At 69.6% G+C, this 112,958-nt stretch carries 119 protein-coding genes (2 of these 119 cut by a window edge); 56 read left to right on the top strand and 63 right to left on the bottom strand.

All coding sequences use genetic code 11. From position 1 onward, the window contains the following. The 3 genes in view from murJ to EV193_RS16860 are tightly spaced (at most 25 nt apart) and all read right to left on the bottom strand, a layout consistent with a single transcriptional unit that may run on beyond the window. On the bottom strand, positions 1-622 hold the 5' end (the start) of the coding sequence (murJ, locus tag EV193_RS16850) for a murein biosynthesis integral membrane protein MurJ (RefSeq protein WP_130345094.1). Its footprint begins 1,019 nt before the window's first position; the window shows 622 of its 1,641 coding nt (coding positions 1-622); it begins with the start codon at positions 620-622; the stop codon falls past the left edge of the window. 25 nt (positions 623-647) lie between these two features. Continuing rightward, positions 648-2,843 carry a DUF6049 family protein gene (locus tag EV193_RS16855; protein ID WP_130345095.1) on the bottom strand — a complete coding sequence of 732 codons (2,196 nt, stop codon included), beginning with the start codon at positions 2,841-2,843 and terminating at the stop codon, positions 648-650. After that, complete coding sequence (locus EV193_RS16860) at positions 2,840-3,388, bottom strand: NUDIX hydrolase (protein ID WP_130345096.1); 549 nt, start codon at positions 3,386-3,388, stop codon at positions 2,840-2,842. The genes EV193_RS16855 and EV193_RS16860 overlap by 4 nt, the downstream gene beginning before the upstream one ends. A gap of 68 nt (positions 3,389-3,456) precedes the next feature. Here EV193_RS16860 and EV193_RS16865 point away from each other — a divergent pair, with 68 nt between their 5' ends. Both EV193_RS16865 and EV193_RS16870 read left to right on the top strand, forming a co-directional pair. Then, positions 3,457-4,905, top strand: coding sequence for a CCA tRNA nucleotidyltransferase (locus EV193_RS16865; RefSeq protein WP_423202174.1), 1,449 nt, complete (start codon positions 3,457-3,459; stop codon positions 4,903-4,905). A gap of 44 nt (positions 4,906-4,949) precedes the next feature. Further along, on the top strand, positions 4,950-6,224 hold the full coding sequence (locus tag EV193_RS16870) for an outer membrane protein assembly factor BamB family protein (protein ID WP_130345097.1): 1,275 nt from the start codon (positions 4,950-4,952) through the stop codon (positions 6,222-6,224). On the opposite strand, the gene EV193_RS16875 is transcribed toward EV193_RS16870, so the two are convergent. Further along, a complete protein-coding gene (locus tag EV193_RS16875; RefSeq protein ID WP_130345098.1) occupies positions 6,214-6,705 on the bottom strand; it encodes a hypothetical protein in 492 nt (163 codons plus the stop codon). The genes EV193_RS16870 and EV193_RS16875 overlap by 11 nt on opposite strands. Continuing rightward, on the bottom strand, positions 6,702-7,964 hold the full coding sequence (locus EV193_RS16880) for an MFS transporter (protein ID WP_130345359.1): 1,263 nt from the start codon (positions 7,962-7,964) through the stop codon (positions 6,702-6,704). Before EV193_RS16880 ends, EV193_RS16875 begins: the two co-directional genes overlap by 4 nt. A gap of 132 nt (positions 7,965-8,096) precedes the next feature. On the opposite strand from EV193_RS16880, the gene EV193_RS16885 reads away from it, so the two are divergent. Continuing rightward, positions 8,097-8,678 carry a YqgE/AlgH family protein gene (locus EV193_RS16885; protein WP_130345099.1) on the top strand — a complete coding sequence of 194 codons (582 nt, stop codon included), beginning with the start codon at positions 8,097-8,099 and terminating at the stop codon, positions 8,676-8,678. Positions 8,679-8,680: 2 nt separating this feature from the next. After that, positions 8,681-10,216, top strand: a complete 1,536-nt coding sequence (locus EV193_RS16890) for a pentapeptide repeat-containing protein (protein ID WP_130345100.1) — start codon at positions 8,681-8,683, stop codon at positions 10,214-10,216. A 1-nt stretch (position 10,217) separates the two neighbouring features. Here EV193_RS16890 and EV193_RS16895 read toward each other — a convergent pair whose 3' ends face one another. Both EV193_RS16895 and EV193_RS16900 read right to left on the bottom strand, forming a co-directional pair. After that, entirely contained in the window at positions 10,218-10,769 is a 552-nt protein-coding gene (locus EV193_RS16895; protein ID WP_130345101.1) for a hypothetical protein, read from the bottom strand. A 90-nt stretch (positions 10,770-10,859) separates the two neighbouring features. After that, the gene (locus EV193_RS16900; RefSeq protein WP_130345102.1) at positions 10,860-11,762 is read right to left on the bottom strand and encodes an endo-beta-N-acetylglucosaminidase H; all 903 of its coding nucleotides are present in this window, start codon (positions 11,760-11,762) and stop codon (positions 10,860-10,862) included. Positions 11,763-11,877: 115 nt separating this feature from the next. On the opposite strand from EV193_RS16900, the gene EV193_RS16905 reads away from it, so the two are divergent. Both EV193_RS16905 and EV193_RS34125 read left to right on the top strand, forming a co-directional pair. Further along, positions 11,878-12,324: a siderophore-interacting protein gene (locus tag EV193_RS16905; RefSeq protein WP_242613444.1), complete on the top strand. Its 447-nt coding sequence runs from the start codon at positions 11,878-11,880 to the stop codon at positions 12,322-12,324. Continuing rightward, complete coding sequence (locus EV193_RS34125) at positions 12,321-12,533, top strand: SIP domain-containing protein (RefSeq protein ID WP_242613445.1); 213 nt, start codon at positions 12,321-12,323, stop codon at positions 12,531-12,533. Before EV193_RS16905 ends, EV193_RS34125 begins: the two co-directional genes overlap by 4 nt. Here EV193_RS34125 and EV193_RS16910 read toward each other — a convergent pair. Next, entirely contained in the window at positions 12,530-12,943 is a 414-nt protein-coding gene (locus EV193_RS16910) for an SdpI family protein (RefSeq protein ID WP_341273169.1), read from the bottom strand. The genes EV193_RS34125 and EV193_RS16910 overlap by 4 nt on opposite strands. A gap of 65 nt (positions 12,944-13,008) precedes the next feature. On the opposite strand from EV193_RS16910, the gene EV193_RS16915 reads away from it, so the two are divergent. Continuing rightward, entirely contained in the window at positions 13,009-14,127 is a 1,119-nt protein-coding gene (locus tag EV193_RS16915) for an esterase-like activity of phytase family protein (protein WP_130345103.1), read from the top strand. A gap of 13 nt (positions 14,128-14,140) precedes the next feature. Continuing rightward, entirely contained in the window at positions 14,141-14,938 is a 798-nt protein-coding gene (locus EV193_RS16920; protein WP_130345104.1) for a hypothetical protein, read from the top strand. On the opposite strand, the gene EV193_RS16925 is transcribed toward EV193_RS16920, so the two are convergent. Further along, positions 14,939-15,370, bottom strand: coding sequence for a MarR family winged helix-turn-helix transcriptional regulator (locus EV193_RS16925; RefSeq protein WP_207222676.1), 432 nt, complete (start codon positions 15,368-15,370; stop codon positions 14,939-14,941). 98 nt (positions 15,371-15,468) lie between these two features. Here EV193_RS16925 and EV193_RS16930 point away from each other — a divergent pair, with 98 nt between their 5' ends. Both EV193_RS16930 and leuS read left to right on the top strand, forming a co-directional pair. After that, positions 15,469-16,449 (top strand): SMP-30/gluconolactonase/LRE family protein, encoded by a 981-nt coding sequence (locus EV193_RS16930; RefSeq protein ID WP_130345105.1) that lies wholly within the window; start codon positions 15,469-15,471, stop codon positions 16,447-16,449. A gap of 185 nt (positions 16,450-16,634) precedes the next feature. Next, the gene (gene leuS / locus EV193_RS16935; RefSeq protein ID WP_130345106.1) at positions 16,635-19,478 is read left to right on the top strand and encodes a leucine--tRNA ligase; all 2,844 of its coding nucleotides are present in this window, start codon (positions 16,635-16,637) and stop codon (positions 19,476-19,478) included. Here the strand turns inward: leuS and EV193_RS16940 are convergent, their stop codons facing one another. Beyond that, positions 19,479-20,465 (bottom strand): zinc-dependent alcohol dehydrogenase family protein, encoded by a 987-nt coding sequence (locus tag EV193_RS16940; protein WP_130345107.1) that lies wholly within the window; start codon positions 20,463-20,465, stop codon positions 19,479-19,481. Between the two features lie 75 nt (positions 20,466-20,540). Between EV193_RS16940 and EV193_RS16945 the strand changes: the two genes are divergently transcribed. Beyond that, a complete protein-coding gene (locus EV193_RS16945) occupies positions 20,541-20,876 on the top strand; it encodes an ArsR/SmtB family transcription factor (RefSeq protein ID WP_130345108.1) in 336 nt (111 codons plus the stop codon). Here the strand turns inward: EV193_RS16945 and EV193_RS16950 are convergent. Both EV193_RS16950 and EV193_RS16955 read right to left on the bottom strand, forming a co-directional pair. Then, entirely contained in the window at positions 20,873-22,294 is a 1,422-nt protein-coding gene (locus EV193_RS16950; protein WP_130345109.1) for an alpha/beta hydrolase, read from the bottom strand. The genes EV193_RS16945 and EV193_RS16950 overlap by 4 nt on opposite strands. 53 nt (positions 22,295-22,347) lie before the next feature. Then, positions 22,348-23,025: a hypothetical protein gene (locus EV193_RS16955; protein ID WP_130345110.1), complete on the bottom strand. Its 678-nt coding sequence runs from the start codon at positions 23,023-23,025 to the stop codon at positions 22,348-22,350. 47 nt (positions 23,026-23,072) lie between these two features. Here EV193_RS16955 and EV193_RS16960 point away from each other — a divergent pair, with 47 nt between their 5' ends. Continuing rightward, positions 23,073-23,540, top strand: a complete 468-nt coding sequence (locus EV193_RS16960; protein WP_130345111.1) for a hypothetical protein — start codon at positions 23,073-23,075, stop codon at positions 23,538-23,540. Between the two features lie 2 nt (positions 23,541-23,542). Here EV193_RS16960 and EV193_RS16965 read toward each other — a convergent pair whose 3' ends face one another. Beyond that, positions 23,543-24,274 carry a TetR/AcrR family transcriptional regulator gene (locus EV193_RS16965; protein WP_242613446.1) on the bottom strand — a complete coding sequence of 244 codons (732 nt, stop codon included), beginning with the start codon at positions 24,272-24,274 and terminating at the stop codon, positions 23,543-23,545. A 97-nt stretch (positions 24,275-24,371) separates the two neighbouring features. On the opposite strand from EV193_RS16965, the gene EV193_RS16970 reads away from it, so the two are divergent. From EV193_RS16970 to EV193_RS16980, 3 genes are all read left to right on the top strand, one after another. Then, the gene (locus tag EV193_RS16970) at positions 24,372-26,648 is read left to right on the top strand and encodes an MMPL family transporter (protein ID WP_207222677.1); all 2,277 of its coding nucleotides are present in this window, start codon (positions 24,372-24,374) and stop codon (positions 26,646-26,648) included. Between the two features lie 9 nt (positions 26,649-26,657). Further along, positions 26,658-27,320: a DUF5753 domain-containing protein gene (locus tag EV193_RS16975; protein WP_130345113.1), complete on the top strand. Its 663-nt coding sequence runs from the start codon at positions 26,658-26,660 to the stop codon at positions 27,318-27,320. A gap of 292 nt (positions 27,321-27,612) precedes the next feature. Continuing rightward, positions 27,613-28,506: a ribokinase gene (locus tag EV193_RS16980; protein ID WP_130345114.1), complete on the top strand. Its 894-nt coding sequence runs from the start codon at positions 27,613-27,615 to the stop codon at positions 28,504-28,506. Here the strand turns inward: EV193_RS16980 and EV193_RS16985 are convergent. The 3 genes from EV193_RS16985 to EV193_RS16995 form a co-directional block, all read right to left on the bottom strand. Continuing rightward, on the bottom strand, positions 28,503-29,456 hold the full coding sequence (locus EV193_RS16985; RefSeq protein ID WP_130345115.1) for an alpha/beta hydrolase: 954 nt from the start codon (positions 29,454-29,456) through the stop codon (positions 28,503-28,505). The genes EV193_RS16980 and EV193_RS16985 overlap by 4 nt on opposite strands. Before the next feature lie 289 nt (positions 29,457-29,745). Then, a complete protein-coding gene (locus EV193_RS16990; RefSeq protein WP_130345116.1) occupies positions 29,746-29,937 on the bottom strand; it encodes a hypothetical protein in 192 nt (63 codons plus the stop codon). 86 nt (positions 29,938-30,023) lie between these two features. Next, positions 30,024-30,530, bottom strand: coding sequence for a TetR/AcrR family transcriptional regulator (locus EV193_RS16995; RefSeq protein WP_130345117.1), 507 nt, complete (start codon positions 30,528-30,530; stop codon positions 30,024-30,026). 53 nt (positions 30,531-30,583) lie between these two features. On the opposite strand from EV193_RS16995, the gene EV193_RS17000 reads away from it, so the two are divergent. Next, positions 30,584-30,934, top strand: a complete 351-nt coding sequence (locus EV193_RS17000) for a VOC family protein (RefSeq protein ID WP_165401380.1) — start codon at positions 30,584-30,586, stop codon at positions 30,932-30,934. A 27-nt stretch (positions 30,935-30,961) separates the two neighbouring features. Here EV193_RS17000 and EV193_RS17005 read toward each other — a convergent pair whose 3' ends face one another. From EV193_RS17005 to tdh, 5 genes are all read right to left on the bottom strand, one after another. Further along, complete coding sequence (locus EV193_RS17005) at positions 30,962-31,372, bottom strand: PIN domain nuclease (RefSeq protein ID WP_130345119.1); 411 nt, start codon at positions 31,370-31,372, stop codon at positions 30,962-30,964. Next, positions 31,369-31,587 (bottom strand): type II toxin-antitoxin system VapB family antitoxin, encoded by a 219-nt coding sequence (locus EV193_RS17010; RefSeq protein ID WP_242613447.1) that lies wholly within the window; start codon positions 31,585-31,587, stop codon positions 31,369-31,371. The genes EV193_RS17005 and EV193_RS17010 overlap by 4 nt, the downstream gene beginning before the upstream one ends. Before the next feature lie 76 nt (positions 31,588-31,663). Next, on the bottom strand, positions 31,664-32,527 hold the full coding sequence (locus EV193_RS17015; protein WP_130345120.1) for an SCO6745 family protein: 864 nt from the start codon (positions 32,525-32,527) through the stop codon (positions 31,664-31,666). Then, on the bottom strand, positions 32,524-33,705 hold the full coding sequence (locus tag EV193_RS17020; protein WP_130345121.1) for a glycine C-acetyltransferase: 1,182 nt from the start codon (positions 33,703-33,705) through the stop codon (positions 32,524-32,526). Before EV193_RS17020 ends, EV193_RS17015 begins: the two co-directional genes overlap by 4 nt. Next, positions 33,686-34,738, bottom strand: coding sequence for an L-threonine 3-dehydrogenase (tdh, locus tag EV193_RS17025; protein ID WP_130345122.1), 1,053 nt, complete (start codon positions 34,736-34,738; stop codon positions 33,686-33,688). Before tdh ends, EV193_RS17020 begins: the two co-directional genes overlap by 20 nt. Positions 34,739-34,838: 100 nt before the next feature. Between tdh and EV193_RS17030 the strand changes: the two genes are divergently transcribed. Beyond that, positions 34,839-35,462 carry a nucleotidyltransferase family protein gene (locus EV193_RS17030; RefSeq protein ID WP_130345123.1) on the top strand — a complete coding sequence of 208 codons (624 nt, stop codon included), beginning with the start codon at positions 34,839-34,841 and terminating at the stop codon, positions 35,460-35,462. Here EV193_RS17030 and EV193_RS17035 read toward each other — a convergent pair. The 4 genes from EV193_RS17035 to EV193_RS17050 are packed head-to-tail and all read right to left on the bottom strand — an operon-like array spanning position 35,443 to position 39,091. After that, positions 35,443-36,078: a DUF1707 SHOCT-like domain-containing protein gene (locus tag EV193_RS17035; RefSeq protein ID WP_242613448.1), complete on the bottom strand. Its 636-nt coding sequence runs from the start codon at positions 36,076-36,078 to the stop codon at positions 35,443-35,445. The two genes, EV193_RS17030 and EV193_RS17035, sit on opposite strands and share 20 nt — an antisense overlap. Before the next feature lie 15 nt (positions 36,079-36,093). Further along, complete coding sequence (locus EV193_RS17040) at positions 36,094-36,750, bottom strand: response regulator (protein WP_130345124.1); 657 nt, start codon at positions 36,748-36,750, stop codon at positions 36,094-36,096. Continuing rightward, positions 36,747-37,952 (bottom strand): MacS family sensor histidine kinase, encoded by a 1,206-nt coding sequence (gene macS / locus EV193_RS17045; protein ID WP_130345125.1) that lies wholly within the window; start codon positions 37,950-37,952, stop codon positions 36,747-36,749. The genes EV193_RS17040 and macS overlap by 4 nt, the downstream gene beginning before the upstream one ends. Next, positions 37,952-39,091: an AI-2E family transporter gene (locus EV193_RS17050; RefSeq protein ID WP_130345126.1), complete on the bottom strand. Its 1,140-nt coding sequence runs from the start codon at positions 39,089-39,091 to the stop codon at positions 37,952-37,954. Before EV193_RS17050 ends, macS begins: the two co-directional genes overlap by 1 nt. Positions 39,092-39,213: 122 nt before the next feature. On the opposite strand from EV193_RS17050, the gene EV193_RS17055 reads away from it, so the two are divergent. The 4 genes from EV193_RS17055 to EV193_RS17070 all read left to right on the top strand — a co-directional run bounded on the left by EV193_RS17055 (position 39,214) and on the right by EV193_RS17070 (position 47,032). Beyond that, positions 39,214-41,478 (top strand): translocation/assembly module TamB domain-containing protein, encoded by a 2,265-nt coding sequence (locus tag EV193_RS17055; RefSeq protein ID WP_242613449.1) that lies wholly within the window; start codon positions 39,214-39,216, stop codon positions 41,476-41,478. Positions 41,479-41,711: 233 nt separating this feature from the next. Further along, positions 41,712-42,533: a hypothetical protein gene (locus tag EV193_RS17060; RefSeq protein ID WP_130345128.1), complete on the top strand. Its 822-nt coding sequence runs from the start codon at positions 41,712-41,714 to the stop codon at positions 42,531-42,533. Between the two features lie 183 nt (positions 42,534-42,716). Continuing rightward, positions 42,717-46,340 carry a beta strand repeat-containing protein gene (locus EV193_RS17065; protein ID WP_130345129.1) on the top strand — a complete coding sequence of 1,208 codons (3,624 nt, stop codon included), beginning with the start codon at positions 42,717-42,719 and terminating at the stop codon, positions 46,338-46,340. Between the two features lie 143 nt (positions 46,341-46,483). Continuing rightward, complete coding sequence (locus EV193_RS17070; protein ID WP_130345130.1) at positions 46,484-47,032, top strand: hypothetical protein; 549 nt, start codon at positions 46,484-46,486, stop codon at positions 47,030-47,032. A gap of 5 nt (positions 47,033-47,037) precedes the next feature. Here EV193_RS17070 and EV193_RS17075 read toward each other — a convergent pair whose 3' ends face one another. The 4 genes from EV193_RS17075 to EV193_RS33360 all read right to left on the bottom strand — a co-directional run bounded on the left by EV193_RS17075 (position 47,038) and on the right by EV193_RS33360 (position 50,544). Continuing rightward, positions 47,038-47,883: a GGDEF domain-containing protein gene (locus EV193_RS17075; protein ID WP_130345131.1), complete on the bottom strand. Its 846-nt coding sequence runs from the start codon at positions 47,881-47,883 to the stop codon at positions 47,038-47,040. A gap of 153 nt (positions 47,884-48,036) precedes the next feature. After that, complete coding sequence (locus tag EV193_RS17080) at positions 48,037-49,209, bottom strand: hypothetical protein (RefSeq protein WP_242613450.1); 1,173 nt, start codon at positions 49,207-49,209, stop codon at positions 48,037-48,039. Positions 49,210-49,233: 24 nt separating this feature from the next. Next, positions 49,234-50,079 carry an SAM-dependent methyltransferase gene (locus EV193_RS17085; RefSeq protein WP_207222678.1) on the bottom strand — a complete coding sequence of 282 codons (846 nt, stop codon included), beginning with the start codon at positions 50,077-50,079 and terminating at the stop codon, positions 49,234-49,236. A gap of 261 nt (positions 50,080-50,340) precedes the next feature. Further along, a complete protein-coding gene (locus EV193_RS33360) occupies positions 50,341-50,544 on the bottom strand; it encodes a GNAT family N-acetyltransferase (protein WP_165401381.1) in 204 nt (67 codons plus the stop codon). Between the two features lie 56 nt (positions 50,545-50,600). On the opposite strand from EV193_RS33360, the gene EV193_RS17090 reads away from it, so the two are divergent. Beyond that, positions 50,601-51,146: a DinB family protein gene (locus tag EV193_RS17090; RefSeq protein WP_130345132.1), complete on the top strand. Its 546-nt coding sequence runs from the start codon at positions 50,601-50,603 to the stop codon at positions 51,144-51,146. On the opposite strand, the gene EV193_RS17095 is transcribed toward EV193_RS17090, so the two are convergent. Next, positions 51,139-52,050 (bottom strand): RNA polymerase subunit sigma-70, encoded by a 912-nt coding sequence (locus tag EV193_RS17095; RefSeq protein WP_130345133.1) that lies wholly within the window; start codon positions 52,048-52,050, stop codon positions 51,139-51,141. The genes EV193_RS17090 and EV193_RS17095 overlap by 8 nt on opposite strands. A 90-nt stretch (positions 52,051-52,140) precedes the next feature. Here EV193_RS17095 and EV193_RS17100 point away from each other — a divergent pair, with 90 nt between their 5' ends. Continuing rightward, positions 52,141-52,512 (top strand): nuclear transport factor 2 family protein, encoded by a 372-nt coding sequence (locus EV193_RS17100; protein WP_130345134.1) that lies wholly within the window; start codon positions 52,141-52,143, stop codon positions 52,510-52,512. On the opposite strand, the gene EV193_RS17105 is transcribed toward EV193_RS17100, so the two are convergent. Beyond that, a complete protein-coding gene (locus EV193_RS17105) occupies positions 52,457-52,897 on the bottom strand; it encodes a hypothetical protein (RefSeq protein WP_130345135.1) in 441 nt (146 codons plus the stop codon). The genes EV193_RS17100 and EV193_RS17105 overlap by 56 nt on opposite strands. A gap of 39 nt (positions 52,898-52,936) precedes the next feature. Next, a complete protein-coding gene (locus EV193_RS17110; RefSeq protein WP_130345136.1) occupies positions 52,937-53,203 on the bottom strand; it encodes a helix-turn-helix transcriptional regulator in 267 nt (88 codons plus the stop codon). Positions 53,204-53,280: 77 nt separating this feature from the next. Here EV193_RS17110 and map point away from each other — a divergent pair, with 77 nt between their 5' ends. After that, positions 53,281-54,039, top strand: coding sequence for a type I methionyl aminopeptidase (gene map, locus EV193_RS17115; RefSeq protein ID WP_130345137.1), 759 nt, complete (start codon positions 53,281-53,283; stop codon positions 54,037-54,039). Between the two features lie 8 nt (positions 54,040-54,047). On the opposite strand, the gene EV193_RS17120 is transcribed toward map, so the two are convergent. Next, positions 54,048-54,326 carry an LLM class flavin-dependent oxidoreductase gene (locus EV193_RS17120; RefSeq protein WP_242613451.1) on the bottom strand — a complete coding sequence of 93 codons (279 nt, stop codon included), beginning with the start codon at positions 54,324-54,326 and terminating at the stop codon, positions 54,048-54,050. A gap of 8 nt (positions 54,327-54,334) precedes the next feature. Then, on the bottom strand, positions 54,335-56,677 hold the full coding sequence (dnaB, locus tag EV193_RS17125; protein ID WP_423202175.1) for a replicative DNA helicase: 2,343 nt from the start codon (positions 56,675-56,677) through the stop codon (positions 54,335-54,337). Positions 56,678-57,065: 388 nt separating this feature from the next. On the opposite strand from dnaB, the gene EV193_RS17130 reads away from it, so the two are divergent. Next, positions 57,066-58,568, top strand: coding sequence for a TniB family NTP-binding protein (locus tag EV193_RS17130; RefSeq protein WP_130345139.1), 1,503 nt, complete (start codon positions 57,066-57,068; stop codon positions 58,566-58,568). Between the two features lie 27 nt (positions 58,569-58,595). On the opposite strand, the gene rplI is transcribed toward EV193_RS17130, so the two are convergent. The 5 genes from rplI to EV193_RS17155 form a co-directional block, all read right to left on the bottom strand. Beyond that, on the bottom strand, positions 58,596-59,051 hold the full coding sequence (gene rplI, locus EV193_RS17135) for a 50S ribosomal protein L9 (RefSeq protein ID WP_130345140.1): 456 nt from the start codon (positions 59,049-59,051) through the stop codon (positions 58,596-58,598). Between the two features lie 13 nt (positions 59,052-59,064). Next, positions 59,065-59,313 (bottom strand): 30S ribosomal protein S18, encoded by a 249-nt coding sequence (gene rpsR / locus EV193_RS17140; RefSeq protein WP_130345366.1) that lies wholly within the window; start codon positions 59,311-59,313, stop codon positions 59,065-59,067. A gap of 49 nt (positions 59,314-59,362) precedes the next feature. Beyond that, the gene (locus tag EV193_RS17145) at positions 59,363-59,881 is read right to left on the bottom strand and encodes a single-stranded DNA-binding protein (RefSeq protein WP_130345141.1); all 519 of its coding nucleotides are present in this window, start codon (positions 59,879-59,881) and stop codon (positions 59,363-59,365) included. Further along, on the bottom strand, positions 59,881-60,192 hold the full coding sequence (rpsF, locus tag EV193_RS17150; RefSeq protein ID WP_130345142.1) for a 30S ribosomal protein S6: 312 nt from the start codon (positions 60,190-60,192) through the stop codon (positions 59,881-59,883). Before rpsF ends, EV193_RS17145 begins: the two co-directional genes overlap by 1 nt. Positions 60,193-60,493: 301 nt before the next feature. Then, complete coding sequence (locus EV193_RS17155; protein WP_130345143.1) at positions 60,494-61,507, bottom strand: hypothetical protein; 1,014 nt, start codon at positions 61,505-61,507, stop codon at positions 60,494-60,496. 197 nt (positions 61,508-61,704) lie between these two features. On the opposite strand from EV193_RS17155, the gene EV193_RS17160 reads away from it, so the two are divergent. The 3 genes from EV193_RS17160 to EV193_RS17170 are packed head-to-tail and all read left to right on the top strand — an operon-like array spanning position 61,705 to position 65,239. Continuing rightward, positions 61,705-62,472: a deoxyribonuclease IV gene (locus EV193_RS17160; protein ID WP_130345144.1), complete on the top strand. Its 768-nt coding sequence runs from the start codon at positions 61,705-61,707 to the stop codon at positions 62,470-62,472. After that, complete coding sequence (locus EV193_RS17165; protein ID WP_341273170.1) at positions 62,472-63,932, top strand: glycosyltransferase family 87 protein; 1,461 nt, start codon at positions 62,472-62,474, stop codon at positions 63,930-63,932. The genes EV193_RS17160 and EV193_RS17165 overlap by 1 nt, the downstream gene beginning before the upstream one ends. Before the next feature lie 11 nt (positions 63,933-63,943). Next, the gene (locus tag EV193_RS17170) at positions 63,944-65,239 is read left to right on the top strand and encodes a glycosyltransferase 87 family protein (protein WP_242613485.1); all 1,296 of its coding nucleotides are present in this window, start codon (positions 63,944-63,946) and stop codon (positions 65,237-65,239) included. On the opposite strand, the gene EV193_RS17175 is transcribed toward EV193_RS17170, so the two are convergent. From EV193_RS17175 to EV193_RS17185, 3 genes are all read right to left on the bottom strand, one after another. Further along, positions 65,169-66,800, bottom strand: coding sequence for a glycosyltransferase family 87 protein (locus tag EV193_RS17175; RefSeq protein ID WP_130345368.1), 1,632 nt, complete (start codon positions 66,798-66,800; stop codon positions 65,169-65,171). The two genes, EV193_RS17170 and EV193_RS17175, sit on opposite strands and share 71 nt — an antisense overlap. Before the next feature lie 113 nt (positions 66,801-66,913). After that, positions 66,914-69,619 carry a transglycosylase domain-containing protein gene (locus EV193_RS17180; protein ID WP_130345146.1) on the bottom strand — a complete coding sequence of 902 codons (2,706 nt, stop codon included), beginning with the start codon at positions 69,617-69,619 and terminating at the stop codon, positions 66,914-66,916. A gap of 91 nt (positions 69,620-69,710) precedes the next feature. Further along, positions 69,711-70,115, bottom strand: a complete 405-nt coding sequence (locus tag EV193_RS17185; RefSeq protein ID WP_207222679.1) for a DUF5318 domain-containing protein — start codon at positions 70,113-70,115, stop codon at positions 69,711-69,713. A 171-nt stretch (positions 70,116-70,286) separates the two neighbouring features. Between EV193_RS17185 and EV193_RS17190 the strand changes: the two genes are divergently transcribed. Both EV193_RS17190 and EV193_RS17195 read left to right on the top strand, forming a co-directional pair. Then, positions 70,287-70,850, top strand: coding sequence for a PadR family transcriptional regulator (locus EV193_RS17190; RefSeq protein ID WP_130345147.1), 564 nt, complete (start codon positions 70,287-70,289; stop codon positions 70,848-70,850). A gap of 59 nt (positions 70,851-70,909) precedes the next feature. Continuing rightward, positions 70,910-72,001, top strand: a complete 1,092-nt coding sequence (locus EV193_RS17195) for an inositol-3-phosphate synthase (protein ID WP_130345148.1) — start codon at positions 70,910-70,912, stop codon at positions 71,999-72,001. A gap of 58 nt (positions 72,002-72,059) precedes the next feature. On the opposite strand, the gene EV193_RS17200 is transcribed toward EV193_RS17195, so the two are convergent. Both EV193_RS17200 and EV193_RS17205 read right to left on the bottom strand, forming a co-directional pair. Next, positions 72,060-72,443 carry a hypothetical protein gene (locus EV193_RS17200; RefSeq protein WP_130345149.1) on the bottom strand — a complete coding sequence of 128 codons (384 nt, stop codon included), beginning with the start codon at positions 72,441-72,443 and terminating at the stop codon, positions 72,060-72,062. A 133-nt stretch (positions 72,444-72,576) separates the two neighbouring features. Next, positions 72,577-74,991 (bottom strand): AAA domain-containing protein, encoded by a 2,415-nt coding sequence (locus EV193_RS17205; RefSeq protein ID WP_165401382.1) that lies wholly within the window; start codon positions 74,989-74,991, stop codon positions 72,577-72,579. Between the two features lie 772 nt (positions 74,992-75,763). On the opposite strand from EV193_RS17205, the gene EV193_RS17210 reads away from it, so the two are divergent. Together EV193_RS17210 and EV193_RS17215 are read left to right on the top strand one after the other, a co-directional pair. Next, complete coding sequence (locus tag EV193_RS17210; RefSeq protein ID WP_130345151.1) at positions 75,764-76,996, top strand: MFS transporter; 1,233 nt, start codon at positions 75,764-75,766, stop codon at positions 76,994-76,996. 231 nt (positions 76,997-77,227) lie between these two features. Further along, positions 77,228-79,315: a PhoX family protein gene (locus EV193_RS17215; protein ID WP_130345152.1), complete on the top strand. Its 2,088-nt coding sequence runs from the start codon at positions 77,228-77,230 to the stop codon at positions 79,313-79,315. A 94-nt stretch (positions 79,316-79,409) separates the two neighbouring features. Here the strand turns inward: EV193_RS17215 and EV193_RS17220 are convergent, their stop codons facing one another. After that, positions 79,410-79,868, bottom strand: a complete 459-nt coding sequence (locus EV193_RS17220; RefSeq protein ID WP_130345153.1) for a MarR family winged helix-turn-helix transcriptional regulator — start codon at positions 79,866-79,868, stop codon at positions 79,410-79,412. 72 nt (positions 79,869-79,940) lie between these two features. Here EV193_RS17220 and EV193_RS17225 point away from each other — a divergent pair, with 72 nt between their 5' ends. From EV193_RS17225 to EV193_RS17235, 3 genes are all read left to right on the top strand, one after another. Next, positions 79,941-81,107, top strand: a complete 1,167-nt coding sequence (locus EV193_RS17225; protein ID WP_130345154.1) for an MFS transporter — start codon at positions 79,941-79,943, stop codon at positions 81,105-81,107. Positions 81,108-81,121: 14 nt separating this feature from the next. Further along, the gene (locus EV193_RS17230; RefSeq protein ID WP_130345155.1) at positions 81,122-81,799 is read left to right on the top strand and encodes an SDR family oxidoreductase; all 678 of its coding nucleotides are present in this window, start codon (positions 81,122-81,124) and stop codon (positions 81,797-81,799) included. A gap of 64 nt (positions 81,800-81,863) precedes the next feature. Then, entirely contained in the window at positions 81,864-82,517 is a 654-nt protein-coding gene (locus tag EV193_RS17235) for a DUF222 domain-containing protein (RefSeq protein WP_130345156.1), read from the top strand. A gap of 571 nt (positions 82,518-83,088) precedes the next feature. On the opposite strand, the gene EV193_RS17240 is transcribed toward EV193_RS17235, so the two are convergent. From EV193_RS17240 to EV193_RS17250, 3 genes are read right to left on the bottom strand one after another with little or no spacing between them, the layout of a single operon-like run. Then, complete coding sequence (locus EV193_RS17240) at positions 83,089-83,271, bottom strand: DUF397 domain-containing protein (protein WP_130345157.1); 183 nt, start codon at positions 83,269-83,271, stop codon at positions 83,089-83,091. 1 nt (position 83,272) lies between these two features. Further along, on the bottom strand, positions 83,273-83,467 hold the full coding sequence (locus EV193_RS17245; protein ID WP_423202176.1) for a DUF397 domain-containing protein: 195 nt from the start codon (positions 83,465-83,467) through the stop codon (positions 83,273-83,275). Positions 83,468-83,488: 21 nt separating this feature from the next. Next, entirely contained in the window at positions 83,489-84,364 is an 876-nt protein-coding gene (locus EV193_RS17250) for a helix-turn-helix domain-containing protein (protein WP_130345159.1), read from the bottom strand. A gap of 117 nt (positions 84,365-84,481) precedes the next feature. Between EV193_RS17250 and EV193_RS17255 the strand changes: the two genes are divergently transcribed. Further along, positions 84,482-84,760, top strand: coding sequence for a hypothetical protein (locus EV193_RS17255; protein ID WP_130345160.1), 279 nt, complete (start codon positions 84,482-84,484; stop codon positions 84,758-84,760). Here EV193_RS17255 and EV193_RS17260 read toward each other — a convergent pair whose 3' ends face one another. Next, on the bottom strand, positions 84,761-86,065 hold the full coding sequence (locus EV193_RS17260) for an amidohydrolase family protein (protein ID WP_130345161.1): 1,305 nt from the start codon (positions 86,063-86,065) through the stop codon (positions 84,761-84,763). It lies immediately after the preceding gene. On the opposite strand from EV193_RS17260, the gene EV193_RS17265 reads away from it, so the two are divergent. After that, on the top strand, positions 86,064-86,579 hold the full coding sequence (locus tag EV193_RS17265) for an SRPBCC family protein (RefSeq protein WP_130345162.1): 516 nt from the start codon (positions 86,064-86,066) through the stop codon (positions 86,577-86,579). The two genes, EV193_RS17260 and EV193_RS17265, sit on opposite strands and share 2 nt — an antisense overlap. Here the strand turns inward: EV193_RS17265 and EV193_RS17270 are convergent. From EV193_RS17270 to EV193_RS17290, 5 genes are all read right to left on the bottom strand, one after another. Continuing rightward, entirely contained in the window at positions 86,547-87,566 is a 1,020-nt protein-coding gene (locus EV193_RS17270) for a nitric oxide synthase oxygenase (RefSeq protein ID WP_242613452.1), read from the bottom strand. The genes EV193_RS17265 and EV193_RS17270 overlap by 33 nt on opposite strands. A gap of 74 nt (positions 87,567-87,640) precedes the next feature. Beyond that, positions 87,641-88,276: a tRNA (guanosine(46)-N7)-methyltransferase TrmB gene (gene trmB / locus EV193_RS17275; RefSeq protein ID WP_242613486.1), complete on the bottom strand. Its 636-nt coding sequence runs from the start codon at positions 88,274-88,276 to the stop codon at positions 87,641-87,643. A gap of 72 nt (positions 88,277-88,348) precedes the next feature. After that, the gene (locus EV193_RS17280) at positions 88,349-88,843 is read right to left on the bottom strand and encodes a hypothetical protein (RefSeq protein WP_242613453.1); all 495 of its coding nucleotides are present in this window, start codon (positions 88,841-88,843) and stop codon (positions 88,349-88,351) included. A 431-nt stretch (positions 88,844-89,274) separates the two neighbouring features. After that, positions 89,275-90,030: an ABC transporter permease gene (locus EV193_RS17285; RefSeq protein WP_130345164.1), complete on the bottom strand. Its 756-nt coding sequence runs from the start codon at positions 90,028-90,030 to the stop codon at positions 89,275-89,277. Between the two features lie 4 nt (positions 90,031-90,034). Further along, positions 90,035-90,985: an ABC transporter ATP-binding protein gene (locus tag EV193_RS17290; RefSeq protein WP_130345165.1), complete on the bottom strand. Its 951-nt coding sequence runs from the start codon at positions 90,983-90,985 to the stop codon at positions 90,035-90,037. Between the two features lie 246 nt (positions 90,986-91,231). Here EV193_RS17290 and EV193_RS17295 point away from each other — a divergent pair, with 246 nt between their 5' ends. Continuing rightward, positions 91,232-91,807 (top strand): TetR/AcrR family transcriptional regulator, encoded by a 576-nt coding sequence (locus EV193_RS17295; protein ID WP_130345166.1) that lies wholly within the window; start codon positions 91,232-91,234, stop codon positions 91,805-91,807. A gap of 34 nt (positions 91,808-91,841) precedes the next feature. Here the strand turns inward: EV193_RS17295 and EV193_RS17300 are convergent, their stop codons facing one another. Continuing rightward, positions 91,842-92,240: a hypothetical protein gene (locus EV193_RS17300; RefSeq protein ID WP_130345167.1), complete on the bottom strand. Its 399-nt coding sequence runs from the start codon at positions 92,238-92,240 to the stop codon at positions 91,842-91,844. Positions 92,241-92,270: 30 nt separating this feature from the next. Between EV193_RS17300 and EV193_RS17305 the strand changes: the two genes are divergently transcribed. Next, positions 92,271-93,212, top strand: coding sequence for an SDR family oxidoreductase (locus tag EV193_RS17305; RefSeq protein WP_130345168.1), 942 nt, complete (start codon positions 92,271-92,273; stop codon positions 93,210-93,212). Between the two features lie 5 nt (positions 93,213-93,217). Continuing rightward, a complete protein-coding gene (locus tag EV193_RS17310) occupies positions 93,218-94,144 on the top strand; it encodes an SDR family oxidoreductase (RefSeq protein WP_423202183.1) in 927 nt (308 codons plus the stop codon). A gap of 121 nt (positions 94,145-94,265) precedes the next feature. Here the strand turns inward: EV193_RS17310 and EV193_RS17315 are convergent, their stop codons facing one another. The 3 genes from EV193_RS17315 to EV193_RS17325 all read right to left on the bottom strand — a co-directional run bounded on the left by EV193_RS17315 (position 94,266) and on the right by EV193_RS17325 (position 96,977). Next, complete coding sequence (locus tag EV193_RS17315; protein WP_130345170.1) at positions 94,266-95,018, bottom strand: hypothetical protein; 753 nt, start codon at positions 95,016-95,018, stop codon at positions 94,266-94,268. Between the two features lie 92 nt (positions 95,019-95,110). Continuing rightward, the gene (locus EV193_RS17320) at positions 95,111-95,767 is read right to left on the bottom strand and encodes a response regulator (RefSeq protein WP_130345171.1); all 657 of its coding nucleotides are present in this window, start codon (positions 95,765-95,767) and stop codon (positions 95,111-95,113) included. Positions 95,768-95,777: 10 nt separating this feature from the next. Then, positions 95,778-96,977, bottom strand: coding sequence for a sensor histidine kinase (locus EV193_RS17325; protein WP_423202177.1), 1,200 nt, complete (start codon positions 96,975-96,977; stop codon positions 95,778-95,780). Between the two features lie 291 nt (positions 96,978-97,268). Between EV193_RS17325 and EV193_RS17330 the strand changes: the two genes are divergently transcribed. The 11 genes from EV193_RS17330 (at position 97,269) to EV193_RS17380 (ending at position 107,154) form a co-directional block, all read left to right on the top strand. Continuing rightward, positions 97,269-97,880: a YajG family lipoprotein gene (locus EV193_RS17330; RefSeq protein ID WP_130345172.1), complete on the top strand. Its 612-nt coding sequence runs from the start codon at positions 97,269-97,271 to the stop codon at positions 97,878-97,880. Positions 97,881-97,919: 39 nt separating this feature from the next. Next, complete coding sequence (locus EV193_RS17335) at positions 97,920-98,465, top strand: RNA polymerase sigma factor (protein ID WP_207222680.1); 546 nt, start codon at positions 97,920-97,922, stop codon at positions 98,463-98,465. 43 nt (positions 98,466-98,508) lie between these two features. Beyond that, positions 98,509-100,131: a dynamin family protein gene (locus tag EV193_RS17340; RefSeq protein ID WP_242613454.1), complete on the top strand. Its 1,623-nt coding sequence runs from the start codon at positions 98,509-98,511 to the stop codon at positions 100,129-100,131. Positions 100,132-100,133: 2 nt separating this feature from the next. After that, positions 100,134-100,643: a nucleotide exchange factor GrpE gene (grpE, locus tag EV193_RS17345; RefSeq protein WP_242613455.1), complete on the top strand. Its 510-nt coding sequence runs from the start codon at positions 100,134-100,136 to the stop codon at positions 100,641-100,643. Positions 100,644-100,716: 73 nt separating this feature from the next. Further along, positions 100,717-102,567: a dynamin family protein gene (locus EV193_RS17350; RefSeq protein ID WP_242613456.1), complete on the top strand. Its 1,851-nt coding sequence runs from the start codon at positions 100,717-100,719 to the stop codon at positions 102,565-102,567. A 109-nt stretch (positions 102,568-102,676) separates the two neighbouring features. Further along, on the top strand, positions 102,677-103,393 hold the full coding sequence (locus EV193_RS17355) for a hypothetical protein (RefSeq protein ID WP_130345174.1): 717 nt from the start codon (positions 102,677-102,679) through the stop codon (positions 103,391-103,393). Next, positions 103,375-104,139 (top strand): DUF7668 domain-containing protein, encoded by a 765-nt coding sequence (locus tag EV193_RS17360; protein ID WP_130345175.1) that lies wholly within the window; start codon positions 103,375-103,377, stop codon positions 104,137-104,139. Before EV193_RS17355 ends, EV193_RS17360 begins: the two co-directional genes overlap by 19 nt. Next, positions 104,051-104,407 (top strand): Imm32 family immunity protein, encoded by a 357-nt coding sequence (locus tag EV193_RS17365; RefSeq protein ID WP_130345176.1) that lies wholly within the window; start codon positions 104,051-104,053, stop codon positions 104,405-104,407. Before EV193_RS17360 ends, EV193_RS17365 begins: the two co-directional genes overlap by 89 nt. Positions 104,408-104,610: 203 nt before the next feature. Beyond that, positions 104,611-106,467, top strand: coding sequence for a phosphoenolpyruvate carboxykinase (GTP) (locus EV193_RS17370; RefSeq protein WP_130345177.1), 1,857 nt, complete (start codon positions 104,611-104,613; stop codon positions 106,465-106,467). Positions 106,468-106,558: 91 nt separating this feature from the next. Then, a complete protein-coding gene (locus EV193_RS17375) occupies positions 106,559-106,897 on the top strand; it encodes a DUF6247 family protein (RefSeq protein WP_130345178.1) in 339 nt (112 codons plus the stop codon). A 50-nt stretch (positions 106,898-106,947) separates the two neighbouring features. Beyond that, on the top strand, positions 106,948-107,154 hold the full coding sequence (locus tag EV193_RS17380) for a hypothetical protein (protein WP_242613457.1): 207 nt from the start codon (positions 106,948-106,950) through the stop codon (positions 107,152-107,154). A gap of 172 nt (positions 107,155-107,326) precedes the next feature. Here the strand turns inward: EV193_RS17380 and EV193_RS34760 are convergent, their stop codons facing one another. The 5 genes from EV193_RS34760 to EV193_RS17400 all read right to left on the bottom strand — a co-directional run bounded on the left by EV193_RS34760 (position 107,327) and on the right by EV193_RS17400 (position 109,831). Further along, a complete protein-coding gene (locus tag EV193_RS34760; RefSeq protein ID WP_165401383.1) occupies positions 107,327-107,758 on the bottom strand; it encodes a PIN-like domain-containing protein in 432 nt (143 codons plus the stop codon). Further along, positions 107,755-108,432, bottom strand: a complete 678-nt coding sequence (locus EV193_RS17385) for a DUF433 domain-containing protein (RefSeq protein WP_130345179.1) — start codon at positions 108,430-108,432, stop codon at positions 107,755-107,757. Before EV193_RS17385 ends, EV193_RS34760 begins: the two co-directional genes overlap by 4 nt. 82 nt (positions 108,433-108,514) lie before the next feature. Beyond that, on the bottom strand, positions 108,515-108,811 hold the full coding sequence (cutA, locus tag EV193_RS17390; RefSeq protein WP_130345180.1) for a divalent cation tolerance protein CutA: 297 nt from the start codon (positions 108,809-108,811) through the stop codon (positions 108,515-108,517). Between the two features lie 50 nt (positions 108,812-108,861). After that, the gene (locus tag EV193_RS17395; protein ID WP_130345181.1) at positions 108,862-109,221 is read right to left on the bottom strand and encodes a DUF2695 domain-containing protein; all 360 of its coding nucleotides are present in this window, start codon (positions 109,219-109,221) and stop codon (positions 108,862-108,864) included. 58 nt (positions 109,222-109,279) lie between these two features. Beyond that, positions 109,280-109,831, bottom strand: a complete 552-nt coding sequence (locus tag EV193_RS17400; RefSeq protein WP_130345182.1) for a hypothetical protein — start codon at positions 109,829-109,831, stop codon at positions 109,280-109,282. A 195-nt stretch (positions 109,832-110,026) separates the two neighbouring features. Here EV193_RS17400 and EV193_RS17405 point away from each other — a divergent pair, with 195 nt between their 5' ends. From EV193_RS17405 to EV193_RS17425, 5 genes are all read left to right on the top strand, one after another. Next, positions 110,027-110,230, top strand: coding sequence for a hypothetical protein (locus tag EV193_RS17405; protein ID WP_130345183.1), 204 nt, complete (start codon positions 110,027-110,029; stop codon positions 110,228-110,230). Positions 110,231-110,234: 4 nt separating this feature from the next. Beyond that, complete coding sequence (locus tag EV193_RS17410; RefSeq protein WP_130345184.1) at positions 110,235-110,780, top strand: DinB family protein; 546 nt, start codon at positions 110,235-110,237, stop codon at positions 110,778-110,780. Positions 110,781-110,799: 19 nt separating this feature from the next. Further along, complete coding sequence (locus EV193_RS17415) at positions 110,800-111,408, top strand: ABC transporter ATP-binding protein (RefSeq protein WP_130345185.1); 609 nt, start codon at positions 110,800-110,802, stop codon at positions 111,406-111,408. Continuing rightward, entirely contained in the window at positions 111,405-112,544 is a 1,140-nt protein-coding gene (locus EV193_RS17420) for a hypothetical protein (protein ID WP_130345186.1), read from the top strand. The genes EV193_RS17415 and EV193_RS17420 overlap by 4 nt, the downstream gene beginning before the upstream one ends. 337 nt (positions 112,545-112,881) lie before the next feature. Beyond that, positions 112,882-112,958: the 5' end (the start) of a sialidase family protein gene (locus tag EV193_RS17425; RefSeq protein WP_130345187.1), read on the top strand. 1,351 nt of this gene lie beyond the right edge of the window; 77 of the gene's 1,428 nt are visible here — the first part of the coding sequence; its start codon is at positions 112,882-112,884; its stop codon lies beyond the right edge, outside the window.

Below are 112,958 nucleotides of genomic sequence, written 5' to 3' on the forward strand. Positions count from 1 at the left end.
TGGCGACCGGGTTGAGCGTGAGCTCGCCGGGCATGATCGCGTACAGCCCGATCACCGCGAACATGATCAGGTTGTTCGTCACGGGCGCCCAGCCGGTGGCGGCGAACCGGCTCTTGGTGTTCAGGATCGCCATCACCATCGCCGACAGCCCCATGAACACGATGGCCGGCAGGATCAGGTAGGTGAACGCCTCGGTCAGCTCGGGGTTGGCCTCGGTCCCCTCGTCGCTGACGTAGAGGTTGGTCAGCTCGCGCGCGAAGATCATCGCCAGCGTGGTGCCGACCACCAGGATCGTGCAGCCGATCGTCAGTAGGCGCTGGGTGTAGGCCTCGCCCCGGTCGCGGTCCTCCTTCTGCGCGCGGACCAGCAGCGGCACCACCACGCTGGACAGCACGCCGCCGAGTAACAGCTCGTTGATGATCGTCGGAAAGCTGGACGCGACCGTGTAGGAGTCGTTGAGCTGGCCGAGGCCGACCACCCAGGCCAGCACGATCTTCCAGCCGAAACCGGTGATGCGGCTGACCAGCGTGGCGATCGCCAGGGTCGAGCTGGAGCGCGCCAGCGAAGGCGACGCCTCCGGCTGGACGCGCGGCATCATCATGGTCGCGTCGAGGTCACTCACGGTCCAGGAACCCTACGTCCGCGGCTCAGTCGATGCTCGGGGTGTCGGCTTTCGCCGCCCGATTGGCCCGCACCCTACGGAAGATTCGCAGGCCGGACAGCAGTACGAGCAGTCCGCCCGCGGTCCAGGTGACGGCGAGCGTGATCGTGCCGTACTCGGTCGAGGACAGGTCCAGCTTCTTCGGCTGGCTGAACGGCGTGTGGCCCGGCGTGGTGATCGACACGGTCACCGCGAACCGGCCGGAGCGCAGCACCTCGGCGTCCACCCACTCGGTGCGCGCGTGCCCCGCGGCGACCGTGATGTCGGGCGGCTGCTTGGTGCTCAACCCGGCCGTCCGCGCGACCACGATCCGCACCTGCACCAGCACCGGAAGGGAGTTGCGCACGGTCACCGAGAACCGGCTCTCCCGCGAGGCGAGGCTCGCCGGGCGACCCGGCACCTCGACCTGGACCCGGCCCAGCAGCTCGCGCACCTGACCGTCGACCGCCTCGGCCGCGCGGTGGCCGCCGGCCGGGTCGGCCCGCCACGCGCTCGAGGTCGCTCGCAGCAGCCCGAACTGCAGCGGCGTGACCAGCGTGTGCGGCTCGACCTGGAGGGCGGCGTCCTTGGCCATCGCGCCGAGCAGGTCGCGCTGCACGGCGTTGACCCGCATCACCTCGGCGGTGATCGAGCCGGCGACCTCGGAGGTGCTGTCCTGCGCGCCGTACTCCATGCCCTCGGCGGTGCCTGCGGTCGGATCGGTCATGAGCCGCTGCACGGGTTTCGGCGCGACGTACTGCTGGTCGGCCAGCAGCGACACGCCGTCCAGCAGCGCCTCGAGGTCGGCGGAGGTGGCCGTCCACCGGCGCGGCGGCGTGATCAGCATCGAGTCGGCGCCGCCCCACGCCGCCCGGAAGAGCACCGCGGCCAACCCGTTCTGGCTGGCCGCGAGCCCCTGCGCGGTGCCGTTGTCGCCGGCCAGCAGCGAGGAGGTGAGCTGGTCGTAGGCCAGCGCCCGGCTGCCCGCCGGCAGTCCGCTGCGCAGCAGGTACGGCGTGCGGCCGGTGTCGCGGCGCAGCTTGGCCGGGTCGACCACGACGCTGACCGGCCCGTGGTGGCTGAGGTCGGACACGGTGCGCTGTTCGAGGGTGCCGCCGACCGGCCAGAGCAGCCCCGGTTGCGGCTGTACCGGGGCCAGCACCTCGCGCACCCGGTCGGTGCCCGCGCTCATCGCCTGCGTCTGCAGGTGTCCCGCTCCGGCGCGGGACAGGGCGTCGAGGTCCACGTCGGCGTAGGGCAGCGCGAGCACGCACTTGCCGTTGGTGAGCCGGCGCACCCGGTCCAGCCACTGCGTCGCGGGGGCGACCCCGATACCGGGTGCTGGGGGCCCGTCGCCGACCCGCACGAGGTAGCCCTTGGCCATCGCGGCGACGGTGGCCAGCAGGTCGGGGTCCACCGCGAAGCACAGGCTCTGACCGAGTGCCGGGTTCTTGGCGATCGCCAGGTCCGCGGCGTTGACCAGCGAGAACAGCCGCCCGCCCGGCGCGAGTGACGCGGTCAGCCCTTCGTCGGCGAGCACTTCCCGGTCGCCGACGGTCTGCACGATCCTCGGCCGCTCGTCGACCAGCGGCCACATCATGGTGACGCCGGCCGGCACGCGCGGCTTCGGCGCCGGTGGGCTGGGCGCCGACCCGTTCACCGGCGCGGAGATCACCGGGAGCAGCAGGTTGGCGTACCCGAGGTTGGCGGCGTCCTTCGTGCCCGCCGGCTGGCCGTTCACGTTCACCCAGAGCTGGTACACGCCCGGCCTGTTGATCTTCAACGTGTTGTCGGCGCCGTTGACCGAGACGGCCAGCGTGACCGTCGTGCTGGCGCCAGGGCGGAGCGACCCCGCCTCGAGGAACCGGGACCGCTCGGTCTGGTCGGGCTTGGTCTGGGTCAGCGCGTCGCGCAGCTTGGACTCGCTGGTCAGCGGCGCGCCGCGCTCCAGCCGCACGTCCAGGTCGTCGATCGCGCGCTCACTGTTGTTGGTGAGCTTGGCGACCACGGTGATGCTCGGGGTGTCGGTGGTGACCACCCGAGGGGTGAGCTGCTCGACGGTGATCGACAGCCGGCTCGGCGCGTCCTGTACCGATCTGGGCGTCGTGGTGCCACCGCTGGGCTGGGCGGCGGCCGCCATCGGCCCTCCGACCGTCAACGCGATCGTCGCGAACAGGACGACCAGCGCCCTGGCACGTGTCACGGCAGCTCAACCTCATCCGGCGTCTTCGGGGTCCCCCGCTCGGGTGTACGCGGTGACTCGGAGAGTAGTTGTATCGCCTTGCGGGCCAACCGCCGCTCGTCGGTGTACGCCAACCGGGCGGCCAGGCCGTCCAGCGGTACCCAGGCCACCTCGGTCACCTCGACGTCCTCGTCGGACAGCTCGCCGCCGGTGGCCCGCAGCAGGAAGTGGTGCACGGTCTTGTGGATGCGCCGGCCGTCCGCGACGAACCAGTAGTCGATCGTGCCGAGCGGGCCGATCACCTCGCCGTCTATCCCGGTTTCCTCGGCGACCTCCCGAACCGCTGTCTGTTCCGGCGTCTCACCAGCCTCGATGTGCCCCTTGGGGAGTGACCACAGCAGTCGCCCGCGCCGGTCCAGCCGGCCGATGATCACGGCGTGGCGCTCGCCGTCGTCCAGCACCAGTCCCCCGGCCGAGGTCTCCTCGACGGTCACCAGCTTGCGGCCGCGTCGTCTCGAGCGGCGCCCCTTGGAGGCGCCACCGGTTCGGCCGGACGACGGGGGCATGCCAGCGATGGTAATCGTGGAACGGGGGTGACCATGGGTCCAGAACACGCTGGGTAAGGTGGTTCGCCGTGCCCGTAGAGTCCACGACACCCCGTTCGCAGGAGACCCGTGCACGACAGAACGCGGTGGTGGAACTGATGCGGATCTCGCCGATCGCGGACGAGCTGGCGACGCTGTTCGCCTCGGCCGGGCACAAGCTGTACCTGGTCGGCGGCAGCGTGCGGGACGCGATGCTGGGCCGGCTGGGCACCGATCTGGACTTCACCACCGACGCGCGGCCGGACGCCGTGCTGGAGATCGTGCGCCCGTGGGCCGACGCGGTGTGGGAGACCGGGATCGCGTTCGGCACGATCGGCGCGGCCAAGCGCGGCACGACGTGCGAGGTCACCACCTTCCGCGCCGATTCCTACGACGGGGTGAGCCGCAATCCCGAGGTGCGCTTCGGCGACTCGATCGTGGACGACCTGGTGCGCCGGGACTTCACGGTCAACGCGATGGCCATCGACTTGTCGACAAAGAAACTTGTCGACCCGCACGGCGGCATGGACGCGCTGGCCGCGAAGGCGCTGGACACGCCGCTGCGCCCGGAGGTGTCCTTCGCCGACGATCCCCTGCGCATGATGCGCGCCGCCCGATTCGTCAGCCAGCTCGAGTTCGTCCCGGCGCCGCGCGTCATCCAGGCGATGACCGACATGGCCGACCAGATCGAGCGGATCACCGTCGAGCGGGTGCAGGCCGAGCTGTCCAAGCTGATCTGCGGCGGCAAGCCGAGGCTGGGCATCGAGCTGCTGACGCACACCGGGCTCGCCGATCGCGTGCTCCCCGAGGTGCCCGCGATGCGCCTGGAGATCGACGAGCACCACCAGCACAAGGACGTGTACCAGCACTCGCTGACCGTGCTGGACCAGGCGATCGACCTGGAGGACGGCGAGCCGGACCTGATCCTGCGGCTGGCCGCGCTGCTGCACGACATCGGCAAGCCGGACACCCGGCGGCACGTGCCCGGCGGCGGCGTCAGCTTCCACCACCACGAGGTGGTCGGCGCGAAGATGACCCGCAAACGGCTGCGCGCGCTGAAGTACTCCAAGGAGATCATCGACGACGTGAGCCAGCTGGTGTACCTGCACCTGCGGTTCCACGGGTACGGCAAGGGCGAGTGGACCGACTCCGCCGTGCGCCGCTACGTCACCGACGCCGGTGATCTACTGGAGCGGCTGCACAAGCTGGTGCGCGCCGACTGCACCACGCGCAACCGGCGCAAGGCCGCGGCGCTCCGGCGCACCTACGACCACCTCGAGGAGCGCATCGAGCGGCTGCGCGCCCAGGAGGACCTCGCGAAGGTGCGCCCCGACCTGGACGGCAACGAGATCATGAAGATCCTCGGCATCCCGCCCGGCCCGCTGGTCGGCAAGGCGTGGACGCACCTCAAGGAGCTGCGCCTGGACCGCGGCCCGCTCTCCCACGAGGACGCCATCGCCGAACTCCACACCTGGGCCCGCGACAACGGCATCGAATAGCGCGCGCCGGGGAACGAGAACCCTCGCCGGCACCTCAGAGCAGCGTGCGGAAGACATCTCTTGTGCTGGTGCTGGCCGGCGTGCTGCTGACCGGTGTCGCCTGTGACGGCGAACCCGGTCCGGCGACGAGTGCGCCCGCCACCACGCCACCGCCGGCCGGCCCGCCACCACGGGCACCGCTGGTCGAGCCGATCAAGCTCAGCGACCGTCCACTGTGGACAAGCCCGATCGGCGAGGACGAATACCTTCCCCGGTTCACGGTGATGGGCGACGCGGTCGTGCACGCCACCCCGCACGGAGTCGGACCGGCGGGCAGCGTCCTGGTCGTGCACGACGCGGCGACGGGTGCCGTCCGCTGGTCGGTCCGCAAGAGCGACCGGATCGGCCCGAACCGCGTCACCCTCGACCCGGACAACGTCCAGCATGTCCGCGGCCTGCTGATCGCGGCCTACCAGCAAAAGGACGTCCGGCTGCCCAACGGCCGTCCGGGACGGGAGGAGGGCCTGGTCGCGTTGTCGATGAGGGACGGCGGCGTGCGCTGGCAGTTGCCGCTGCTCCAAGACCGGATCGACGATCCGATGAAGACCGAACCCGAGCCGTACAAGACGGTCTCGCTCGCCGAGACGAGCAACGACGAGATGATCCTCGCGACGATCCGCACCCGACACCACGACCGGCCGACCGAGCAGAGCGCGCTCGCCATCAGCCCGGTGGACCGGCGCACGCTGTGGACGGCACCGGGTTTCGAGGCCGTGCAGATCATCGGTGGCGTGGTGCTCGGCGAGGTGCCGTCGAAGCGCCCGCTGGTCAACAAGCAGGACACGACCCCGGTGACGGCCGCGGTGGACGCGCGGACCGGCGCACGCCGCTGGGATCTGCTCAACCGCGACCACACGGTGCTGGGGCCGCGGACCGACAACGGAGTTCTCGTCACGGCACAGCCCGGCACATCGTCGCCGACGAAGATCCTGGTCGATCCGGAGACCGGCCGTGAGACGGCGCTGTCCTCCCTGTTCGGCACCACGTGCCACGCCGAGGGCCGGTTGATCGCCTGCGCGACCGACACCGACCTGCACACCTACGACACCGCGACAGGTGTCACCGAACGGGCGCCGCTCCCCGTTCCCGGTGCGCACGTGTCGAGGGTCTGGCGCCAGCGGGTCATCCTGCGGGACAACGTCGTGGTCGACCGAGCCGGCACGCGGATCGGCGGGCCGTTGCCGGGACGACCACGGGAGTTCCGAGACGGGTACGCGCTGTTCGAAATCTCGTTGCCGGACAAGCAAAAGGGGTTCGCCGTCTACCGGCTCAGCGAGTGATCGCCGGCCACGTGTGCACGTCCTCGCCGTCGCGGCGGAGCAGAGCGTTGCGCACGAGATCCCGTTGCCGCAACCGGGCGAACACGTCGTCGTAGGCGCGGTGCAGCGCCTCCCAGGAGGTGTACTCCTCGAACGAGGACTCTACCCCGGCGCTCCACGACAGATACCCGCCGTCCTGCCGCCAGATCCCGTGCACCAGCCCGCGCCACGCCTCGCCGTGCACCGAGCGGAGTACGTCGTAGGGCGTGTCGGCGTCCTCGGGCACGAAGCAGTGCATGGTCCGCCGCGACTGGTCCTCCAGGTACAGCCGCCCGCACGACTCGCACTGGTACGCCGTGGTCGAGTTGTCCACCAGCCCGTCGACCCGGTCCTCGGCGTCGAAGAAGTCGGACAGGTCCTGGCTCGGGATCACGTCCGCCTTCCACGGCAGGTAGTCGGTGTTGTCCGGGATCACCGCACCGCACCGGCAGGTGATCTTCACAGGTCCGGGTGCCTGCGGTGCACGGCCAGGAACCCGGCCAGGCCCGCCACGTAGGCGAGTGCGGCGGCCACCACGAGCCCGGGCGCCCGGCCGTCCAGCGGCACCACCGCCGCGGCGATCGCGATCGCGACCACCTGCGTGATGTTGAACAGCGTGTCGTAGAGCGCGAACACCCGCCCGCGCACCTCGTCGCCGACATCGCGCTGCACGGCCGCGTCCACGCACAGCTTGATCACCTGGCCGCTGGCCATGACCAGGAACGACGCCAGCAGCATGGTCGGCAGCACCATGGGCAACCCGCAGGCGAGCTGCGCCACCGCCCCGAGCAGCAGCGCGCCGACCACCGTGTGCCGGCGGCCGAACCGGTTGGTGAACCGCGCGGTGAGCAACCCGGCGGCGAGAATTCCGAGGCCCGCCGCGGCCACCATCTGACCGATCCCGGGCAGCCCGGCCTTGAGCGGCCCCATGTCGGTGAACGAGTACCGCATCAGCAACACGGTCAGCAGCAGCGAGATCCCGAACGAGATCCGGTACGCCAGCATCGCGGCGAACCCGGCCAGCACGGTCGGCGTGCGCAGTGCCGCGCGCCCGCCGTCCAGCAGCCCTCGGGCCACCGCGACCATGGTCGCCGACGGCTCGTCCACCTCGTCCGGGCCGAGCGCGCCGCGGGTGAACCGGGTCGCCATGATCGCCCCGATCACCATGCCGATCACCGCGACCGACGTGGTCAGCCCGGAGCCGACGTTGCCCTCGCCGAAGATCGCGCGCAGTCCGACCGCGCAGCCCGCGCCGATCACCGACACCACCGCGCCGAGCGTGGTGGCCAGCGCGTTCGCCTCGACGAGGTTGCGCACCGGCACCACGTGCGGCAGCGACGCGGACAGGCCGGACCCGACGAACCTGCTCACGCCGATCACCACGAGCGCGAGCGTGAACAACCCCGCTCCGCCGACGCCGGTCGCCACGGCCACCGCGGACAGCAGGATCATGGTGCCGCGCAACAGGTTCGCCACGACGATCACGCGCCGCCGGTCCCACCGGTCGAGCAGCGCGCCGGCGAACGGTCCGACGATCGAGTACGGCAGCAGCAGCGCGGTGAACCCGCCGGCGATGGTCAACGGGTCGGCGGCGCGCTCCGGGTTGAAGATCACCGCACCGGCGAGCCCGGCCTGGAACAACCCCTCGCCCCACTGTCCGGCGAACCGGCTCAGCAGCAGCCGCCGGAACCCGGCGATGGCGAGCAGCCGCCGGGCACCGATCCGCGTGTGGTGCGCGCGAGACTGCTCGGCCGGCGCCGACCCGGACGCGGACTCAGAGGTGTCCGGCGGTGTACTCACGGCGATCAGCCTACGGCCGAACATGCTGTCCGCTGTCCGCGCCCGGATGGAATCATGTGCCGCGTGGAAGACGATGTCGGGGTGGAGCCGGGGACGCTGCTGGTCGCGGCGCCGAGCCTGAGCGACGAGAACTTCCGGCGCACCGTCGTCTACATCATCGACCACCGCGAGGAGGGCACCCTCGGCGTCGTCCTGAACCGGCCGAGCGAGGTGCCGGTGGACGAGGTCCTGCCGAGCTGGGGCGCGTTCGTGAGCGAGCCGCGCTCGGTGTTCGTCGGCGGGCCGGTGGAGCGCAAGACCGCGTTGTGCCTGGCGATGCTCCGCACCGGGGAGAACGCGGCCACCACTTCGGGGCTGATCGCCGTGCGCGGCCCGATCGCGCTGGTCGACCTGGACGCCGACCCGGCTGAGCTGGTGGACCGGTTCCGCGGCATTCGGGTGTTCGCCGGATACGCCGGCTGGGACGTGCAACAGCTCGAAGGCGAGATCTCACGCGGCGACTGGTTCGTCGTGCCGGGCCTGCCCGCCGACGTGCTCGCCTCCCCCGAGGCTGATCTCTGGGGCCTGGTGCTGCGCCGCCAGGGCATGCCGCTGGCCCTGCTCGCCACTCACCCGACCGACGTCCGCACCAACTAGCCGTGACTGTCGACTGGCCGACCTGCGAGCGTGACGAGTGCATCGGCGTGACGGTCGAGGGCTATTCGCGCTGTCTCGCACACCTGGACGACGGTGAACTCGACGCCGCACTCCGTCCCGGTGCGCTCGATCTGCGCGGCACCACCGTCGATGAACGGCTCTTCGTCAAGCTGTTCGACGTCTACACCAGCCCGAGCGGTCCGCTTTTCGGTCCCATGGATCTTCGCCAGGCGCGTTTCCTCACGCCGGTGCGACTGGATGGCGCGGTCTTCCATGGACCCGTCGACGCGTCCGATGCGCTGTTCGACCAGCCGGTTTCGCTCAACGGCGCGGAGTTCGAGGACTCGGCCAACTTCTTCCGCGCCACGTTCAATTCCGTAGCGGACTTCAGTGCCGCGCGTTTCGGGAAGTTGGCGACGTTCAGTCATGCGCGGTTCGGCGACATCGCGAAGTTCGAAGGGGTCGAGTTCGCCGGCGGCGTCGCCATGGTCAACACGGGATTTTCCGGGACCCTCGAATTCACCGATGCGAAATTCCACGGCGAGGTGATCGCCGACCTGCTCCGCGCCGACCGCATCGCCTTCAATTCCGCGACGTTCGCGCGAGCACTGCGGCTGATGGTCGACTGCCGGTTCCTGGGCCTGCGGCAGGCGCGGTTCGAGGACGGCGTGACTCTGCGGGTGATGCGCGCCGACGTGGACGCGACCAGGTGCGTGTTCGGCGCGCCGTCGTCGATCTCGGGTGCACAGGGTCGCACCGAATGGATTCCGTTGATCACCTCGCTGATGGAAACCGACGTCAGCAACCTGTCGCTGGCCGACGTGGACCTGCGCTGGTGCGAGTTCGCCGGCGCGCACCGGCTGGACGAGTTGCGCATGGACGGCCTGTGTCCGTTGAACACGCCGCCGAAGTCGTGGCGGCGCGCTCGCCGGTGGGTGCTCGCCGAGGAGCACTACTGGCGCGGCTGGCCGACCGATGAACGCGCCAACCCGAGGGTGTATCCGATCGATCCGCTGCGGATCGCGGGGTTGTACCGGTCGCTGCGCAAGGCGTTCGAGGACGGGAAGAACGAGCCCGGCGCGGGCGATTTCTATTACGGCGAAATGGAAATGCGTCGCCATGCGCCGAGCACGCCGTGGTTCGAACGCACGATTCTGGCCGCGTACTGGGCGCTCTCGGGATACGGCCAGCGGGCGTCGCGGGCAATCGTCGCGCTGGTGGTACTGCTGGCGACGGTGACCGTGCTGCTGATGGGTTTCGGGTTGTCCGCGCCGGCACAGCAGCAGATCACCGGGACTGTCCACAATGGACAGGCGCAGCTCGCGGTCAGGGAACCCGCGACCGCACTGCCGGACCGGCGCTGGACGTGGGATCGCGCCGGCAAGGCGCTGCAGACCTCGGCCGGCGCGATGGTGTTCCGTGACTCCGGGCAGAAGTTGACCTATGCGGGCACCTGGATCCTGATGCTGGCCAGATTCGGCGGCCCACTGCTGCTCGCCCTCGCGGTGCTGGCGGTCCGGGCACGCGTCAAACGCTGAGTCAGCCCGGCTGGGTGTGGAACGCCCGGCCGCCGATCACGCCGCCGTGGCCGTCCTTCGTGCCGTCCGTGCAGAAGACGCGGCCCTGGGCGCTCGCACCGGAGCCGCCGTCGGTCGCACACGACCACCCGTTGGACAGGTCCGCGTTGCGCTGGCTTCCCTGCGTCGGGGCCTTCGTGTACTCGTCGAGAACGTTGAACGCCTCGGTGCAGCCGACCGTGCCGTCCGGCTTGGCCTCGGCGATCAGGGAAAAGGTCCTGCCATTCGGCTTGTAATCGAGTGGGCCGCAGTTCACGTCGCCGCCAGCCGGTCGAGGGGCGGCCGGCTTGGGCTTCACCGTCGGGGGCGGGGCGATCTGGCGGCGGGTGATCTCGGCGGGCTTCTGGTCGGCCGGTGCCGGCGGGGCGGGCGCGGCGTCGTGGGCGACCTGCGGGTTCGCGGCGGGCTGGCTCGATTCGGCCTTGGCGTCCCCGCCGCAGGCGGTGAGTCCGAACAGCAGCGCACCCCCGGCGAGAGCGGCGGGGACGGTGGCGAGTAGGCGCTTCGTGGTCATGGCGATCTCCTCAAATCTCGGGTCTTGCTCCTCCACCCGAGTTAGATGTGAAGAGAATCCACGAAGTTGGACATCGTGTTGTGGCCTGCGTCACCCGGTGTACTTGGCCTCGCTGCCGTACAGCTCGCGGGTGAACGCGGAAATAGCGCCGGACTTGTCGCCGGCGGTCAGGTCGTAGGTGAGGAACGCGCCGTATCCCTCGTTCACGGTGCGCTTGGCCAGATCCGTCGTGTTGCCGTCCCCTGTCTGTCCGATGTGGACGGCCGCGGGCGAGAGCCGCTCCTTCGGCAGCGAGACGCCGGGCGGGTCCCAGGAGCCGTAGTAGGGATTCGCCGCGTAGTCGAACTTGGTGCCGACGTCCACGCCGTCGTGCACGAGCCGGGAGGCGGACGGTCCGATGTTGTAGAAGGTGATCAGCTTGTCGGGCATCTTCTCGCGCAGTGCCGACACCAGGTACACGAACGAGCTTTCGTTCGGCTGCGGCGTGCCGTTCTCCCCGTAGTCCGCGTACTCGTCATCGAAGTCGATGCCGTCCAGCCCGTACTTGGCGACCGCGTCGGCCAGTTGTGTGGCGAACGCCGCCGCGGCCTCCTTGGACGGGAAGTTGGCGAATCCGGCACCCTGGTGGTTGCCCAGAATGGACAGCACCACCTTGATGCCCTTCTGCTGCAGCGGCCGCACCTGCGTCTCCACGCCGTCGAGCACCTTCCGCACGTTCTCGTTGAAATGCAGGTACGCCTTCGAACCGTCGTAGTTGATGTTGGCCGCGAAGATCGCCGCGATGTCGAACACCGGCGAGCCGTCGCTGGCCAGCGTGTACTTGCCGACGTTCAGCATGCTGTTGCTGTTGACCTCGACGTAGACCAGTGAGGTCGGCCCATTCTTGGTGGGCTCAGTCTTCGTGGCCGCCGCCGCGGTGCCTGGCGTGCCGGCCACCATCGCCGTGATCGCCGCCGCCGCGAGAACGATTCGGGTCAAACGATGCCTCGACATGCGAGAAGTCCAGCACGGCGCCGTCGAGGTCGGTAGCGACGAAGGTTGCCCTCTTCCCTTTGTGAACAACGGCGTCTAAGTTAGGCATGCCTAACCTTGGACAGTTGGAGGCGGGATGGCTCGTACGAACATCAGGCAGACGCGGGTGAAGCCGGCCGTGACCGAGTTGCTCACCCTGCGCGTGCTGCGCCGCGAACGACTGTCCGAGCACTTCGCCCGCGTGACGCTCGGCGGCGGCGACATCGAACGCTTCGAGTACATGGGCTTCGACCAGTGGTTCCGCCTGTTCATCCCGGTCGCCGGCGAGCGCACGCTGGATCGCATGCCGGGCAAGCTCGGCATGATCGACTACATGAAGTACCTGCGCGTCGCCAAGACCGACCGGCCGGTGCTGCGCAACTACACCGTGCGCGCGTATCGCGAAGACGGACCCGAGATCGACATCGACGAGGGCATCGGGTTCAACCCCGACCCGTCGATCTCCGAGGTGGTCCTGGTCACCGACGAGAGCGGCCTGCCGGCGATCGCCAGGAGTTGGAGTCGCCGTCCGGCGTCGAGGTGACCTGGATCGAGCGGGACGACCACGGCCGGACGCCAGGCAAGGCCGCCTACGCCGCGGCCACCGAACTACCCGTTCCGGACAGGCCGTTCTACGGATGGGCGGTCGGCGAGCAGGCGCTGGCCAGCGGCAAGCGCAAGCACTGGACCCGCGCCGGCGTGCCCAAGACCCACATCATGTTCTGCGGCTACTGGCGCGCGGCCGCGCACTAAGCCTGGAGTACCGCGCAGCCGCCGCCTCCGCAGGCGCAGCCCTTGCACCCGGCCGGCATCGCTTTCGGTGTGGCCGCCGCCGCACGGTGTCCGACGATTCCACCGGCCACGGCGATCACGACCATGCCGACCGCGCCGAGCAGCATGCTGACGATCGCGCCTGCCGTGCTCGGCATGACCCACGCGATGGCACCTCCGGCGACGGCGACCAGCCCGCCGGCCAGGATCGGTGCGCCCGCGACCTTGTTGCCGACCCGGAACGCGTCGTCGTCGCGCATGGTCGCCTCGGTGCGCACGCCGCTGAACCTGTTGCGCGGCAGGCGTTCGGCCAACCCGAGGTAGCCGACAACCGCCACCGCGGCACCCAGCAGGACCAGCAGCGCGGTGAGCACGATCAACGTGGTGGACACGACGCGATGGTAAGCGTCATCTGGAGTTCGACTGGCGGTCACCCCGGTCGTATGTGCTGCGCACCATGTCGATCCGCTTAGCCGCTGCGGCCTTGATCGCCGCCACGGCCACCACCTTGATCAGCACGGGAACCGCCGCCGCGTCCGCACCGGGAGTGCGGCTGCTCGGCGAGAAAGTGATCCCGCACGGGTTCCAGTTCGCCGGCACCACGGTCGGTGGGCTGTCCGGCATCGATCGCGATCCGCGCACCGGCGGCTACGTGTTGATCTCCGACGACCGGTCGGACAAGCAGCCGGCGCGCTTCTACACCGCGTCGATCGGCGTCACCGCGAACGGGTTCGACAGCGTGGAATTGACCGGCACGCGCCCGTTCCTGCGTCCGGACGGCAGTACTTATCCGCAGGCCGGCGTCGACCCGGAGGACATCCGCGTCGACCCGTGGGCCGGGAACTACGTGTGGAGCCAGGAGGGCGAGCGGCTCGTCGAGCAGGGCAAGCCGCCGGTGCTGATCGACCCGTCGGTCCGCTCGACCGCCAGGGACGGCGAGCACGTGCGCGAGATTCCGGTGCCGCACAACGAGAAGATGTCCGCCGAGCAGCGCGGCCCACGGCGCAACCTGGTGCTCGAAGGGCTGACCTTCGCGGCGGCCGGCGTGCTGGTGACCACCGCGATCGAGGGGCCGCTGTTGCAGGACGGCCCGGAGGCGACCACCGAGCACGGCGCGCTGTCCCGGATCACCGTGCAGACCCGGCACGGGCACACGCTCGCCCAGTACGCCTACCCGCAGGAGAAGATCTTCGCGCCGGCCGACCCGCCGGGCGGTTTCGCCACCACCGGCGTGGTCGCGATCCTCGCGGTGGACCCGCTGGACCCCACCCGCTACCTGGTCGCCGAGCGGTCGTTCGTCACCGGCAAGGGCAACAAGGTGCGGATCTTCGAGATCGACACCCGCGGCGCGACCAACGTCCGGGACGCCGACTCCCTGCCGCGCGACGTGAAACCGGTGCGCAAGAAGCTGATCGCCGACCTGGCCGACCTTGGACTGTCCACTGTGGACAACGTGGAGGGTATGACCTGGGGCCCGCGCCTGCCGTCCGGCGAGCGCACCCTGCTGTTGGTCAGCGACGACAACTTCGCGCCGACTCAGGTCACCCAGGTGATCGCGCTGGCCCTCCGCCGATAGGCATACTCCACGTGTGTCGATCAGCGTCGGTCCCCGGTTCGCCGCCGACTTCGCGCGCCTGATCACAGCGGAACGCCTGGACGATCTTGAGGCGTTCCTGCGGCCGGTCGAACTGTTCGACGAGCCGCCGCTGTGGACGACGTTCGCCCAACTGTCCTTCCTGGACGACGTACCGAGGCCGGCCCGGGACGTGCTGCTGATCAGGGCGGCGGTCGAGCACCTGACCACGGTCGCCGCGCTGAACGGCCCGGACAACGACTTCTTCTGCATGGTGTCCGTGCCGGCCGAGCGCGAGCCGGTCAAGCCGTGCTTCTTCTACACCAATCCGAGCAACGGCCGCGTGCTGCCGCACCTGCGGCTGACCCGCCAGTGGAGCGAGTTCGGCGCGCTGGTGTCACGGGCGATCGACAGTCCGGAATTCCTGGTCGAGGAGGACCCGCCGGGCACGCCGAACAGACGTGTATTCGTGCGCGAGAGCACTGCTCTCAAATGGATGCACCGCTTCCGCGCGCAAACAGGTACTCCCGTCTGGTCGAGCTACGCCCTGGAGCGGGCCTTCGCCGACACGCTGTTCGCGCCCGGCGACGGGGTGCGCGACCTGCTCACCGCGTTGGTCGATCTCTGGGACACGGGCGACGTGGAGCTGACCGAGACGGTGCGCAACCTGGTCAAGGACATCGGCGCGCTGTGCTTCACGAAGTACAAGGATGCGTACCAGGTCAGCGACTTCTCCTGGCTGTCCGAGCGCCTGGCGACGAGCCCGCGCGCGGCCACCGAGTTCCTCGCCGAGCGGGTGCTGTTGGTGCGCTGATCACTCGCCGGTCAGCGCCTCGGAGCAGCGATCGAGGAGCGCGCGCAGGGTGGCGCGTTCGGACTCGGTGAAGGCGTCGGCGAGCCGGCGTTCGACGGCCGAGGCGCGCTGGTCGGCCTCGGCGAGGGTCGTCGCGCCGGTCTCGGTGAGCCGGGTCTCCAGCATGCTGCGGTGGAACGGGTGCGCGGTGCGCTCGATGAACCCGCGCGTGGTCAGGTTCTGCAGCACGGTGGTCATCGTCTGCGGGGTGACCCGGCAGCGGCGGGCCAGTTCAGCCGGCGAGATACCGGGGCTGTCCTCCAGGATCAGCAGCGCCGCGAACTGCGGCACGGTCAGTCCGGACGGCTTCACGGCCGCGTGTTTGGCCGCCATCAGGTCGGCCTCGACCCGCTTGATGTCCGAGCCGAGACGGTCCTTCAACGGCATACGCATGTGAACGATGGTACGAGCCGCACCGGGCAGTCGTATATTGACAGCTATCAGAGTTCTGATTAGCGTTCGCCCTCGAACAAGCAGCAGGGAGGAACGCAATGCTTCGTCACACCGTCGTCGGCGCGATCGCGCTGGCGGCCACCTTCGACGCTCCGTCGGCGTCCGCCTCGACGCCGGCGACCCCGCGGGCACACCACTGGCCGGGGACGATCACGGTCAACGCCGAATCACTCCATCCCGAGGGCGTCGCCTGGGATCCGGCGCGGCACACGCTGCTGGTCGGCTCGATGCGGCACGGCACCGTCTCCGTCGTCGACAAGGCACGCGGCACGGCACGCCCGCTGATCGAGGACCCTCGGCTGATCTCCACGTTCGGCCTGCGGGTGGACGCGCCGCGCGGCCGGGTGCTGGTCACCTACTCCGATCACTTCGGCGTCGGCACCGGCTCCACGCCCGACACCAAGGGCAACCACTCCGGGCTCGGGATCTTCGACCTGGCCACCGGCCGCCCGCTGCATCTGGTCGATCTGCGCATCGGGCCCGGCGCGCACTCGGCGAACGACGTGGCCGTCGACCACGCCGGCAACGCCTACGTGACCGACCCGGCGTCCGACCGGATCTTCCGGGTCACGCCGGACGGGCGGGCCGGCCTGTTCGCCGCCGACCCCAGGTTCGCCGGCTTCGGGATGAACGGGATCGTGTTCCACCCCAACGGTTTCCTGCTGTCGGTGCACTACACCACCGGCGCGCTGTACAAGATCCCGTTGGACGGCGGCCCGATCACCGAGGTGGCGCTGGACCGCAAGCTCGTCGGCGGCGACGGGCTCGCCCTGCGTCCGGACGGCTCGCTGATCGTGGTCACCAACAAGCTGTCCGCGCCGGGTGCGGACGCGCTGACCGTGCTGCGCGGCGGCCGGCGCTGGGAGCGGGCCACGGAGGTCCGCCGAGAGGAGTGGCCGATCGCCGGGCCGACCACGGTCGCGGTGACACCGCACGGGAGCTACGCGGTCAGTGGACACGTCGGCGAACTGCTCGCCGGCGACTATCGCGACCAGTTCCGCCTGCGGGCGCTGCGCTGACCGGTTACGGGCGCGGCCCGTGCTCGGGTTACCCTGTGGCCATGAGCACGGGCCGCCTGCTCCTTAGCCGGCCGCGCTGACCGACCAGGATCGGCCAGGCGCGGCTACCCCTCACGCCCATCGGGCGGAGGGGTTTCGTCATTTCTGGTTTCGTTAATACGGGCGGCTGTGGAGGGACGAAGTTGATGGGTGCGGAAAGCACGGACGCGGTACCGCGGCACCGCTACACCGCGGCGCTGGCCGGCGCGATCGAGCAGCGCTGGCAGCGGTACTGGGAGGAGCGGGGCACCTTCCACGCGCCGAACCCGGTCGGCCCGCTCGCCGACGGCGAGCTGCCCGACCAGAAGATGTTCATCCAGGACATGTTCCCGTACCCGTCGGGCAGCGGGCTGCACGTCGGGCACCCGCTGGGCTTCATCGGCACCGACGTGTTCGCCAGGTTCCACCGCATGGACGGCCGCAACGTCCTGCACACGATGGGCTTCGACGCGTTCGGGCTGCCGGCCGAGCAGTACGCCGTGCAGACCGGCCAGCACCCGCGCAAGACCACCGAGGAGAACATGCGGACCTACCTGCGGCAGATCCGCAGGCTGGGCCTGGCGCACGACGAGCGCCGCCGCATCGCCACCATCGACCCCGAGTACTACCGCTGGACGCAGTGGATCTTCCTGCGCATCTACGACTCCTGGTACGACGAGCAGGCCGACTGTGCCAAACCGATCGCCTCGCTTGAACAGGCGTTCGCGGCCGGCGATGTGTCCACTTCGGACGGTCGCGCGTGGACTGACCTGTCGGCCGACGAGCGCCGCGCGGAGATTGACGAGCGGCGGCTGGCCTACATCTCCGAGGCGCCGGTCAACTGGTGTCCTGGCCTGGGCACCGTGCTGTCCAACGAGGAGGTCACCGCGGACGGCCGCAGCGAGCGCGGCAACTTCCCGGTGTTCCGCCGCAATCTGCGCCAGTGGATGATGCGCATCACCGCCTACGCCGACCGGCTGATTGACGACCTGGACCGGCTGGACTGGCCGGACAAGATCAAGACGATGCAGCGGAACTGGATCGGCCGCTCCTACGGCGCGCGGGTGCACTTTCCCTGCGGTGACAGCGCGATCGAGGTCTTCACCACCCGACCGGACACCCTGTTCGGAAACGTCGCGCTGATCCTGGCGCCGGAGCACCCGCTGGTCGAGCGGATCACCGCGGACGCCTGGCCGTCCGATGTGGACAGTCGGTGGACCGGTGGCGCCACGACTCCGGCGGAGGCGGTCGCCGCCTACCGGCGTGCGGCGTCGCTGAAGTCGGAGCTGGACCGCCAGGAGAACAAGGACAAGACCGGCGTGTTCACCGGCACGTACGCCACGAACCCGGTGAACGGCGAGCGGATCCCGGTGTTCGTCGCGGACTACGTGCTGATGGGCTACGGCACCGGGGCGATCGGCGTGGCGCCCGGCGAGGACCAGCGTGACTGGGACTTCGTGACAGTCCTCGGGATCACCCCCGTCCGCACCGTCCAGCCCCCCGCGGGTCACCCGGACGACACCCCGTATCCGGGCGACGGTCCGCACGTCAACTCGAGCCACGAAAACGGACCGAGCCTGGACGGGCTGAACATCGATGACGCGAAGAAGACGATCACCGCCTGGCTGGAGGAGCACGACCACGGCAAGGGCGCGGTGCAGTACAAGCTGCGCGACTGGCTGTTTTCCCGGCAGCGCTACTGGGGCGAGCCGTTCCCGATCGTCTACGACGAGACCGGCGCGGCGCACGCGCTGCCCGAGTCGATGCTGCCGATCGAGCTGCCGGAGGTGGACGACTACTCGCCGCGCACCTTCGACCCGGACGACGCCGACTCGATGCCGTCGCCGCCGCTGTCCCGCGCGGGCGACTGGGTCGAGGTGGAGCTGGACCTGGGCGACGGGCCGAAGACCTACCGCCGCGACGTGAACACGATGCCGAACTGGGCCGGCTCCTGCTGGTACCAGCTGCGCTACGTGGACCCGACCAACTCCGAGCGGTTCGTCGATCCCGCCAACGAGCGCTACTGGCTGGGCCCGCAGGACGCGCACGGGCCGAACGACCCCGGCGGCGTCGATCTGTACCTGGGTGGCCAGGAGCACGCGGTGCTGCACCTGCTGTACTCGCGCTTCTGGCAGAAGGTGCTGTTCGACCTGGGCGACGTCAGCTCCGACGAGCCGTACCGCAAGCTGTTCAACCAGGGCTACATCCAGGCCTACGCGTACACCGACGCGCGCGGCTCGTACGTGCCGGCCGAGGAAGTGTCCGAATCCGACGGTGAGTTCTTCTGGAACGGCCAGAAGGTCAACCAGGAGTACGGCAAGATGGGCAAGTCGCTGAAGAACGTGGTGACGCCCGACGACATGTGCGAGACCTACGGCGCGGACACGTTCCGGTTCTACGAGATGGCGATGGGCCCGCTGGACGTCTCCCGCCCGTGGGCCACCAAGGACGTTGTCGGCGCGCACCGGTTCCTGCAACGCCTGTGGCGCAACGTGATCGACGAGTCGACCGGCGAGCTGCGGGTCACCGACACCGAGCCGTCCGACGAGGATCTGCGCGCGCTGCACAAGACGATCGACGGCGTGCGCGGCGACTACGACGGGCTGCGGTTCAACACGGCCGGCGCGAAGCTGATCGAGCTGAACAACCACGTGACCAAGGCGTACGGCAAGTCCGGCACGCCGCGCACGCTGGCCGAGCCGCTGGTGCTGATGCTGGCGCCGCTGTGCCCGCACGTCGCCGAGGAGCTGTGGTCCAAGCTCGGGCACGACAACACGCTGGCGCACAGCACGTTCCCGGTCGCCGACGAGCGCTACCTGATCGAGGACACCGTGGAGTACCCGATCCAGGTCAACGGCAAGGTCCGCTCACGGATCACCGTCTCGGCGTCGGCGACGCAGGACGAGGTGAAGGCGACCGCGCTGGCCGAGGAGAAGATCGCCGCGCTGCTGAACGGCGAGCCGCGCAAGGTGATCGTCGTCCCCGGCCGCCTGGTCAACGTCGTGCTCTGATCAGTGCTTGACGGTGACCATGATCTTGCCGACCTGTCCGCCGGCCTCCATGTAGCGGTGCGCGTCGGCGATCTCGTCCAGGTCGAACACGCGGTCCACGACCGGCACGAGCGTTCCGGTGCGCAGGCCTGAGATCACGAACGCCTCGGCGCGCCGCAGCCGAGCCGGGTCACGGGTGATCTCGCCCTGGGTGAACGACCGCATGCCGCGCCCGCGCATGATCGACAGCGGCGGGTACGGCGTGTCCCGAGGATCGAGCATGCCGTAGATGAACAGCGTGCCGTCCTGCGCGACGGCGGTGGCCAGGTCGAGCACGCCCGGGCCGCCGATCGCGTCGAACACGAACCGCGCGCCCTGTCCGCCGGTCAGCTCACGCACCCGCGCGGCGACGTCCTCCTCCTCGGTGACGATCACGTGGTGCGCGCCCGCGTCGAGCAACGCCTGCTTCTTGGCGGCGGTCCGGGTGGTGGCGATCGGCACCGCGCCGACACGGTTGGCGATCTGGATGGCGGCGAGGCCGACGCTGCTGGAGGCGGCGGTCAGCACGACGGTGTCGCCCGCGCGCATGTCACCGATCTCGATCAGCGCGCCGTACGCCGTGACGTAGGGCATCCACACCGCGGCACCGGTGATCGCGTCGATGTCGTCCGGGCGGTGCAACACGTGGGCGGCCGGCACGATCGCCCGCTCGGCGTACACGCCGTAGTCGTTCGGCGAGAAGCCGGGCACCACGCTGACCGGCTGGCCGGTCTCGAAGCCGGGCGCGCCGATCTCGACCACCCCGGACGCCTCGAGGCCGAGGAGCGCCGGGAACTCCTTGACCGGCTCGACGTATTCGCCGGACCGGAACAGCACCTCCGCGCGGTTGACGCCGATCGCGTCCACCCGGATCGCCAACTCGTCCGGCCCCGGCTCGCCGAGTTCGACGTCCTCCAGCCGCAGCACCTCGGGCCCGCCGATCTCGTGGAACCGCACTGTCTTGGCCACGTCGTTCTCCCTTAGTTCGGTCGCCATCAAACTTCGATAGCGATCGTACATTGATGGCCGTCGTACAATCGGCACATGGGCGTGCGAGAGGACGAGAAGGACCGCATCCCGTCGCACCCCGACGTCGGGACGGTCACCCTGCAGCAGGTCCTGGAGGCGCTCGTGGACCCGGTGCGCCGCAAGATCGTCAGCGCCCTGTACGCCGCCGACGATGATCTGCGCTGCGGCACGTTCGACCTTCCGGTCAGCAAGTCCACGGCAACACACCACTTCCACGTGCTGCGCGATTCCGGCCTGATCCGCCAGTACTACGTCGGCACGTCCCGCATGAACACCTTGCGCCGCAAGGAGATCGAGCGGCGCTTCCCCGGTCTGCTCGCCGCGGTGGTCGGCCCTGGCCGCGAGGTCTAGCGGGGGTCGGCCGCCGGGCAGTGCGTGCCGGCGGGTGGCAGCACGCCGTCCAGCAGGTACCGGTCGGTGACGCCAGTGGTGCACGCGCCGCGCTCGTACACGCCGTGCCCCGAGCCGTCGTAGGTGACCAGCACGCTGCGCTTGATGTCGCGGTGCACCCCGCGCGCCCACTCGTGACCGGTGGCCGGGTCGTGCCGCGAGTTCAGCAGCAGGACCGGCGGTGCACCGGTGATCACCGGACGGTGCTGCGGATTCGGGATCGCACCCGTCCAGCCGGCGCACAGCGACGCGAACTGCCACACCGGGTGGGTGCGTAGGTGCGGCGCGATCCGGTTGAGCCGCCGCCACTGGTGGCGCCACTGCTCCTCGGAGCGGAACGAGATCGCGTTGTCGTTGCAGAACAGCGTGACGAGTTCCGCCTTGCCCGGCCTCGCCGGCACCGGGGTGCCCTGTCCGTCGGTCAGCGATTTCAGCCGCACGGCGAACTCCGCCCAGCGCGGGCCGGAGAAGGGCTGACGAGTGGAGGCGACCAGATCGAACGGCGTCACCAGCCGCGCCGGTTCGCCCGGCTCGTGCAACTCGCCCCGGCCGGCCCGCTCGTACAGCCGGTCGAACACCGCGCCGACGTCCTGCCCGTGCAGCACGCACGACGGCGTCCGGCGGCACCACGCGGCGAACTGATCGAACGCGTCCTCGCCCGCCCTAGTGGAACTCTCCAACATCGCGCGGGTGCCGAGGTTGTGGTCGAACACGCTGTCCAACACCATGGCGCGCACCCGATCGGGGAACCGTTCGGCGTACATCTGCTGCGCGAGGGTGCCGTAGGACCGCCCGTACAGGCTGATCTTGTGCTCACCGAGTGCCGCCCGGAGCGCGTCGACGTCCCGCGCCACGCTCACGCTGTCCACGTTGTCGATCAGCGCACCGTGCTTGTCACGGCAGCTCGCCCACAGCTTTTCGCTGTACGCCAACACATCCGCGAACCGGGCACCGGTGTCCGGGTCGACGTTCGGCAGCGATCCGGTGAGCGCCGGATCGCACACGAGCGCGCCGCTGCGGCTGGTGCCACGCGGGTCGAAGCTGACGATGTCGAACCGGCTGGTGATCTCCGGCGAGAGCGGTGACTCCCGCAGCAGCCGGCCGACCCCCGAATCCCCCGGCCCGCCGGGGAAGTAGACCAGCGTGCCGATCCGATTCGCCGATGTGGCTTTCCGCCGGGCGACCGCGACCTGGAGCGTCCCACTGTCCACTGTGGACCAATTGACCGGCACGGTCAGCGACGCGCACTCCACGTCGCGGCTGTCCTGGCACGGCTGCCACGCCAGGCCCGGCGCGGGTTGTGCGGCGGCGGCCGGTGCGAGCAACACGGCGGCGCCGGTCGCGATCGCGGCGACGACGGCGGTTCGAAATCGGGGCACAACGCCGAGTCTGGATGGTGATCACCCTCGGCGAATCGGGGTTCTCCCGGAGATCAACCCCGGCTGATCTCCGCACCCGCGGCGTCGGTCTCCAGGCGCGCCAGCGATCCGTCGGCCAACCGCAGTTCGAACCAGCGCGGGCCGTGCTTGCCGAGGCTGGGCTGCATCGGCGGTTTCCACGACACGACGGCCGCCAGCGCGCCTCGGTCCACCTCGAAGGCGCATTCCAGCACGGCGTCCACCGGCCGCTCCGGCAGCGGCGGCCGGCGCAGGTTCGCCGCGAACGACGTCGCCGAGTTCCGCACCAGCTTGCCGACTCCGCGCAGCACACCGGACACCGAGCGCTCCTGCTGCGCGTCGGCCAGCAGCCGCCGGTTCTCCTCGGAGGAGTCGGTCATGTCTCGCAGCCGCAGCACCGCGAGCCGCCGCGAGGTGATCACCAGCCACGCCCGCGACTCGCCCGCCGCCCGGTACACGGCCACTGCCAGGTACGACGGATGCTCACCGCGCACGGTCACATAGCCGGAGACGCCGTCGTCGGTGATCGCGTCGAGTACCCGCTCCACCCGCGACGACGGCACCGGCGCGCCGGCGTCGTCCAGCCCGCGCACCTTGTACTTGTCCTGCAACAGATGCCCGACCGCGGCCAGCGCGGTGATCGTCTCGCCGGCGAGCCACGGTTCGGCGAGTCGCCGCAGCAGGTCGGCCTCGCCCGGCTCCGGGATCGGCATGCGGGCGATAGTCCCACACCGCGTGCGCGATGGTGGACGATCAACCCATGGAGGTCGTCGTTCAGCGGATCCGAACGTGGTGGACCAAGCGGTCACGAGGTGGTGCCGAAGCCGCACGCCGAAACGCGGCCCCGACGGCTTTTCGGCTGCCGATGATGCCGCCGCCGTTCGTGCACGACGTGGTCATGCGCGAGGAAGACGATTTCGAACCGCGGTTCACCACCCACGAGGACCTGGCCGGCGCCGATCTCCTGCTGCGCGAGGAGAACGAGCTGCTGCGGGTGAAGCTGCTCGTGCGGCCGCACAGCGTGCCGCCGCGTCGCCGCCGGCCACCGGCACGGCGGCTGGCCCGAGGGGAATGGTTGCGGTGGCAGGTCAACTACCGATTCTCCGGCTACAGCCTCGACTGGACCTATCGCCTGGACACGCTGAACGTCGGGTACGGCCCGGCACGGGAGGATCTCTTTCTCGGTGACCCGACGCATCACGTCGACGAGCGCGGCACCCTTCGCTGATCTCAGCCGGTGAGCCCGAATTCGCGGACCATTCGCGTGAGCATCGCCTCGAACAGCGGCTCGGCGTCGGAGAACGCGAACGAGAGCTGGCCGAACGCCTCCAGCGCGACATGCCCGTGCAGCCGCGTCCACCCGTCGATCATCAGGTACAGCGCCTCGACGGGCAGCACGTTCTCCTCGACCCGCACGCCCTCCTCGGCCATCGCCTCGATGATCGCCCTGCGGTAGTCCCCCAACTCGTCGAGCAGCGCCGCCGGCACGTCCACCGGCGGCAGCACCAGCCGTCCGTCGGTGAACAGCGGCAGCACCAGCCGCAGGAACACGCGCGCGAACCGGTCGTGCTCGGGCCGCGCGGTGCCCACGCCGACGTCGCCGCGGGACGCGTGGCCCACGTCCGGCGTGGCGAACACCAGCTCGAACTCGGTCGGGTGCGCGAGCGCCCAGCGGCGGAACGCGCGGCACGCGGTGAGCGCGCGCTCCAGGATCGCCTCGGCCGGCACGGCGGCGATCGCCTCGGTCAGCTCGTCGGCCAGATCGCCGCAGATGTCGTCGCACAGCCGGTTCAACAGATCCTCGCGCGATCCGTAGTACCGGTACAGCGCGGGCGCGGTGATCCCGAGGTCGCGCGCGATGGCGCGCAGCGTCACCGCGTGCCGCCCGTGCTCGACCAGCAGTCGCCGCGCGCTGACCCGCACGTTCGGCTCGGTGTCCGTGCGCGTCCTGGACTTCTGCATGGTGACGACCATCCCCGAGCCTTGGAAACACCGTTTTCCTCGCGTATCTTCGGCAGCAAGAGTAAACGGTGTTAACGGGTTGCGCGAGGGTCACGGCATGTTCACCAGATGGGGTTCTTTCGTGCACGCGCGACGGTGGCCGGTGTTGATCATCGTGGCCACCGTCGCGGTGCTCGGCGGCATCTGGGGCGCCGGCGTGTTCGACAAGCTGACCCAGGGCGGATACGAGGCGCCGCACAGCGAATCGATGCGCGCGAGCCAGATCGCCACCGCCGCGCTCGGCCGCACCGGCGGCGACGTCGCGGTGATCTACTCCGCGCCGGCCGGCGGCTCGCTCACCGACCCGGCCACCGCCACCAAGATCGCCGACAAGCTGGCGGCACTCCCGCGTGACGCCGTCAGCAGGGTCGACTCGTACTGGTCCGTGCCACCGGAGGCACGCCAGCAGCTCACCGACACCACCGGCACGCGCGGGCTCGCCGTGATCACGCTGAGGTCCGGCGACAGCAATGGCCAGCTCACCGAGTGGGGCAAGATCAAGGACGGGCTCGCGGTGGACGGCGTGCCGAGCCAGATCGCCGGGTCGGCCGCGATCGGCGACGCGATCAACGAAGCCAGCGAGTCGGACATGGTGCGCGCGGAGATGATCTCCATGCCGCTGGTGCTGATCCTGCTCGTGGTGATCTTCGGCGGTCTGGTCGCCGCCTCGCTGCCGGTGGCCGTCGGCGGCCTGGCGATCCTGGGCTCGCTCGGCGTACTGCGCCTGCTGACCGAGTTCGTCGAGGTCAACTCGTTCGCCGTGAACGTGGCCTCGCTGCTGGGTCTCGGTCTCGCGATCGACTACGGGTTGTTCACCGTGGGCCGGTTCCGCGAGGAGCTCCTCGAGGGGCGCGCGGTGCCCGACGCGGTCCGCCGCACGGTCGGCACGGCCGGACGCACGGTGGCGTTCTCCGCGACCCTGCTCGTACTCGCGCTCGCCGGGCTGCTGTTCTTCCCGCAGCCGTTCCTCAAGTCGCTGGCCTACGGCGGCATGTCCGCGGTGGCGATCGCGGCGATCGTGTCGCTGACCCTGCTGCCGGCCGCACTCGCCGCCCTCGGCACGCGGGTGGACGCGCTGGCCATGCCGTGGCGCGGGAGGCGGGCCCGCCACGCCACCAAGGACACCGGCCGCGGCTGGCGGCGGCTCGCGTGGCGGGTGATGCGGCGGCCGGTGCTCGTCGCCGTGCCGATCCTGGGGCTGCTGTTGCTCCTCGGCGCGCCGTTCCTGGACGTGCGGTTCGGCGAGGTGAACGAGAAGGTCCTGCCCGCCGACCACCCGGCGCGCGCCGCGGCCGAGACGCTCAACCGCGACTTCCCCGGCGCGGCCGGCGACGCCGCCAAGATCGTGCTGCACGGCAAGGACGGCCACGCGCCGGACCAGGCCGCGGCGCAGGCGTTCGCCGAGCAGTTGGCGGGCGTGCCCGGCGTGCACGCGGTCACCCCGTCCGGCGCGGGCGGCGACGTGATCACGATCAGCGCGAAGCTGCCCGGCGCGGCCACCTCCGACGAGGCGGTCGACGCGCTGGAGAAGGTGCGCGCGCTGCCGCCGCCACCGGATACGGACGTGCTCGTGGACGGCATGACCGCGCGCGTGACCGACAGCGTGAACGCGATCGCCGACACGCTGCCGCTGATGATCAGCGTGGTGGTCGGCGCGACGCTGCTGCTGTTGTTCCTCGCCTTCGGTTCGGTGATCCTGCCGATCAAGGCGGTGGTCATGAGCGCGCTGAGCCTGTCCGCGACGTTCGGCGTGCTGGTGTGGATCTTCCAGGACGGGCACGGCGCCGACCTGCTCGGCGTGACACCCGGCCCGCTGGAGGCCGGGATCGTGGTGCTGATGTTCGCCGTCGTGTTCGGGCTGTCCACCGACTACGAGGTGTTCCTCATGTCGCGCATGGTGGAGGCGCGGGCGCGGGGCGAGACGACCGCGCAGGCGGTGGCGACCGGGCTGGAGCGCACCGGCAAGGTGATCAGCGCGGCCGCGGTGCTGCTGATCCTGGTCACCGGCGCGTTCGCGCTGTCCGACGTGGGCATGATGCGCTTCGTCGGCGTCGGCATGATCCTCGCGCTCGCCCTGGACGCCACGCTGGTGCGCATGATCCTGGTGCCGGCGGTCATGCGGATCCTCGGCGACGCGTCGTGGTGGGCGCCCGGCCCGCTGCGCCGGCTGCAACAGCGCGCGAACCTCGGCGAGACGTCGGACGACGACCCACCACCACCTCCGCCGCCGCCACCTCCGCCGCGGTCGCAGTCGCGGTCTCGCGAGCCCGAGCCCGAGCCGTTCGGATGGTTTTCACCCGTTCGGTCTGCGGCTGCCGCCCGGGACGACGGCTAGCGTGGTCGTGTGGCTGAGCGACTGGACGACATGCTGCGGCTCAACCGGCTGGCGCAGGCCGACGACTGGTGGCGCGCCGAGAAGCCGGTCAGACGCGGCTATCCGGCGAGTACCCAGATGGAGTTGGCCGCGGCCGGCATCGACGTCTACGACGCGATGCTGATCCCGCCGGCGCTGCGGACCTTCGAGTTCGCCGAGATCGTGCTGAACAACCAGATCTTCCGGGCCAAGCGGCACGAGCTGGAGATGCTGCCGCAGATGCACGCCGCCCTGCAGGCGCGGCTGACCACCTCGGACGATCCGGTGCGGTATCACGCGATCCTGGACGAGGGTGCGCTGCTGCGCAGTTTCGGCGGCGAGGAGAGCCTCGAGCAGCGGCGGCTCCTGGTCGACCTCGGCGAGCTGCCCAACGTCACCATTCAGGTGATTCCGTTCACCGCCGGCCTGCACCCGCTGTTCGGCCAGCGGATCGCGATTCTGCGGTTCGCCGACCACGAGGACGAGGAACTGGTTCTCGAGCCGACCGGGGCCGGCGACATGTACATGGAGTTCCCCGACGAGGTCCAGCGGCTGCGCACGGACATGGACTTCCTGAAGACCACGGCGCTGTCGCCGGAGGAGTCGGCGCGCCTGATCATGGAGACGAAGTCGTCCAGCCTCAGGAAGAAGTAGGGCACGGCCGAGACCGTGCCACCGGCGCCGATCGCTCGGGGGGCTACGCGAACGGCGCCGGCGGCACGGAGCCCGGCTACGGGCCCCCTGGGCCCGACCGGACCCCATCGCCGCGTTGCCGACGGCGGTGGGCTCCTACCCGGCACCCCGAGAGGTGCCGTGCACTTGAGTCGACGCACATTGTGGCACTTCGGCTCCGATTTGCTACCGAATCGTTCACAGATGCGCACGGTTGCGTGCGCAACGGGGTCTCTCAGAGTGAGCGTTACAGCGAAATGGCAGGCTCTTTCGAGTGACAGCTGACGTGATCGTGGTGGGTTCGGCGAACGCCGATCTGGTCGTGAAGGTGGACCGCCGGCCGGGCGCCGGCGAGACCGTGCTCGGCGGTGATCCGGACGTGCTGCCCGGCGGCAAGGGCGCGAACACAGCGGTCGCGGCGGCCAAGCTGGGCGCACGGGTGGCGCTGCTCGGCGCGGTCGGCACCGACGGCCACGCGGACGTGGTGCTCGGCTCGCTGCGCGCCGCCGGCGTCGGCACCGACCTCGTGCGCCGGGTGGACGCGCCGACCGGGATCGCCTACATCACGATCACGCCGGACGGCGAGAACTCGATCGTCGTGTCGCCAGGTGCGAACGCTCGCGTCGCACCGTCCGATGTGGACTCTTCTGTTCTGGGCCCGATGCTCGTCGGGGCGCGGCTGATGGCGCTGTCGCTGGAGATCCCGCTGCCGGTCGCCGAGTGCGCGGCCGCGGTCGCTGCGGAGGCCGGCGTGCGCGTGGTGCTCAACTTGTCGCCCGTGGCAAGGATTTCCGGCGCGACACTGTCCACTGTGGACCCTCTGGTGGTGAACGAGCACGAGGCCGGCTGGCTGCTCGGCAAGGGCGAGGAGGTCGACCCGCGCCGGCTGCTCGAACTCGGCGTGCGCTCCGCCGTGGTGACCCTCGGCGCACGCGGCGCCGCACTGTCCACAATGGACTCGCCGGACGAGGTGACACACGTCGAGGCGCCCACCGTCACGCCCGTGGACACCACCGGAGCGGGCGACGCGTTCACCGGCGCGCTGCTCGCCGAGCTGGCCGCCGGGGCCGATCTTCGCGCCGCCGTCGAGCAGGCCGTCCGGGTCGCCGCGATCTCGGTGACCCGCCCCGGCGCGCAGCCCTCCTACCCCACCCGCGAGGAACTCTAGAGCCCGAGCGCGCGCTTGATCATCGGCCAGGAGGCGTGCAGCTCGCGCTCCCAGTACGTCCAGTTGTGCGTGCCCGCGCCGTAGAAGTTCGTGGTGACCGGGACGCCGGCGAGGTCGAGCTGACGGACGAAGATCGACGACGAGGCCAGTGCCATCGATTCGTGCGCCTCGAACTCCTGGCCCGGCGGGTCGAGCGGGCCGGGGTTCCCGTCGCCGGCGGACACGTACAGCTGCACGCCGCGAAGGTCGGCCACATGGTTGGCCGGATTGTGCGCGCGCCAGATGTCGTTGTTGGCGACCTCGTCGCCCCACAAGGCGTTCGGGTCGAGGCCCTCGCTCTCGAGGATGCCCTTGATCCCGGCCGGCTGGAGCGGCGCCAGCGTGTCCGGCGAGCCGCTGTAGGACGCCGCCGCGGCGAACATCCCGCGCTTGCGGTACGCGTACGCCATCGCGCCGTACCCGCCGATCGACAAACCGGCGGCCGCGCGTTTCGTGCCCGCCCGGTAGTCGCGCTCGATGATCGAGCGCACCTCCTCGGTGTGGAACGTCTCCCAGTCCGGCTTGTTCGATCCGCCGTTGTTCCACCAGTTCGAGTACATGCCGATCCGCCCGTCGCTGGGCAGCACCACGATCACGTCCTCGTTCGCGGTCAGCTGCTCGACGTCGGTGAAGTGCGTCCACGACTGGTAGTCGAGCGGGTCGCAGCACCCGTGCAGCAGGTAGAGCACCGGCCACTCGCGGGTGGGCTGGTCCACCCAGCGCACCGGCATGAGCAGTCGGACCATCGCGTTGTGCCCGAGTGCTGGCGAGGCGATCTCCAGGTCGACCGTGCGCGTGTCGATCCAGGTGCGGTTGACGACCGTCGGCTCGTCCGGCTCGGCGGTCGCGGACGTGATCGACAGCAGGGCGGCGACTACGGCGATCGCCGCTGCTACGGCGGCTAACCTCATGATCACGGGACGTTAGGGCCGCACCGAATTCGGGTCAACGGCGTGAATCTCGAACGCCCGATTCGTTGTGCGTGAGCAACAGGAACGCGCCCCCGAGCACGCACCACCACACGAACACCTGTGGGTTGTTCGCCCGACACCGAAAGTCGGTTCGACGTTGTACAACGGGTGTCGGGGATCGACACGAGAGGAATGATCGTGGCTTCGAGGTGCATGTCAAGGACATCAACAATGCGGCAGGCAAATTGAGTGAGGCGAAGTCGCCGTCACTTGCCGCCATCTGGGATTACTACATCACCGATTCCTGCTCCGGCTCCGAAGGTGCGATCCGCGAGGGCGCGAAGTTCTGGAGCGGCGCGAACGCAACCGACAAGGTCAGGCCGGCGATGTCATCGGGTGCAATTGGGGCAAGGGAAACAAGATCGCCCTGTCCTTCAAGGCCAGCGATTTCGCGTTGCTCGCCGCGCACGAATTCGGCCACAACTGGCACGGCCACTCGAACGTGAAATGCATGAGTTGGGACAGCGCCGACACGGTGATGTCCCCGACCATGTGCTGACCCGCGGTTCACGAATTCGGGAGCAAGTAAGCCAGTGACGCACGGGCGGCGGTGGCCGGCGTACCGTCGGCCACCGCCAGCAGTGCTGCCCGCAGAGCCGCCGCGAGCACCTGTCCCCCGGCGGTCTGGCGTTTGGGCAACAAGTCCCGCAGCGCGTCGGCGAGCGGGTCGGGGCGCTCGCCGGGCACATACTCGGCGAGGATCCGGCACACCCCGAAGTGGACGGCGGCGTCGAAGGCCACCAGAACGGCGGCTCGGACCGCGGCCCGCCCTCGGCCGCTGACCGCCGCCGCACCGGCCATCCGTTCCACCAGCCTGGTCTCCATCTCACGGCGTACCACCAGGTACAGCTCGAGCTTCGAGCCGAAGTGGTGGTACAGCGAACCCGTGGTCACACCGGCCTTGGTGGCCAGGTCGGCGACCGCGGCGTCCGCGAAGCCGGCCGTCTCGAAGTAGTGCACGGCGGCCTCGACGAGTCGGCGCTTGGCTGTGCCGGGCAGGGCGATGGCGTCCATCGGGCCAGCGTAACGGATTGACGGATTTCCGTAATCCGATTATGTTCGCTGCCATGAAGCTTACGTTCCTGTACCAGCCGGTGAAGGACCTCGACGCGGCCGTCGCGTTCTACCGCGACGTGCTCAAGTTCGACGAGTCGTGGCGTGAGGGTGAGACCACGGCGGCGTTCACGCTGCCCGGCACCGAGATCGAGTTGATGCTGGACGTGCCGCCGGGCGACGGTCCGGAGTGGGCGGCCGGCGGGTTCTACGCCGTGGACAACGTCGACAAGTTCGTCGCCGAGCATCCCGAGATCGACTGGGTCGGCGACGCCTTCGACATGCCGGGTGGCCGCAGCGCCGCCTTCCGTGACCCGGCCGGCAACTGCGTGCACCTGTTCGACCAGAGCGCGCCAGTGACGTGACGGAGTCCTGAACCGTGATCCGGCGGGTCAGATGTCGGTGACCCGCCGGACCGGCTGCCCGGTCACCGTCGCCACGGTGCTGAAATCGTTGTCGTCGCACAGGATTGTGAGCCTGGTGAGTTCGGCGGTCGCCGCGATGAGCAGGTCGACAGCCCCAGCGGACCGGTGTCGACCGGTCTCGGTGAGCCGCTGCTGCACCTCCTCGGCACGCTCCCAGACGCGTTCGTCCATTGGCACCCAGCCGAACAGATCACGGAGCAGCTGCCGCTTCTCGAGCCGATCGGCCAGTGAACGCGCCGAGTAGAGGAATTCCACCTCGACCGCGGGACACGTCGCGATCACGCCTGCCTCGAGCGTGTCCGCCCACGCCTGCCGCAACGGGGCCCGCAGAATCCGGAAGATCGCCGACGTGTCTACCAGGTAGAGCGCCGGGGTCACCTGCGGTAGGCCGCCTTGTTGCCGATGAACTCATCGAAGTCGCCACGGTCGGCCATCTCGGCCAGTCTGGCAAGGGCGCGCTGTCGTACGAGCCGCTGACTTACTTCACGAAGTGCTGCGTTCACGGTGTCCTTCTTCGTCTTGGTTCCGAGGACCTCGGCGGCTGACTCCAGCGCCTCCTGGTCGATTTCGATTGGGGTCTTCACCATCGTCATGACCACTCATCCTCAGCTCGTTCCAAGACCCTGGAGGGAGGATATCACGGATATCTCGGTGGGGTGTCTTGGACGTCTAGCCTCGCGGTAGGCCCACCGGGTTCGGGTACGGCATGAACCCCGAGGCCGCGATCGCTTCCCCGGCCGGGCGCAGCGCGGCGACCACCGCGTCGACGCCGTCCTCACCCAGTGCCGCCAGTCCGCCGGACCAGCTGCGCTCGTCGGTGCGCGCCTCGACCTCGGCCACCAGCGCGCGGCCGGCGTCGGTCAGCTCGGGCGTCTCACCCTCGGTGAGCAGCCCGCGTGCCGCCAACCGCGCGGCCGCCGCCGCCCAGTCCGCCTCGGACAAGCCGCGCGCGGTCCGAAACATCGCGGGCGGCAACTTCTTGGCCGGGGCCTGCAACACGTGCGCGGACACCCCGTCGACGCCCGCCGCCACCAGTGCGGCGACATGCCCGTCACCGCGGTGCTCGCGCACCGTCGTGGTGACCTGCCACAGCCGCTCGACCTGCCCGTCCGGCTCCGGCAGCTCGGCGTTCGCGGCGAACAACGGCCGCCCGGTGCCGTCCAGCCCGGCGATCACCGGCGCCAGCAGATCGGCCGCGCGACGGCCGGCCTCGTCGTCGACACCCAGCTCGCGCAGGGTGCCGGCGGACAGGGCCAGCCTCGCCTCAAGGCACGCCTCGGGCGTCGCGAACCGCCATGCGTCCGGCACCGCCCGGCGCACCATCACGGGGTGGAAGCCGGCGAACGTCGCGGCCACCACCCCCGGGCCGACCGGCCCCATCGGCGCGGCCCGGAACGCGAAGTAGGTCATCCAGAAGCCCTTGAGGCCGATCGCCTGGCCGGCCGACTTCACCTCCGGCGTGAAGTAGCCAACCGCGTGCACCGGTTCGATCGCGGCCCACAGCCGGCGCGCGGGATGTACCTCCGCGTTCACGCGGCCAGCTCGTCGCGGACGGCGATGAACGCGTCCACCGCGCGGTTCACGTCCTCGGTCGAGTGCGCGGCCGACATCTGCGTGCGGATCCGCGCCTTGCCGTGCGGCACTACCGGATACGAGAAGCCGATCACGTAGATTCCCTTGCCCAGCAAGGCATCCGCCATCCGTGCCGCCTCCGCCGCGCCGCCGATCATCACCGGGATGATCGCGTGCTCACCCGGCAGCAGATCGAACCCGGCCTCGGTCATCCGCGAGCGGAACAGCGCCGTGTTCGCGCGCAGCCGGTCCAGCAGCTCGGCGGACGAATCCAGCAGGTCCAGCGCCGCGAGTGCCGCCGAGGTGATCGAGGGCGCCAGCGAGTTGGAGAACAGGTACGGGCGCGAGCGCTGCCGCAGCACCTCCACGATCTCCGCGCGGCCCGAGGTGTACCCGCCGGACGCGCCACCCAGCGCCTTGCCCATCGTGCCCGTGTAGATGTCGATCTTGTCGCCGACGCCGAAGTGCTCCGGCGTGCCGCGACCGGTCTTGCCCATGAACCCGACCGCGTGCGAGTCGTCCACCATCACCAGCGCGTCGTACTTCTCAGCGAGGGCAACGATTTCGTCCAGCGGCGCCAGGTAACCGTCCATGGAGAACACGCCGTCGGTGGCGATCAGCCGGTACCGCGCGCCGGCCGCCTCGACCAGCTTCGCCTCCAGGTCGGCCATGTCCCGGTTGCGGTACCGCGCGCGCTTGGCCTTGCACAGCCGAATGCCGTCGATGATCGACGCGTGGTTCAGCTCGTCGGAGATCACCACGTCCGCCTCACCGAGCAGCGTCTCGAACAGCCCGCCGTTCGCGTCGAAGCACGAGCTGTACAGGATCGTGTCGTCGGTGCCGAGGAATTGGGAAATCCGCTTCTCGAGTTCCTTGTGCGGCGCCTGCGTGCCGCAGATGAACCGCACCGAGGCCATGCCGAAACCCCAGTCGTCCAACGCCTTGCCGGCCGCCTCGATCAGCACCGGGTGGTCGGCCAGGCCGAGGTAGTTGTTCGCGCAGAAGTTGAGGAACTCGCCGTCACCGACCTTCACCTCGGCCTTCTGCGGACTCGCGATGACGCGTTCTTCCTTGTACAGCCCGGCATTCCGGATCTCCGCGAGGGTCTCCCGCAGATCGTCACGCATCGCGCCGAACATCAACACTCCCTGTCCAGTCGAGGATGATCTTCCCGCAGCGGCCGTCGCGCGCGGTGGCGAACGCGTCCGCGAAATCGGTGTAGTGGAACCGGTGGGTGATCACCGGAGAGAGGTCCAGCCCGGCCTGGAGCAGGACCGACATGTTGTACCAGGTCTCGAACATCTCCCGGCCGTAGATGCCCTTGATGGTGATCATCTTGAGCACCACGGACGACCAGTCGATCGCGATCTCGTTCGCCGGCAGGCCGAGCATGGCGATCCGGCCGCCGTGCGTCATGTTCGCGATCATCTCGCGCAGCGCGGACGGCTGGCCGGACATCTCCATGCCCACGTCGAAGCCCTCGGACATGTCCAGCTCGGCGTACACGTCGGCGATCTTGTGCGTGCTCACGTCCAGCGCCAGGTTCGCGCCGATCTTGCGGGCCAGGTCCAGCCGCGGCTCGCTCACGTCGGTCACCACCACGTGCCGCGCGCCGGCGTGCCGGGCCACCGCCGCCGCCATCAGGCCGATCGGGCCGGCGCCGGTGATCAACACGTCCTCACCGAGCACCGGGAACGCCAACGCCGTGTGCACCGCGTTGCCGAACGGGTCGAAGATCGCCGCGACGTCCAGGTCGACCTCGTGCTTGTGCACCCACGCGTTCTGCTCGGGCAGCACCGCGTACTCGGCGAACGCGCCGTCGACGTGCACGCCGAGGCCGCGCGTGTTGGCGCACAGGTGACGGCGGCCGGCCTTGCAGTTGCGGCACGTGCCGCACACCAGATGGCCCTCGCCGGACACCAGATCGCCGACCTTCACCTTGGTGACGTTCGCGCCGGTCTCCACGACCTCGCCGACGAACTCGTGCCCGATGATCAGCGGCGAGGAGATCGTCTTCGCCGCCCAGTCGTCCCAGGTCTCGATGTGCAGGTCGGTGCCGCAGATCCCGGTTCGCGCGACCTTGAGCACCACGTCGTCCGGCCCCGGGGTCGGGTCCGGCATGTCGGTCAACTCGAGTCCTGGGCCCTGGACGACCTTGGCCAGTGCCTTCACGACTTCCTCCGTTCAACGCGCACGGGTCACGCGCCTGCCTCAACGATGTCATGCGCCCGCGCGGCCGCGCACCGGAGGAACGGATTGCTAGAAATGGGTCATGCGGATCGGCCGACTCCCGGTGACCGAGCAACTCGAGGCACTCCGGGAGGTTCTGACCCGCAACGAGGCGTTGACCGAGGTCCTGTCACGTGCCGCGACGCTCGATCTCCCGGGTTGGTACCTGACCGCCGGGTGCGTCGTCCAGACGGTGTGGAACGTGGTCACCGACCGGCCACCGGCCAGGGCCATCAAGGACTACGACCTGTTCTACTTCGACGATTCCGATCTCGGCTGGGACGCTGAGAACGAGGTCATTCGGGCCGCCGCGGACACATTTCGCGATGTTCCGGTCGACGTCGAGGTCCGCAACGAGGCACGCGTGCACCTCTGGTACGAGGACCACTTCGGCGTGCCGTGTCCGCCCCACACGTCAACCGAGGCGGCCATCGACTCGTTCGCGGCGACCACGTGTTGCGTCGGTGTCCGCCTGGAACGTGGCGACCGGTGGCGCGTGTACGCGCCGCACGGTCTTGCCGACGTCTTCAATCTCGTCGTCCGGCCCAACCCGGTGCTCGCGCCGCGTGGTGTCTACGAGGCGAAGACGAAACGCTGGCTCGAGCACTGGCCCGAACTCACCGTGCTGCCCTGGCCGGGTCCGGGTGTCACCTACGGTCCCAGGTGATCTTCCACGGGAAGCGGATCAGCATCGGGCCGATCCGGATGTAGCTCGGGCGCCTGATCTTCACCGTGCCCGCGCGCACGTCGCCGGTGAGCACGAAGTGCGGCCGCGCGCCTTCCCGGAAGCCGACCTTGTCCTCGATCTTGCCCGCGGTCACCTCGACGTCGTTGGCGTCGATCGAACAGTTCGGCGGCATCAGCATGATCACCGAGCCGGCCGCCACGTCCAGGTCGATGTGCACCTGGTCGTGCTCGATCTCCGCCTCGGTGAAGTCCAGCTCGGTGGAGCCCATCTTGTTGCGCACGGTCAGCTCGCGCGGCACGTACCAGCGACCAACCCGCTGAATCTTCGACATCGTGTTGCGCAGTTCGAGCGACTCGCGGCGCGGCACGGCGGGCGCGGTGTCCCGGTGCACGACTCCGGGCAGATCCACGAGCACGGCGTTCAGCTCGGCCCGGGTGCGCGCGGCCAGCGCCTTGTCGGTCCGCTCGGTGAACTCGTCGAGAGTCAGCGTGCCCTGGCCGATGGCCTTCTGTAACAGGGACACCACATGCTCGCGCTCGGCGTCGGACACCCGCATGTCTTTCGGGTCGACCGGCTGCGGTGCTGCTTCGTTCACGGGTACACCGTATTCCTATGCGTCCGGTTCCTGGTCGAGCCCGTGCTCGATCGCGTACCTGGCCAGCTCCACGCGATTGTGCAGCTGGAGTTTCCGCAGCGTGTTCTGCACGTGGTTCTCCACCGTGCGGTGCGACAACACCAGCTTGTCGGCGATCTGGCGCGCGGTCAGTCCTTTGGCGACCAGCCGCAGCACCTCGGTCTCCCGGTCGGTGAGCTTCGGCGCCTGCTCGTCGCCCTCGGGTGCGGCCGCCATCCGCCGGTACTCGCCGAGCACCAGGCCGGCGAGACCCGCCGTGAACACGGTGTCGCCGGCCGCCGTGCGGGTCACCGCGTCCACCAGCTCCTCGACGGAGGCGGACTTCACCAGGTACCCGGACGCGCCGGCCTTCACCGCTTCGAGCACGTCGTCGTGGTCGCCGCTCGCGGACAGCACCAGCACCCGGGTGCCGGGCAGTTCGCCGGTGAGCTGGCGGGTCGCGTCCACGCCGGAGGAGCCGGCGAGGTTCAGGTCCATCAGCACCACGTCCGGCTGGACCGTGCGCGCGATCCGCACCGCCGACGGGCCGTCCGCCGCCGTGGCCCGCACATCGAAACCGCGTTCCCCCAGGTCGCGGGCCACTCCGTCGCGCCACATCGGATGATCGTCGACAACCATCACCGACACCGTCATGCTCGCGCACCCCCGTCGCGTCGAGTCAATCGGTTCATCAGCGCCCGCCACCGCGTGGGCACCGGCTCGGCCGCGCGCGGCAGCCGCACCTCCCACTCGGTCCCCGCGTCGGGCGCGGTCTCCAGTGTGATGGTGCCACCGAGATCGTCTACCCGACCGCGAATCGATCGCGCTACACCCATTCGGCCCTGTTGTGCCGCCGCATCGAGCCGGCCCGGCGCGATACCCACACCGTCATCGCGCACGCTCACCACGACCTCGTCTCCCACGTCCTCCAACAACACCCACGCGCGGGCGCTCGGCCCCGCGTGCTTGTGCACATTCTCCAATGCCTCGCGAACCAGCCACGCCAGCTCCACCACCACGGGCGCCGGCAGCATCACCGGAGTGGCCGGCGCGGACACCTGAACCCGGCCGCTGGCCAGCATCTGCAGGTGCGGGCGCACGTCGGAAGTACCGTCCGCGTTGGACTCCGGCGCGGTGGTGGACACCAGCGAGCGCAGCGCCACCTCCTGCTCACCGGCCAGCCGGCCGATCTCCCCGGCCTCGCCGCCCACCTCCGAGCCGCGCCTGCGCACCCGGGCCAGCACCTGGAGCACGCTGTCGTGGATCGAGCGGGCCAGCCGTTCCCGCTCGGCGGTGGCCGCCTCCGCGCGCAGCGCCAGCCGCAGCCGCTCGTCGGAGCGGCGCACCGCGGTGGACGCCATGCCGATCAGCAGGCCGGCGGCGATCAGCAGCACCGCGTCGCGCACCACGTCGGTGTTGATCGCCTGGCGGGCGATCCCGTTGGCCACGGCGACCACGAGCCCGCCGGCCACACCGGCCACCCGTCCGCCGACCACCCCGGCCGCGACCGGCGGCACGCTCGCCCACACCGTGGTCACCAGTGGGGTGATCGCGGCGTGCTGTGCGGGCGTGAGGATCCACGCCGACGAGGCCACCAGCACGCTGGTGACCAGCACGTCGGCGATCGCGCCGATCGGCCGGCGGCCCCACTCGGCGAGGTTGGCCGCCGTGGCGAACACGGTCCACACGGTCATCGCGCCGAGCACGATCCAGCCGAGCGTGGGGCGCGCGTAGTCGTCGTGGTGCACGATCACGGCGGCCAGCGCGAACAGGTAGGTCAGGACTCGCAGGCCCGCGGTCCCCACCCACATCGGCGTGACCGGATCGCGGGTCAGTACCGATCTTTCCGCGCGCATCAGCCGCCCTTGGGTTCAGCCGCTTCGTCGGAGGTCACGTCCACCTCTTCGGGCTGCTGCTCCCGGCTGGACAGCAGCGACCGGATGCCGGAGTTGAGCACCGCCAGCAGCGGCACGGCCAGCAGCGCGCCGGCGATACCGGAGGCAATCACCCCGGCGCCGATCGCCAGCACCACGGCCAGCGGGTGCAACTGAACCGCCCGGCCCAGCAGGATCGGCTGCAGGATGTGGCTCTCCAACTGCTGCACGCCCACCACGATGGCCATCACCACCAGCGCCGGCACGAACCCGAGGGTGACCAGCGCGACCAGCACGGCGACCGTGCCGGCCACCACCGCACCGATGATCGGGATGAACGCGCCGAGGAACACCAGCGCGGCCAGCGGCACGGCCAGCGGCACGTCGACGATCAGCAGCCCGACGCCGATGCCGACCGCGTCCACCACGGCGACCAGCGCGGTCGCGCGCACGTAGCTGACCAGCGAGGCGAACCCGCGGCGGCCGGCGACGTCGACCCGGTCCCGCACGTTGGTCGACATGACCTTGACGAAGAACCGCCACATGCCGTCGCCGTCGTACAGGAAGAAGATCAGGATGAACAGGGTCAGCAGCAGCCCGGTGAGCACCTCGCCGACCGTGGCGGCGGTGCTGATCGCGCCCGTGGTGATGGTGTCCTGGTTCTCCTTGATCGTCTTGATCGCGGTGTCCAGCGCGGACTGGATCTGCTCCTGATTGAGGTGCAGCGGCCCGGTGGCCAGCCAGTTCTTGATCTGGTCGAGGCTGTCGGCGACCTTGTCCTGCAGATCGGGCAGTCCGGCGCTGAACTGGCTGATCACGAACGTCAGCACGCCGCCGACCAGTGCCAGCCCGACGATCATGATGATCGCGGTGGCCAGTCCGCGCGGCACCTTCCACCTGACCAGGCGCGACACTCCCGGCGCCATCAGCGCGGCGAGCAGCAGCGCGATCGCGATCGGGATGGTCAGGTGCGAGAAGTACCCGACCAGCCAGACCAGCACCCACAGCGCGGCGATCACGGCGATGAACCGCCATGCCAGTGCCGCGCCGATGCGCATCCCGTTCGGCACGTATCCGGTCACGTCGACGAGGGGCGCCGTCTTCCGCGATGTGTTCTTCATCGCGGTCACGGTATCGGTAGGGGACCCCACCTGTGCACAGGAATCTGATCTCATTCAGGACAGAAATCGACTACTCTATGAGGTACACTCGAACACGTAGAGTGAACACCGCAGGAGGGGACTTGTTCAAGTACGTGGGGCCGGAGGAGCTCACCGACACCGAGCGGGAGCTCTGCCGTGCGTTCACCCGCGGCGACCAGCTCGACCTCTCCGACCGCGAGGACCGCCAGATCCGCGGCGGCGTGCTCGCTGCGCTGCTGACCGACAGCTACCCGGGCACCGGGCAGGGGCTGGCCGCGCTGCACCTCGTCGGCGCCACGATCACCGACTCCATGGACGTCACCGGCCGCACGATCAAGTACCTGATCGACATGGAGCGGTGCGTCTTCGAGCGGTCGGTCGGCGTGGCCATGGCCAAGCTCGTGGGGCTGCGCATGTCCGGGTGCCACGTGCAGGGCTTTCGCGGGCAGAACGTCACCGTGGAGAGCGACCTGCGCCTGGAGGCCGGGTTCACCAGCCGCAAGTTCGTCGACCTCACCGACGCGCGGGTGCGGGGCACGCTCCGGCTGGAGGGCGCGATCCTGGACGGCGGCGGCCGGCCCGCGTTCCTCGGCGCACGGCTGCGGGTGACCGGCTCGGTGCAGGCCATCGCCATGCGCGCGTTCGGCGAGGTGCGCCTGCGCGGGGCGCACATCGGCGGGAACCTGCACTTCACCGGCGTCAAGCTGAGCAACCCCGGCCGCACCGCGCTGGAGGGCACCGGCCTGATCGTGGACGGCAACCTGATGTGCGACCAGTCCGGCGGCGGGCGGTTCGAGTCGGAGGGCCGGATGCACCTCGCCGGCGCGAACATCGGCGGCGCGGCGGTGTTCTCCGGTGCGCTGCTGCACGGCGCGGACGGCGACGCGGGGCCGGCCGTCGTGCTGCCGCGCGGGCGGATCGTGGACTCGGTGGTGCTGGCGGCCGACCGGTTGAAGGTGGACGGCGACCTGCGGCTGGACGCCGGGTTCACCGCCACCGGCACGGTCGGCCTGCGCGGCGCGGAGATCGGCGGGCACCTGCAACTGTCCGGCGCGACCGTCGGCCGCGCGGAGTGGATCGAGCCGCTGGCCGAGGCGTCCGCGGCCGGGCACGCGGTGGACGCGGTGCCGGTGGCGCTGGTCGCCGACGGCATCCGGGTCGGCGGTGACGTGGAGGCGCGCGGCGCGCGCAAGGGCTCGCTGCGCAACGGCGAGATCGTCGGCGAGGAGAACACCACCGACGCGCTGAACGCCTACGGCCAGGTGCGCCTGGTCGACGCGCACGTGCGCGGCAGCGCCAGCTTGTCCGGCGCGCGGCTGATCGGGCCGGCGATCGACGTGCTGTTCGCCGACCGGCTCACCATCGGCGGGACGCTGTTCCTGCGCCGGCTGTCCGCGCGCGGCTCGGTGCGCATGCAGAACGCGCACGTCGGGTCCACGCTGGACTGCTCGGGCGCCGATCTGACCGAGCCCCGGCTGCGCGCCGACGACTCGATCAAGCCGTCGCTGGACCTGCGGGTCGGCACGATCGGCAAGGACCTTCTGTGCAGCTACGGGTTCCGTGCGGTCGGCGGCGTGCGGGCGCGGCTGGTCGAGGTCGGCAAGATCGCCACCTTCGCCGACGCGCGGCTGGGCATGGAGGAGCCGCCGACGTCCGGCAGGACGCGGAACCCGCTGGCGCTGAACGCCTACGGACTGTCCGCCCAGCAGCTGATCCTCACGTTCCCGAAGGGCCGGGCGCCGGCTGGCGGCGTGCTGCTCACCCGCGCGCGCGTGGTGTCGTTCGTGGACGGCGCCGAGCTGTGGGCGGCCAGCGGAGGCGTCGAGGTCGAGGACTTCACCTACGACGCGATCGAGGCGCGTCCCGAGGTGGCCGTGTCCGTGCGGCTGGCCTGGATGCGCACGGTGCAGCCGGACTTCGCGCCCGGCCCGTACGAGCGGCTCGCCCAGGTGTACCGGGACGGCGGCGACGAGGAACGCGCCCGCCAGGTGCAACTGGAACGGCAGCGCAGGCGGTACGCCGAACTCGGGCCGGCCGGGCGGCTGTGGGGGTTCATGCAGGAGTGGACGGTCGGCTACGGCTACCGCCCGTGGCTGGCGATGGTGTGGCTCGCCGTGTTCTGGGTGTTCGGCACGCTGTGGTTCCTCGGGCACGAGATGGTCAAGCTGGACAACGACCAGAACCCGGCGTGGAGCCCGCCGATGCTGTCGCTGGACCTGCTGGTGCCCATCGTCGACCTGGGCCAGGACCGGATGTGGCGGATGACCGGCGCGTCCCAGTGGATCTCCGGCGTGCTGATCGCGCTGGGCTGGGTACTGGCCTCGACGGCGGCCGCCGGCGCGACCCGGGTACTCAAACGCAATTGATCACGGCCTGTGCGGCTGGCTGTGGATAAGTTGTGAGTTGCAAGTTGCAGAACCTGCGTCGACTGCGCTGAGTTGCCTGTGGAAACACGCTGCGTAGTTCACACGATCGGGGCAACTGTTCGTGTCACGCGTGCATAACGACCGCGATCACTGCCAGTCTCTCGTCTGCGGATCCGCCCCATTGCGGCTCGACACCAACCGCCGCGGACGCACCGGTCGAAAGGCACCAGAACGTGGACGAGACAGTCAGGGACAAGCGCGCCGCGATGCGCCGCGCCGTGTCCAGGACGCTGCTCGTCTTCGGTGCCACGATCGCCGGAACCGCGGCGGCGTGGGCGTTCTCGTCCGCCACCGCCGCGGCCGACGAGCGGGTCGCACCCGCGCCCGCACCGGTCCAGGCCCCAGCTTCTTTTCCTGGGGCGCCTGCTGCCCCCGCGGAGGCGCCGGACCTCGACCGGCTGCCGGAGAAGTTCGCCCCGCCGGCCGACGCGCCGAAGCTCACCCCGGAGTCGCTCGCCGACGCCGGTGAGCGGCTCGCCGACGCGGCGGAGAAGTTCGCCGACCGGCTCGACCCCGGTCGCATCGACCCGGCCAAGCCGGTGCCCGGCGTGCCCGCGATGCCCGGCACCGGCGAGCAGGAACAACCGCGGCTCCCCGCGCCCGTGGACAGTCCACAGTGGACACCGCAGGCGTTCCCGGTCCCCACCGCCAGCACGCTCGGCCTGCCCGCGTCCGTTCAGGCGCGCCCGGCCGACGCCCCGTCCGTCCACTTCGGACAGTACGACGACGGCGGCACCCCGCGCCGCGGCCCGCCGTCGCTCGACGCGCCGGTCGTTCCGGCGCCGGTGCTGCCCGGCGAGCCGACCCCGTCCCCACTGGACAAGCCGATTCCCGCCGGCAACGGCGGCACCGCGCAGACCGTCGATCACACCCCGGTCGCCACCCAGTCCATTGTGGACGGTCTGGCCACACCGGCTCGGCACGGCACCGCACCCGTCGTCGGCGGCCCCGCCCCGGCAGACCGCGGCGCACAGCCAGGCGTCACCCCCGACTGACGCTTCGGCGAGCCGGCACGCGCCTCGTTCGCGTGCCCGCACTCGCGCACTCCAGCGCTGATTTCCCCTGGGACAACGCCGTCCCGAACATCCCATGACCCGGGTGGTCATCGCCCCCGAACGACGCGTTCGGCCACCCGTCACACCTCCCGAATTCCGGGACTATGGAAGGAGATTCACTCAATGCAGACCTGGGCGAAGCGTGGAATCCAGACCGCGCTTGTCACTGGCGGTTTGCTGATGCTGGGTACCGGTATCGCCTCAGCCGACGAGAACGTCGACCCGGATCGTCCGGCGTCGCCGCTCGACTTGTCGCTGAAGGTGCCGGTCCACACGGCCAACAACGCGATCGGTACCCCGTTCGGGCAGAAGGACCTGCCCAACATCGACCGCGACATCACGATCAGCGGCGAGCAGCTGACCGGCGCGCTGCCGAAGCCGGCGGCCGACGCGGCCGCACCGGTCACCGACCAGCTGCGCAAGGCCACCTCGGCGGCGGCCCACGGCAAGGCGGCCAAGGCGGCCGGTGACCCGTTCCGCGGCAACCGGGTCGACGGCGACCTCGTCGCGCCGATCGACATCTCCGGCAACGCGATCGCGCTCGGCGGCAACGCCGAGGTGCAGAACACCTCGTCGCAGCAGGCGTACAACTCCTCGCCGGTCACCACCGACGGCACGTCCGGCCCGATCGCCGGCAACGTGGTGAACCTGGACTGGACGCAGCCGGTGCAGATCACCGGCAATGCCGGCAGCTTGATTGGCAACGCCAAGTCGACCAACACCTCCGAGCAGAGCGCGGGCAACGGTGGTGACGTCACCACCGACGGCACCGGGCAGCCGCTGTCCGGCAACGTGCTCAACGGCCAGGCGGCCACGCCGCTGCAGGTCACCGGCAACGCGGTCGCCGGTGGCGGCAACGCGGAGACCGAGAACTACTCCAGCACCGAGGCCGGCTCCATCGGCTCGCTGTTCACCAGCGGCAACGAAGGTGTCGGGTCCGGCAACGTCGGCGCGCTGCCGATCGGCTCGCCGGTCGAGGTCAACGGCCAGGCGCTGTCCGGCCTTGGCAAGGCCAGCTCCATCTCGGACACCGCCGCGGCCGGCGGTGCGGGCTCGGAGAGCGAGGGCCGCAACGGCGTCCCGACCTACATCCAGACCTACGCCGAGCGTGGCGTGCTGTCCGGCAACGTCGGACAGCCGTCGCTGAGCGGCCCGGGCGTGTTGTCCGGCAACTCCGGCAGCCTGATCGGAAAGTCGGACGCGCTCGGCACCACGGACAGCGCGGCCAAGGCGGGCGGCACCAGCCAGTCCTCCGGTGAGGGCTCGGTGCTGTCCGGCACGATCGCCGACGGCCCGGTCGCGCTCCCGGCCGAGGCGTTCGGCAACGCCGCCACGCTGGTCGGCGACGCCAAGTCCAGCCACCAGAACGAGGTCGTCTCGGTGTCCGGCGGCAGCGCCTACACCCGTGGGCACGACAGCGTCGGCGGCGGTTCCATCGTCGCTCCGGCGGCGGCCGTCCCGGCCGACCTGTTCTGCAACGCGGTAGGCGCGATCGGCAACGCCGAGGCCACCAGTTGCGGCAACGACTCGAAGACCGCGGCCGGCGGCCACACCGGCACGACCGGCTCCGGCTCGGTCGTCGGCGGCAACGACGTGGTCGCACCGGTCGCGTTGCCCGTCGAGGGCTTCGCCAACTCCGCGGGCGGCATCGGCACCGCCGCCGCCTCCGGCGAGGAAACGAAGATCACCCGCGCCGGCGGCGACAACAACACCAACGACGACGCGGGCGTGCTCGCGTCGAACCTGGCGCAGGTTCCGGTCGCCGGTCCGCTGCAGGCCTTCGGCAACACCGGCGGCGCGATCGCCAACACCGAGGCCTACGGCGACGGCACCAGCCAGACCACCGCCGGTGGTGACTCGATCGCGCACGGGCCGCTCGGCGTCCTCGCCGGGAACATCGCCCAGGCTCCGGTCGCGCTGCCCGGGCAGGTGCTCGGCCACAGTGTCAACGCCGGCGGCACGAGCGACGGGATGGCGTCCAACGACACCACGTCGACCTCCGGCGGCGACGCCACCACCGACGGCACCGGCGGTGTCGGCACCGGCAACGTCGCGTCCGTCCCGGCAGCGGGCATCGCGCAGTTGTTCGGCAACGCGGCCTCCGCGCTGGGTCTGTCGAAGGCGTCCACCGACAGCACGACCGACTCCACGGCCGGCGGCACGGTGGACACCACCGGCGAGTACGGCACGGTCGCCGGCAACGTCGCCAGCCCGCAGGCCCTCGCGGTCGCCCAGGTCATCCACGACTCTGTCTCGGTGATCGGGTTCAGCACCACGGAGGGCACCAACGACGCCACCGGCACCTCCGGCGGCGACATCACCAGCAACGGTGACCACGGCGTGCTGTCCGGCAACCTGGCCGACGTGCCCGTCGCGGCGCTCGGCCACCTGCAGGGCGACTCGCTGGCGGTGCTCGGGTACGCCGACACCTACGCGGACAGCATCGTGGTCGGCTCGGCCGGCGGCACCTCGGAGACCAGCGGCGACAGCAGCCAGCTCTCCGGGATCGACGGCACCCTGCCGCTCGGCGGCGAGGTGCGGATCTTCGACGTGCCGCTGCCGATCCTCGGCGAGGCGATGGCGGAGGCCACCAACATCACCGACCTCACCGTCGGCGAGGAGCGGCCGCAGCTGAACCTGCCGATCAGCGGTGACGTGCTCCCGGCCAACAAGGTGCCGACCCTGCCCGGCCGGTACCACACGATGGCCGGCAAGCGGCAGGCCGCTGACGTCCCGGCGTTCGGGAGTCTGCCGGTCAACGCGCCGGCCGTGTCGCAGATCGTGGACCAGGTGCGGGTCGCGCTGCCCGGTGGCACGCCGATGATGCCGCGTCCGCTGCCGGCTCTGCCGGGCAAGCAGCGCAGCGTGCCGGCTCTGCCGGGCGGTGACCTGGTGCAGACGGTTCAGGCGGTCGTCGGTCAGCTGACCGGTGGCGTGGCGGCTCCGCAGTTGCCGGGCGTTCCGGCTCTGCCGGGCAAGCAGCGCAACGTCCCGGCCCTGCCGGGCGGTGACCTGGTGCAGACGGTTCAGGCGGTCGTCGGTCAGCTGACCGGTGGCGTGGCGGCTCCGCAGTTGCCGGGCGTTCCGGCTCTGCCGGGCAAGCAGCGCAACGTCCCGGCCCTGCCGGGCGGTGACCTGGTGCAGACGGTTCAGGCGGTCGTCGGTCAGCTGACCGGTGGCGTGGCGGCTCCGCAGTTGCCGGGCGTTCCGGCTCTGCCGGGCAAGCAGCGCAACGTCCCGGCCCTGCCCGGTGGTGACCTGGTGCAGACGGTTCAGGCGGTCGTCGGTCAGCTGACCGGTGGCGTGGCGGCTCCGCAGTTGCCGGGCGTTCCGGCTCTGCCGGGCAAGCAGCGCAACGTGCCCAACGTTCAGCTGCCCGCGGTCGGCCAGTTTCAGGAGACCGTGACCGGGCTGACCGGCAACCTGCCGGCCGCTCCCGGGTTGCCGGGTGTCCCGAGCAAGCAGCGCAACCTGCCCAACCCCAACTTCCAGCTCCCGGCCACCGGCCAGGTGCGGGACGTTGTGACCAAGGTGACCGGCGGGCTGCCCGGCCAGACCGGCCCGATCACCAAGCCGAACGTGAACATCGGCGGCATGCCGGCTGACTCGGCGCTGTCCAACCTGGACGCCGTGCCCGCGATGAACCCGCACGGCATGGTCGACCCGCACGCCATGGTCGACGAGCCCATGCTCACCGACACGGTGAACAAGCTGCGGGCGGCGTTCTCGCACCACCCGATCGGCTGATCAACACCCGCTAGACCGCTCGGCCCCGGGATCCACGCGATCCCGGGGCCGAGCTGCGTGGCGGCGGTCGCCCTCGACTATCTCAGCCGACCTCAGCGTGGCTCTCGTGGGTTGGCTGGCGGTCCGGGTGCTGTACTGGGCGCGTGGATTACTGCAGCTACGAGGAGTTCGGCCGGCGGTTCTTCGAGCACGCGGTCACCGAGGAGCGGATTCTCGGCGCGGTGGCCGGCCTGGCCGGCGAGCCGATCGAGTTCGGCCCGATCGGCGCGGGGCCGGGCAAGATCGCGCAGGTGAGCGCGTCCGGCAAGGTCGGCGCCGCCACGGTCCGCCCGCTGACCAGAGAGCACGTCGCGTTCCTGCTCACCATTCCGGTCGACCTGCTGCTGACCATCAACCTCGGCGGCGCGCACCGGTTCCGCGCCGACGTCGAGGTCCGGCTGACGATCACCGCCCGCGCCGCCGAGCCGCTGCGCGTGGTGATCGACGTGGAGCCGCCGACCAAGGAGAACGTCGTGGTGTCCGTGCGCGCCGAGGGGCTGCGCGCCACGATGATGCGGTACGCCGCCTCGGTGGACGAGGAGATCCGCCGGTTCGTGGCGAAGTACGTGGCCCGCGAGATCGACAAGCCGAAGATCAAGGCGGCACGGGACATCGACGTCGCCGCGCGGATCGACGGCGCCTGGCAGTCCTGATCCGGCTACCGCGGACGTTCAGCCTGGGTGATCATCTCCAGCACGGTCGCCGTGCCGTCACTGGTCGCCCAGCCCGTGTTCACCTTGGGGCACAACGAGATCCTGCCGAGCGCCACCGGCACCTCGATCAGCTCGCGCACCCGGTCGGCGACCGGTTCGCCGGTCCCGTGCGGGTGATCGGCCAGGATCGCGAACGTCGAGCCGGCCAGCCTGGCCACCGTGTGATCGGCCCGCACACCGTCGCGCAGCCGGCGCGCGGTCACGGTCAGCAGCTCGTCGCCGCGGTCGAAGCCCACCCGCTCGTTGATCTCCGACATGCCGCACAGGTCGGCGAGCACGAGGGTGGTCTCGTGCCCGTGCGTGCGGGCGCGGATCAGTGACTGCTCGAGCCGGTCCAGCAGCACCGGACGCGCCGGCAGCCCGGTCAGCGGGTCGAGGAGCCCGGCGGTGTGCGCGACATCGCGGTGCACCGGGCGCAGGAACAGCAGCAGCCTCGGCCGGCCGCGGTGGGCCAGCGGGCGGATCTCCGCGATCAGGTGGCTGTGCGGCCGGCCGTCGATCGTGATCACCACCGGCATGCGCGTCGTGACGTCCGCGCGCAGCACCTGGTTCGCGAGCCGGTGCGTGGACGGCAGTCTCTTGCCGAAGTCGTCGCGCGCCACCCACCCGTCCGGGACCCGCCCGTCCAGCAGATCCGTCGGTGTGATGCCAAGCTGTTCACCGGCCTGGCTGTTCGCGGCCAGCACCTGGCCACGTTCGTCCAGCAGCATGACGCCGGCTGGAAAGTCGGCGACCAGCTCGTCCCAGATCGTTCCGGCCAGGGCCGGTGCCACCGCGGCGACGGTGCTCATCGGTACCCGTACCTTCCGCCGAAGGAAGCCCCTGCAGTGGGTACGAGCCTTCCGTGTACACCCTTGACAGTTCAAGAGCCAGGCACCACCCGTACCGGTGATCTTTTGCCAGATGGCGGGTCGTCCACTATGGACCTGCGGTCACAGGTTTCGTCAGACGGCGAATTTCCACCCGGTCAGGGCGTAGGCGGACAGCCAGCAGCCGAGCAGCACGACCCCGGCGGTCGCCGCGACAGCGGTCGGCAACTTGCGGTTGGCGAGCCCGAGCGCGATCGGGATCAGCAGCGTGAAGCCGGGGATCATGAAGCGCGCCTTGGCGAAGGTGATGCCGGACGCGCCGATCACCATGATCACGATGCCGGCCGAGTACGCGACCAGCGGCCACGGCACGCGCTGGATCGCGGCCAGCACGGTCAACACGATCCCGCCGATCATGACCAGCACGTTGACCGTCTCCATCAGCGAGCTGCCGGACGCCAGCACGTGCCCGAGGAACTTCCACGACTCCTGCCCGCCGTCGAACTCGAAGCCCCACCCGATGCGCTGGATCTCGAACCAGCCCAACAGGTTGCCGGTCTTCCCCGCGACGTAGGACCACCAGCCGATCAGCCCCAGCGGGCACAGCACCATGCAGGCGATCGCCCACGGCCGCCGGCGCCCGTTGATCACCGCGATCAGCGCGGCGATGCCCACCACGGCGACCAGCACGCTCGCCGACGGGCGCGCCAGACCCGCCGCGGCACAACACAATCCGGCCAGCAGCCAGCGCTGCTCCAGCACGCCGACCAGCGCCCACGCGGCGAGGGCGGTGAACAGCGCCTCGGTGTAGGTCATGGACAGCGAGATCGCCAGCGGCGCGCCCGCCCACAGCGCCACCAGCAGCAGCCCCACCCGGTGCCGCCCGTCCAGCCGCGCGCCGATCCGGTAGATCCCGAGCGCCGCGGCGATCCCGGCCAGCGCGCTGACGATCACGCCGGACGGCTCCAGCCCGATGCCGGTGACCGTGTGCACGAAGTCGACCAGCTTCGGGTACGCGGGGAAGAACGCGAGCGCGGTGTGCTCGGTGTGGTTGCCGGCCGCGTCGAGGAAGTTGCTGGGCAGGTCGGCGTACCCGTGCTCGGCGAGGCCGAGGTACCAGTCGCCGTCCCACGCGGTGAGCAGGTCGATGATCTTGCGGTTGTGCTGGTCGGCGAGCAGCCACAGGATCGCCACCCCGACCACGCGCACCAGCGCGAACAGCCCGGCGGCCTGCACGTACGGGTTGGCGTACCAGGCGCGGCCCAGCCGCGTGTCACGTTCCACCGACTCCGACACGACCGTCGCCATGGTCCTCCCCTTCGTCCCCCGGCTCTACACGCCCGACCGCGGCAGTCGGTTCGCCTCGACGAACCCCTCGCCCGGAATGCCCTCGAACGCGCGGCCGTAGTCCAGGTCGGTGGCTCGATGCCAGGTCGTGGCCCAGCCGTGCTCGGCGAGCCAGGACGGCAGCCGCTCGCCGAGCCCGCCGCGCCACAGTGCGGCGTACCCGGCCATGGCCGGATCGGTGTGCGCCCGGTCCAGCATCGAGATCCCCGCGTCGTCCTGGTGCTCCATGGCCAGCCGACTGTCCAGTGTGGACAGCTCGCCGACGGTGCCGAGCAGTGCCGCGGTCTCCTCGGCGGTCAGGTAGATCAGCAGCCCCTCGGCGAGCCACGCGGTCGGCACGGACGGGTCGAAACCCTGCCCGGTGAGCGCGGCGCTCCAGTTCTCACGGAGATCCGCCTGGACCGCGAACCGTTGGCACGTCGGGGAAGCGCCAGCCCCGTCGAGCACCCGGTGCTTGAACGACAGCACCTCGGGGGTGTCCACTTCGAACAGCCGCACGCCGTCCGGCCAGGGCAGCCGGAACGCCCGCGTGTCCAACCCGGCGGCGAGCAACACGACCTGGCGGCAGCCCCCGGCGCACGCCTTGAGCAGGTATTCGTCGAAGAACCGGGTGCGGACGGTCCCGTGCTCGATCAACGCGGTCACCAGTTCGGTGGGGTTGTTCGCCGCCGCCCGGTACTCCTCCACCATGTCCGGCGCGGCGGCCAGAAACGCCCGCGCGTACGGGTCGTCGAACAGCCGGTCCGGCCGGGCGCTCTCGGAGGCCCGCATGGCGGCCACCGCCAGCGCCGTGCGCCCCACCCCGGTCGGCGCGTCGTTCGTGGAGTCCACAGTGGAGCAGGCTACGCGTCCGCCAGGTGTGCTTGCCGCGAAGTTGTCACGGCCGTCGGTTCGACCTCGGCGTGGTTTGCGCTCGGTGCGGTCAACACACCCGGCTGCGCGAAGTCGGGTAGGTGGGCCGCAGGTAGGTGGGCCGGCAGGCGGCTTGGGTCTGGTCGACCCCGCGGATCTCGCCGAGGTGGTGGAACTCCTTGCCACGCTTGCCAAAACGGCCAAGCAACGCGGCGATCGGCTGTACTGCTGGGTGTGTGTCTAGATACATGGCGCTGGCCATGGTGGAGACCGGCGGCGATCCCGGCCACGCGCCCGCTCGGCGTCCACGCGCAGGAACGGTTTGCCCATCGGCGTGAATCGCTGGATGTCGGGATCCTGGCAGGCCAGGTACACGGCGTCGGCGTCGTCGGGGGTGAACGGGCGCAGCTCCGGCCGCTCGGTGCGCAGTGTCACGGGTTCCACGGCATCGCAGTGTCACGGTGGATCGCCTGGCGGGCAACCGGGTTACGGTGTCCGCCATGAGCGACACCCCGTGGGAGCCGCCGCTTGCCGGGACCGAGGTGGAGCACCTGCTCGGCGCGCTGGAGCGGATGCGCGCGACGTTCCGGTGGAAGGCCGACGGTCTCGACGAGGCCGGGCTGCGCACCCGGATCGGCGCGTCTTCGCTGACCCTCGGCGGTCTGCTCAAGCACCTGGCCGCGGTCGAGGAGCACGTGTCCCGGACCAAGCTGAGTGGCGAGCCGATCGGCCCGCCCTGGCAGGGCCACGACTTCGACTGGCCGTTCACCTCCGCCGAGGACGATCCGCCGGCAGAGCTGTACGCGCTGTGGGACGGCGCGGTCGAACGCTCCCGGGCGCGGCTGTCCGCCGCACTCGTGGTCGGCGGGCTCGACCAGTCCGTGCACGTGTCCGGGCCGGACGGCCGACACGCCAGCCTGCGCCGCCTGATCTGCGACCTGATCGAGGAGTACGGCCGGCACACCGGGCACGCCGACCTGCTGCGCGAGGCCGTCGACGGCCGGGTCGGCGAGGACCCGCCACCGGGCTGGCGGCCGACTAGCTGAACAGGTCCGCCGGCGCGTGGGCGAAGAACCGGGTGATACCGGCGATTCGGGTGCCGCTCAGGGTGAGCACGAACAGGCCGGCGTCGATCGCCGGCTCGCCCGGCGCGATGATGCGGCTGGTGAACGCGGGCTGCGTGTTGGCCCGCGTCGGGGTCAACTCGAAGCGGCGGTGCGCGACCCAGTTCAGGTCGGCCCGCATGAACGCGGCGATCGCGTCCCGGCCGTGGTACTCGTGCGGCGCCGGCGGCATCGTGAGCCATGCCTGATCGGTGAGCAATTCGATCACGCCGTCGACGTCGTCGGAGGTGAGCGCGTCGGCGAACCGCCGGCCGAGGTCCTGCTCCTCGGCGGAGGCCGGCCGCGGCTCGGTGGTGTCCTGGTCGAGTGCCGCGCGGGCCCGCTGCAGCAGCCCCTTCACGGCGGTGTCGCCGGTGTCCAGCATCCGCGCCACCTCGTCGAGCGGGAAGCCCAGCACGTCCCGGAGCACGAGCGCCGCGGTCTGCCTCGGCGGGAGGCGCTGCAGTCCGGCGATGAACGCCAGCTCCACGGATTCCTTTGCGGTGTAACGGATTTCGGGCTCGAGCAGCGCGTCCGGGTACGGCTGCAGCCAGGTGATCTCGGAGCGGCGGTTGGGCTCCGGCGCATCGAACGGCGGCACCGGCTCGGGCGGCCGGCGGCGGCGCGCGTCCCGCATCGCGTTCAGGCAGCGGTTGGTGGCGATCCGGTAGAGCCAGGTGCGCGGCGAGGACCGGCCGGCGAAGTCGCCGATGCCGCGCCACGCCGCGAGCAGCGTCTCCTGCAGCACGTCCTCGGCGTCGGTCAGTGAGCCGAGCATCCGGTAGCAGTGCAGCAGCAACTCGCGCCGGTAGGGCTCGGTGAGCTCGCGGAAGTCATCGTCGCGCACCGGAGCATCGTGTCAGTTCGCACCGACCGTTCCGTTCGCCGCCCGGGTGGTGTCAATACAGGTGCAAGGACCGAACGGAAAGGAATCACCATGAGTAACAGCCCCGCCCTGGACACCGTGCTCGCCTACCACCGCGCCTGGAGCGCGCACGACTTCGAGCACGCGATGACCTATGTCGCCGACGACATCGTGTGCGACGCGCCGGCCGGGCGCGTGGAAGGCGCGGACGCGTTCCGCGAGTTCTTCGGGCCGTTCGTGCAGATCATGCGGGAGGCGCGAATGCTGGCCGCGTTCGGCGACGACGAGACCGCGTTGATCATGTACGACACGGTGACGATCCCGGTGGCCAGCGCGCCGGGCGCGGAGCGGATCACCGTGCGGGACGGCAAGATCACGCACATCCAGATCATCTTCGACCGCGCGCCGTTCGAGGCTGCCCATGCGGCGGCCGAGGCGTCGTAGTCGACCTGAGCTCGGCGGCCTGTCGGTAGTACTGGTTCGACGGGGGCAGATAAACCAGGACTGCGCCGGCCGCGAAGAGCGCTGTGCCGATCAGGACGTAGGTCGCGGCCTGCCCCATCGTCTCGTGGTCCACGTTCTCGACTGCGCCCGGCAGCCACTGGATCGTCAGGAAGGCCAGCACGGCGACCGAGGTCGCGCGGGCCCAGTTGAACCGAATCGCCAGCAGGGAGATCAGCACGGCCACTGAAGGGAGGCCCGTCTCCTGACTTCCCGGCCCACCGAGGTTCGACGCGGTCATGCCGAACAGCAGAGCCGCCAGTGGCAGAACAACGAGGGCGGCGATCAGCGCGGGCGGGCGCTTCGGACGCGGTGCCGGCTCGGTCATGCGCTCAGTGTGCGCACCTAATCAGGGACCGGTCCCTGATTAGGAGGCCGCGTCGAGCCGCAGGCCATCGCGCCATGCGGCGGCCAGGTCCTGTATCGGCAGGTCGAGTACCTCGCTGAGGCAGGCGATCGTGCCGAACGAGGGGGTCGGGAGCCGACCGGTCTCGATCTTGCGCAAGGTCTCCGACGACATGCCGGCCGCGCATGCCACCTCACCGAGATCGCGGTCCGCTCGCGCCGCACGCAGCAGCCGTCCGAGACGCCTGCCGGCCTCGATCTGTTCGGGCGTGAGCGGATTGCGAACCACGGCACCAGAATACGACTGGTATTTTAATACCGCAAGCGCTACGTTGGTATTATTATACCGACGGCGTGAGGGTGCCCATGATCGAGTTGAAGTCGCCCACGGAGATCGAGCGAATGCGCACCACCGGGCGGTTCGTCGCCCAGATCCTGTCCGAGCTCGGCGAACTCGCCGACGTGGGTGTCAACCTCCTCGACCTGGAACACCACGTCCGGGGCCGGATCCGCCAGCGCGGAGCGCGATCCTGCTACTGGGACTACGCCCCGTCCTTCGGGCGCGGCCCGTTCCGCAACGTCATCTGCCTGTCGGTCAACGACGCGGTGCTCCACGGACTGCCCCACGACTACGCGCTGCGCGACGGGGACATGCTCACCATGGACTTCGCGGTCGGGATCGACGGCTGGGTCGCGGACGCCGCCCGCACCGTCATCGTGGGCACGCCGGCCGACGATGACCTGCGACTCCTCCGCGCGACCGAAGAAGCGCTCGCCGCCGGCATCGAGGCCGCGAGGCCGGGCAACCGGCTGGGCGACATCTCGGCGGCGATCGAGGCGGTCGCCACCGGCCACGGCTACCCGATCAACACGGAGTTCGGCGGCCACGGGCTCGGACGGACGATGCACGAGGATCCCCATGTCCCCAACTCGGGCCGCGCGGGCCGCGGCCTCACGCTCCGAGCGGGCATGACCCTGGCACTCGAACCCTGGTTCGCCCGCACCACCGACCGGATCGTCTTCGACCCCGACGGCTGGACCATCCGCTCGGCCGACGGTTCGCGTACCGCCCACTGCGAGCACACGATCGCGATCACCGACGACGGCCCCCTGGTGCTCACCTGACGCTTCGCTCAGGTGAGGAGTTTCGCGAGCTGGGCCATCTCGGCGGGCGCGTTGAGGCTGGCGAACCCGCTCGCGGCGGCCGGGGCCGAGCGCAGCGCCGGTGAGGTCACGCCGACACCGAGCCTGATGCGGCTGGTGGCCTTCGCGCACAGTCCCAGGGCGACGAAGGGGTCGCCGTGGACCATCGGGGTGTCGTTGACCCACAAGCTGTGCAGGCCCAACTCCTCGGCCAGCACGGCGAGGTCCTCCACACCGGGGTGTGCCGTGACCACGACGCCCGCACGCATTCGGCCGCCTAACCCTGGGCGAGGTCGGCGAACCGGCTGTAGTGCAACTGGTGCGCGACGGTGATCGTGGCCTGCGGGCCGGCACGGTGCTTGGCCAGGATCAGGTCGGCCTCGCCGGCTCGCGGGTCGTCGCGCTCCCAGGCGTCCGGGCGGTGGATCAGCATCACCATGTCGGCGTCCTGCTCCAGTGATCCGGATTCACGCAGGTCGGCCAGCATCGGGCGCTTGTCGGTGCGCTGCTCGGGACCACGGTTCAGCTGACTGATCGCCACCACCGGCACCTCGAGCTCCTTGGCCAGCAGCTTCAACTGCCGGGAGAACTCCGACACCTCCTGCTGCCGGGACTCGACGCGCTTGCCGGAGGTCATCAGCTGCATGTAGTCGAGAATGATCAGCTTGAGATCGTTGCGCTGCTTGAGCCTTCTCGCCTTCGCGCGGATCTCCATCATGGTCATGTTCGGCGAGTCGTCGACGAACAGCGGCGCCTCGCTGATCTCGCTCATCCGCCGCGCGAGCCTGGTCCAGTCGTCGTCGGACATGCGACCGCCGCGCATGTCGGCGAGCCTGATCCGGGCCTCGGCGGACAGCATGCGCATCACGATCTCGGTGCGGCTCATTTCCAGCGAGAAGATCACGCTGGTCAAACCGTGCTTCACCGAGCAGGACCGGGCGAAGTCCAGCCCGAGGGTGGAGTTGTGCGTCGGGATCATGGACCGGCCGGCCAGGTACATGTGGTCGACGTTGTCCACCTCGACGCAGCGCACCGGCACGCTGTCCACCGCGCGCACCGCGACGATCCGCCGTCCATTGTGGACAGTGGGCCGGGTTTGCTTGTGCGGCAGGCGTTTCCACTCCACGGAGAACACGTCGTCGTCGGTGGTGATGGTGACGGTGTGGCTCGCGGTGTGCTCGCCGACCGGGGTGGAGCTCAGCTCGCCGGTGTACCCGAGGCCGACGCACAGATCGTGCACGTCGCGGGCCAACTGCCCGGTGGGCAGTGCCAGCCGCACCGCCCCGGTGGGGGTGATCGTCGCCTCGGCGTCCAGCAGGCCGGCCAGCAGCGCCCGCCGCTGGTACACCGACGCGCGGAGGTACTCGAGGGGAATGTGCCTGTCCCCCAACACGTTCAGGCCCTGGAGGCGATCGAGGACACACGGCTGGGACGGCTCGCCGTGCGCCAGTTCGTGCAGTGTGCCGGCGACCCGCGTCGCCCGCACGCCCTCGGCCTCCACGCGCAGCACGATCTCGTCGTCGGCGGCGTGGAACAGCGGCGTCGCGCCCACCCCGGAGGCGAGCCAGACACCGAGCACGTACGGCGCGACCGGCAGCCGCTGCTCCACGTTGGCCAGCGGATCGGCGTTGGGCACCGAGTGCTCCAGCGACATCGAGCCGGCGATCTCCTCGGTGGTGCGGATCGCGCGCTGGCCGGTGCTGGTGTCGGTGAGCCACTGGTGCTGCGCGTCCGCGACGAGCAACTCGCCGTCGGAGAATTCGACCTGGTAGCAAGGCCTTTCGTGCATCACCTCGGTCGCGGCGACGACCCGCGTCGGGTACCCGTCCGGGCCGACGAGCGCGTCGCCGACCGCGACCTCGCCCATGGTCGTCCAGCCGCTCGGGGTGGGCAGCGGGGTGTCCAGCGCCAGCGCCTTGCCGACACCGGGACGGGCCGCGACGATGATCATCTGGCCGGGGTGCAGGCCGTTGGTCACCTCGTCCAGATCGACGAAACCCGTTGGCACACCGAGAGAAGCGCCGTCCCGGGAGGCGATCGCGTCGATCTCGTCCATGGTCGGCTGGAGCAGTTCCTCCAGCGCGACGTAGTCCTCGCTCATCCGGCGCTCGGTGACGTCGTAGATCGCCGCCTGCGCGCGGTCGACCACCTCGTTGACGTCGCTGCCCTCCGCGCCGGCGTAGCCGAGCTGCACCACTCGGGTGCCCGCCTCGACGAGCCGGCGCAGCACCGCCTTCTCCGAGACGATCTCCGCGTAGTAGCCGGCGTTCGCGGCGGTCGGCACGGTGGCGATCAGCGTGTGCAGGTACGGCGCGCCGCCCACCCGGCGCAGCTCGTTCTGCCGTTCGAGCACGTTGGACACGGTGATCGGGTCGGCCGGCTCGCCGCGCCCGTACAGATCGAGGATGCAGTCGTAGATGATCTGGTGCGCCGGGCGGTAGAAGTCGGTCGGGCCGATCACCTCGACCACGTCGGCGATCGCGTCCTTGGACAGCATCATGCCGCCGAGCACGGACTGCTCGGCCGCCAGATCCTGTGGCGGCTGACGGTCCAGGGAAGGTTCGGGACCACCGCCGCTCATCGACGATGGCACCGCTCCCCGGTCGTCCGTGATCGCCAACGTGCAGCCCCTAACTCATCGCCTTGCGCCACTCTATCGAACGGGCGTTCGACCTTCGCGCATTTCTCCGGTCGACACCCCGCGCGGAAGTTAGGTCCGCCTGCCCATGGGGCGCAAACCGTCCTGGGGACTGCGTGGGGACAGGTTGAGGGCAGCCTGTGGATGCGCGGCTGAGAACCTGCCCCGGTCGGGTGACAAGCTGTGGACAACCTGGGGACAACTCGGTTGATCGGATCAGTTTCCGCAGGTCAGGTCCTGTGGATAAGTTGGGGACAAAATTCGCCTCGATTCCCTCGGCGTGTCGCGTGAAAACCGGTCGTCGGTGTGTCGCGGGAGCCTCGCGCCACTAGCCTGATCGGCCGGATGATCGGTGACGGCTGGGGGGTTCATGGCGGCTCGACTGGCGGCGTTGGTGGCGTGTCCGAGCGAGGTCTATCTGCTCGACGAACCGGACAAAACGCTCGCCAAAATGACCGACGCGGACCGGGCGACACTGCGCGCGACAGCCGCCGGCGGACCGGAGGTCGAACGTGTCGCCGCCGCGATCGTGCTGGCCCGCGCCGGTGACGAGCACGCCGCCGCCGCGCTCGCCGAGGTGATCACCGATCCGGTCTGCCGGCGCGAGGCGCACCTGCACCTCAACCACCTCGGCCGGATCGCGTTCGCCGCGCACGCCGACCTGCTCACGCCGTGGCTGCTGGACCTGCTCGACAACGGCGACGAGGTGGACCGCCGCAGTGCCGCCGGCAGTTGCGGCTACCTGCGCGTGTCGGCGGCCGGGCCGAGGATGCTGCGGCTGGCGCGCGAGGGGATCGCCGCGATCCGTGCCGGCGGCGAGCACTCGTGGGACCCGCAGTGGTTCCTGCACTGGGCGGCCGAGGCGTGGCCCACCCGCGAGGTGTCCGACGAGGTGCGCGCCTGGATGGACCGGGACGACTACCGCCCGGTCGAGGCGATCCCGCCGCTCGCCGCGCGCGGTTTCGAGTGGGCGCTGCGTTGGTGCGCGGAAAACGTTGGCGCGCATGGGATTTCGAGCGCGGCCGACGCGCTGGTGGAACGCGGTGCGGACAGCGTGCCGCTGCTGGAGGAGGCGCTGCGGGTGCCGCGCCCGGCCGGCGGCGCGCTGGTGACGCTGGCCCGCATCGACCTCGCGAAGGCCGGTGCGCACGCCCGCGCGGACTGGCCGCTGTTCCCCGAGCAGGCTGCGGAGGTGCTCGGCGAGGCGCACGCGGGTACGGCCGACGACGGCGTGGTCGACCTGGTGCTCACGATTCTCGATCGCGAGCGGTACGTCGAGGAGACCTGCGCCCAGGCGCTGGTGCGCATCGGCGGCCCGCGTGCGCTGGCCGGCGCGGTGCGTGCGGTCGAACTGCTCGCCGAGCGCGATCCGTACCACGACGATCTGCGCCGGCTGCGGAGTTTGGTGCGGGGTGCGTCACCGGCGAGGCCGATCGCCGCGAGCATGGTGCGCGCCGGGCTGGTGTCCAAGGAGATCGCCGACGAGGTCGCGATCGAGCTCGCGGCGGCGGGCGAGCCGGTCGCGCCGGACGAGGTGATGGTGGCCGCGTTCGACCGTGCCGGGCTGCTGGTCACCGTCGACCCGGAAAGCGGATTCGTGCCGGTGCCCTACGACCGTCTGCTGTCCCGGCTCGCCGCGATCTCCGGCGCCGTGGCCGAGGCCGTCACGCTGGACGGCGATCGTTTTTCCTTCGTGCACAACGGAATCCTGCACGCCTGGACGATCGATCCGGACACCGACTGGTACGACACGCACATCGTGTGGGAAGTGGCCGACCTGCTCTCGTTCGTCCACATCGGACAGTCGCGGTACGTGTACGCGGACCCCGACGCGCTCGACGAGTTCATGAACACGACGAAGCCCCCGACCTGATGGCCGGGGGCAACGTGTGAGAACAGGTCAGGCGTTCGGGGTGACGTCCAGGTGGAACACGACCGTCACGTCCGGGTGCAGGCGCGCCGCCACGGCGTGCTTGCCGACCTTCTTGATGTGCTTCTCGAACTCGAGCGTGCGCTTGTCCAGCGTGGGGCCGCCGGCCCGCTTCAACGCGGTCACCACGTCGGCCGTGGTCACCGAGCCGAACAGCTTGCCGGAGCCGGACGCGGCCTTGGCCTTGAGCGCGACCGGGCTGACGCCCTCGATCTGCGCCTTCAATTCCTTGGCGTGGTCCAGGTCGCGCACCCGGCGCTGGTCCTGCGAGCGCCGGATCAACTGGACCTGCTTCTCGGCGCCCTTGGTGGCCACGATGGCCAGGCCGCGGGGCAGCAGGAAATTGCGGCCGTAGCCGTTCTTCACCTCGACGATGTCACCGGGACCGCCGAGGCCGCTCACGTCAGCGGTGAGGATCAGCTTCATGTCGGTCTCCTGGTCAGCGTGCGGTCGAGGTGTACGGCAGCAGCGCCATCTCGCGGGCGTTCTTGACCGCGATCGCGACGTCGCGCTGGTGCTGGCTGCAATTACCGGTCACCCGACGAGCGCGGATCTTGCCGCGGTCGGAGATGTACTTGCGCAGCAGCGTGGTGTCCTTGTAGTCGATGTCCACCGGACGCTTCTTCTTCTCGTCCTTGCAGAAGACACAGACCTTCTTTTTAGGCTTACGAATAGGTGGCTTGGCCACGGTCATTCTCCCGAATCAATGCGTGAAGTCTGGAACTGGAACTGTCGGATCAGAACGGGGGCTCGTCGGAGAAGCCTCCGCCGCCGCCCTGTGCGCCGCCGCCACCGCCGGCCGGGGGCGCTGAGCCCCACGGGTCGTCGGCCGGGGCGCCGCCGCCCTGCTGCGAGCCTCCGCCACCGCCGAAGCCGCCTCCGCCGCCACCGCGGCTGACCTTGTTCACCTTCGCGGTCGCGTATTTCAGCGACGGGCCGACCTCGTCGACGTCCATCTCGATGACCGTGCGCTTCTCGCCCTCACGGGTCTCGAACGAACGCTGCTTGAGCCTGCCCTGCACCACGACGCGCGCGCCTCGGGTGAGCGACTCGGCCACGTTCTCCGCCGCCTGCCGCCAGATCGAGCAGCGCAGGAAGAGTGCCTCGCCGTCCTTCCACTCGCCCGAGTTCTTGTCGAACGTGCGGGGAGTCGACGCGACGGTGAAGCTCGCCACCGCGGCGCCGGACGGGGTGAACCGCAGCTCCGGGTCGGCGGTCAGGTTGCCGACCACCGTGATTACCGTCTCGCCCGCCATCAGCTCGCCTTGGCTGGTGCCTTGGCCGGTTCGCGCCGCATGACCTTGGTCCGCAGCACCGACTCGTTCAGCGACAGCTGGCGGTCCAGCTCCTTCACCGCGTCGGGATCGGCGTTGAGATCCAGCACGGCGTAGATGCCCTCGCTGTTCTTGGCGATCTCGAACGACAACCGACGCTTGCCCCAGATTTCGACCTTCTCCACGCTTCCGCCCGAAGTGCGGATGACGTTGAGGAAGCTCTCCAGCGACGGTGCGACGGTGCGCTCGTCGAGACTGGGGTCGAGGATGACCATTACCTCGTAATGACGCATGAAGACCACTCACCTCCTGTGGACTCGCGGCCACGGACTCTCCGTGGCAGGAGGGGTCTTACAGAGCGCAGTCTATAACTCGGGCAAAATCCGCCGTCGTCCGGCTCCGCCGGAACGGCCTGTGGTTGCTTTGAATGAGTGGTCACCGGCCGGTGTTGGTGGGCTGCGGGTTGCTTGGGTGGCTGGGTCGACGCCTTCGGCGTGGCGGCGGTCGCCCTCGACTTCGAGGGCGACCACAGCGTGGCTTTCGCTCGGTGTGGTCAACACACCCGGCTGCGTGGAGTCGGATAGGCGGTTCTCCTCAGGTGAGGGAACGGCGGAGGACCCAGGTGCGCACCAGTGCGGCGGTCAGGCCGGACAGCGCGAGCACGGCCAGCAGCACCGGCAGCGCCACCTTTCCGTTGCCGGACAACGGTTCCAGCGCCTCGGCGTGCCCGGCGGCCTGCACGCCGTCCGGCGGCGGGGCCTGGTTGCCGAGGATGCCGAAGGTCGGCGAGTAGCCCGGAACACCGCCGCCGTAGCGGAACGCGGGCGACGGCGCCCACGCACCCGGCGTGGCGAACGGGATCGAGCTGTAGTCGGCCATCGGCGAGCGGCCGAAGTCGAAACCGGAGCCGTACATGCCGAACGCGCCGGGCGCGAACCCGCCGATCACCGGGAAGTTCGGCGCCGGCATGCCGGGCGCGCCCGTACCGGGCAACGGCTGGCCGGCGTTCGGCGGCGGGGTGCCGCCCTGGGTCGGAGGGGTGCCGGGGTTGGGCTTCGGCTTGGCGCCCACCGGCAGGCCGAGTTGCTGCTGCATCTGCTGGGACTGGTCGGCGATCGCGCCGGTGCCGTTCTGGATCGGCGCCGTCACCGCGTTCGCGCCCGATACCGCGATGCCGCACAAGCGGGACAACGTGCTCTGCACACCGGAGAACACCTGACCGACGACTCCCCCGAGGAGTGGGATCGGGAGGTTCTTGACAGCGTTCCCGACAGCGGTGCCGATCGTGCCGCCGGTGATGTAGCTGTTCCCATTGGGAAGCGCGCCGATCGGAATTGCCGGCAATGACGCGAAGGCGCCCGAAACCTGTCCGGCGAGCACATCGCCGATTAGCGGGACCGCGCGAGCCACATTGACGACGGGTGACAGGACCGCCGACGGGCTCAGGGACACCGGCTGGCCAGGGGTGCCATTGATACTTGTCGAGCAGTCGCCGACGACGATCGGCTGGGCGGCGTTGGCCGTGCCGGAGCTGGCCAGCAGACCGGCGGTCATCAGGCCCACGACGAGCGCCATCGCGGCAGAGAAGGTCTTCGCTCGCGCCCGCATCGTCAGCCCTCCGTGTCTCTACCGGCCGGTAGCCCTACACATGTCAACGAAGGTAGTGCCGATAAGTGACGGTGACCAGGCTGAACGGTTACAAACGCCAACCACCGACGACCGGGTTACCCCAAGTGGAGCAGTGCCAGTCAAGGGTACCCACCACCGGCCGGGCTGTCGCGGCACGCAGACTAGGCTCGCAGGCCATGGACATCGGCGCCCACGTCCGGGACGACGACCCGATCGGCGCGGCGCGCGATCGCGACGCCACTGTGGTGCAGTTCTTCCTCTCCGACCCGCAGGGTTGGGAGAAGCCCAAACCGCACCCGCAGACCGACGAGCTGCTGGCCTCGGACCTCACCGTCTTCGTGCACTCGCCGTACCGGGTCAACCTGGCCAGCACGAACAACCGCATCCGGATCCCGTCCCGCAAGCTCGTCGCGCAGCACGCCACGGGTGCCGCGACGGTCGGCGCCAAGGGGCTGGTCGTGCACGGCGGGCACGTGGACGCCGACGCCGATCCCGAGGTCGGGGTGGACAACTGGCGCAAGTTCTTCTCCCGGCAGGCCGAGGCGGGCGGCTTCGACGTGCCGATCTTGATCGAGAACACCGCCGGCGGCGAGAAGGCCATGGCGCGCAGCCTGGAGATGATCACCCGCCTGTGGGACGCCGTCGGCGAGTACGAGCCCGGGTTCGTGCTGGACACCTGCCACGCGTTCGCCGCCGGTGAGGACCTGGTCGGCATCGTGGACCGGGTGAAGGCGATCACCGGGCGCATCGATCTCGTGCACCTGAACAGCTCGCGTGACGAGTTCGGCTCGTGGCGCGACCGGCACGCCAACATCGCGAAGGGCACGATCGCCGCGGACCAGCTGGTCGCGGTGGTCGAAGCCGCCGGCGCGCCGGTCGTGGTGGAGACACCCTCGGAGGGCCAGGCCGACGACATCGCCTACCTGCGCGAGGCACTGGCCTGATGACCAGCGTGCAGTCCGACGAGTCGACCGAACCCCAGAAGAAACCCGGGCATCCAGTGGAACCGACCAGCGCCCCGACCCCTCGGCGCACCATGAGCAACGCCGCCCGGCTGGGCACCGGCGCGCTCGTGCTGCTGATCGTGCTGTGCGGGTTGACGCTGATCGCCGGATTCCTCAACAAGGACCGGTGCAGCGGCCCGTCGTTCGACTCGCAGGGGCGCAGCGAGCCGGAGCTGTCGCGCCGGCACACCGGCGAGTTCTGCTACTCCGACATCGCGTTCCTCTGGGTCGGCCGGGACATCAACAACCACGTCTTCCCGTACATCCACGGTCGGCTGGACGAGAAGAACATGCCGGTCGGCGGCGTCGTGGAGTACCCGGTACTGACCGGCGTGCTGATCTGGGCCGGCGCCATCCTGGCCACCAACGACGCGCAGTTCCTGTTCTTCTCCGGCCTGCTGCTGGCGCCGTTCGGGCTGCTGATCGCCTGGCAGCTCGGCCGGCTGTCGCGCTGGCGAGCACTGTTGTGGGCACTCGGTCCACCGCTGATCCTGTACGCGTTCCACAACTGGGATCTGCCGGTCGTGGCCACCGCGGTCGCCGCCGTCTACGTGATGCACCGCGGCTGGGGCAGAGCCGGCGTGCACAGACCGCTCATGCACCGGGCGATCGTGGCCGCCGTGCTGCTCGGCCTCGGGTTCGCACTCAAGCTGTACCCGGCGCTTTTCGTGCTGCCACTGATGTTCTACGTGTTCACCGGCGGTCGCGGCGGTCTGGAGTTGCCCGCCGGCAAGCGGTACGACACGCGTGGCGCGCTGCGGGTGGCCGGCGTCGCGGCCGGCACGGTCGTGCTGGCCAACCTGCCGTTCGCGGTGCTCGGCTTCGAGGGGTGGAAGGCGTCGTTCGTCTTCCAGGGGCTGCGCCGCGCGGACGTCACCACCAACTCGATCTGGTACTGGGGTTTCCGCCCCGGCTCGGACAATCCGGGCACTCAGACCCTGATCAGTGTGCTGTCGCCGACGCTGATGGTGATCTCGTTCGCGGTGGCGTGCCTGATCGGCTGGCGGCGGTACAAGCGCGAGGGCACCTACCCGTGGATCGCGGTGTCGGCCGCGATGCTGTGCGGGTTCCTGTTGCTGCACAAGGTTCACTCGCCGCAGTACACGCTGTGGATCCTGCCGATGTTCGTGCTGATGAACATCCGGTGGGGCTGGATCGCCGCGTACCTGTTCGCCGATATCGCGATGGGCATCGGCATCTTCGTCTATTACGAGGCGGGCATCTTCGGCAAGCCCGACGGCATCCAGGACGGGCTCGCCGCGCAGGCGGTGGTGGTCGGCGTGTGGGGTCGCGCCGCGCTGCTGATCGGTCTGTTCTTCGCGTTCCTCGCGGCGAGATCGACGGTCGACGAGGAGGCCGACGGCGAGCCGGCTGATCAGGTCGCGAGCCGACCTGCTTGACTTGACGTGTGATGGGGGGACTGTCCACAGCTGGCCGGGTGATGCCGGCGCGCCTCGCGGCCGCCGGTCCGTGGGTGTTCGGCGTCTGCGTCACCCTGCACCTGCTGACCGTCGTGCTCTGGCCGACCGCGAACTGGCTCTTGATCGATATGCAGGTCTACCGCGCCGGCGGTGACCACGTGCTGCACGGCGCGCAGCTCTACGACCAGCCGGTGCTCGGCCCGCTGATGTTCACCTACCCGCCGTTCGCCGCGGTGCTGTTCGCGCCGCTGGCGGTGCTGCCGGTCCCGGTCGTGCAGGTGCTGGTGCTGGCGCTGGACCTGGTGCTGCTGTACGCGATCGCGCGGCTGTGCCTGCGCCGGCTCACCACCGCGCGCGGGTCCGAGCTGGCCAGGCTGAGCCTGTTCGCCGCCGGGCTGGCGATCTGGATCGACCCGATCCGGATCACGATCTACCTCGGGCAGATCAACATCGTGCTGCTCGCGCTGGTGGTGTTCGACCTGTGCGGCAAGCGCGGCCGGTGGACCGGCGTCGGTGTCGGCATCGCCGGGGCGATCAAGCTCACCCCGCTGATCTTCGTCCCGTTCCTGCTGATCACCCGGCAGTTCCGGGCGGCGGCGGTGGCCACCGGCACGTTCGCCGCGACCGTTGTGCTGGGCTTCCTGTTCGCGCCGGCCAGCTCCGGCCGGTTCTGGTTCGGCGGCACGTTCATGCACCTCAACCGGGTGGCGGTGCCGACAGAGCCGGGCAACCAGTCGATCAACGGGGTGCTGCTGCGCGCGTTCGGCGACGGCCAGCTCAAGACCGTTCTGTGGATCGGCCTCACGGTCGTGATCGGTGTCGCCGGCATGGCGCTGGCCGCCGCCGCGTACCGGCGTGGCGAGTGGCTCCCGGCGATCGCCCTGGTCGGGATGCTCGGCTGCGCGATCTCGCCGTTCTCCTGGAACCACCACTGGGTGTGGCCGGCGCTGCTACTGGTGTGGCTGTTCGCCAAGGGCACCAGCCGTGGCATGCGCGCCGCGCTGATCGGCTTCCTGGTGTGCCTCGGGCTGCCGAACGCGTTTCCCATGCCGTTCCAGCCGACCCCGGCGATCGTCTCCGGCTGGATGTACGCGCCGGTGACCGGCTGGTTCAGCGTGCACGTGCTGCACAACCTGTGGATGCTGGTCTACCTCGCGGCCGGCATCGGGTTCGCCAGGTGGCTGCGCACCACCAAGCCGATCGAGAAGCTCGACGTCATCCGGCCCCGGTCGGAGTCCCAGTCGGTGCGGCGTCCGCCGAAGACCGATTCCGCCGCCGCGGGTTGATCACGAACCGGTCCGGCGCACTGTCGAGGAACCCGCCGCACGGGTCGTCGTCGCCGAGTTGGCGCACCTTGTCGGTGGCCGGCCGGTAGATCTCACGGATCACCGCCACGCACAGCGCGATCACCGCCAGGTCACGCAGCACGACCGTGCCGAGGAACCAGTCCGGCGGCAGGCCCTTCTTGTCCTCCCCGAGGTAGAACATCATTCTCGGCACCCAGACCAGCGCGTCGATCAGCATCCAGCCGAGCAGGGGCTTCCACCGAGGTATCGCCAGCACGGCCAGCGGCACCAGCCACAGCGAGTACTGCGGGCTCCACACCTTGTTGGTGATCAGGAACGCCGACACCACCAGGAAGCACAGCTGCGCCACGCGCGGGCGCACCGGCGCGGACAGCGCGATCAGCGCGATGCCGGCGCAGCACGCCAGGAACAGCACGATGCTGACCGCGTTCAGCCACGAGGGTGTCGGCGGCGGCTGGGTCGAGCCGAGGTTGCCGTCGAACCCGAGCCACCCGCTGAAGTGCGCGACCACGTTGTACAGCGAGTCCGGGTCGGCCGCTCTGATCGAGTTGCGGTGGAAGAACTCCCACCAGCCGCGCGGGAACGCCAGCGCGATCGGCAGGTTCACGGCCAGCCACGTGACGGCGGCGGCCCCGGCGGCCATCGTCCAGGCACGCATCTTTCCCGCGCGCAGACACAGCACGAGCAGCGGTCCGAGGATGAACAGCGGATACAGCTTCGCCGCCGCGCCGAGCCCGAGCAGCACGCCGGCCAGCACCGGTTTTCGGCGCGCCCAGGCCAGCAGCCCGGTCGCCGCGAACGCGGTGGCCAGCGTGTCGAAGTTGGTGAACGCGTGCACCATCACCAGCGGCGACGCGGCGACCAGCACCACGTCCCATTTCCGGCGTCCGGCGGACATCGCGACCGCCCACACGGTCACCAGCCAGGCCAGCGCCAGCCACAGCGCGCTGATGTTGAAGTACACCGCCACCGGGAGCGCGCCGGGCAGCCAGCCCTCGTCGGACACCGCCATCCACAGGTCGGTGATCTTCGCGTTGGCCCACTGGAACAACCCGGTGAGCACCGGGTACTCCATGTACCGGTCGTAGGTCAGCGGCTTGCCGTCCCGCCCCTTGATCGTGAGCCCGTTGTGGTCCTTCTGCTCCTCGGTCCAGTGCACCTGGTACGGGAAGCCGCCTTCGTGGAGCTTCTCCGCCGAGTACAGCGGGACGACGTCGGAGTAGCACATCGCCACGTACGGCCGGTTGGCCCGCCAGTCCAGCTCGAGGCGCTGCTGTTGCTGGCAGGCCTTGTCGTTCGCGGCGCAGGACGGCGGGTTGCTGAACTGCTGGATGCACGCGGCCTTGCCGAACCAGCCCAGCGCCAGCGCGACCAGCGCGAGCAGCAGGCCGACCCGCAGCGGTGTCCAGAACCAGTGCCGCCCGACCGCGGCGTGCTCGCCGAGCGGCCCGCCGATCGGCCGGCTGGCGTGCCGGGCGATCGGCTCGGTCCACGTCGGCGGTACCCGTTCGTCCGGCGAGAGCGAGTCGGTGTCGGCCACCCGACCGTCGCGCGCCGGCGTGGTGGGCTCGTCGCCCCCGGTGGGGTCGGTCCCTGGTTCGGCGAGGTCGCGTGACACGCGGGCAGACTAATGGGCCGCGTGTCAGTTCTGGATCAGGGTGAGCGTCCCTCGTTCTCTCTTCGTGCGTCCCCGCTAGGTCCGCCGCCGGGGAGCGTCGGCCACGTCGGCCGCGGCGGCTTGCTGGTGCTGGTCGGCCGGCCGGGCGTCGGCTCCGTCGTGGGCACCGTGGTCGGCTGGGTGGTCGGCGGCAGCGTCGTCTGGGTCGGCGGCGGCTGCGTCGTCGAGTTGGACGGCCGGCTCACCGAGCTGGACGTCTCGTCGGACGCGGCCTTCCCGATCGGCTCGAACTTGGAGAAGTTCGTCTTCGGGAAGTTGCGCACGTTGGAGTACTCGGTCAGGAACTTCTGCCAGATCTCGCCAGGCAGGTCCTTGCCGTAGATGTCCTTGCCCTTCTTGTCCTTCAAGGGCTGCGGCTTGCCGTCCGGCCCGACCGCCGCGAGCGACACCGCGCTGGACACGTACGGCGTGTAGCCGACCATCCAGGCCTTGGAGTTCTCCTCGCTCTTGTTGTCGCTGCCGTAGAACTCGTGCGTTCCGGTCTTGCCGGCGCACGGGCGGCCACCACAGTTCAGCTTGGAGTACGGAATCACCTTGATCAGCGACTCGGTGACGTTGCGGGCGATCTTCTTGTTCTTCTCTTCGTCCTGGTCGTAGGCCCTCTGCGGGGCCTTCGACGTCTCGTGGTACAGCGAGCCGTCCGGATAGGTGACCTTGGTCACGAAGTGCGGCGTGTGGCGCATGCCGTCGTCGGCGAAGGTGGCGTAGGCGGCCGCCATGTCGATCGTGCGCACGCGAGTGTTGCCACCGCCGATGGAGATGTTGCCGTCCGGCGCCCCGCCCTTGTCGTTGACCAGCGTTTTGGCGTTGCCGATCGTCGTGGGGATGCCGGAGTCGTGCGCGGCCTTGGCCACCGCGGGCGTGCCGACGATGTTCAGCGCGATGTCGAAGAACACCGTGTTGACCGACTCCTCCATGGCTCGGGCCACGGTGCACGGGTTGTTGCAGTCCTTGCCGCCGGAGTTGGTCACGGTCGCGGCGCCGAACTTGCGCGGCGAACTGCCGTCGTAGCTCTCGCCGAGCCCCTTGTCCTTGCGCAGCAGCGCCACCAGGTCGAACGGCTTGAACGACGAGCCCGGCTCCTGCAGTGCTCTGTCGTGCCCGGCCCAGTCCAGGCCGCTGCCCTCACCGCCGTAGTACGCGCGTACCTCGCCGGTCTTCGGGTCGATCGCGACCAGGGCCGGGATCAGGTTCTTCGGCTGGTCGGCCATCGCCTCGCGGACGGTCTTCTCGGCGATGTCCTGGCCCTGCTTGTCGATCGAGGTGTGCACGATCAGGCCGCGCTTCTGCACCTCGTCCCACAGGCTGCGGCCGTTGGTCGTCTCGGTCGACTCGAGTTCCTTCTGGACCTGGTCCTTGATGTACTCGCGCGGGCCGAGCTGCGCGCTCTGGACCTTCTGCTGCGGCACCGGCACGGGCTTCTGCGCGGCCGCGCGGTCGGCCTGGTTGAGCTTGCCGTTGGCCACCATCTGGTCCATCACGTACTTCCAGCGGCGGTCGGTGTACTGGTCGTTGGACCACTTGTTGGGCAGCTGGATGATGCCCGCGATGAACGCGCCCTCGGCCACGGTGAGCTGGCCGACCGGCTTCTTGAAGTACGCCTGCGCGGCGGCCTCGATGCCGTAGGCGCCCCGGCCGAAGTAGATCGTGTTCAGGTAGGCCTGCAGGGTGTCCTGCTTGGTCCACTGGTTGTTCATCTTGTAGGCCTTCACGACCTCGAGGGCCTTACGGGTGAAGGTCTTGTCCTCGTTCTCGGTGGCCTTCTTGATGTACTGCTGGGTGATCGTGGACCCGCCGCCGGTGCCGCCGGTGACCTGGTTCCACGCGGCGCCGAGGATGCCGGTGAAGTCGAAGCCGGGGTTCTCCCAGAACGTGGAGTCCTCCGCGGCCAGCACGGCGTTCTGCACGTGCGTCGGAACCTGGTTCAGCTTGACCAGCGTGCGCTTGCCACCCTCGGGGTCGATCCTGGTGAGGTCGGACGTGCCGTCGTTGTACTTCAGCGTCACCGACTGCATCTGCTGTGAGGCCAACGCCTCCGGCGTCTCGATCTCCACCATCTGGTACGCGATGAAGAACGCCACGATCGGGCCGACGATGCCGAGGAACATCAGCACGTACATGGTGCGCCGCACCCGCCGCCAGATCTTCTTGCGCCGGCGGCGTTTCTCCTCCTCGGCGGTCAGCGGCGAGTCCGGACCGTCATCGTCGTACACCGCGTCCTCGTCGTAGTCGTCGTACCCGTCCGGCTCCCGGTGGGTGAGCAGCGCCGGCTCGGCGCGGTACCCGCCGGCGCCGGTGGCCGGCGGCAGGTACTCGGTCGGCGCCTCCGACGGGGGCATGGCCGGCCGAGGCGGTGGTCCGCCGGGGCCGGGACGCGGTGGTCCGCCGGTGCCGGGCATGGGCGCACCGGGACCCGGACGCGGACCCTGCCGGGGCGGGCCCGGCTGGGGACGGTTCGGCGGCGGCCCGCCCGCGCGTGCGCCCGGCGCGGGCTTGCGGGGGGTGGGACGCGGCGGCGGGGGCGGCGGGTCGTCATCGTCGTCGTCATCCCACGACGGTGCCCAGAAGCCGGTCTGCTCGCGCGGTTCCTCGCGCGGAGCCCGACCGGGAAGGTCCGGGTCGTCGCCGTCCGGCCATGCCGGCTCGGAGGAGTGACGACCGCCGTCACGATGGTGGTTCACGAAAAGGCCTCCCAGAGCGGCGCGGGTAATGACCGCGGCGTTCGGTGGTCATGCCCCGACAGACGGCCGGCGCGGTGTGCGTCCAACGAGCTCACTCGGCCGCCGTCCTCCTGCTCGGCTTGGTGGTACGCAGGCTTTCGGTGCCGAGCACATACGACTGGACCAGGTGATTCCAGGTGCAGCTACGGCACACCTCTACGTCGTAGACGCTGAACTCCGCGAACAGGTTGGCCATCCGGGCCAATTCTTCTGTCGTGCGCGCCGAGCCGGAGGCGTGTTTCAACGCGTCGCCGTACACCCAGGACACCAGGGTCAGCGACTCCTTGCGACAGACGGGGCACATCACGTCGCTCGGCCTGCCGTGGAATTTCGCGGCGCGCAGCAGGTACGGACTCGCGTCGCAGACCTCCATGGTGCCGAGGCGGCCAGAGTAGACCTCCGCGAGCAGCGCCCTGCGCTGCAGCGCGTAATCCACCACCTGCCGTTGCGTTCGCACCCCAACAGGGTACGTGCAGACGCCATACCCCGGGGTAGCCGTTTCGCGATCGTCTCGTGACATGCGTCGTCGCGTGGTGTCTGCCACATGTCAACGTTCGGTGCACCACACTGATGTATCGGCGCGATATAGTGAGGCGGTAGGTCAGCCAACACGTGAGTGGGGGTGTGCATGCTCGAGCTCGCCATCCTGGGTCTCTTGCACGACTCCCCCATGCATGGCTACGAGCTGCGCAAACGGCTGCACGAGCTGCTCGGCACGCTGCGCGCGTTCTCCTACGGCTCGCTGTACCCGACGCTGCGGCGTCTGCAGCGGGCCGGGCTGATCGTCGAGGAGCAGCCGACGACGCCGGCTCCCGACCGTACGGCCGCGCGTTCTTGGGGCAAGCGCGGCAAGCGGGTGTACAAGCTCACGGCCGAGGGCAAGGAGCGGTTCGCCGAGCTGTTGGCCGACGCCGGACCACAAACGTGGGACGACGAGGGGTTCGGCGTCCACATGGCGTTCTTCTCCCGGACACCGGCCGAGGTGAGGATGCGAATCCTGGAGGGTCGCAGGCGTCGCGTCGAGGAACGGCGAGAAGGCCTGCGGTCCACCTTGGCAAGGGCCGGCGAACAGATCGACCGCTACACCCGCGAGTTGCACCGGATGGGTTTGGAGAGCAGTGAGCGGGAGGTCCGCTGGCTCAACGAGCTGATCGCGGAGGAACAGCGCGAGCAGCGCGGCCCTGCCAGTTGATACGGCGAACGCGAGCGCACTGAACGACTGAGGACCGAACGAGTTAAGGAGAGACCGGCATGGGCGAGAACGGCCGTAGTGTCCGGGTGGCCATCGTTGGCGTCGGCAACTGCGCGGCGTCGCTTGTGCAGGGCGTGCACTATTACCGCGACGCCGACCCCGCCTCCAGAGTGCCGGGCCTGATGCACGTCCAGTTCGGCGAGTATCACGTGCGCGACGTGCAGTTCGTGGCCGCGTTCGATGTGGACGCGAAAAAGGTGGGGCGCGACCTGTCCGAGGCGATCGTGGCCTCGGAGAACAACACGATCAAGATCTGCGACGTGCCGCCGCTCGGGGTGACCGTGCAGCGCGGGCACACGCTGGACGGGCTCGGCGAGTACTACCGCGACGTCATCACCGAGGCCGACGAGGACCCGGTCGACGTGGTGAAGACGCTGCGCGACGCCAAAGTGGACGTGCTGGTGTCCTACCTGCCGGTGGGCTCCGACGACGCGGACCGGTTCTACGCGCAGTGCGCGATCGACGCGGGTGTGGCGTTCGTGAACGCGCTGCCGGTGTTCATCGCGTCGGACCCGGAGTGGGCGGCGAAGTTCACCGAGGCCGGCCTGCCGATCGTGGGCGACGACATCAAGTCCCAGGTCGGCGCGACGATCACGCACCGGGTGATGGCGAAGCTGTTCGAGGACCGCGGGGTGGAGCTGCTGCGCACGTACCAGCTGAACTTCGGCGGCAACATGGACTTCCAGAACATGCTGGAGCGCAAGCGGCTGCAGTCGAAGAAGATCTCCAAGACGCAGTCGGTGACCTCGCAGGTGCCGCACGAGATGGCCAAGGCGGACGTGCACATCGGGCCGTCGGACTACGTGCCGTGGCTCGACGACCGCAAGTGGGCCTACGTGCGGCTGGAGGGGCGGTCCTTCGGTGACACCCCGCTGAACCTGGAGTACAAGCTCGAGGTGTGGGATTCGCCGAACTCGGCCGGTGTGATCATCGACGCGGTGCGCGCCGCGAAGATCGCGCTGGACCGCGGCATCGGCGGGCCGATCCTGTCCGCGTCGTCGTACTTCATGAAGTCGCCGCCGGAGCAGTACTCCGACTCCGAGGCGTTCGACGCCGTGGAGAAGTTCATCCGCGGCGAACTCGACCGCTGAATCGCCGAACCAGCTGACGGCTCCTGCCCGCGCGCGGGCAGGAGCCATTGTCAGCCGGTCAGCACCAGGAGCCGAGGACGTCCAGGCCCTGGTAGTCGAGGATCTTGACCCAGCCGGTATTCGCCGGAATGTATCCCCATTCCGTGTAGAGACCGCACTTGCCGACGTGGAAGCCGTCGATATCGACGCCGTGGCCGCCGGCACTGGCGCCGGGCTTGAGCCAGAATGACGACCCGCCAGGATTACCCCAATTCGTGGTGACCTTGATTTTGATGCTGGAGTGGTTGGCGATCCGGCCGCACTTGTAGTACTCGTCCTGACTGCAACCGCCCCTGACCTCGGTCGGTGTCGCCTGCGCGGTCATCGGCGCCGCCAGGCCGATTCCCGACGCCAGCGCGACGCCGGACAAGGTGAACGCGATCTTCCTATTGATTTTCCCCATTACTTTCTCCCCTATTTCGTGCCCGTTGTTCGGGCACCCCCGACGTCAACATGCGCCCGACTCGATTGGGCGGTCAATCGAATTCGAGCAGCATCGAATGACGTCAGCCGATCGGGTGGAGTCGAGCACCTACTTATGTGCGCGGATCTCTCATCGTACGAACCTGGTCGATGATCGCCGCCGGGTCGAGGTACGCCTGCCATCCGGGAACGCGAACGACGCGCCACCCCAGCCCGCGGAGTCGAGTGTCGCGCACCGCGTCCCGGCGTTGCTGGCGGGCGCCAGTGTCACCGTCCGGATATCGGCTGATCTCGACGTCGATCAACTCTCCATCCGCTCCCGTTATCGCGATCTCGACCGGATAACCCTGAACCAGCTGACCACGTCGGCTGGGGATTCCCTTCGCGGTCAGGGCGGCGCGCACCCGGTCGGTCAACACGTCGCCGGTCGTCGCGTGGCCGGTCGCCGTCGCGGTCGCGGTCTCGGCCAAGGTGCGAAGTACGCGCGGACCTCGGGTGCGGATCGCCAGGGCATCGCCGAACACGATCAGTCGGTGCTTGGCCCGACTGACCGCCACGTTCACCAGGTTGCGCTGCGATTCGAGCCAGCCGATGGTGCCCGGCTGCGCATCCGTGGAGATCACCGTTGAGAACAGGATCGTCTCCCGCTCGCCGCCCTGGAAGGTGTGCGCTGTACCCACTTCGACCGCGCGGAGTCGCTCGTCTGGGTGCGCCGCCAAGGCACGCTCGATCATGTTCGCCTGTGCTCGGAACGGCGTCACCACGCCGGTGTGTTTCAGGTCGAGCTCGGACTCGGCGAGCCAATTGACGACAGCGTCCACCTCGAACTCGTTGACCACGCTGCCGGTTCGGCCGGGCCGGGTCACCCCGGTGATGTCGATCCACGTGAGACCGAGGTCCTCACGATCGTCCACCTCGGACAGCACGACCAGCTTGCCGTCGTAGAACTCCTCGTTGCAGAAGCGGATGATGTCCGGGTGGCATCGGTAATGCTCGTTGAGCAGCAACGGTTCTGGCTTGAACCGGGCGGCGAACGCGTCGAAGGCGGAGTGTTCGCCGTACGTGTGGTGCATGGCCGCGAACTGCTCGTGTGACGCTCCCGCGTCGGTGGCCAGCGCCCGCAGTCGCTCCGGCGTCGCGGTGATCACCGGTGGGAGCTGATCCGCATCGCCGACGATGACCAGGCGTTTCGCGCGGAACGCGAGGGGCAGGATCTGCGCGAGAGTGCATTGGCTCGCCTCGTCGATCACCACGAGATCGATCGACCCAGCGCGGCAGTCGAAGCTCGGCCTGGTGGAAAGGGTGGACGTCGCCCAGCCGTGGACATGTCGCAAGACCTGGGTCATCACTTCGCGGAAGGGCAACTCCTCGGAAAGCTTGTCCGCCAAGAGCTTCAGGTGTTCCGCACCGTCGGTGTAGCCGCGTCGAACCAACTCACTGGTCAAGACCCGTGACGCGGCGCGCCATCGCATATCGGCCTGCTGGAAGGCATCAAGAAGATCGCCCTCGTTGTCACGCTGGTGGGCGCCGAGGGTCTGCCACGCCGAGTCGAAGACCGACTCTGAGCGTGTCCACTCAATGATCGCCTCGACAGCGATCGTGCTGGGGAGGCCAGCGACCTCGCGGAGTTTCGCGGCGCGCCTACGCCGCAGCCATTTCCACCGCGTGCGCACGGCTTTGGCCGCGCGCTTGTCGATCTCCGTGATCGGGACACGCGGTTGCCGATCCTCCCAAACCAGCGCCCTGAGCTCGTCCCGAAGTAGGGACGCGTCGAGCAGCCCGGATTCCAACTTGGCGCGCTGCTCCAACACGTGCGCGGCGAGGTGCCGCTGGCTCGCGCAGACCTGTACTGCCTGCTCCGCACCCTCTTCCGGTTGGCGCGCAACGACTTCGGGCAACAGATCGTAGACGGCCTCGCTGAGTTTGCCGCGCACTTCCTTGTTGCCTGTGCGCAACATAAGTCCGGCGTCGATGTCGGTGGCTTTGGTGTTCACCACGTCATCGACCGGGCGATTGTTGGTGGAGCTGAGGACAACGGATTCGCCGCGTCGCCACGCTTCGGCGACGATGGCGGTCACGGTCTGGCTTTTGCCGGTGCCCGGCGGCCCGGTGATCACGGTCAGCGGATTGTGCGCCGCCGCGTCGAGGGCGATCTCCTGAGCGTGGTTCAACCGCACGGAGCATGCCTCGAGCAGGCCCGTCGCCGGCGGCGTGACGTCGTCGAACAGAAAGCGGGCCGCGCTGTTGTGCCAGTCCGGCGCGGTCTCCATCCATCGAAGATCGGCGAGCAGACTCTGTACGGCGATGTCGACCTGGCCGCGAAATGCCATCACCAGGTTGAACACCCCGACTTCCTGCGGCAGCCACAGTTCCTTGTCGGGATCGACCGGCAACAGCTTCAGCGGGTCGAGTACCGCCTCGGGGATTCCCAGAGCGCCGAGGACGGCCTTCGCCGTGGCCGTCATCGCGGCGGTGGCGCCGAATCCGATCACATTGTTGGCGATCACCTTGGCGGCCGCCGACAGCATCTCCGGGGCGAACCAGCCGGAGTGCAGTAGCGCGCTGTTCAGCCGGGGTAGGTCGTGGCTGACCGGGATGTAGGGCTCACCGTCCGTCGGCTCGATCGGTGCCGCCAGTGGACGGACGAACAGCGGCGCGATGTGCGCGCGGCGCTTGCGGTCCAGCACCACGACGGTCGGCCAGCCGTAGAACACTCCCTCCAGCGCGCCGTCCTCGATGTTGTCGAAGAGCTTGCGAACGCCGGCGGGCGCGGGCAGTCGGTCGTCCCCGCCGCAGAGGACGGTCTCGGAATCGAGCGGAAAGGGCGCCCACCTGTCGCGCGCGTTGAGTGGCACCGGCCCGGCGAGCGACTCGTCGATCACGCAGGAGCGCAGGTAGTTGACCAGGATCGACCACGGTGTGGTCCCCCGCTGCTCCGCGGACACCGGCACTCGACCACTCGCGGCACGTGTTGGCGGCGCGGTACCGCGTTGCGCGACGGCGCCTCCGGATTGGGCCGTGTCGCCGCAGGCGATACAGACGATGTGCCACTGCCCGCCGATCTTGCTGCCCAGCACGTCCAACCCTTGGCGGAGGCGCTTGGCGCAGGAATGGCAATTCTGGTCAAACCGTGCCGGAAAACGCGAGTAGTTCTCATAGCCCGCTCGGCGTGCCATCTTGCCTCCCCCAGAAGCTTTTGGATCAGCGTAGCGGGGTTGTTCGCGATGGGTAATCGGTCGTCTCCGTCACGTTCGTTAGCCGAGCTAAGCATAAGATGTTAGCCTTGCTAAGGAACTGAACATGGGAGGAGATGAGGGCGCGGTGGAGGCCCATCCGAGGTTGTTGGACGCCGTGCGGGGGCAGCCGAAGGCCGTGTGGGTCACCGCGTTCGCGGCGGTGATCGCGTTCATGGGAATCGGCCTTGTCGACCCGATCCTGCTGTCGATCGCCGAAGGGCTGCACGCCACACCGTCCGAGGTGACCCTGCTGTTCTCGTCCTACCTCGGCGTCCAGGTGCTCGCGATGCTCCTCACCGGATACGCCTCCGCCCGCTTCGGCGCCAAGCGGACCGTGATCACCGGCCTGAGCCTGATCGTCGCGGCCACACTGCTGTGCGCGCTCGCCGGCTCGATCACTCAGCTCGTCGCCCTGCGCGCGGTCTGGGGACTGGGCAACGCGTTCTTCATCGCCACCGCGCTGTCGGTGATCGTCGGCGCCGCGTCCGGCGGTCAGCGCGGCGCGATCCTGCTGTACGAGGCGGCACTGGGCCTTGGCCTGTCGGTCGGCCCGTTGCTCGGCGCGCTGCTGGGCGACATCTCCTGGCGCGGCCCGTTCGTGGGCACCGCCGTCCTGATGGCGATCGCGCTCGTGCTGTGCGCCACGATGCTGCGCCGCGACAGCGATCAGCGCCGCGACCCCGTGCGCCTGCTCGACCCGTTGAAAGCCTTGCGGCACAAGGGCTTGCTGCGTACCTCGATCGGCTCGGCGCTGTACACCGCTGGCTTCTTCGTCGTGCTGGCCTGGTCGCCGTTCGTGCTGGAGTGGGGCGCGATCCAGATCGGCCTGGTCTTCTTCGGCTGGGGCCTCGCGGTCGCCGTCGCCGGCGTGCTGCTCGCCCCGCTGGCCGCGCGCCGCTTAGGTGAGCGGATCGCCGCGCTACTCGCGGTGGTCGGCTACGCCGCGCTGCTCGCCGTGATGACCGTGCACGACAAGACCGTCCTGGTGATCGCGGTGATCGTCAGCGGCCTGGTCTCCGGCCTGCTGAACACGCTGTTCACCGGCATGGCGATGTCGATCAGCGACGCGCCCCGGCCGGTCGCCAGCGCCGGGTACAACTTCTGCCGCTGGCTCGGCGGCGCCGCGGCCGCCACGCTCGTCGGGCACGTCGCCGAGTGGTTCGGCTCGCCCCAGGCGCCCTTCCTGATCGGCGCGCTGCTCTGCCTCGGCGCGGCCGGCCTGCTCGCCGTCCCGGACCGCGCCGCCGACGCGCACGAGGTCCCGGCGACGGCCGCACTGGTCGGTGAGGAAGCCTGATAGCGCACCATTTTGTCGCATTCGCGGAATTCACGAATAAACGTATTCTCCGCAGCGCGGGGTATCGGTTCGGTAGCGCTACGCGACAGTCATCGATCCAGCAAGTGCTGTCGGTGGTCTGTTCGTCGGCTGTTCACCTGAAGGACTGACGAAGCTGACCTGTCTTGCTAACGTCGGCCCGTCTCGAACCACCACCAGGCAGTCCACTGTGGACGCGCCCGAGGAGGACCCGTGTCCCCTGCTGACCACCACGACCGCCCTCTGCTGCCGTTAGCGCCGACCAACCCGACCGGCCGCCAGGCGGTGACCTGCAAGTACCGCTGCGGCAGCGCCTGCTCGCACGAGGCGCCCAACACCTCGGACAACGCCTACTTCGGCGACGTCGTGAAGCAGTCCGTCAAGCGTCGCGGCCTGCTCAAGGCCGGCGCGGTGCTCGCGGTCGCCGGCGCCGGCACGGCGGTTGCCGTCGGCACGTCGGCCGCCGAACCGGGCCAGAACACGCCCGCCGCGCCCGCCGGGGGAAAGCCGCCGCGCGGTCGTGACGGCCTGAACTTCGAGCCGGTCAAGCCGAACACCGAGGACCGGGTCGTCATTCCCGAGGGATACGAGCAGGACGTCCTCATTCGGTGGGGCGACAAGGTTTACCCGAATGCGCCGGAATTCAATTTCGACAAGCACACCGCGATGGCGCAGGCGCACCAATTCGGGTTCAACAACGACTTCTGTGGCCTGGTGCCACTGGAGGGCAAGCCCGGCCGCTGGCTCATGGTCTCCAACCACGAGTACTCCAGCGAGCCGTTCATGTTCAAGGGCTACAACCCGGAGAACCCGACTCCGGAGCAGGTCGGAATCGGCTGGATGGCGCACGGCCTGTCGGTCGTGCTGCTGGAGCGCGACCGCAAGACCGGCAAGCTGTCGGTGAAGGTCGACTGGGAGTACAACCGCCGGATCACCCTGGACACGGTGTTCGAGCTGCGCGGCCCGGCCGCCGGCTCGGAGTACCTGAAGACCTCGGTGGACAAGACCGGCACGAAGGTGCGCGGCACGCAGAACAACTGCGCCGGCGGCGTCACGCCGTGGGGCACGATCCTGTCCGGCGAGGAGAACTTCAACCAGTACTTCGCCAACGCCGACTCGGTCACCGACCCGACCGTGAAGGCACGGTTGGCCAGGTACGGGATCAAGGGCGCCGCGTCGGAGCGCAAGTGGGAGCGGTTCGACAAGCGGTGGGACGTCGCGCAGGAGCCCAACGAGGTCAACCGGTTCGGCTACATCGTCGAGATCGACCCGCACGACCCCAAGTCCACGCCGGTCAAGCACACCGCGCTCGGCCGGTTCAAGCACGAGGGCGCGAACGTGATCGTGGCCCGGGACGGCCGCGTGGTCGCGTACATGGGCGACGACGAGCGCTTCGACTACATGTACAAGTTCGTGTCCGACGGCAAGGTCAAGCCGGGCAACTCCAAGCGCGCCCGCGAGCACAACATGACCCTGCTGGACGCCGGCACGCTGTACGTCGCGCGGTTCACCGGGGACAGCCCGCCGGCCGAGATCGACGGCTCCGGCAAGCTCCCGGCCGACGGTGAGTTCGACGGCTGGGGCGAGTGGATTCCGTTGGCGCACAACGATCGCAGCTTCGTGCCGGGCATGCCGGCCGCCGAGGTGTACGTGTTCACCCGGCTCGCCGCGGACAAGGTGTCGCCGACCAAGATGGACCGGCCGGAGGACGTCGAGCCGAGCCTCAAGACCGGCCGGCTGTACGCGGCGCTGACCAACAACACCGACCGGGGCAAGCCGGACAAGGAAGGCCCGACGGAGATCAACCCGCGCAACGGCAACAAGCACGGGCACGTGCTGGAGCTGGAGGAGGCGTGGGGCGACAACACGAGCACCCGCTTCGTGTGGCGGCTGCTGCTGGTGTGCGGTGACCCGGCCTCGCCGGACACCTACTTCGGCGGCTTCGACAAGTCGCAGGTCAGTCCGATCTCCTGCCCGGACAACCTGGCCTTCGACCGCGCGGGCAACCTGTGGATCTCCACCGACGGCAACGCGTTGAAGTCCAACGACGGCCTGTTCGCCGTGCCGGTGGCCGGCGAGCACCGCGGCCACGTGAAGCAGTTCCTCACCGTGCCGAAGGGCGCGGAGACCTGCGGACCGGTGATCGAGGACGACTTCGTGCTGGTCTCCGTGCAGCACCCGGGTGAGCTGGACGGCGCGAGCGCGGACAAGCCGGCGTCGCACTGGCCGGACGGCGGCGACTCGCAGCCGCGCCCGGCGGTGGTCGCGATCCGCAAGAAGCAGGGCCGGATCGCCGACTAAACGGGCGATCCTTAGCGACGCTAAAAGGTCGAGCCCGCTGGACCCGTTAGGCCGGCTAACGGGTCCAGCGGGCTCGACCCGGTAGTGGCCGCCGTTACGCGGGCACGGGTGGTGACTCGACGACCTTGACCAGCGGCGCCAGCTCGGGGTTCTCGGCGGCCTCGTCGAGTGCCTCACGGAGCGCGGTGTCGTTGGTCGGGCGGGCCTTCGCGAGCAGCTCCAGGCCGGTCTCGGTGACGTCGGTGTAGATCCCGCGCCGGTCGGTCGGGCACAGGTAGCGGGACAGCAGCCCGCGATCCTCCAGCCGTGTGACCAGGCGCGTCGTGGCGCTCTGGCTGAGCACCACCGCGTCGGCGACCTGCCTCATCTGCAGGTGCCCGCCCGGCCCGTTGTGCTGGCGGCTGAGCACGTCCAGCAGCGAGTACTCGCGCACGCTCAGGTCGTGGTTGGCCTGCAGCGCGCGCTCGATGTGCGCCTCGATCCTGCCGTGCAGCAGCGACAGCGCGCACCAGCCCTGGGCGAGGGCGGTCAGCTCCGGGTCCGTCGCGGTCATGCCTCCAGGATAGACCAGCATCACAATATACGGCGCTTGCAAGTATTCAGCGTCTGCAACTATTGTGAACGCATGCCACTTGCACTGCTCGCCCTCGCCATCGGGGCCTTCGGGATCGGGACCACCGAGTTCGTGATCATGGGACTGTTGCCCCAGGTCGCGGCCGAATTCCAGGTGTCGATTCCGCTCGCCGGCTATCTGGTGACCGGGTACGCGCTGGGCGTCGTGCTCGGCGCGCCGGTGATGACCGCGCTGAGCACTCGGGTCTCCCGCAAGCGGATGCTGATGGGCCTGATGGTGCTGTTCATCGCCGGCAACCTGCTGTCCGCGCTGGCGCCCACGTTCGAACTCATGCTGGCCGGCCGGATCGTCGCCTCGCTCAACCACGGCGCGTTCTTCGGCATCGGCGCGGTGGTCGCCGCCGAGCTGGTCGCTCCGGACAAGCGGGCCGGCGCGATCGCGATGATGTTCACCGGGATGACCGTGTCCAACGTGGTCGGCGTGCCGCTCGGCACGATGGTCGGCCAGACCGCCGGCTGGCGGGTCACCTTCGGCATCGTCGCGTTGATCGGGGTGGTCGGCCTGCTCGGCGTGGCCAAGCTGGTGCCGGATCTGCCCAAGCCGGAAGGTGTGCGGCTGCGGCACGAACTGGCCGCCTTCCGCAACGCGCAGGTGCTGCTCGCGATGGCGATGACCGTGCTCGGCTTCGGCGGCGTGTTCGCCGCGATCACCTACATCGCGCCGATGATGGTCGACGTAGCCGGATATCAGGAGAGTTCGGTGACCTGGCTGCTTGTGCTGTTCGGGCTGGGCATGGTCGTCGGCAATCTGATCGGCGGCCGGTACGCGGACCGTGCGCTGATGCCGATGCTGTACGTCTCGCTCAGCGGGCTCGCCGTCGTGCTCGCGCTGTTCACGGTCACCGCGCACGACAAGTTCGCCTCCGCGGTGACGATCGTGCTGATCGGCGCGCTCGGGTTCGCCACGGTGCCGCCGTTGCAGAAGCGGGTACTGGATCAGGCGCACGGCGCGCCGACGCTCGCCTCCGCGGTGAACATCGGCGCGTTCAACCTGGGCAACGCGCTGGCCGCGTGGCTCGGCGGCCTGGTGATCTCGGGCGGCTTCGGGTACACGGCGCCGAACTGGGTCGGCGCTCTTCTTGCCGGTTCGGCGCTGCTGCTCGCCGTGCTCGCCTCGTTCCTGGAGCGGCGTACGGCTGCCGAACTGGTGCCTGCCTGAGTACGGTTTGACCCATGACTGATCGTCCGCTCGCGTTGATCACCGGAGCGTCCCGCGGCATCGGCGCGGCGGTGGCTCGGGCCCTGGCCGACTCGCACGATCTGCTGCTCGGCGGGCGGGACACCGACTTGTTGCAGAGGCTTGCCGACGAGCTGCCGGCGGCGCGGCCGTGGCCGGTGGAGTTGACCGATCCGGCGGCGCTTTCCGTTGCCACGTCGGGGATCGAGCGGCTCGACGTGCTGGTGCACTCGGCTGGGATGGCTCGTCTCGGTTCGCTCTCGGAGACGCCGGCGGACGTGTGGCGGTCGACGTTCGAGGTGAACGTGGTGGCGGTCGCTGAGCTGACTCGGCTGCTGTTGCCGGCTCTTCGGGCCGCCGGCGGTCACGTGGTGCTGGTGAATTCCGGGGCGGGGATCAATGCGAATCCGGGGTGGGGTGCGTATGCGGCGAGCAAGTTCGCTCTTCGGGCTTATGGGGATGTGCTGCGCGGGGAGGAGTCGGGGATCAGGGTGACTTCTGTCCACCCTGGCCGGACTGCCACGGATATGCAGCGTGGCGTGCGGGAGCACGAGGGTGGGGCGTTCGAGCCGGAGAAGTATTTGCGTCCGGAGTCGGTGGCGGCCGCTGTGCACTCTGCCGTTTCGGCGTCGGACGACGCGCACATTACTGAGGTGATCGTGCGTCCGGTGTGATCTTTCCAGCTTGCCACCGGAATGGGGGACGCCATTTTTGTGGACGGTTCGGTAGAATAGTGGTGTGTTCGTAATAGGCGAAGAAAAGTCCTGGGACGAGGTTCTTGCAACCGCGCCTCGGGTATTTGGCGAGCCTGAGTTTGACTTCTCTGACGGGCCGTTTACGCCGGATGAGGCGAGCACGGTAGCGGAGTTGGAAATCGTTCAGCGGGATAAGGCTGCGTTGTGTGCTGATGAGGTTCGGCTGCTCGCTCAGTACAACCAGTTGCGCGCTGGGGCGGAGAATGTGTCCGAGGAGATCGGGCAGGCTTTGAGGTGGTCGCCGGGGCACGCCTCCCATCAGGTGGTGATGGCTGAGGCGTTGGTGACCCGACTGCCGCAGACCTTGGCAGCGCTCGCGCAAGGCGAGATCGATTGGGCGAAGGCTCGCGCGATGTATGAGGTCACGCGGCCGTTGTCGGATGAGCACGCCGCGCAGGTGGAAGCTGGCGTGTTGGTTGATGCGCCGGACTTCTACAAGAACTTTCGGGACAAGGCGACCCGGTGGGTGAAGAAGGTCGACCCGACGGCGCCGAGCAACGCCGGTTGGTGCGCCGCAAGGATCGGTGTGTCACCTTCAAGCTGGAGGATGACGGGGAGGCCTTCCTCGGTATTCGGGGACTGGTGGAGCAGTTGTATCCGGCGTATGTGCGGATTGACCAGCACGCGCGGCGGTTGAAGCAGCAGGGCGACGCGCGCAGTCTCGATAATTTGCGGTTCGATGTCGCCGTCGAGCACTTCTGCGGGGAGAATCAGTCGCATATCAAGACGATTGTGTGGGTGACTGTGCCGCACACCACGCTGTTGGGTGTGGACGACAAGCCGGGTGAACTATTCGGCGTCGACATACTCCCCGCGCAAGTCGTGCGGGAACTCGCGGCCGACAGGAAATCGACGTGGCGGCGAATTCTCTATGATCCGCCGAGCGGGATGATCACTGATGTGGGGCGGAAGCGTTATCCGCCGGCGGCGATGGCCGAGAATGTGCGATTGCGGTTCCGCAGATGCACCCATCCTGGCTGTGACAGGCCGGCCACGCGGTGCCAGATCGATCACACCCTCCGGCACGCCGATCACGGCCGTACTTGTCTGTGCAATCTGAATCCGCGCTGCGAGCGGCACAACCTGTGCAAGGAGAAACCCGGCTGGCACGTCGAGCAACCCGAACCCGACGTGGTGATCACCCGCAGCCCACTCGGGCACGAGACAACCGTGCGCGCGCAGCCGATCGCCGACCCGGACCCGCCGCCTTACTGACGGAGGGCGCGAAGGGATGCCACGAGATCGGCAACCGACAGGATCGGACCGTTGGGGTTCTTGCTGTCGCGCATGAGTGGTCCGGTCGGGCCGTAGGCGACTTCGATGCAGTCGCCGCCGTTGCCGTTGCCGCCGACGCCACCGCTGTGGCTGGATTTGCGCCAGTTCAGTGTCACGTCAACCGCGCTTGATCGTGTGCAGGAGCGCGTCGAAGGCGGTGGGGGCGGCGTGCAGCATGCGGCCGGTGTCGCCGGTCTTGCTGTCGCGCACGAGTGGTCCGGTCGGGCCGTAGGCGACTTCGACGCAGTCGCCGCCGTTGCCGCTGCCGCCTCCGCCGCCGCTGTGGCTTGACTTGCGCCAGTTCAGTGTCACTGTCGTCACCCTTCAGGTGTGCTACGAATCAGGATCGGGTGCGAAGCCGCGTGCTACGTCCAGGATGAGCGCTTTCGACGCCGGGAGGCTGAGCGCGGCGACACGTTTCCGCTCCCAGCTCAGTCTATAGGGCTCGGTAGTGGTCGAACGATCCCGATAGATGCCGTCTCCGGCACTTTCGACCTGCACACGGTCGGTTGACGGGTCGTTGTCGAGGCGCATGAGCAGGAACGAGATGCCCATGTGCGGATAGGCGCCGTCGGCGGCCGGTTGGATCTGGATCTCGACGTTGGGAAGATCGCAGACCTCGGCGAGGTGCAGCAACTGTTCGTGCATGACCTCGTTGCCGCCGACCGGGAGCCGGAGCGCCGTCTCGTGAATGATCGCGCGCACCTTGGGCGGCTTCGGTTGGGTGAGCACGGCCTGTCGGTCCATGCGGACGCTTTTCAGCCGGTCGACTTCCTTCTGCGGCAAGCCTTCGCCGTTGCCGTCGAACAAGGCCTGGATGTAGCGCTCGGTCTGGAAGTGTGCGGGTATCACGTCGATGTTGACCACGAGCAGATCACTCGCCTCGGACTCCAGTTCGAGCAGGGCGCGGGTCTTGACGCTGAAGAACGCTGGGAACACGCCGCGCCGGCCACGTGTCTGCCGGGCCAGCTCCATCAGGGCGGCGCGCTCGTGATCATTCAAGCCATACTTGTCCGCGAGCACGCCGAGGTTGGCCCGGTCGATCGGCGCCTCGCCCTTCTCGATCCGGCCCATGGTCACCGCGCTGGTGTCGATGAACCCGGCGACGTCGTCCAGGCGCTCGAAGCCGGCGCGCTTGCGGAAGCTCCGCAACGCGGCGCCGACCTCGCGGCGATTGCTGCTGACGGTCTTCCTCGGCTTGCCGCCCATCCACCACTCCTTCTCTGCGCGTCAGGATGAACCTATGACATACCGTGTCCGAACAGCCACGATGTTCACCCAATCGGACCGGTGTATTACTGAAGCTTCAAGATTAAGCTCGTCTGCATGAAACATGCCTACGTGTTGTCCGAGCAACATGGCACCGGCTTCTGCGCCTGGTTCAGGCACCACCGCGTCGTGCCGCTGGAAGGGCCGTCCGATGCCCTCGTCGGCGGGCTGCGCCGGTGGGCGCGCAAGATCATCGAGACCGAGCAGTTCAACGACGGACGATACTGCGCGTCGCTGGTCGAACTCGACGCGGACGGCGAGTTCGACATCTACTTCGCCATCGAGATAGAAGACATCTTCTGGTTCTACGAGCAGGAGTACGTTCCGGCGTCGTGATCACGCCAGGCGGCGGGTGACCGCGCGCGCCTCGGCGCGCACCTTGGCGATGTCCACTGTGGACGGTTCGCCGTCCGAAAGTACCTGCTCGCCGGCCACCCACACGTCGCGCACGGTGCGCGAGCCGGCCGACCACACCAGGTTCGCGAGCAGTTGATCGTCGGGCACGTCCACACCGGCCGGGAAGGCCAGGTCGTCCACGTCGACGTGCACGACATCTGCCCAGCGGCCCGGTTCGAGCGCGCCGATGTCCTCCCGGGAGGCCGCCTCCGCCCCACCGCGCGTCGCCAGCAGCAGCGCACCGGACGCGGTGAGCGCCGTCGAGTCCTGTGTGGACAGACGAGCGAGCATCGCGGCGAGCCGGGCGTCCGCCAGCAGATCGAGCGCGTCGTTGCTGGCCGGGCCGTCGGTGCCCAGTCCGATGTGGACACCCGATCGTCGCAGGTCGGCGAGGCGCGCGATCCCGGAGGCGAGCTTGGCGTTGGACGCCGGGCAGTGCGCCACCCCGACGCCGTGACGCGCGAACACCGCGATGTCCTCGTCGGACATCTGCACCGCGTGCGCCGCCAGGACTCGGCCGCCGAGGACTCCGAGCCGCTCCAGCATCAGCGGCACCGAGCCGTACTCGGCGCGCTGGGCGGTGTCCTCCCCGAGTGATTCGGCGACGTGAGTGTGCACCAGCGCACCCCGCTCGCGGGCCGCCTCCGCCACCCGGGTGAGCGCCTCGGGTGGCAGTGTGTACGCCGAGTGCGGGCCGTACGCCAGCTCGATCCGCTCGCCTGGGCCGGAGCGCAGCCCGTCCGCGTCGATCCACGAGTTGATCTCGGCGAGCATGCGCCGCCAGTCCCATCCGGGGGCGTCGATCAGCGCCGAGGCGAGCACCGCGCGGGTACCGACCTCCAGCACCGCCTCGGCGAGCCGCTCCGGGTGGAAGTACATCTCCACGCTCGTGGTCACCCCGGCGCGCAGCATCTCCACCGCGCCCAGCCGCATCCCGGCCGCGATGTCCACATCGGACAGTCGCGCCTCGGCCGGCCAGATCGCCTCGTGCAGCCAGCGCATCAGCGGCAGATCGCCGCCGAGCCCGCGCAGCACGGTCATCGGCGAGTGCGCGTGCGCGTTCACCAAGCCGGGCAACAGAATCCCGGTGCACTCGCGCACCGGCGCGTCGAACGGCGGCGCGTCCGCGAACGGTCCACAGTGGACGATCCGGCCGGCGTCGTCGACATCGATCACACCGTCGCGGATCACCGTGCAGGCGGGATCGCAGGGAAGCACGGCCGGCGCGCGTAACCTCAGTGCCATGCCGAGGATCCTCCCAGAGCGCGTGCGCGACGTGCGCCTCACCATGCGGCGATCTGTCCGCGCGGACCAGTCCCGCGCCTTCGACACGGTGGTCGCCGAGGACGTGCTGCCGAAGGTGCTGCATCGGTTCCTGCTGATTCCCTCGGTGATCGGTACGGAAGGCAACACCGGCCCGTGGGACGTTCCCGGATCACGTCGCAGGGTGCTGTTCTCCGATGGCACGAGCGCCCGTGAAGAGGTGCGCGAATGGGTGGAGAACACCCGGTTCGCCTACCGCGTCGACCAGTTCGACGCCGTGCTCGGTCGGCTGGTCACGCACGCGACCGGCGAGTGGGACTTCACCGGCGCGCCCGGCGGCAGCGCGTTCAACTGGACGTACACCTTCCACGCCCGGCACTGGCTGCTGAGCCCGCTGGTGCACCTGTTCACGCACACGCTCTGGCGCGGCTACATGTCCCGATGCGCGGACCGGTGCGCGCGGCTAGCCGAGGCCGGACCGGAAGGCGGGGCGTGACGGGTGCCGCCCGGTCGGCGCGTATCGCTCCGGCGACTGCTCGATGGTCACCCCGGCGGCGTCGAACGAGTGCAGCACCGCCCGGTTCAACTCCAGCGTCGCGCGCTCCAGCCACAGCGTGCGGTCCGACGAGGTGTCCAGCCCGAGCCGGCGCGCCACCACGCGGGCGAACCCGTAGCAGCGCTCGTCGGCCAGCTCGTCCTCGCCGATCGTGCAGCCCAGGTACACGCCGTTGAACGGAGCGCACGGATAGGTCACGCCGCCGATCTCCAGCCGCATGTTGCTGATCGCCGGCACCGCGTGCCAGCGCAGCCCCAGCTCGACGAACCACGGGAAGTCCGGGTGCTCCAGCGGCACCTCGCGCACCGCGTCGCGCGGCAGCGGGATCGCGCGCCGGCCGTCCCGGGCGGTCTCGATCAACAGTGGGAGCTGGTCGAACCAGCCGCGGCCGGCCGGCGAGCGCCAGCCCAGTGCTCGGGCGGTCTCGGTCAGCTCGCCGTGGCGGCGGTCGCCGGTGGCGATACGACCGCTGTGATCGCCGTAGCCGGCGTAGCGCACGAGCTGCTCGTTGAGAATTCGCGGACCGGGCGCACCTGGCGCGTCCGGCGCGAACACGGTCACCACCGGTCTGACCCGGCCGTCGGGCGCGGCCAGCCGCAGGTGGCGCACGCACTCGCGGGCGATGACGGCGGCGTCGGACACCGTGCGCAGGTCGCGCACGAGCAGCCCGCGCCACGGCACGTGGGCCGGGCACCAGCCGCTGTCCCGCAGCGCGACGCGCGCGCCGAAGGCCAGCTCAGCGGGTGTGTGGCGGTACGTGCCGGTCGCCGTGATCTCGGTGCGCATCCGGGCGAGCCGAGTGTTGACGTCGCCGGCGCGAGGCCGGGCCCTGTGGAACATCCGGACGAAGTCGTCGGCGGCGCTGATGTCAACCGTCGGTGGACCTGCCGGGCGCGGAAGGAGGATGTCGTCGCGTAACGCGGTCACAGAGTAGTTATCGGTCCCTCACCCTGACCGACTGAATTACCTGGTCGTGTGGCGTGTCGCTACCCGTTGTCCACTCAGAGTTGTTTTCGCTCGTAGATGAGGTCCCGCACGACCCGGCCTTCCTCGCGTGCGCGCGACTCGAACTTGGTCACCGGCCGCCAGTCCGGCCTGGGCGCCCAGTCGGCGTTCCGGTTGCGCAGCAGCGGTTCGGCCGAGCACACCTCGAGCATCTGCTCGGCGTAGTGCTCCCAGTCGGTGGCCAGGTGCAACGTGCCGCCCGGCGCGATCCGGGACGCGACCAGCGCGACCAGCTCCGGCTGCACGAGCCGCCGCTTGTGGTGGCGCTTCTTGGGCCACGGATCGGGGAAGAAGATCCGCACGCCGTGCAGCGAATCCGGCGCGATGTGATCCTCCAATACGGTGACGGCGTCGCCGCGCAGCAGCCGGATGTTGGTCAGGCCCTTGGACTCGGCGCGCATCAGCAACTGGGCCAGCCCGGCCTGGTACACCTCGACGGCCAGGTAGTTGATCTCGGGCGTGGACTCGGCCAGCGCCGCCGTGGTCTCGCCCATGCCGGAGCCGATCTCCAGCAACACCGGCGCGTGCCGCCCGAACCACTCGTCCAGGTCCAGTGGGCCGTTCAGCTCGGCCACTTCACGGCCGACGCTCGGCCACAACCGCTCCCAGGCGCGCTCCTGGCCGACGGTCATCCGGCCGCCGCGCTGCACGAAGCTGACCACGCTGCGGCGATGTGCGGTGTTCGACACCGGCACGACAGTAATTTACGGCGCGAGCGACTCGAACATCGACAGGTTGGCGCGCAGGTCGGCCGGCCCGTTCACGACGACCGCGCGCGGCGGCGTGTAGCCGGCGTGCGGCGGCACCAGGTCCAGCCAGCCGAGGTGGCGGTCGGTGAACTGCAGGGTGGTCGGTATGCCGGGCCCGTCGAGCAGACGCTCGGACGGCATGTACTCCCAGTAGCCGGTCTCGCCGTCCGCGCCCCACGGCACGAACACCCAGCCCGGCCGGCTGTCCAACAGCTTGGCCACCCGGTCCTCGATCAGGAAGGCGTCGCGCCGCGAGCGGATCGATCCGGCGGCCAGCGCCCGCAGCCACCAGGGGGCGGGCAGGTCGGGCTCGGCGGCCGCGGCTCTGCGGTACAGCTCCAGCACGTGCCGCTCCGGCGCTTTGTGCAGCCAGGCGCGGCGGGCTCCGGCGGGCGTGGTCGACGCGTCGTTGGGTTGTTCGAGGGCCTGCGCCCACTCCAACCCGATCATGGCCTCGACGCGGGGACCGGCGTCGTTGTCGGCGACTGGGGATTGACTCGTCGGCATCGTGTTCGCTACCGCCAAGATCCACCTCCGGGGCATCTGTGACGGGTTCACTCTTGATATCTACGCAGGTTAGAGGCCTACGTCCGGCAACTGTGGCCTAGCTCACAGGTGCTTAACGTGGTCTTAACCGGTCCGCCTGTTGTAAGTAAGCCGGTTCGGCGGTCACCCACCGAACCGGCTTTCGAGCCAGTGGACCCTCCGGCTGACAAAACAGTCGTACCGTGCTCGCCGCGTCACTCGATAGAGCACAAAGCCCCTGCGTAACCCCTGTTCAACAGGCCGAGACCCGGACCGCCCCCCGAATGGCGGCCCGGGTCTCGATTTCCCTCCTCCGGCGGCGCCCGACCCCCGAATGTCGTGGCGCCGCCAGCCGGTCAGGCGTCCCGCTTGTTGGCGGTCGCCACTGCGATGGTCAGGAGAACCCCGGCGAAGGCGGCGAAGTACGCCAGCGCCCACCAGGGCGACAGTGCCGCACTCGGCGGCCCGCCATCGGCGAACTGCGGCGCGACCTCCGGATCGCCGGTGAGGAACTTCTGCGCCATGTTGAACGGCAGCCAGCGGTAGATGTCCGGGCCGACGCTCGGGAGCTGCGAGATCAGCGGCTCCGCGACCTGCGAGTACACCAGCACGATCGCGATGGCGCCGGCGGAGTGCCGGACCAGCGTGCCCAGTGCCACGGCGACCACCGCGGCCAGCGCGAAGATCAGTCCGGCACCGGCGACGTTGCGCCAGTCCGCCATGCTGTTCAGTGCCAGGTTGGCCTCTGGCTTGATCACGTTGGCCAGGCCCCAGGCGAGGAACGCGCCGATCTCGGCGATCACGAACGCGACCGCCGCGACCACTCCGGTCTTGGCCAGCAGCGCGGACGTGCGGTTCGGCACGGCCTGGAACGTGGCGCGGATCGTGCCGAACCGGTACTCGGTGGTGATCGCCAGCGCGGCCAGCACCATCACCACGACGAGCCCGAAGGTCGCGCCGAACTGCGTGTTGGCCATGGTCAGCTCGTCGGCCGGAGCGTTCGCGGCGACGAGCCCGGCGAACGCCGCCATCAGCGCGATCGCGATCGCCCCGGACCACCACGGAGATCGCGTGGTGAACAGCTTGATTCGTTCTACGGCAAGCAAGGTCATTGGTTCACTTCCCCGTGGAGATGAGCTCGGCGGCCTCGGCGACCGCGGTCTGCTCGAGGTCGGTGTGGTACTCGACGGACTCGCCGGTGAGCTGCATGAACGCCTCTTCCAGCGACCCGCGCTGCGGGCTCAGCTCGTGCAGCGTGGCACCGTGCTGGGCGGCCAGCTCACCGATCTCCGCACTGTCCATCCCGGACACGACAAGGCCCTCGCCCTCGTCGGAGATGCGCACGCCGGCGTGCAGCAGCGCGTTGCGGAGCACCGGCAGCTGCGGGCTGCGCACCTTCACCGTGCTCTCGGTGGCCTGGGCCACGAACTCCTCGGTGCTGCACTGCGCGATCAGCTTGCCGCGCCCGATGACGATCAGCTCCTGCGCGGTCAGCGCCATCTCGGAGAGCAGGTGGCTGGACACGAACACGGTCCGGCCCTCGTCGGCCAGCCGGTGCATGAACTTCCGGATCCACACGATGCCCTCGGGGTCCAGACCGTTCACCGGCTCGTCGAACAGCAGCACCTGCGGGTCACCGAGCAGCGCGGCGGCGATGCCCAGGCGCTGCGACATGCCCAGTGAGAACCCGCCGGCCCGCTTGTTGGCCACCGAGGTCAGCCCGACCAGCTCGAGCACCTCGTCCACCCGGCTGTCGGGCAGCTTGTTGGATTTGGCCAGCCAGCGCAGGTGGGCCCGCGCGGACCGGTTGGGGTGCACCCACTTCGCGTCGAGCAGCGCTCCGACCGTCCGAAGTGGATCGTGCAGCTCGCGGTAGCGGCGCCCGTCGATCGTGACCGATCCGCCGGTCGGGTTGTCCAACCCGAGCACCATCCGCATTGTCGTCGATTTCCCCGCCCCGTTCGGCCCGAGGAAACCCGTCACGCGACCGGACTGGACGTTGAAGGACAGGTCATCGACCGCCAACGTCTTCCCGTAGCGCTTGGTGAGGCCTACCGCCTCGATCATTGGTCTCTCCCTGTTCGCCGTGTCCTGTGTGGACGCTTCGCCGCTGGACCAGCTGTTGCCATGAATCATGTGGCCATGCCGGTCGCTCGCGCGTCGCCCCGCAGTAGCAACTTGGTGTCCGCTCCAGGTCGTAGCCTGGCTCAACCGAAGGGTGGACGGGATCCGTGAGCACCCTGAGCCAACCCTGAACCCGCGACCCCGAGGCGGCGCGTGACAGAGTTAATGAATCGTGGTTCAATAACTCTCGTGGCACGGCCGAAGACGATCTCCGACGAGCGCATTCTCGACGCGTGCGGCGCGGTGATCACGGCGAACGGCCCGGGGTTCACCCTGGCCGAGGTGGCCGAGCGGGCCGGGGTGTCGGTGGGCACCGTGGCGCAGCGGTTCGGCTCCAAGCTCGGCCTGCTGCGGGCGCTCAGCAGGCAGGCGATCGGACAGGCGGTGGACGAGATGCGCGCGGCGGCCGAGCACGCGACCGATCCGGTGGCCGCGGTCCGGGAGGCCGCCGTGGCCGCGTACTCCGGGCTGGGCGACGCCGAGGAAGCGGCCAACAACCTCGGCGTGCTTGCCATCGACCTCGCCGACCCCGAACTGCGCGCGCTGCTCGGCGACCACTACGCGGCCCGGGAGAACGAACTGCGGGCGCTGCTGCGCGCGGCGGCCGGCGAGTTGCCGCACGCGCCGTCGCCGGCAGTGGCGGCCCGAGTGCTGCACGGGTTGGTCGGCGGCATCTCGATGGACTGGTCCGTCCGTCCACACGGGACACTCGCGGACCGGCTGCGACAGGACGTGGACGCGGTACTGGACGGCTGGCGCCGTTGAGCACTCAGGAGGGAAACGTTGTGGGACGCGATGATCAGCCGTGCGGCAGCAGGCCGGCGAGCTCGGCCTCGACCGCGCCGAGCGGCCAGTCCGACCCGGTTCGGGACACGCGTTCGCGCACGAGTGCGGCGGTCCGGTCGAACGCGCCGGTCAGGAACTCGCGGGCAGTATCGCGCGTGCGTGCCGAGCGGGGCAGCGTCAGGTCCGCGTGCAGCATCGTCCCGCCGCGCACCAGTCGCCCGATCGTGACGCCCGGTTCCCCGAACTCGTCGTCGGTGCCGGGCACCCGGATCGCCACGAGCAGGATCGGCATACCCCGTCGCCATCCGGTCCGCGTCGCCGCCGCGTGGCGACGGACCTCCGCGAGCACGTCGGTCAGGTCCGTCGCCTCCTTCGCACCGAGGCCGAAGACCGTCGTCACCGAGATCGCCACGCGGCCACAGTAGAGCAGGAGGAGCTGGAGATGTCCGAGAAACCGTTACAGGGCAAGGTAGCCGTGGTGACCGGTGCGACCAGAGGGTGTGGTCGCGGGATCGCCGTTGAGCTGGGTGCGCTCGGCGCGACGGTGTTCGTCACCGGTCGCAGCACGCGCGAGCAGGCGTCCGCGATCGGGCGCCCGGAGACCATCGAGGAGACCGCCGAGCTGGTCGATCAGGCCGGCGGGCGCGGCATTCCGGTGCGCTGCGACTTCACCGACGTGTCCGATGTGGACGGTCTGCGGAAGCGGATCGAGTCCGAAGTGGACGGTCGGCTGGACATTCTGGTGGACGACGTCTGGGGCGGCGATCGGTTCGTCGACTGGACCAGCCCCGACCCGACCTGGTGGACCACACTGGACGACGCGCTGGCCATGGTGCACAACGGAATCGACTCGCACCTGATCGCGCTGCACCGGCTGCTGCCGCTGCTCACCGCGCGGCCCGGCGGGCTCGTCATCGAGGTCACCGACGGCGACAACGACGACTATGTGGGCACCGGGATCCCCTACTTCGTGGTGAAGTCCACGATCCGCGCGCTGGGCCGCGCACTCGGCGTCGAGCTGGCCAAGCACGGCTGCGTCGGGCTCACGGTGACGCCGGGGTTCCTGCGGTCCGAGGCGATGCTGGAGCACTTCAACGTCACCGAGGAGACCTGGCGGGACGCGCCGAAGGTCGCGCCGAGCGAGCACGCGCAGGACTACGTGCTGTCCGAGACGCCGCGCTACGTCGGACGCGGGATCGCCGCGCTGGCAACGGATCCCGACGTCAAGCGGTTCGCCGGCAGGACGCTCGCGTCCTGGACGCTGATGCGCGAGTACGGCTTCACCGACGTGGACGGCTCGCAACCGGACTGGGGCCGGTGGTTCGCCGAAGTCGTCGAACCGGGTGTGGACAGGTCGAGCGTGGACTACGAGGAGTACCGATGAAACCGTTGCGGGACAAGGTGGCGGTGGTGACCGGCGCGACGCGCGGGTGCGGCCGGGCGATCGCCGTCGAACTGGGCCGGCTGGGCGCGACCGTGTTCGTCACCGGTCGCACCACTCGCGAGCAGGCGTCGCCGATGAAGCGTCCGGAGACGATCGAGGAGACCGCGGAGCTGGTGGACGCGGCCGGCGGGCGCGGCATTCCGGTGCGCTGCGACTACACCAGCGTGGCTGATGTGGACGCCCTGCGGGAGCGGGTCGAGTCCGAGGGCCGGCTCGACATCCTGGTCGACGACGTCTGGGGCGGCGACCAGTATCTCGACTGGGACAACCCGTACTGGGAGTCGAGCCTGGACGACGCGCTCACCATGGTGCACAACGGGATCGACACGCACCTGATCGCGCTGCACCGGCTGCTGCCGCTGCTCACCGCGCGGCCCGGCGGGCTGGTACTCGAGGTCACCGACGGCGACACCGTCAACGACGAGACCTACCCCGGGCCGTCGATCCCGTACTACCTGGTCAAAGCGGCGATGCGCACGTTGGGCCGGGCGCTCGGAGTCGAGCTGGCCAAGCACGGTTGCGTCGGGCTGACGGTGACGCCGGGCTTCCTGCGGTCCGAGGCGATGCTGGAGTACTTCAAGGTCACCGAGGAGACCTGGCGCGACGCGATCACCTCGGGCGTGGGCGGCGACCACGGCCCGCACTTCGCGATCTCGGAGACGCCGTACTACCTGGCGCGCGGGGTCGCGGCGCTGGCCCTCGATCCGGACGCGAAGCGGTTCGCCGGCAAGACGATGGCATCGTGGACGCTCAAGCGCGAGTACGGCTTCACCGACCTGGACGGCACTCAGCCGGACTGGGGCCACTGGCACGACGAGGTGGTCAAGCCGGGCGCCGATCCGTCCACAGTGGACACTTCGAAGTACCGGTGACTCCCTCGCGACAAACCCGCGGCGACGGCCAGGCAAGCCCAGCCGTCGCCGCGGTCGAGGGGTCTCCACCTCGTCTTTGTGGCCCCGCGACACCCAAGCACCGGGTGGGCGGGACCGGTCCCTAGGCGTCGCGCCGGCGGGTCGTGATCAGGGCGGCCGCCAGCAGCGCCGCGGCGAAAACGGCGAAGTAGAGCAGCGCCCACCACGGCGACAGCGCGGCTTCCGGCGCCGGTGGACCGTCCCGCTGGACGCCCGGGTTCTCCGGCGCGCCGGACAGGAACATGTTGGCCATGGTGAACGGCATCCACTGGATGATGTCCGCCCCGATGCCCGGCAGCTGCCCCACCACGGGTTCGACGATCTGCGAGTAGACCAACAGAAGTGTCACCGCGCCCGCGGTGTGCCGCACGAGTAGACCCACCGCGACCGCGAGCACCGCCGCCACCGGGAACACCAGCGCGGCACCCGCGACCCCGCGCCAGTCGGCCGCACTGTTCAGCGCGAGATCGGCCTCCGGGCGGATCAGCGTGGCCAGACCCCAGGCGGCGAACGATCCCGCCGCGGCGACCACCGCGGCGAGCATCGCCACCACGGCGGTCTTCGCCAGCAGCGCCGAGCTGCGGTTGGGCACCGCCTGGAACGTGGCGCGGATGGTGCCGTACCGGTACTCGGTGGTCACCGACAGCGCGGCCATCACCATCACCACGACGAGCCCGAAACTGCGGCCGACCTGGGTGAGCCCGATGTTCACGGTGTCCGCGCTGGTGGCCACGATCGCCGCCACGCCGGCCACCAGCGCGACGCCCAGCACCGAGCACCACCACGGCGAGCGGGTGCTGAAGAGCTTGATCCGCTCCACGGCCAGCAACGTCATGCGGCCATCGTCCGGTGCGCACCGGCGTGCGCGCGTCCGTCGAGAAGCGTCAATCCGCAGTCGATTTCGAACGTAGTCGGACGCGTTCGGGGTCAGATGTCGCCGGGGCGGACGAGGCCGGTCTCGTAGGCCAGCACCACGGCCTGCACCCGATCGCGCAGCTCCAGCTTGGACAGGATCCGCCCGACGTGCGTCTTCACCGTCGCCTCGGACAGGAACAGTTTGCCGGCGATCTCGGTGTTGGACAGCCCGTGCGCGATCAGCACCAGCACCTCGCGCTCCCGCTCGGTCAGCACGTCGAGCACCGACGCGTCGCGCAGCGTCCCGCCACTGGAACCGAGGAACCGGTCCAGCAGGCGCTTGGTGACACTCGGTGAAACGACCGCGTCGCCGCTGGCCACCGCCCGCAGCGCGGACACCAGGTGATCGGGCGGCGTGTCCTTGAGCAGGAAACCGCTGGCGCCGTTGCGCAACGCGGACAACGCGTACTCGTCCAGGTCGAACGTGGTCATCACGAGCACCCGCGCGGTGCCCGCCTCGGTGATCAGTTTGGTCGCCTCGACCCCGTCCAGCACCGGCATCCGCACGTCCATCAGCACGATGTCCGGCCGCAGCCGCTCGGCCAGCGCCACCGCGGCCCGCCCGTCGCCCGCCTCGCCGACGATCTCCATGTCGTCCTGCGCGCCCAACACCATCCGGAACCCGACACGCATCAGTTCCTGGTCGTCGACGAGCACGAGACGGATCATGTGCGTGAACCTACGCGTCCTGGACCGGCAGCACAGCGGTCACCCGCCAGCCGCCCTGCGCCCTCGGCCCGGCGGACAGCGTGCCGCCGAACACGTTGGCCCGCTCGCGCATGCCGATCAGCCCGTTGCCGCCGGGTACCGCGGCCGGCGTGTGCTCGGCGATCCGGCCGGTGCCGTTGTCGGTGATCTCCAGCAGCACCCGCTCGTCGTCGCGGGTCACCTTCACGGTCGCGGACGCGCCCGGGCCGGCGTGCTTGAGCGTGTTGGTCAGCGACTCCTGCACGATCCGGTACACGCCGAGGCTCACGCCGGCCGGCAGGTCGTCCAGCTTGCCGGCCGCCTCCAGCCGCACCGGCAACCCGATCTTGCGCACCTTCTCGGCCAGCTCGGACAACGACTCGGTGCCCGGCTGCGGGGCGCGCTCCTCGCCGCCATCGCCGTCGTCGTTGCGCAGCACGCCGAGCAGCCGCCGCAACTCGGTCAGCGCCTCCCGCCCGGTCGACGCGATCGTCTTCACCGCTCGCTCGGCCACGTCCGGGTTCTTGCGCACGGCGTACGCGGCGCCGTCGGCCTGCACGATGATCACGCTGACCGCGTGCGCGACAACGTCGTGCAGCTCGCGCGCGATCCGGGTGCGCTCCTCCGCGACGGCGATCTTGGCCTGCTGGTCGCGCTCGGTCTCCAGCAGCTTCACCCGCTGCTCGACCTCGTTCTGGTACGCGCGCCGGGCGCCGATGAACTCCCCGAGCGCCCAGCAGAACGCGAAGATCACGACCACGACCACGACGCCGAAGAACCACTCCTTCTCCTCCAGCCGCCAGGCCGCCCACACCCCCGTACCCAGTGCCAGCCAGCCGGCGTAGAGCAGGCCCGCGCGCCGGCCGACGTAGGCGACCAGCGTGTACAGCGAGATGCCGAGCGCGATGTCGGCCAGCCGCATCCGCGCGTCGGTGACGGTCGGGCCGGCGTCGCCGTGCGTGAGCAGCTGCGCGACGCCGGCGATCAGCACCAGGTAGGCGGACAGCACGGGGTACCGCCGCCTGATCACCAGCGGCAGGATCAGCCCGCCGCCGATGACGATGAAGATCCACGTCGTGGTGCCACCCATCGGTGAGGTGAGCGCGAGCATGTCGAACGCGCCGAGGAACAACGCGATCGTCGTGTCCCCGACGACGGGATGCCGGCGCATCCACAGGCTCAGCTTGCGCACCGAATCAGCGTATGTGGCGCGCACCGCGGGCGCGTCCCACCGCGGTCGCAACCTCACTGCGACCTGAGAACGACGTACGCCGTCCGACGGAGGCGAAAGTACGGCGGCTCGGCGACGGCCCGGGCGCTCCGGCCAACCAGGCGCCGGCTGGAGCGTCTACCGGAATGGGAGGGCGTTGTCGCTCTCGGCGGAGCGCACGGCGCCGGTGAATGTGGCGACCGCGCACCAGTACGGCTTCTGGCGCACACTCGCGTCGTAGGATTTCGGCAGCCACAGTGGGGAGGACCAGCGGTGAAACCGGCTCGAATCGTGCCAGTCGCGCTGGTCCTCTTCCTGGCTTCGTGTGCCGCCCAGCCGCAGGCGATCGACGGCCCGGCCGTCCCGATCGCCGCGGCGAGTGGTGGGCCCACCTCGCCGGCTCCGGTCTCCCCGCTGCTGCCGAAGAGCTACTCCACGATGACGATGCAGCTCTCCGACGGCGCGTCGATCACGTTCAAGGTGCCTGCGGACTGGAAGACCGGAGAGGAGTCGGGCGCCAGGTACTGGCGGCAGCCGACCGGGCAGCCACACCTGCGGCTGAACCGGGTGCCGAACGGAGGCAAAGGCGACCCGATGACGCTGATGCGCTCCGAGGAGAGCAGCACCAAGCCGGTCGTCGACGACTACCAGCTGACGAAGATGCAGCTCGTCGCCATCCCGCCCGGCACGGAGAACATCGAAACGGCCCGCTGGGACTACAAGTACTGGGACAAGCATGACAAACAGATTCGGCGCGCCGTCCGGCTCGGGTTCATCGCGGCGGGCGACTGGGTGACGATCCACTTCTCGGCGTTCGACAAGGATTTCGTGGACACCGTGCAGGTTTTCGCCAAAGCCACCGAGATCGTCGCCTCTGGAATCTGACCCTATGATCGGCCGGGGCCAATGGACGGGGGAGCTTCTGTGGACACTGATCTGGACGAACTCGCGCGCCGTGCGGCGGGCGGCGATGAGGCGGCGCTGAACGAGGTGCTGCGCCGTATCGAGCCGGACGTGCTGCGCAAGTGCGCCCGATTCCTGCCGCACCGCCAGGACGCCGAGGAGGCGTGCCAGGACGCGTTGCTGCAGGTCGCGCGCAATATCCACAAGTTCGAGGGGCGCTCCAAGTTCACCACCTGGCTGCACGTCGTCGTGGCCAACTGCGCCCGTCAGACGTACCGGTCACTCAAGCGCCGCGCCGCCGAGCAGGCCTCCGCCGAGCTGCCCAGCATGGCCGACCCGCGCACCACCAGCGTGATCGCCGGCTCGCGGATCGACCTGCTGGACGCGCTGGAGAAGCTGGAGCAGACCAAGCCGGACCTGGTCGCGCCGATCGTGCTGCGGGACGTGTCGCAGATGGGGTACAACGAGATATCCGAGCACCTCGGCGTCCCGCTGGGCACCATCAAGTCCCGCATCCACGACGCGCGCAAGTTCGTCCAGCAGCATCTGGTCGAGCGCCTCGCGTGAAGGCCATCCACCCCGGCGCCGTGACATGGCACGATCAGTACCGATGACCATGGCGACTTCCGGGTCGGCTCCTGGGGCGACCGAGCAGCAGCACTTCGCGGGCCCGCTGTCCGCGGCTGTGGCCAACCTGTGCCAGCGCCTCCAGCCACAGGTGTCCTCGCGCACCGCCGCCGGGTTCGGCGAGGTGCTCCGCCGGCTGTCCGCGCCACTGCAGGTCGCCGTCGCCGGGCGGATCAAGTCCGGCAAGTCCACCCTGGTCAACGCGCTGATCGGGCGCCGGGTCGCGCCGACCGACATCGGCGAGTGCACCCGGCTGGTCACCCGCTTCCAGTACGGCACGGTGGACCGGGTCGAGGTGGTGTTCACCGACGGCAGCAAGCAGGTGCTGCCGTTCGACCCAGGCGGCATGATCCCGGCCGAGCTGAGCGTGGCCTTCGACAAGGTGTCGCACCTGGAGGCGTATCTCACCAACGCCGTGCTGCGCGACCTCACGGTGATCGACACCCCCGGGCTCGGCTCGCTGGACGCCGCCTCGGTGTCGCGCACCGAGCACGTGCTGGCCGGCGCGAAACACCGCAAGCCGGGCGACGAGGACAGCGAAGAGTCCACTGTGGACGATGAGGCGAGCGACAAGCTGGACAGCACCTCGCGCAACGCCGTCGCCGGTGCCGAAGCCGTGCTTTACGTTGTGACACAAGGGGTTCGGGCCGACGACCAGCAGGCGCTGGCCGCGTTCACCGCCGCCACGGCGAGCCGGGAAGCCGGCCCGGTGAACGCGATCGCCGTACTCAACAAGGCCGACACGATCGCGCCGGAGTCCGTCGAGGGCGCCGGCGGCGACGTGTGGAAGGCCGCCACCATGCTCGCCGAGAAGCAGGCGCAGACGCTCAAGCCGCGCGTCGCCGACGTGATCCCGGTGATCGGGCTGCTCGCCGAGTCGGCCGAGTCCGGCGGGTTCACCACCGCCGACGCCGACGCGCTGCGGGCGCTCGCCGAGCTGGACGACGCGATCCTGGACACGATGCTGGTCTCCGCGGACATCTTCACCACGTGGGACTGCGACGTCGCGGCCGGCACCCGGGTGCGGCTGCTGGAGAAGCTGGACCTGTACGGCATCCGGCACGCGGTCGACGCGCTGCGCGAGGAGACCGAGCTGACCGCGGGCGCGCTGCGCCGCAAGCTGCTGGACGCGTCCGGGCTGGCCGGCGTGCGCACCCGGCTGGACGCGGTGTTCCGCGCACGTGCGGACGGGATCAAGGCGGCCGCGGCACTCGCCTCGGTCACCGCGCTGGCGCACGCGTCCGGCGACGCGGCCGAGCGGCAGCGGGTGCACGACGCGATCGAGGTACTGCTGGCGAGGCCAGAGGCGCACGCGCTGCGGCTGTTGGAGGCGCTCACCCTGGTGGCCTCCGGCGCGGTGTCGATGCCGGAGGACCTCACCGAGGAGGTGCTGCGGGTCGGCAGCAGCGGCGACATCGGCGAGCAACTCGGTCTCAAGGGCCGCCCGCACAAGGAGCTGGCCGCCTACGCACTGGAGCGCGCCGGCTGGTGGCGCTCGTTCGCGTCGTTCGGCGCGACTCCGGCGCAGAGCCGGGTGGCGCACGTGGTGCACCGCGCCTACTTCCTCGTGTGGCAGGAACTTCGCGAGCAGGGCGGGGTGAGCTGACCGTGAGCGCCTGGTTCAAGAAGAAGCACGAGCACGAGCCCCAGCCGCACCCGCAGGTGGACATCGCCGGGTCCACCGTCGAGGTGAGCGCGGACGTGATCGCCGCCGCCGAAGCGGGCGGAACCACAGAGGGAACCGCTGGGGAGCCGAAAGAGTCCGAAGCGGACATGAGGCTCCTGCACGCGGATGGCGCACCGGACGGCACGATCGACCGGGCGGTCGCCGACAGACAGCACCTGGTGCAGCTGTGCATGTACGCGCTGGACCGGGCGCGCAGTTCCGGTGTCGCCGAGCGGATCGAGCAGGGGCTGGCCGACGTCGGCATCCGCGCCGTGCGCCCCGAGGGCGACCGGTTCGATCCCGCCGTGCACGAGGCCGGTGGCACCATCGACACCGACGACCGCACGCTCGACGGGCTCGTCGCGGAGACCGAGGTGGTTGGGTTCACCGATCACGGCCGCCTGCTGCGCGCGCCGATCGTCACCGTGTACACCCTCAAGGGAGGCACGTGAGCGAGCTTGCGAGCTCACCATTGAACACAGCACTCCCTGGCACGAAGACGACGAGCGCTAGCGAGGAGGATTCGTGACAGACGCCGCGCCCATTCAGACCGTCTCCTTGCCCACCGCGGTGGCGCAGGCTAGGGACAAGCTGCTCACACTCGTCCGCGAGGCGGATTCCGAGTCGGCCAAGTGGGTCGAGGAGATCAGGGCGCGGCGCAAGGCGAAACCCACGATCGTGGTGGTCGGCGAGACCAATCGCGGCAAGAGTTCCCTGGTCAACGCGGTGCTGGCGAAGCCGGGGCTGTCCCCCGTCGACGCCGATGTGGCCACCGCGACCTACCTGGTGTTCGGGCACGCCGCCGAATGGGAGGCGCGCGCCTGCTACCCCGGCCAGCTCGCACCCGTCCCGGTCGACCTGGCCAAGCTGGTCAACTGGGTGTCCGCGGCGCACCCGCTGCCGGACGGCGAGATCCCGCCGCGCTACGTCGAGGTGGACGGGCCGGTCCCGCTGCTGGAACGGCTGACCGTGGTGGACACGCCGGGCGTCGGCGGGCTGGACTCGATCCACGGCGAGCTGGCACTCGAAGCGGCCGAGCAGGCCACCGCGCTGCTGTTCGTGGTGGACGCGTCCGCGCCGTTCACGGTCGGTGAGCTGAACTTCCTGCAGCAGGTCGGCGACCGCGTGGAGACGGTGATCTTCGCGTTGTCCAAGGTGGACCAGTTCCGCGGCTGGCGGCAGGTGTTGCAGGCCAACCTCGACCTGCTCGCCGAGCACGCGCCCCGGTTCGCCGGCGCCAAGTTCTACCCGGTGTCCGCGCGCATGTTCGAGATGGCCGACAAGGCGCCGAACCAGCAGGCGGCGACCATGCTGCGGGAGCGCTCCGGCGTGATCGAGCTGCAGACCGAGACGCAGGAGCTGTTGCTCGGCCGGGCGAAGATGCTGGCCGAGGCGAACACGCTGCGCGCGCTGTCCACGACGCTGGCCGAGCTGCGGGTGAAGCTGGAGGCCGAGCAGCGGGCGCTGACCACCGGCGAGTCGGAGGCCGAGTCGCTGCGCGGCCGGCGCGACGAGCTGACCGTCCAGCGCCGATCGTCCACCCGAGGCTGGCAGCTCCGGTTGCGCGGCGAGATCCAGCGCACCCGGGTGGAGGCCAGCCACGAGGTCGCGCGGCAGATGCGCGACGTGCAGGCGTGGTTCCGCCAGGCGATGGACGGGGCCAAGAAGGACCAGCTCACCGATCTGCCGGCCGAGGTGGACGCGGCGCTGCAGCTCGCGTCCGGCCGGGTCAGCGCGCAACTTGGTGAGCGGCTGACCAAGCTGACCGAGAACGCGCTCGGCGAGCTGTTCTCGGCCGACGAGCTGTCGGTGATCCGCGCGCAGTTCGCCAGGGCGGACCGGCCGCCGATCATGATCCGCCCGCCGGAGAAGCGCCCGCCGACCGCCGAGGACAAGCTGTTCGTGTTCATGGGCGTGACCGGTGGTGTGGGCATCGGGCGCGCGGCCATGTCGATGATCCCGCTCGGCCTGTCCGCGCTGAACCCGATCACGCTGATCCCCGGCGTCGTCGTCGGGCTCGGCGCCGGCTGGTGGATGTCGCGCACCCGCAAGCACTCGGCGGACAAGCAGCACATGAAGCAGTGGCTGACCGAGGCGATCGCGGACGCCCGTTCGACGCTCGACCAGCTGGTGTCCGAGCAGCTCATCGAGGCCGAGCAGCAGCTCTCGCTGGCGCTGGACGACGCGCTCGGCAAGCGGATCGACGCGATCGAGGACGAGCTGCGCGAGGTGGACAAGGCGCTGCGGCTGGGCGCGGTCGAGCGGTCCAAGCGGCTACAGGTGGTGAACCAGCGACTCTCCGAGGTGACCTCGGGCCGCGAACGGGCCGAGAACCTACTGGAAACGATCCGTACGGTGCGTGATTCCGCCAGGTAAACCACTCAATTGGTGGGTGCGCCCATTGGTTTGGGAACCGGAGCGGCCTACCGTTAGTCATAGGTACAACGAACAGCGGCACCCGCGAGGAACGAGAAGGGGGAGGGACGTGTACGTCGACGACAACGGCGACACCGGTGGCACCGGGACCGAAGGTCAGGGCACCGACCAGCACATGGCGGTCGAGATCAACGGTCAGGAGCACGACCTCGAGCTGAACTACGACCTCGACCACGACGGCAACAGGGACGCGGCGGTCGTGCAGACCGATCGCGGCTACATGGCGTTCGTGGACTCCAACCACGACGGTGCCGCCGACAAGATGGTCCAGCTCGACGAGCAGGGCAAGGTCCTCGGCGAGGCCCGGTACGACGCCGCCACCAAGGAGTGGGTGGCCGTCGACCCCGGCCAGAACGCGGGCCAGGCCGGTGGCGCCGGCGCGCAGGGGCACATCACCGTGGAGACCGGCACCGGGGGCAAGGACGCCGGGGCCGCCACGCACGACGTGACCGGCGACGGCAAGAACGACACCGTGATCGTGCGGGACGAGGCCGGCAACGCGATCGCCTACACCGACCTGAACGGTGACGGCAAGGCCGACCAGGCGCTGGTGACCAAGGCCGACGGCGAGGTCGTGCTGCAGAAGCACACCGGCGGCGGCGTGTGGACCGAGGTCGACAAGGACACCGTGCCCGGCGGCGAGACCACGGGTTACCAACAGGGCGAGAACGGTGTCGTGGACACCGAGGGCTGGGCCGACTCCACCCCGACCGAGGGCGTGGCCAGGATCGACACCGCGACCGGTCAGTGGATCAGCCAGAACTGATCAGACTGGACAACGACGAAGCCGTCGAGGATTTCCTCGGCGGCTTCGGCCGTTTCCACGACGCGGTGCTGCGCCGGGTCATGCTGATCATGCGGGAGCCGGACGAGCGCCGGGCCGTCGTCGAGCTGCTGGCCCAGCGCCCGCCGAACTCCGACGGTCCGTGGTTCCACGTGGAGCTGCGGTTCGACGGCCTGTCCGGGTACCGGTTCGAGGAGACCGACCGGGTGAGCCACCGAGTGCTGTCCGACGGCGTGGACGTGCGGCTCTCCAACGGTGCGGTGCATGTGGACCTCGGGTACCAGTACGTGACGGGTGCTTCCTGCGAGGCGCACTACACGCGGATTCCCGAGCCGGACGAGCTGCCGCACGGCGCCGTCCAGGCGATCAGGAGCACGGTCGCCGCGCTGGTCGCCGGACGGGCGCCCGCCGACGTGAAGCGGGTGATCGACGAGTACCCGGCCACGCTGGTGTACCCCGAGGACGATCCGTACGCCGCGCTGGAGCCGATCGCCGGCGAGCGGGACGGCGTCCGGGTGTTCCACCTGGATTGTCCACTGTGGACCAAGGAGGAGGGCCGGTCGGACCTCGAGGTGCGGCTCACCCTCGTGGAGGTCGGCACCGGCTGTTCCACGTCGAGATCGACGACATCCTGGTCCCGTGATCGTCGAGCGGACGCCCGCGAACCCCGAGATCAGCCTGTCCGGCACGGCCGACGAACTGCGGGCGCTGGCCGCGGTGATCCGTGAAGGCGGCGAGATCGAGCCGGTCCGGGTGACCAGAGGCGCCGGCGACGTGCTGATCGAATCGGCCGGTGACTCGCTGCTGATCACCGGCTCGCCGGACAAGCTCGACGTGCTCGCCGACACGGTCGAGGGGCAGGCCGAGCACCCGCTGACGCCCGACGGACGGCCGGCGCACACGCATGTCGACTACTTCCCGGGCCACTTCTACCTTCATCCGGACTCCGTTCCCGTGGTGATCACCACTCGGATGGCGGAGCCGAAGGGTCTCTGAATCGATCCCCTTATCGTTCCTGTGAGAGAACCGACAGGACAGGAGTCGGTTACCCGCCGGTTACCCAGCTAGCCTCTAAGGCATCCCTTCAACGGCGACCCGCCCACCCGGGCGGGCGCTAGCCATTTGGTCAGGACGCCGTGGTCCGCCCCGGGCGGCGTTCCGACGCGGGCTCGGCATTTCAAGTCAGGAGACGAGGCGACATGACGACACTGTCGGATGCTCAGTCCGCCAGGACGGAAACCCCTGGCCTGGACCAGGCGCCCACCACGCACAGCCAGTTGCTGCGGTGGGTGCGCGAGGTCGCGGAGCTGACCACGCCCGACGAGGTGGTCTGGGTCGACGGCTCGGACGAGGAGTGGAACCGGCTCACCGAGAAGTTGGTCGACGCCGGCACCTTCACCCGTCTCGAGCAGAAGCCGAACTCCTTCTACGCCGCGTCGGACCCCACCGACGTCGCACGCGTCGAGGAGCGGACCTACATCTGCTCGCGCGACGAGGCCGACGCCGGGCCGACCAACAACTGGATGCACCCCGGTGAGATGAAGGCGATCATGACCGAGCTCTACCGGGGCTCGATGCGCGGTCGCACGATGTACGTGATCCCGTTCTGCATGGGCCCGCTGTCGGCGGACAAGCCGATGCTCGGCGTGGAGATCACCGACTCCGAGTACGTCGTGGTCTCCATGAAGATCATGACTCGGATGGGCACCAAGGCACTGGAGCGCTTCGTCGCCGAGGACGGCACCGAGCGCGACTTCGTCCCGGCGCTGCACTCGATCGGCGCGCCGCTGGAGCCCGGCCAGGCCGACGTGCCGTGGCCGTGCAACGACACGAAGTACATCACCCACTTCCCCGAGGAGCGGCTGATCTGGAGCTACGGCTCCGGCTACGGCGGCAACGCGCTGCTCGGCAAGAAGTGCTACTCGCTGCGGATCGCCTCGGTGATCGGCCGCGACGAGGGCTGGCTCGCCGAGCACATGCTGATCCTCAAGCTGATCAGCCCGGAGAACAAGACCTACTACGTGGCCGCCGCGTTCCCGAGCGCCTGCGGCAAGACCAACCTCGCGATGCTGCAGCCGACCATCCCGGGCTGGAAGGTCGAGACGCTCGGCGACGACATCGCGTGGATGCGCTTCGGCGACGACGGCCGGCTGTACGCGGTCAACCCCGAGTTCGGCTTCTTCGGCGTCGCGCCGGGCACCGACTGGCACACCAACCCGAACGCGATGCGCACCATCGCGAAGGGCAACTCGCTGTTCACCAACGTCGCACTGACCGACGACGGTGACATCTGGTGGGAGGGCATGGGCGAGCCGCCCGCGCACCTCACCTCGTGGAAGAAGCAGGACTGGACGCCGGCCGACGGCGAGGCGGGCACGAAGTCCTCGCACCCGAACTCGCGGTACTGCACGCCGATGTCGCAGTGCCCGATCCTGGCGCCGGAGTGGGACGACCCGCAGGGCGTGCCGATCTCGGCGATCTTCTTCGGCGGCCGCCGGGCCACCACGATCCCGCTGGTGACCGAGTCCCGCGACTGGCAGCACGGCACGTTCATGGGTGCCACGCTGTCGTCGGAGACCACCGCGGCGGCGGTCGGCGAGGTCGGCAAGGTGCGGCGTGACCCGATGGCGATGCTGCCGTTCATCGGCTACAACGCCGGCGACTACTTCGCGCACTGGATCGCCACCGGCAAGAAGGCGGACGCCGCCAAGCTGCCGAAGATCTTCTACGTGAACTGGTTCCGTCGCGCGGAGGACAAGCACTTCCTGTGGCCCGGATTCGGCGAGAACTCGCGCGTGCTGAAGTGGGCCATCGAGCGCCTCGAGGGCAAGTCCGCCGCGACCGAGACGCCGATCGGCTGGGTGCCCACGATCGATGATCTGGACACCGAGGGCCTCGACGCGTCCCGTGAGGACCTGGAGGCGTCGCTCAACGTCGACCTGGACGAGTGGCGCGCCGAGATCCCGCTGATCGAGGAGTGGTTCGACAAGATCGGCGACTCGCTGCCCAGCTCGCTGCGCGACGAGCTGGAGGCGCTCAAGCAGCGCCTCGGCTGAGCAAGGACCACGGCGGCGGCTACCCGGATCATCCGAGTGGCCGCCGCCGTTTCACGTCGATTTCCCTCTGTCGTCCCGATACCATCGATCCATGGCCTTTCCCGCCGCTGTCCACCACGGGGCCGCACCCACGCCGCCGGACGCCGATCCGCTGGCGATTCGCGCGTGCTTGACCCCCGACGTGGTCGCCGAGTTCGACCGCGAGTGGGAGATCGTGCTGGAACGTGCCAAGCAGGACAAGGACCTGCGCCCCGTGCACGAGCTGCTGGGCAAGTGGCGACATCTCGCCTATGCGGAGCTGGTCGAGCCGGGAAGTTACTTCCGCACGCTGGCCGTCGCCGCGCACATCCAGGCGACCGGCCAGCCGCGTACGGGGAGTGTGTCCGGTGACGACGTCAGGGCGATGATCGATCGGCGACTGGGCAGGTAGTTGTATCGGATCGTCGTCGACCCGCAGGCGACCGAGCAGATCGCCTGCGGGTGTCCGACGAGGCGCTCACGGGGCTGGCCGAGGTTCTCGACGTACTCGAGCTGAGTCCGTGGAACGGGCCGCCACTGCATGAGAGCAATCCCGATGGCGAGGTACGCCGATGGAGTTTCGGCGACCGCCGTGCGGGTCAGATTGTGTATCTGGTGCTGGAGAGCCACCGAGAAGTGCACGTTCTGCTCGTGCAGTGGCTGGGGTGATTCGTCAGCCGGTCTGTTCGGTCAGCAGCTCGTGCTGTCCGGTGAGGGCCACATCGGGCACCTCGACGCCCTGCTGGTTCTTGATCAGGTCGAGGCGCGCGGTTCCGTGCCAGTGGTACCGGCTCCCGGCTCTCTCTCAGGGGGCCGCCGTGTTTCACGGACTCCCTTGACGTCAGAGCTGTACTGGTTTCAAACCGGTTCTTGTGGCTGTGTAGATGAACGGTCCTTCGTTACTGGAGCATCGCTCAATGGCTCGCCACTGGCACATAACCACCTCCAGTTGGTGCCATGTGTCGACCGCGTCCGGCCCAGAAAGGGCAACCATGCGAGCCGAGTTGGCTCTCACGGCGGCGATCTCCGCACGGTGATCTTGTATATGGCTGTCTCTCGTGATGATGAGCCAACCGTGCCGCGCGACGACTGGTATCCACTCCGCGTCCTTGACGGCAGGCGAGCTGATCGGGCAAGGAGGTCGGGTGCGCTTTCGAACCTTCCCACCCGGGTCTCCTGGGTAGGTGACATCCGCTCGCAGGGCTGCGAGTGTCTTCGCCAACCCCAGAACATCAGCGTCGACGTAGAAGCGAATGGTGGCTTCTCTCGTCACGCTGCCCGTACCGACGCTTCGTAGGCAATAGCCCAACGGACATCGTCGATGGACAGGTCGAACAGATCCGCGACTACTTCGATGTCCTCACCGCTGTCGACCTGCTCCCAGAGCGCCTCTGTGCTGATTCCGCGTACGGCTGGTCGCCCAAATCGCACGTCTGGTGTCATCCGAACCAGCGATCGGTCATCACCGTGTGGTCGCCAGCCGGTGGCCAGATCGCCTTCCCAGGTGACTCTTTCGAAGAAGGATTCGGAGGGTGCCGTGAGAACGAGTTGCTGACGTACCTCGGCAACGAGACAGAATTCAGGCGCGAGCCCAGCCTCGTCCTGCGCCTCAAGAACAAGCTGCTTTTCGAGTACGTAAGGTCTGCGGTCGGCTAGCGGGTAGGGAACCCCGAGCCGGTTCCTTAGCCGGTCAATGAAGGCGCGGAGTTCGGCCATTGGCACCCTGTGTGTGCGCCGGTACTGGCGCAGCAGCCCCGCCTCGATGAACTCGGCCCAAGTGACTGGCGCTCGGTGCCCCTTGGACTCAGACCGGATCACCGGGCTGTAGGTCTTGTTCCGGCGAACGCCACCTTCAAGCCAGTAGTTGAGCGTGCTCTGCGATACACGGAGGAGCCGGGCTGCTTCGGCTTCCGAGTACATCTCGCGTTCAAGGACGCTGACTGACATGGTCACGATTCTTTCACGCGACGGCGAGGAATCGCTTGCGACAAGCGGGCGTTGCCGCGCTCACGTCGCGGACGATCGCACGTCAGCCGGTCTGTTCGGTCAGCAGCTCGTGCTGTCCGGTGAGGGCCACATCGGGCACCTCGACACCGTGCCGGTTCTTGATCAGGTCGAGCAGCGCGTCCGCGCGGTCGGGGCTGGTGGCGATCTCCACCCGCCACTCGGCGTCGGCGTGCGCGGTGCCGTGCCAGTGGTACTTGCTGCGGATCGGGCCCTCGATGTGCGGGCAGCCGAGCTCCGCGGCCAGCACCTCGGCGGCCACGGTGTCGGCGAGCTGCTTGCTGTCCGTGGTGAACGTCGCGACGACGTGATCTGAAGACATACTGTGATGCTAACCACACGTCGCCCTTGATCGCGGCCCCCGCACGGGTGCTATCCGAGCGGAGGCGGCAGCGGCTTGGCGCACGGTTTGGTGGAGCCGCGCCGGGACACGCCGTCGCACGGGGTCAGCGGATCGTCCACATCACTGGGCAGCCGCTCCGGGTAGACGTTGAGCAGCACCTCGCAGTCGCAGTACCCGCCGCCCGCGTTCAGCCGCTTGCGCAGCGCGGTGGCACGCGGCGCCGACGCGTCCCGCCAGTGCTCGGCCCAGCGCAGCGTGTTGTCGCACCCGAACTCGTCGACCATCCGCTCGACGTAGCACGCCAGGCACTCGCGGTCGCGCGGCGCCGTGAGGAGCTCCTGCACCTCGGCGACGTACCGCTCGGCCTCCGCCACGGAGTGCTCTTCCATGGCAAAGTGATACCACCGAACACCGACATCCGCAGTTTTCCTTGCGGCACAACGATTTCTAGGACGCCACGCGCTCGCCGGTCGGGTCGGCGACGACGATCCGGACGTTCGGCGGCGCGTACTTGCGCGCCTTGGCCACCATCTTCGCCAGGTCGAACTTCTGCGGCTGCACGGCGACGTGGATCGGCGCGGGCATCGCCTGGTTCGGCGGCGGCACGATCGCGCCCTCCGGCAGCGAGGCACCCGGCCGCAGCCGCGCGCCCATCAGCACGGGACCGTTCGGCGGAGTGGCCACGACGAACTGCGTCACGTCGGTCCACGGCAGGATCACGTTGCCCACCCGCACGCCGGCCGGGTCGAACTGGAACACCGTGCGCTGGTTCTCGAACCACGCCGCGATGAACGGGATCGCCAAGACGATCACCGTGCCGCCCCGCATCTCCAGCGCCCAGCCGAGCAGCGCGGCCAGCGCCACGACGGCGACGATGGACCCCCACAGCCCGGCCAGTGCCTTGGGCGAGAACGGGTTGGTCACCCGGTAGCGCTCCCACCGTGCACGGCGGCGCGCCGGCTGTGCGGCTGGCATCTGGTTCAGGTGCTGCTGTGTCATCTCGAAGGCCTCTCTCGAACACGTCCCAGTCAATGTACATCCGTGTTCATAGACGGCGCGGCGGCGGCCCCGGTTCCCGAAGGCAACCGGATCACACTTTCGCGCGTGAAACCCCGTGACGGGTAACGCCGTCCTAGGTGTCGGGAGATCCAAGAAGTGACAGGGCGTGAAGGAGTGGGACGAGGGGCGATGATCATGGATACCGATGAGAGGTGGCACTGGGGCCGGTCCGAGCAGGACGGCCGAGTGCACGCGTTCCGCGGCGGCGGCGACACGGTCGAGACCGCCTGTGCGGACGAGGTGTCCAGCAGCGACCTCATCGACACGCACTTCGGCGTCCGCTGTGTGCACTGCCTGATGACCGTCGGCGACCAGATCACCAACCGCGTCTCGGCCTGAGCCCGTGGACGACCTGCCGGCACTGGCGGGTGAGGAGCACTTCTGCCCGCTGTGCCGGGTGAACTACCAGCGGACCACGATCGCGCGCGCGGTGGAGACGATCACCGCGATTCCCGGTGCGGCGCGCGCCGCCGTCGCGGAGATCCCCGAGGCCGCGCGGGCGGTGCGCCCGTCGGCCGGCGAGTGGTCGGTCGTGGAGTACGTGTGCCACCTGCGCGACGTCTACGCCAGCTACACGATCCGGCTGTACCGCGCTCGCACCGAGGACCGCCCGGCCGTCGAGCCGATGCTGAACAACCTGCGTGCCACGCGTTTCCGCTACATCGACTGGAACGTCGAGGCCGCGCTGGACGAGCTGGACGCCACCGCGGCCGGCTTCCGCGAGGAGATCGCCAGGGTGCGCGAGGACGAGTGGGAGCGCACGGTCACCCGACTGCCGCACGAGGTGCGCACCGCTCGCTGGCTGGTGCGCCAGGCCATGCACGAGGGCACCCATCACCTGCACGACATCGAGCGCACCGGTTCGGTGATCAGGGCGGCGTCGGGCTGATTTCGGTACCGTCGATTCGGTGATCGAAGTTGCCGGTCTCGGCGTGCGGATCGACGACTCCTGGCTGTTCCGCGACATCGACCTCACCGTCCACTCCGGACAGTGCGTGGCGCTGGTCGGCCCGAACGGCACCGGAAAGTCCACCGTGCTGCGCTGCGTCTACGGCGCACAGACCCCGACCGCCGGCACGCTGACCGTCTGCGGCCAGCGGCCGGACGAGCGCGATGTCGACTTCAGACGGTCGGTGTCCGTACTGCTGGACGACTCCGACTTCTTCGCCGAACTCACCGCGCGGCAACACATCGAGCTGCTGCTGCACTCCTTCTCCGACGAAGATCAGTCCACTGTGGACAAGCTGCTGGAGTACGCCGGCCTGTCGCACCGCGCGGACGTGCCGGCCGGTGGGTTGTCCGCCGGGCAGCGCCGACGGCTGCTCCTGCTCGGCGCGGCGTCCCGCTCGCACCAGGTGCTGCTGCTCGACGAGCCGGAGCGCGCGCTGGACGTGGACGGCAAGGCGTGGCTGCCGCAGCTGATCGGCTGGTGCACCGACGCCGGCGTGGCCGTGCTGATGGCCACGCACCACCCCGCGCTGCTCGATGTCGCCGACCACGTGGTGAGCCTCGGGTGAGAAAACGGGCACTCGCGGTGGGCGACCGGGCCTGGTACCTGATCTTCCTCGGCGCGTTCGCGATCACCACGCTGGTCAACACCGGCGGCGTGCGCACGGCACTGGTCGGTACCGCGCCGCCGGACCCGGCGGGCGCGCTCGCCGCACTGGCGGTGTTCACGCTGATCGCCGTGAAGTCGTTGTGGCGCAAGGGTTTCCTCTGGCGCTCGGCGGCCGATCTGACCTGGGCGGACTTCCTGCCCGGCACCCGGGAGCGCGTGTTGTACGCGCGGCTGGTGTGGGCCGGGGTGTGGCGGCTGGGGCTGCTCGCCTACGCCGGCGCGGTGCTGGCGCGCACGCACGAGGTGCCGCCGGCGCACCTCGCCGTGGTCGTCTCGGTCGGTGGTGCCGCCCTGCTGGTCGCGCTCGATCGCGGCAGGCGCGCGGTGCCGACGGCCGGCCGTGCGGCGCTGGTGCACGCGTGGGGTGAACGGGTGGTGCGCTCGGTCGCGCTGTCGTTCCTCGATCCGATGATGATGTTGCCGCCGGCCGGACGGGTGAGCCTCGGCGGGCGCGTGACGGCGCTGCGGCTGGCCGTGATCGGCGTGCTGAGCCGGGCGCGGTACCTGGTGGACGCGCTCGTGCTGGCCGTCGTCGTGGTGATCGTCCACAGGGTTTTCCCCGCGCTGTCCCCAACCTGGCCGGTGGCGATCGCCGGCTATCTCGCGCTCGTGCCGTTCGGCGGCGGGCTGGCCGACCTGTGGCGAAATCCCGGCAGGCGGCGGTGGCTGTCCGGGTCGGACACCGCGATCCGCGTCACGCACGGAGCGCTGATCGCGCTGGTCGGCGCGGTGTGGACGGCGCTGGTGCTGGCCGGCTGCGCGATCTTCGGGCAGGGCCTCGCGATGCCGCACACGCTGCTGGTCATGCTGGTCGTGAGCGCAGCTGTGGTGCGCACGGTGGCGCGCCCGATGCCGAGCTACGACGACCTGATGATCGTGGACGTGGGATTCGGGCTGGTTCCGATGCGGCTGGTCGTGCAGACCGTGCGCGGACCCGACGTGGCACTGCTCGGTGTGCTGATCCTGTCCGGTGCCGGCCTGCTCGAAAGCTGTGTGGTCGCGGCGCTCGTGGTCGCGGTGTGCGTACTCCGCTGAGTTGTCCACAGCCTGTGGACAAAGTTGTGCACAACCTGTGGACCGTTCGGTCTCCATCAAATTGAGTTGTCCACAGGGAAGCGGAACGCGGACACTGTGCGATACGTCTTAGTAGTGACGGGGCTCACAATGAGCCGCCGAGGCGAGCCGAATGGGGAGGTGTGTCATGGTCGCGGGGCTGGCGATGTTGATATTGGCCGTGGCCGCCGTGGTGTGCGTGCTTCTGACAGACGCGATCACCGGCAGCAGGGACACGCGCGGAGACGTGCATAGGGACGACGGGCCGAGAATCCCACTGCCGCGCGCTTAGCGAAGCGTTAGCGCCACGGTGCACGGTGTGGCCGTGAGAACACGGCTGCTCGCACCACTCGGCGTACTCGCCGCCGTGGCCGGGATCGTGCTGATCCCGTCCGG

Source organism: Herbihabitans rhizosphaerae (assembly GCF_004216555.1).
Taxonomy (GTDB): Bacteria; Actinomycetota; Actinomycetes; order Mycobacteriales; family Pseudonocardiaceae; genus Herbihabitans; species Herbihabitans rhizosphaerae.

Bases quoted from the DNA above. Each gene is read 5' to 3' on its own strand.
- rpsF (WP_130345142.1), bottom strand. From the start codon at position 60,192: ATGCGTCATTACGAGGTAATGGTCATCCTCGACCCCAGTCTCGACGAG.
- EV193_RS17405 (WP_130345183.1), top strand. From the start codon at position 110,027: ATGGATACCGATGAGAGGTGGCACTGGGGCCGGTCCGAGCAGGACGGC.
- EV193_RS17280 (WP_242613453.1), bottom strand. From the start codon at position 88,843: ATGATCGGGTTGGAGTGGGCGCAGGCCCTCGAACAACCCAACGACGCG.
- EV193_RS17200 (WP_130345149.1), bottom strand. From the start codon at position 72,443: ATGGGGAAAATCAATAGGAAGATCGCGTTCACCTTGTCCGGCGTCGCG.
- EV193_RS17195 (WP_130345148.1), top strand. From the start codon at position 70,910: ATGGGCGAGAACGGCCGTAGTGTCCGGGTGGCCATCGTTGGCGTCGGC.
- EV193_RS17285 (WP_130345164.1), bottom strand. From the start codon at position 90,030: ATGACCTTGCTTGCCGTAGAACGAATCAAGCTGTTCACCACGCGATCT.
- EV193_RS16960 (WP_130345111.1), top strand. From the start codon at position 23,073: ATGGAGGTCGTCGTTCAGCGGATCCGAACGTGGTGGACCAAGCGGTCA.
- map (WP_130345137.1), top strand. From the start codon at position 53,281: ATGATCGAGTTGAAGTCGCCCACGGAGATCGAGCGAATGCGCACCACC.
- EV193_RS16955 (WP_130345110.1), bottom strand. From the start codon at position 23,025: ATGCCGATCCCGGAGCCGGGCGAGGCCGACCTGCTGCGGCGACTCGCC.
- EV193_RS16995 (WP_130345117.1), bottom strand. From the start codon at position 30,530: ATGGACGCCATCGCCCTGCCCGGCACAGCCAAGCGCCGACTCGTCGAG.
- EV193_RS17120 (WP_242613451.1), bottom strand. From the start codon at position 54,326: ATGCGTGCGGGCGTCGTGGTCACGGCACACCCCGGTGTGGAGGACCTC.
- EV193_RS17040 (WP_130345124.1), bottom strand. From the start codon at position 36,750: ATGACGGTGTCGGTGATGGTTGTCGACGATCATCCGATGTGGCGCGAC.
- EV193_RS17020 (WP_130345121.1), bottom strand. From the start codon at position 33,705: ATGTTCGGCGCGATGCGTGACGATCTGCGGGAGACCCTCGCGGAGATC.
- EV193_RS17290 (WP_130345165.1), bottom strand. From the start codon at position 90,985: ATGATCGAGGCGGTAGGCCTCACCAAGCGCTACGGGAAGACGTTGGCG.
- EV193_RS16885 (WP_130345099.1), top strand. From the start codon at position 8,097: ATGTGCCGCGTGGAAGACGATGTCGGGGTGGAGCCGGGGACGCTGCTG.
- EV193_RS17320 (WP_130345171.1), bottom strand. From the start codon at position 95,767: ATGATCCGTCTCGTGCTCGTCGACGACCAGGAACTGATGCGTGTCGGG.
- EV193_RS16945 (WP_130345108.1), top strand. From the start codon at position 20,541: ATGGGCGTGCGAGAGGACGAGAAGGACCGCATCCCGTCGCACCCCGAC.
- EV193_RS16895 (WP_130345101.1), bottom strand. From the start codon at position 10,769: ATGACCACGAAGCGCCTACTCGCCACCGTCCCCGCCGCTCTCGCCGGG.
- EV193_RS17010 (WP_242613447.1), bottom strand. From the start codon at position 31,587: ATGACGATGGTGAAGACCCCAATCGAAATCGACCAGGAGGCGCTGGAG.
- EV193_RS16985 (WP_130345115.1), bottom strand. From the start codon at position 29,456: ATGAGGTTAGCCGCCGTAGCAGCGGCGATCGCCGTAGTCGCCGCCCTG.
- EV193_RS17220 (WP_130345153.1), bottom strand. From the start codon at position 79,868: ATGACCGCGACGGACCCGGAGCTGACCGCCCTCGCCCAGGGCTGGTGC.
- EV193_RS17230 (WP_130345155.1), top strand. From the start codon at position 81,122: ATGACTGATCGTCCGCTCGCGTTGATCACCGGAGCGTCCCGCGGCATC.
- EV193_RS17315 (WP_130345170.1), bottom strand. From the start codon at position 95,018: ATGACGTTGCTGGCCGTGGAGCGGATCAAGCTCTTCAGCACCCGCTCG.
- EV193_RS17000 (WP_165401380.1), top strand. From the start codon at position 30,584: ATGAAGCTTACGTTCCTGTACCAGCCGGTGAAGGACCTCGACGCGGCC.
- EV193_RS16860 (WP_130345096.1), bottom strand. From the start codon at position 3,388: ATGCCCCCGTCGTCCGGCCGAACCGGTGGCGCCTCCAAGGGGCGCCGC.
- EV193_RS17370 (WP_130345177.1), top strand. From the start codon at position 104,611: ATGACGACACTGTCGGATGCTCAGTCCGCCAGGACGGAAACCCCTGGC.
- EV193_RS17400 (WP_130345182.1), bottom strand. From the start codon at position 109,831: ATGACACAGCAGCACCTGAACCAGATGCCAGCCGCACAGCCGGCGCGC.
- cutA (WP_130345180.1), bottom strand. From the start codon at position 108,811: ATGTCTTCAGATCACGTCGTCGCGACGTTCACCACGGACAGCAAGCAG.
- EV193_RS17265 (WP_130345162.1), top strand. From the start codon at position 86,064: ATGCCGAGGATCCTCCCAGAGCGCGTGCGCGACGTGCGCCTCACCATG.
- EV193_RS17255 (WP_130345160.1), top strand. From the start codon at position 84,482: ATGAAACATGCCTACGTGTTGTCCGAGCAACATGGCACCGGCTTCTGC.
- EV193_RS17395 (WP_130345181.1), bottom strand. From the start codon at position 109,221: ATGGAAGAGCACTCCGTGGCGGAGGCCGAGCGGTACGTCGCCGAGGTG.
- EV193_RS17080 (WP_242613450.1), bottom strand. From the start codon at position 49,209: ATGGCGACGGTCGTGTCGGAGTCGGTGGAACGTGACACGCGGCTGGGC.
- EV193_RS17160 (WP_130345144.1), top strand. From the start codon at position 61,705: ATGGACATCGGCGCCCACGTCCGGGACGACGACCCGATCGGCGCGGCG.
- EV193_RS17205 (WP_165401382.1), bottom strand. From the start codon at position 74,991: ATGCTGTCGGCGGCCGCCAAGGTGATCGCCAACAATGTGATCGGATTC.
- EV193_RS17155 (WP_130345143.1), bottom strand. From the start codon at position 61,507: ATGCGGGCGCGAGCGAAGACCTTCTCTGCCGCGATGGCGCTCGTCGTG.
- EV193_RS17065 (WP_130345129.1), top strand. From the start codon at position 42,717: ATGCAGACCTGGGCGAAGCGTGGAATCCAGACCGCGCTTGTCACTGGC.
- EV193_RS17225 (WP_130345154.1), top strand. From the start codon at position 79,941: ATGCCACTTGCACTGCTCGCCCTCGCCATCGGGGCCTTCGGGATCGGG.
- EV193_RS16915 (WP_130345103.1), top strand. From the start codon at position 13,009: ATGTCGATCCGCTTAGCCGCTGCGGCCTTGATCGCCGCCACGGCCACC.
- EV193_RS17190 (WP_130345147.1), top strand. From the start codon at position 70,287: ATGCTCGAGCTCGCCATCCTGGGTCTCTTGCACGACTCCCCCATGCAT.
- trmB (WP_242613486.1), bottom strand. From the start codon at position 88,276: ATGACCGTCGGCCAGGAGCGCGCCTGGGAGCGGTTGTGGCCGAGCGTC.
- EV193_RS16905 (WP_242613444.1), top strand. From the start codon at position 11,878: ATGGCTCGTACGAACATCAGGCAGACGCGGGTGAAGCCGGCCGTGACC.
- EV193_RS16925 (WP_207222676.1), bottom strand. From the start codon at position 15,370: ATGCGTATGCCGTTGAAGGACCGTCTCGGCTCGGACATCAAGCGGGTC.
- EV193_RS17375 (WP_130345178.1), top strand. From the start codon at position 106,559: ATGGCCTTTCCCGCCGCTGTCCACCACGGGGCCGCACCCACGCCGCCG.
- EV193_RS16900 (WP_130345102.1), bottom strand. From the start codon at position 11,762: ATGTCGAGGCATCGTTTGACCCGAATCGTTCTCGCGGCGGCGGCGATC.
- EV193_RS17105 (WP_130345135.1), bottom strand. From the start codon at position 52,897: ATGACCGAGCCGGCACCGCGTCCGAAGCGCCCGCCCGCGCTGATCGCC.
- EV193_RS17030 (WP_130345123.1), top strand. From the start codon at position 34,839: ATGCGGATCGGCCGACTCCCGGTGACCGAGCAACTCGAGGCACTCCGG.
- EV193_RS17090 (WP_130345132.1), top strand. From the start codon at position 50,601: ATGAGCGACACCCCGTGGGAGCCGCCGCTTGCCGGGACCGAGGTGGAG.
- EV193_RS17075 (WP_130345131.1), bottom strand. From the start codon at position 47,883: ATGAGCACCGTCGCCGCGGTGGCACCGGCCCTGGCCGGAACGATCTGG.
- EV193_RS17145 (WP_130345141.1), bottom strand. From the start codon at position 59,881: ATGGCGGGCGAGACGGTAATCACGGTGGTCGGCAACCTGACCGCCGAC.
- EV193_RS17165 (WP_341273170.1), top strand. From the start codon at position 62,472: ATGACCAGCGTGCAGTCCGACGAGTCGACCGAACCCCAGAAGAAACCC.
- EV193_RS17260 (WP_130345161.1), bottom strand. From the start codon at position 86,065: ATGGCACTGAGGTTACGCGCGCCGGCCGTGCTTCCCTGCGATCCCGCC.
- EV193_RS17050 (WP_130345126.1), bottom strand. From the start codon at position 39,091: ATGAAGAACACATCGCGGAAGACGGCGCCCCTCGTCGACGTGACCGGA.
- leuS (WP_130345106.1), top strand. From the start codon at position 16,635: ATGGGTGCGGAAAGCACGGACGCGGTACCGCGGCACCGCTACACCGCG.
- EV193_RS17385 (WP_130345179.1), bottom strand. From the start codon at position 108,432: ATGTCAGTCAGCGTCCTTGAACGCGAGATGTACTCGGAAGCCGAAGCA.
- EV193_RS17340 (WP_242613454.1), top strand. From the start codon at position 98,509: ATGACCATGGCGACTTCCGGGTCGGCTCCTGGGGCGACCGAGCAGCAG.
- EV193_RS17100 (WP_130345134.1), top strand. From the start codon at position 52,141: ATGAGTAACAGCCCCGCCCTGGACACCGTGCTCGCCTACCACCGCGCC.
- EV193_RS16930 (WP_130345105.1), top strand. From the start codon at position 15,469: ATGCTTCGTCACACCGTCGTCGGCGCGATCGCGCTGGCGGCCACCTTC.
- EV193_RS17130 (WP_130345139.1), top strand. From the start codon at position 57,066: ATGGCGGCTCGACTGGCGGCGTTGGTGGCGTGTCCGAGCGAGGTCTAT.
- macS (WP_130345125.1), bottom strand. From the start codon at position 37,952: ATGCGCGCGGAAAGATCGGTACTGACCCGCGATCCGGTCACGCCGATG.
- EV193_RS17170 (WP_242613485.1), top strand. From the start codon at position 63,944: ATGGGGGGACTGTCCACAGCTGGCCGGGTGATGCCGGCGCGCCTCGCG.
- EV193_RS16965 (WP_242613446.1), bottom strand. From the start codon at position 24,274: ATGCAGAAGTCCAGGACGCGCACGGACACCGAGCCGAACGTGCGGGTC.
- EV193_RS17305 (WP_130345168.1), top strand. From the start codon at position 92,271: ATGTCCGAGAAACCGTTACAGGGCAAGGTAGCCGTGGTGACCGGTGCG.
- EV193_RS16970 (WP_207222677.1), top strand. From the start codon at position 24,372: ATGTTCACCAGATGGGGTTCTTTCGTGCACGCGCGACGGTGGCCGGTG.
- rplI (WP_130345140.1), bottom strand. From the start codon at position 59,051: ATGAAGCTGATCCTCACCGCTGACGTGAGCGGCCTCGGCGGTCCCGGT.
- EV193_RS17250 (WP_130345159.1), bottom strand. From the start codon at position 84,364: ATGGGCGGCAAGCCGAGGAAGACCGTCAGCAGCAATCGCCGCGAGGTC.
- EV193_RS17210 (WP_130345151.1), top strand. From the start codon at position 75,764: ATGGGAGGAGATGAGGGCGCGGTGGAGGCCCATCCGAGGTTGTTGGAC.